The sequence below is a fragment of the Burkholderia sp. Bp9099 genome, assembly GCF_003857805.1.
Lineage (GTDB): Bacteria > Pseudomonadota > Gammaproteobacteria > Burkholderiales > Burkholderiaceae > Burkholderia.
Genome location: NZ_QTPU01000018.1, coordinates 1 through 114,107, shown reverse-complemented (window position 1 = coordinate 114,107; position 114,107 = coordinate 1). Strand labels below are relative to the sequence as shown.

108 protein-coding genes, 1 tRNA gene and 1 pseudogene (1 of these 110 running past the window's edge) are annotated in these 114,107 nt (G+C 63.6%); 79 read left to right on the top strand and 31 right to left on the bottom strand.

Annotation, left to right across the window (positions count from 1 at the left end; translation table 11 throughout):
* Positions 1-759, top strand: the 3' portion of a protein-coding gene (gene gltA / locus DIE17_RS21910) for a citrate synthase (protein ID WP_014899964.1). Its footprint begins 543 nt before the window's first position; only the last 759 of its 1,302 coding nucleotides appear in the window; its start codon lies off the left edge, out of view; the stop codon is at positions 757-759.
* A gap of 90 nt (positions 760-849) precedes the next feature.
* Here the strand turns inward: gltA and DIE17_RS21905 are convergent, their stop codons facing one another.
* Positions 850-1,839, bottom strand: a complete 990-nt coding sequence (locus DIE17_RS21905; protein WP_124892009.1) for a helix-turn-helix domain-containing protein — start codon at positions 1,837-1,839, stop codon at positions 850-852.
* 72 nt (positions 1,840-1,911) lie between these two features.
* Between DIE17_RS21905 and DIE17_RS21900 the strand changes: the two genes are divergently transcribed.
* The 5 genes from DIE17_RS21900 (at position 1,912) to DIE17_RS21875 (ending at position 6,890) form a co-directional block, all read left to right on the top strand.
* Positions 1,912-2,301 carry a VOC family protein gene (locus DIE17_RS21900; protein WP_124486399.1) on the top strand — a complete coding sequence of 130 codons (390 nt, stop codon included), beginning with the start codon at positions 1,912-1,914 and terminating at the stop codon, positions 2,299-2,301.
* Between the two features lie 110 nt (positions 2,302-2,411).
* Positions 2,412-3,665, top strand: coding sequence for a DUF1479 domain-containing protein (locus DIE17_RS21895; RefSeq protein ID WP_124921297.1), 1,254 nt, complete (start codon positions 2,412-2,414; stop codon positions 3,663-3,665).
* A 230-nt stretch (positions 3,666-3,895) separates the two neighbouring features.
* A complete protein-coding gene (locus tag DIE17_RS21885) occupies positions 3,896-4,654 on the top strand; it encodes a dimethylarginine dimethylaminohydrolase family protein (protein WP_044843999.1) in 759 nt (252 codons plus the stop codon).
* A gap of 101 nt (positions 4,655-4,755) precedes the next feature.
* On the top strand, positions 4,756-5,220 hold the full coding sequence (locus tag DIE17_RS21880; protein ID WP_124921295.1) for an Lrp/AsnC family transcriptional regulator: 465 nt from the start codon (positions 4,756-4,758) through the stop codon (positions 5,218-5,220).
* 137 nt (positions 5,221-5,357) lie between these two features.
* Positions 5,358-6,890 (top strand): amino acid permease, encoded by a 1,533-nt coding sequence (locus DIE17_RS21875; protein WP_044843806.1) that lies wholly within the window; start codon positions 5,358-5,360, stop codon positions 6,888-6,890.
* A gap of 120 nt (positions 6,891-7,010) precedes the next feature.
* On the opposite strand, the gene DIE17_RS21870 is transcribed toward DIE17_RS21875, so the two are convergent.
* Both DIE17_RS21870 and DIE17_RS21865 read right to left on the bottom strand, forming a co-directional pair.
* Positions 7,011-7,736: a glutathione S-transferase gene (locus DIE17_RS21870; RefSeq protein ID WP_124486394.1), complete on the bottom strand. Its 726-nt coding sequence runs from the start codon at positions 7,734-7,736 to the stop codon at positions 7,011-7,013.
* Positions 7,737-7,865: 129 nt separating this feature from the next.
* Positions 7,866-8,198, bottom strand: coding sequence for a cupin domain-containing protein (locus DIE17_RS21865; RefSeq protein ID WP_044843808.1), 333 nt, complete (start codon positions 8,196-8,198; stop codon positions 7,866-7,868).
* A 409-nt stretch (positions 8,199-8,607) separates the two neighbouring features.
* On the opposite strand from DIE17_RS21865, the gene DIE17_RS21860 reads away from it, so the two are divergent.
* The 20 genes from DIE17_RS21860 to DIE17_RS21760 all read left to right on the top strand — a co-directional run bounded on the left by DIE17_RS21860 (position 8,608) and on the right by DIE17_RS21760 (position 29,134).
* Positions 8,608-9,429 carry a hypothetical protein gene (locus DIE17_RS21860; RefSeq protein ID WP_124921294.1) on the top strand — a complete coding sequence of 274 codons (822 nt, stop codon included), beginning with the start codon at positions 8,608-8,610 and terminating at the stop codon, positions 9,427-9,429.
* 32 nt (positions 9,430-9,461) lie between these two features.
* The gene (locus tag DIE17_RS21855) at positions 9,462-10,220 is read left to right on the top strand and encodes a Tat pathway signal protein (RefSeq protein ID WP_124921307.1); all 759 of its coding nucleotides are present in this window, start codon (positions 9,462-9,464) and stop codon (positions 10,218-10,220) included.
* A 162-nt stretch (positions 10,221-10,382) separates the two neighbouring features.
* Entirely contained in the window at positions 10,383-11,792 is a 1,410-nt protein-coding gene (leuC, locus tag DIE17_RS21850) for a 3-isopropylmalate dehydratase large subunit (protein WP_044843810.1), read from the top strand.
* Between the two features lie 3 nt (positions 11,793-11,795).
* Entirely contained in the window at positions 11,796-11,942 is a 147-nt protein-coding gene (locus DIE17_RS21845; protein ID WP_011658379.1) for an entericidin A/B family lipoprotein, read from the top strand.
* Positions 11,943-12,007: 65 nt separating this feature from the next.
* Positions 12,008-12,658: a 3-isopropylmalate dehydratase small subunit gene (leuD, locus tag DIE17_RS21840; RefSeq protein WP_044843811.1), complete on the top strand. Its 651-nt coding sequence runs from the start codon at positions 12,008-12,010 to the stop codon at positions 12,656-12,658.
* A gap of 75 nt (positions 12,659-12,733) precedes the next feature.
* Positions 12,734-13,801, top strand: coding sequence for a 3-isopropylmalate dehydrogenase (gene leuB, locus DIE17_RS21835; RefSeq protein WP_124486391.1), 1,068 nt, complete (start codon positions 12,734-12,736; stop codon positions 13,799-13,801).
* 118 nt (positions 13,802-13,919) lie between these two features.
* The gene (locus DIE17_RS21830; RefSeq protein ID WP_006756675.1) at positions 13,920-14,039 is read left to right on the top strand and encodes a hypothetical protein; all 120 of its coding nucleotides are present in this window, start codon (positions 13,920-13,922) and stop codon (positions 14,037-14,039) included.
* Positions 14,040-14,123: 84 nt separating this feature from the next.
* The gene (asd, locus tag DIE17_RS21825) at positions 14,124-15,245 is read left to right on the top strand and encodes an aspartate-semialdehyde dehydrogenase (protein ID WP_057923940.1); all 1,122 of its coding nucleotides are present in this window, start codon (positions 14,124-14,126) and stop codon (positions 15,243-15,245) included.
* Between the two features lie 563 nt (positions 15,246-15,808).
* A complete protein-coding gene (locus DIE17_RS21820; protein WP_124921306.1) occupies positions 15,809-17,893 on the top strand; it encodes a FimV/HubP family polar landmark protein in 2,085 nt (694 codons plus the stop codon).
* Complete coding sequence (gene truA / locus DIE17_RS21815; RefSeq protein WP_185500371.1) at positions 17,893-18,705, top strand: tRNA pseudouridine(38-40) synthase TruA; 813 nt, start codon at positions 17,893-17,895, stop codon at positions 18,703-18,705. The genes DIE17_RS21820 and truA overlap by 1 nt, the downstream gene beginning before the upstream one ends.
* On the top strand, positions 18,702-19,403 hold the full coding sequence (locus DIE17_RS21810; protein ID WP_124486494.1) for a phosphoribosylanthranilate isomerase: 702 nt from the start codon (positions 18,702-18,704) through the stop codon (positions 19,401-19,403). The genes truA and DIE17_RS21810 overlap by 4 nt, the downstream gene beginning before the upstream one ends.
* 55 nt (positions 19,404-19,458) lie before the next feature.
* Positions 19,459-20,652 (top strand): tryptophan synthase subunit beta, encoded by a 1,194-nt coding sequence (trpB, locus tag DIE17_RS21805; RefSeq protein WP_044843817.1) that lies wholly within the window; start codon positions 19,459-19,461, stop codon positions 20,650-20,652.
* Between the two features lie 9 nt (positions 20,653-20,661).
* On the top strand, positions 20,662-21,510 hold the full coding sequence (locus DIE17_RS21800) for a site-specific DNA-methyltransferase (RefSeq protein ID WP_124921293.1): 849 nt from the start codon (positions 20,662-20,664) through the stop codon (positions 21,508-21,510).
* A 41-nt stretch (positions 21,511-21,551) separates the two neighbouring features.
* The gene (gene trpA, locus DIE17_RS21795) at positions 21,552-22,370 is read left to right on the top strand and encodes a tryptophan synthase subunit alpha (RefSeq protein ID WP_044843819.1); all 819 of its coding nucleotides are present in this window, start codon (positions 21,552-21,554) and stop codon (positions 22,368-22,370) included.
* A gap of 64 nt (positions 22,371-22,434) precedes the next feature.
* The gene (gene accD, locus DIE17_RS21790) at positions 22,435-23,307 is read left to right on the top strand and encodes an acetyl-CoA carboxylase, carboxyltransferase subunit beta (RefSeq protein WP_044843820.1); all 873 of its coding nucleotides are present in this window, start codon (positions 22,435-22,437) and stop codon (positions 23,305-23,307) included.
* A 100-nt stretch (positions 23,308-23,407) separates the two neighbouring features.
* A complete protein-coding gene (folC, locus tag DIE17_RS21785; protein WP_124921292.1) occupies positions 23,408-24,718 on the top strand; it encodes a bifunctional tetrahydrofolate synthase/dihydrofolate synthase in 1,311 nt (436 codons plus the stop codon).
* A gap of 29 nt (positions 24,719-24,747) precedes the next feature.
* Complete coding sequence (locus DIE17_RS21780) at positions 24,748-25,596, top strand: SPOR domain-containing protein (protein WP_124921291.1); 849 nt, start codon at positions 24,748-24,750, stop codon at positions 25,594-25,596.
* Positions 25,597-25,602: 6 nt separating this feature from the next.
* Positions 25,603-26,097 carry a CvpA family protein gene (locus tag DIE17_RS21775; RefSeq protein ID WP_044843823.1) on the top strand — a complete coding sequence of 165 codons (495 nt, stop codon included), beginning with the start codon at positions 25,603-25,605 and terminating at the stop codon, positions 26,095-26,097.
* 51 nt (positions 26,098-26,148) lie between these two features.
* Complete coding sequence (gene purF, locus DIE17_RS21770; RefSeq protein WP_044843824.1) at positions 26,149-27,681, top strand: amidophosphoribosyltransferase; 1,533 nt, start codon at positions 26,149-26,151, stop codon at positions 27,679-27,681.
* Between the two features lie 259 nt (positions 27,682-27,940).
* Positions 27,941-29,134, top strand: coding sequence for an O-succinylhomoserine sulfhydrylase (locus DIE17_RS21760; RefSeq protein WP_124921290.1), 1,194 nt, complete (start codon positions 27,941-27,943; stop codon positions 29,132-29,134).
* Positions 29,135-29,237: 103 nt separating this feature from the next.
* Here the strand turns inward: DIE17_RS21760 and DIE17_RS21755 are convergent, their stop codons facing one another.
* Genes DIE17_RS21755 through DIE17_RS21745 form a run of 3 tightly spaced genes read right to left on the bottom strand, consistent with a single transcriptional unit; the run spans position 29,238 to position 32,324 of the window.
* Entirely contained in the window at positions 29,238-30,191 is a 954-nt protein-coding gene (locus tag DIE17_RS21755) for an NAD-dependent epimerase/dehydratase family protein (RefSeq protein ID WP_124921289.1), read from the bottom strand.
* Complete coding sequence (gene gmd, locus DIE17_RS21750) at positions 30,178-31,224, bottom strand: GDP-mannose 4,6-dehydratase (RefSeq protein WP_044843827.1); 1,047 nt, start codon at positions 31,222-31,224, stop codon at positions 30,178-30,180. Before gmd ends, DIE17_RS21755 begins: the two co-directional genes overlap by 14 nt.
* A gap of 35 nt (positions 31,225-31,259) precedes the next feature.
* The gene (locus DIE17_RS21745; protein WP_124521352.1) at positions 31,260-32,324 is read right to left on the bottom strand and encodes an acyltransferase family protein; all 1,065 of its coding nucleotides are present in this window, start codon (positions 32,322-32,324) and stop codon (positions 31,260-31,262) included.
* A gap of 185 nt (positions 32,325-32,509) precedes the next feature.
* Between DIE17_RS21745 and DIE17_RS21740 the strand changes: the two genes are divergently transcribed.
* From DIE17_RS21740 to DIE17_RS21725, 4 genes are all read left to right on the top strand, one after another.
* Positions 32,510-32,713 (top strand): hypothetical protein, encoded by a 204-nt coding sequence (locus DIE17_RS21740; RefSeq protein ID WP_124486382.1) that lies wholly within the window; start codon positions 32,510-32,512, stop codon positions 32,711-32,713.
* Positions 32,714-32,817: 104 nt separating this feature from the next.
* Complete coding sequence (locus DIE17_RS21735) at positions 32,818-35,010, top strand: hypothetical protein (protein WP_185735396.1); 2,193 nt, start codon at positions 32,818-32,820, stop codon at positions 35,008-35,010.
* A 46-nt stretch (positions 35,011-35,056) separates the two neighbouring features.
* Positions 35,057-36,523 (top strand): flippase, encoded by a 1,467-nt coding sequence (locus tag DIE17_RS21730; protein ID WP_124486380.1) that lies wholly within the window; start codon positions 35,057-35,059, stop codon positions 36,521-36,523.
* A complete protein-coding gene (locus tag DIE17_RS21725; RefSeq protein WP_124486379.1) occupies positions 36,520-38,985 on the top strand; it encodes a glycosyltransferase family 4 protein in 2,466 nt (821 codons plus the stop codon). The genes DIE17_RS21730 and DIE17_RS21725 overlap by 4 nt, the downstream gene beginning before the upstream one ends.
* A gap of 539 nt (positions 38,986-39,524) precedes the next feature.
* Here the strand turns inward: DIE17_RS21725 and DIE17_RS21720 are convergent.
* Positions 39,525-40,700, bottom strand: coding sequence for an acyltransferase (locus DIE17_RS21720; RefSeq protein ID WP_124921287.1), 1,176 nt, complete (start codon positions 40,698-40,700; stop codon positions 39,525-39,527).
* A 45-nt stretch (positions 40,701-40,745) separates the two neighbouring features.
* Here DIE17_RS21720 and DIE17_RS21715 point away from each other — a divergent pair, with 45 nt between their 5' ends.
* Positions 40,746-41,057: a hypothetical protein gene (locus tag DIE17_RS21715; protein ID WP_124921286.1), complete on the top strand. Its 312-nt coding sequence runs from the start codon at positions 40,746-40,748 to the stop codon at positions 41,055-41,057.
* 228 nt (positions 41,058-41,285) lie between these two features.
* A complete protein-coding gene (galU, locus tag DIE17_RS21710; RefSeq protein WP_124921285.1) occupies positions 41,286-42,173 on the top strand; it encodes a UTP--glucose-1-phosphate uridylyltransferase GalU in 888 nt (295 codons plus the stop codon).
* A 175-nt stretch (positions 42,174-42,348) separates the two neighbouring features.
* Here galU and DIE17_RS21705 read toward each other — a convergent pair whose 3' ends face one another.
* Positions 42,349-43,467, bottom strand: a complete 1,119-nt coding sequence (locus DIE17_RS21705; protein WP_124921284.1) for an acyltransferase — start codon at positions 43,465-43,467, stop codon at positions 42,349-42,351.
* Between the two features lie 268 nt (positions 43,468-43,735).
* Between DIE17_RS21705 and DIE17_RS21695 the strand changes: the two genes are divergently transcribed.
* Complete coding sequence (locus DIE17_RS21695; RefSeq protein ID WP_011548077.1) at positions 43,736-44,185, top strand: HU family DNA-binding protein; 450 nt, start codon at positions 43,736-43,738, stop codon at positions 44,183-44,185.
* Positions 44,186-44,444: 259 nt separating this feature from the next.
* The gene (locus tag DIE17_RS21690; RefSeq protein WP_185735395.1) at positions 44,445-44,669 is read left to right on the top strand and encodes a hypothetical protein; all 225 of its coding nucleotides are present in this window, start codon (positions 44,445-44,447) and stop codon (positions 44,667-44,669) included.
* A gap of 140 nt (positions 44,670-44,809) precedes the next feature.
* Here the strand turns inward: DIE17_RS21690 and DIE17_RS21685 are convergent, their stop codons facing one another.
* The 3 genes from DIE17_RS21685 to DIE17_RS21675 form a co-directional block, all read right to left on the bottom strand.
* The gene (locus tag DIE17_RS21685) at positions 44,810-45,283 is read right to left on the bottom strand and encodes a VOC family protein (RefSeq protein ID WP_044843835.1); all 474 of its coding nucleotides are present in this window, start codon (positions 45,281-45,283) and stop codon (positions 44,810-44,812) included.
* Between the two features lie 476 nt (positions 45,284-45,759).
* Positions 45,760-46,920, bottom strand: a complete 1,161-nt coding sequence (locus DIE17_RS21680) for a porin (protein ID WP_124486373.1) — start codon at positions 46,918-46,920, stop codon at positions 45,760-45,762.
* A 421-nt stretch (positions 46,921-47,341) separates the two neighbouring features.
* Positions 47,342-48,274, bottom strand: a complete 933-nt coding sequence (locus DIE17_RS21675) for a YihY/virulence factor BrkB family protein (RefSeq protein ID WP_124486372.1) — start codon at positions 48,272-48,274, stop codon at positions 47,342-47,344.
* A 139-nt stretch (positions 48,275-48,413) separates the two neighbouring features.
* On the opposite strand from DIE17_RS21675, the gene fdnG reads away from it, so the two are divergent.
* The 8 genes from fdnG (at position 48,414) to DIE17_RS21630 (ending at position 59,060) form a co-directional block, all read left to right on the top strand.
* Complete coding sequence (gene fdnG / locus DIE17_RS21665; RefSeq protein WP_148095667.1) at positions 48,414-51,485, top strand: formate dehydrogenase-N subunit alpha; 3,072 nt, start codon at positions 48,414-48,416, stop codon at positions 51,483-51,485.
* Between the two features lie 10 nt (positions 51,486-51,495).
* Complete coding sequence (gene fdxH / locus DIE17_RS21660) at positions 51,496-52,410, top strand: formate dehydrogenase subunit beta (protein WP_124521371.1); 915 nt, start codon at positions 51,496-51,498, stop codon at positions 52,408-52,410.
* Complete coding sequence (locus DIE17_RS21655; RefSeq protein ID WP_124486369.1) at positions 52,407-53,033, top strand: formate dehydrogenase subunit gamma; 627 nt, start codon at positions 52,407-52,409, stop codon at positions 53,031-53,033. The genes fdxH and DIE17_RS21655 overlap by 4 nt, the downstream gene beginning before the upstream one ends.
* Positions 53,034-53,140: 107 nt before the next feature.
* Positions 53,141-54,076, top strand: coding sequence for a formate dehydrogenase accessory protein FdhE (gene fdhE, locus DIE17_RS21650; RefSeq protein WP_185735394.1), 936 nt, complete (start codon positions 53,141-53,143; stop codon positions 54,074-54,076).
* Between the two features lie 73 nt (positions 54,077-54,149).
* Entirely contained in the window at positions 54,150-55,589 is a 1,440-nt protein-coding gene (gene selA / locus DIE17_RS21645; RefSeq protein WP_124921281.1) for an L-seryl-tRNA(Sec) selenium transferase, read from the top strand.
* A complete protein-coding gene (gene selB, locus DIE17_RS21640; RefSeq protein WP_124921280.1) occupies positions 55,586-57,511 on the top strand; it encodes a selenocysteine-specific translation elongation factor in 1,926 nt (641 codons plus the stop codon). Before selA ends, selB begins: the two co-directional genes overlap by 4 nt.
* A gap of 29 nt (positions 57,512-57,540) precedes the next feature.
* Positions 57,541-57,636 (top strand) — tRNA-Sec (locus DIE17_RS21635).
* A gap of 170 nt (positions 57,637-57,806) precedes the next feature.
* Positions 57,807-59,060, top strand: coding sequence for a site-specific integrase (locus DIE17_RS21630; RefSeq protein ID WP_124486365.1), 1,254 nt, complete (start codon positions 57,807-57,809; stop codon positions 59,058-59,060).
* Positions 59,061-59,405: 345 nt separating this feature from the next.
* Here DIE17_RS21630 and DIE17_RS21625 read toward each other — a convergent pair whose 3' ends face one another.
* Positions 59,406-59,699, bottom strand: coding sequence for an H-NS family nucleoid-associated regulatory protein (locus DIE17_RS21625; RefSeq protein WP_059620058.1), 294 nt, complete (start codon positions 59,697-59,699; stop codon positions 59,406-59,408).
* Between the two features lie 683 nt (positions 59,700-60,382).
* Between DIE17_RS21625 and DIE17_RS21620 the strand changes: the two genes are divergently transcribed.
* Entirely contained in the window at positions 60,383-60,949 is a 567-nt protein-coding gene (locus DIE17_RS21620) for a hypothetical protein (protein ID WP_174937184.1), read from the top strand.
* 64 nt (positions 60,950-61,013) lie between these two features.
* On the opposite strand, the gene DIE17_RS21615 is transcribed toward DIE17_RS21620, so the two are convergent.
* The 12 genes from DIE17_RS21615 to DIE17_RS21560 all read right to left on the bottom strand — a co-directional run bounded on the left by DIE17_RS21615 (position 61,014) and on the right by DIE17_RS21560 (position 73,130).
* Positions 61,014-61,664, bottom strand: coding sequence for an acyl-homoserine-lactone synthase (locus DIE17_RS21615; protein WP_174937186.1), 651 nt, complete (start codon positions 61,662-61,664; stop codon positions 61,014-61,016).
* Positions 61,665-61,872: 208 nt separating this feature from the next.
* Positions 61,873-62,613: a LuxR family transcriptional regulator gene (locus DIE17_RS21610; protein WP_260430300.1), complete on the bottom strand. Its 741-nt coding sequence runs from the start codon at positions 62,611-62,613 to the stop codon at positions 61,873-61,875.
* A gap of 419 nt (positions 62,614-63,032) precedes the next feature.
* Positions 63,033-63,959, bottom strand: a complete 927-nt coding sequence (locus tag DIE17_RS21605; RefSeq protein ID WP_124486363.1) for a 3-oxoacyl-ACP synthase — start codon at positions 63,957-63,959, stop codon at positions 63,033-63,035.
* Positions 63,956-64,984, bottom strand: a complete 1,029-nt coding sequence (locus tag DIE17_RS21600) for a 3-oxoacyl-ACP synthase (RefSeq protein WP_185633831.1) — start codon at positions 64,982-64,984, stop codon at positions 63,956-63,958. The genes DIE17_RS21605 and DIE17_RS21600 overlap by 4 nt, the downstream gene beginning before the upstream one ends.
* An 8-nt stretch (positions 64,985-64,992) precedes the next feature.
* Complete coding sequence (locus DIE17_RS21595) at positions 64,993-65,544, bottom strand: GNAT family N-acetyltransferase (protein WP_254601396.1); 552 nt, start codon at positions 65,542-65,544, stop codon at positions 64,993-64,995.
* Between the two features lie 38 nt (positions 65,545-65,582).
* Positions 65,583-66,692: an acyl-CoA dehydrogenase family protein gene (locus DIE17_RS21590; RefSeq protein WP_124486360.1), complete on the bottom strand. Its 1,110-nt coding sequence runs from the start codon at positions 66,690-66,692 to the stop codon at positions 65,583-65,585.
* A 28-nt stretch (positions 66,693-66,720) separates the two neighbouring features.
* Positions 66,721-67,929, bottom strand: a complete 1,209-nt coding sequence (locus tag DIE17_RS21585; RefSeq protein WP_124486359.1) for a pyridoxal-dependent decarboxylase, exosortase A system-associated — start codon at positions 67,927-67,929, stop codon at positions 66,721-66,723.
* Positions 67,926-69,545, bottom strand: coding sequence for an acyl-CoA ligase (AMP-forming), exosortase A system-associated (locus tag DIE17_RS21580; protein WP_124486358.1), 1,620 nt, complete (start codon positions 69,543-69,545; stop codon positions 67,926-67,928). The genes DIE17_RS21585 and DIE17_RS21580 overlap by 4 nt, the downstream gene beginning before the upstream one ends.
* Before the next feature lie 50 nt (positions 69,546-69,595).
* Complete coding sequence (locus tag DIE17_RS21575) at positions 69,596-70,543, bottom strand: 3-oxoacyl-[acyl-carrier-protein] synthase III C-terminal domain-containing protein (RefSeq protein WP_124486357.1); 948 nt, start codon at positions 70,541-70,543, stop codon at positions 69,596-69,598.
* Complete coding sequence (locus DIE17_RS21570) at positions 70,540-71,439, bottom strand: 3-oxoacyl-[acyl-carrier-protein] synthase III C-terminal domain-containing protein (protein ID WP_254601397.1); 900 nt, start codon at positions 71,437-71,439, stop codon at positions 70,540-70,542. The genes DIE17_RS21575 and DIE17_RS21570 overlap by 4 nt, the downstream gene beginning before the upstream one ends.
* 121 nt (positions 71,440-71,560) lie before the next feature.
* Positions 71,561-71,839 (bottom strand): acyl carrier protein, encoded by a 279-nt coding sequence (locus tag DIE17_RS21565; protein WP_124486355.1) that lies wholly within the window; start codon positions 71,837-71,839, stop codon positions 71,561-71,563.
* A gap of 31 nt (positions 71,840-71,870) precedes the next feature.
* Positions 71,871-73,130, bottom strand: a complete 1,260-nt coding sequence (locus DIE17_RS21560; RefSeq protein WP_124486354.1) for an acyl-CoA dehydrogenase family protein — start codon at positions 73,128-73,130, stop codon at positions 71,871-71,873.
* A gap of 231 nt (positions 73,131-73,361) precedes the next feature.
* On the opposite strand from DIE17_RS21560, the gene DIE17_RS21555 reads away from it, so the two are divergent.
* Positions 73,362-74,198, top strand: a complete 837-nt coding sequence (locus tag DIE17_RS21555) for a FadR/GntR family transcriptional regulator (RefSeq protein ID WP_124486490.1) — start codon at positions 73,362-73,364, stop codon at positions 74,196-74,198.
* A gap of 41 nt (positions 74,199-74,239) precedes the next feature.
* On the opposite strand, the gene DIE17_RS21550 is transcribed toward DIE17_RS21555, so the two are convergent.
* The 3 genes from DIE17_RS21550 to DIE17_RS21540 form a co-directional block, all read right to left on the bottom strand.
* Positions 74,240-75,676: an amidase family protein gene (locus tag DIE17_RS21550; protein WP_311767599.1), complete on the bottom strand. Its 1,437-nt coding sequence runs from the start codon at positions 75,674-75,676 to the stop codon at positions 74,240-74,242.
* A 345-nt stretch (positions 75,677-76,021) separates the two neighbouring features.
* On the bottom strand, positions 76,022-76,348 hold the full coding sequence (locus tag DIE17_RS21545; RefSeq protein WP_124486353.1) for a helix-turn-helix transcriptional regulator: 327 nt from the start codon (positions 76,346-76,348) through the stop codon (positions 76,022-76,024).
* A 64-nt stretch (positions 76,349-76,412) separates the two neighbouring features.
* Positions 76,413-76,763, bottom strand: a complete 351-nt coding sequence (locus DIE17_RS21540) for a helix-turn-helix domain-containing protein (protein ID WP_124486352.1) — start codon at positions 76,761-76,763, stop codon at positions 76,413-76,415.
* 178 nt (positions 76,764-76,941) lie between these two features.
* Here DIE17_RS21540 and urtB point away from each other — a divergent pair, with 178 nt between their 5' ends.
* The 28 genes from urtB (at position 76,942) to DIE17_RS21390 (ending at position 104,650) form a co-directional block, all read left to right on the top strand.
* Positions 76,942-77,817 carry an urea ABC transporter permease subunit UrtB gene (gene urtB, locus DIE17_RS21535; protein ID WP_124486351.1) on the top strand — a complete coding sequence of 292 codons (876 nt, stop codon included), beginning with the start codon at positions 76,942-76,944 and terminating at the stop codon, positions 77,815-77,817.
* Between the two features lie 3 nt (positions 77,818-77,820).
* Positions 77,821-78,894, top strand: coding sequence for a branched-chain amino acid ABC transporter permease (locus DIE17_RS21530; RefSeq protein ID WP_124486350.1), 1,074 nt, complete (start codon positions 77,821-77,823; stop codon positions 78,892-78,894).
* The gene (locus DIE17_RS21525; RefSeq protein ID WP_124486349.1) at positions 78,894-79,628 is read left to right on the top strand and encodes an ABC transporter ATP-binding protein; all 735 of its coding nucleotides are present in this window, start codon (positions 78,894-78,896) and stop codon (positions 79,626-79,628) included. Before DIE17_RS21530 ends, DIE17_RS21525 begins: the two co-directional genes overlap by 1 nt.
* A complete protein-coding gene (locus tag DIE17_RS21520; protein WP_124486348.1) occupies positions 79,615-80,385 on the top strand; it encodes an ABC transporter ATP-binding protein in 771 nt (256 codons plus the stop codon). The genes DIE17_RS21525 and DIE17_RS21520 overlap by 14 nt, the downstream gene beginning before the upstream one ends.
* 8 nt (positions 80,386-80,393) lie before the next feature.
* A complete protein-coding gene (locus tag DIE17_RS21515; RefSeq protein WP_124486347.1) occupies positions 80,394-81,572 on the top strand; it encodes an ABC transporter substrate-binding protein in 1,179 nt (392 codons plus the stop codon).
* Between the two features lie 52 nt (positions 81,573-81,624).
* Entirely contained in the window at positions 81,625-83,037 is a 1,413-nt protein-coding gene (locus tag DIE17_RS21510) for an amidase family protein (RefSeq protein WP_124486346.1), read from the top strand.
* Positions 83,034-83,588, top strand: coding sequence for an amino acid synthesis family protein (locus DIE17_RS21505; RefSeq protein WP_124486345.1), 555 nt, complete (start codon positions 83,034-83,036; stop codon positions 83,586-83,588). Before DIE17_RS21510 ends, DIE17_RS21505 begins: the two co-directional genes overlap by 4 nt.
* 106 nt (positions 83,589-83,694) lie before the next feature.
* Positions 83,695-84,687: a porin gene (locus tag DIE17_RS21500; protein WP_409364585.1), complete on the top strand. Its 993-nt coding sequence runs from the start codon at positions 83,695-83,697 to the stop codon at positions 84,685-84,687.
* Between the two features lie 194 nt (positions 84,688-84,881).
* Entirely contained in the window at positions 84,882-85,298 is a 417-nt protein-coding gene (locus DIE17_RS21495) for a hypothetical protein (RefSeq protein WP_254601398.1), read from the top strand.
* Between the two features lie 264 nt (positions 85,299-85,562).
* Positions 85,563-85,814 (top strand): helix-turn-helix transcriptional regulator, encoded by a 252-nt coding sequence (locus tag DIE17_RS21490; protein ID WP_124486343.1) that lies wholly within the window; start codon positions 85,563-85,565, stop codon positions 85,812-85,814.
* A complete protein-coding gene (locus DIE17_RS21485; RefSeq protein ID WP_124486342.1) occupies positions 85,801-86,094 on the top strand; it encodes a hypothetical protein in 294 nt (97 codons plus the stop codon). Before DIE17_RS21490 ends, DIE17_RS21485 begins: the two co-directional genes overlap by 14 nt.
* A gap of 463 nt (positions 86,095-86,557) precedes the next feature.
* The gene (locus DIE17_RS21480; protein ID WP_185633830.1) at positions 86,558-87,403 is read left to right on the top strand and encodes a ParA family protein; all 846 of its coding nucleotides are present in this window, start codon (positions 86,558-86,560) and stop codon (positions 87,401-87,403) included.
* Between the two features lie 357 nt (positions 87,404-87,760).
* A complete protein-coding gene (locus DIE17_RS21470) occupies positions 87,761-88,438 on the top strand; it encodes a lytic transglycosylase domain-containing protein (RefSeq protein WP_124486339.1) in 678 nt (225 codons plus the stop codon).
* A 119-nt stretch (positions 88,439-88,557) separates the two neighbouring features.
* On the top strand, positions 88,558-88,827 hold the full coding sequence (locus tag DIE17_RS21465) for a TrbC/VirB2 family protein (protein WP_254601399.1): 270 nt from the start codon (positions 88,558-88,560) through the stop codon (positions 88,825-88,827).
* 17 nt (positions 88,828-88,844) lie between these two features.
* Positions 88,845-89,165 carry a type IV secretion system protein VirB3 gene (locus DIE17_RS21460; RefSeq protein WP_124486337.1) on the top strand — a complete coding sequence of 107 codons (321 nt, stop codon included), beginning with the start codon at positions 88,845-88,847 and terminating at the stop codon, positions 89,163-89,165.
* 1 nt (position 89,166) lies between these two features.
* Positions 89,167-91,635, top strand: coding sequence for a VirB4 family type IV secretion/conjugal transfer ATPase (locus tag DIE17_RS21455; RefSeq protein ID WP_124486336.1), 2,469 nt, complete (start codon positions 89,167-89,169; stop codon positions 91,633-91,635).
* Complete coding sequence (locus DIE17_RS21450) at positions 91,632-92,795, top strand: type IV secretion system protein (RefSeq protein ID WP_124486335.1); 1,164 nt, start codon at positions 91,632-91,634, stop codon at positions 92,793-92,795. Before DIE17_RS21455 ends, DIE17_RS21450 begins: the two co-directional genes overlap by 4 nt.
* Positions 92,796-92,811: 16 nt before the next feature.
* The gene (gene virB5, locus DIE17_RS21445; protein WP_124486334.1) at positions 92,812-93,507 is read left to right on the top strand and encodes a P-type DNA transfer protein VirB5; all 696 of its coding nucleotides are present in this window, start codon (positions 92,812-92,814) and stop codon (positions 93,505-93,507) included.
* A gap of 203 nt (positions 93,508-93,710) precedes the next feature.
* Positions 93,711-94,406, top strand: coding sequence for a virB8 family protein (locus tag DIE17_RS21435; RefSeq protein WP_124486332.1), 696 nt, complete (start codon positions 93,711-93,713; stop codon positions 94,404-94,406).
* Complete coding sequence (locus DIE17_RS21430) at positions 94,403-95,227, top strand: TrbG/VirB9 family P-type conjugative transfer protein (protein ID WP_124486331.1); 825 nt, start codon at positions 94,403-94,405, stop codon at positions 95,225-95,227. The genes DIE17_RS21435 and DIE17_RS21430 overlap by 4 nt, the downstream gene beginning before the upstream one ends.
* Positions 95,220-96,446 (top strand): type IV secretion system protein VirB10, encoded by a 1,227-nt coding sequence (gene virB10 / locus DIE17_RS21425; protein WP_124486330.1) that lies wholly within the window; start codon positions 95,220-95,222, stop codon positions 96,444-96,446. Before DIE17_RS21430 ends, virB10 begins: the two co-directional genes overlap by 8 nt.
* On the top strand, positions 96,443-97,561 hold the full coding sequence (virB11, locus tag DIE17_RS21420) for a P-type DNA transfer ATPase VirB11 (RefSeq protein WP_124486329.1): 1,119 nt from the start codon (positions 96,443-96,445) through the stop codon (positions 97,559-97,561). The genes virB10 and virB11 overlap by 4 nt, the downstream gene beginning before the upstream one ends.
* Before the next feature lie 9 nt (positions 97,562-97,570).
* Complete coding sequence (locus DIE17_RS21415) at positions 97,571-97,945, top strand: hypothetical protein (RefSeq protein ID WP_124486328.1); 375 nt, start codon at positions 97,571-97,573, stop codon at positions 97,943-97,945.
* The gene (locus tag DIE17_RS21410; RefSeq protein WP_124486327.1) at positions 97,942-99,660 is read left to right on the top strand and encodes a type IV secretory system conjugative DNA transfer family protein; all 1,719 of its coding nucleotides are present in this window, start codon (positions 97,942-97,944) and stop codon (positions 99,658-99,660) included. Before DIE17_RS21415 ends, DIE17_RS21410 begins: the two co-directional genes overlap by 4 nt.
* Entirely contained in the window at positions 99,657-101,510 is a 1,854-nt protein-coding gene (locus DIE17_RS21405) for a PriCT-2 domain-containing protein (protein ID WP_124486326.1), read from the top strand. The genes DIE17_RS21410 and DIE17_RS21405 overlap by 4 nt, the downstream gene beginning before the upstream one ends.
* 56 nt (positions 101,511-101,566) lie before the next feature.
* Positions 101,567-103,090 carry an LPD7 domain-containing protein gene (locus DIE17_RS21400; RefSeq protein WP_124486325.1) on the top strand — a complete coding sequence of 508 codons (1,524 nt, stop codon included), beginning with the start codon at positions 101,567-101,569 and terminating at the stop codon, positions 103,088-103,090.
* Positions 103,091-103,194: 104 nt separating this feature from the next.
* A complete protein-coding gene (locus DIE17_RS21395) occupies positions 103,195-103,635 on the top strand; it encodes a plasmid stabilization protein (protein ID WP_311767948.1) in 441 nt (146 codons plus the stop codon).
* A 1-nt stretch (position 103,636) separates the two neighbouring features.
* Positions 103,637-104,650: a relaxase/mobilization nuclease domain-containing protein gene (locus tag DIE17_RS21390; protein WP_124486323.1), complete on the top strand. Its 1,014-nt coding sequence runs from the start codon at positions 103,637-103,639 to the stop codon at positions 104,648-104,650.
* A 254-nt stretch (positions 104,651-104,904) separates the two neighbouring features.
* On the opposite strand, the gene DIE17_RS21385 is transcribed toward DIE17_RS21390, so the two are convergent.
* On the bottom strand, positions 104,905-105,336 hold the full coding sequence (locus DIE17_RS21385; protein WP_124486322.1) for a hypothetical protein: 432 nt from the start codon (positions 105,334-105,336) through the stop codon (positions 104,905-104,907).
* A gap of 1,018 nt (positions 105,337-106,354) precedes the next feature.
* On the bottom strand, positions 106,355-107,188 hold the full coding sequence (locus tag DIE17_RS21380) for a DUF932 domain-containing protein (RefSeq protein ID WP_124486321.1): 834 nt from the start codon (positions 107,186-107,188) through the stop codon (positions 106,355-106,357).
* A 338-nt stretch (positions 107,189-107,526) separates the two neighbouring features.
* On the opposite strand from DIE17_RS21380, the gene DIE17_RS21375 reads away from it, so the two are divergent.
* The 4 genes from DIE17_RS21375 (at position 107,527) to DIE17_RS21360 (ending at position 108,893) form a co-directional block, all read left to right on the top strand.
* Complete coding sequence (locus tag DIE17_RS21375; RefSeq protein ID WP_124486320.1) at positions 107,527-107,742, top strand: hypothetical protein; 216 nt, start codon at positions 107,527-107,529, stop codon at positions 107,740-107,742.
* Positions 107,743-107,884: 142 nt separating this feature from the next.
* Entirely contained in the window at positions 107,885-108,226 is a 342-nt protein-coding gene (locus tag DIE17_RS21370) for a nucleotidyltransferase family protein (RefSeq protein ID WP_124486319.1), read from the top strand.
* A complete protein-coding gene (locus DIE17_RS37510; RefSeq protein ID WP_185633829.1) occupies positions 108,223-108,651 on the top strand; it encodes a DNA-binding protein in 429 nt (142 codons plus the stop codon). Before DIE17_RS21370 ends, DIE17_RS37510 begins: the two co-directional genes overlap by 4 nt.
* A gap of 14 nt (positions 108,652-108,665) precedes the next feature.
* Positions 108,666-108,893 (top strand): transcriptional regulator, encoded by a 228-nt coding sequence (locus DIE17_RS21360; protein ID WP_260430299.1) that lies wholly within the window; start codon positions 108,666-108,668, stop codon positions 108,891-108,893.
* Here DIE17_RS21360 and DIE17_RS21355 read toward each other — a convergent pair.
* Positions 108,870-109,477 (bottom strand): annotated as a pseudogene (locus DIE17_RS21355) (transposase); the annotation flags it as partial. The gene DIE17_RS21360 and the pseudogene DIE17_RS21355 overlap by 24 nt on opposite strands.
* 325 nt (positions 109,478-109,802) lie before the next feature.
* Between DIE17_RS21355 and DIE17_RS21350 the strand changes: the two are divergent.
* The 3 genes from DIE17_RS21350 to DIE17_RS21340 all read left to right on the top strand — a co-directional run bounded on the left by DIE17_RS21350 (position 109,803) and on the right by DIE17_RS21340 (position 113,858).
* Positions 109,803-111,926, top strand: coding sequence for a DUF4062 domain-containing protein (locus DIE17_RS21350; protein WP_124486318.1), 2,124 nt, complete (start codon positions 109,803-109,805; stop codon positions 111,924-111,926).
* A 173-nt stretch (positions 111,927-112,099) separates the two neighbouring features.
* A complete protein-coding gene (locus tag DIE17_RS21345) occupies positions 112,100-112,513 on the top strand; it encodes a TIR domain-containing protein (RefSeq protein WP_124486317.1) in 414 nt (137 codons plus the stop codon).
* A gap of 40 nt (positions 112,514-112,553) precedes the next feature.
* Positions 112,554-113,858 carry a tetratricopeptide repeat-containing protein gene (locus DIE17_RS21340; protein WP_124486316.1) on the top strand — a complete coding sequence of 435 codons (1,305 nt, stop codon included), beginning with the start codon at positions 112,554-112,556 and terminating at the stop codon, positions 113,856-113,858.
* Here the strand turns inward: DIE17_RS21340 and DIE17_RS37730 are convergent.
* The coding region (locus tag DIE17_RS37730; protein WP_221622470.1) for a hypothetical protein at positions 113,851-114,107 on the bottom strand (257 nt) is incomplete at its 5' end. The genes DIE17_RS21340 and DIE17_RS37730 overlap by 8 nt on opposite strands.

Sequence of the window (114,107 nt, the reverse complement as noted above, 5' to 3'; positions counted from 1 at the left end):
AAGTACAGCATCGGCCAGCCGTTCGTGTATCCGAAGAACTCGCTGTCGTACAGCGCGAACTTCATGCACATGATGTTCTCGAACCCGTGCGAAGAGTACAAGGTCAACGACGTGCTCGTCCGCGCACTCGACCGCATCCTGATCCTGCACGCCGATCACGAGCAGAACGCATCGACGTCGACGGTCCGCCTGGCCGGCTCGTCGGGCGCGAACCCGTTCGCGTGTATCGCGGCCGGTATCGCTTGTCTGTGGGGCCCGGCGCACGGTGGTGCGAACGAAGCCGCGCTGAACATGCTCGAGCAGATCGGTTCGCCGGACAACATCCCCGAATTCATCAAGCAGGTGAAGGACAAGAATTCGGGCGTGAAGCTGATGGGCTTCGGTCACCGCGTGTACAAGAACTACGACCCGCGTGCGAAGCTGATGCGCGAAACGTGCTACGAAGTGCTGAACGAACTCGGCCTGCACGACGACCCGCTGTTCAAGCTCGCGATGCAGCTCGAGAAGATCGCGCTGGAAGACGAATACTTCGTGTCGCGCAAGCTGTACCCGAACGTCGACTTCTACTCGGGTATCGTCCAGCGCGCGCTGGGCATCCCGACGTCGATGTTCACGTGTATCTTCGCGATGGCACGTACGGTCGGCTGGATCGCACAGTGGAACGAAATGATCGCGGATCCGGAACAGAAGATCGGCCGTCCGCGTCAGCTGTTCATCGGCGACACGCCGCGCGAAGCGAAGCCGATCAACGCACGTTAAGTCGTGCGCGGCGCGAACGGCCGCAAGGCCGCTCGCGTCCGGCAACTGCAACGCCCCGACACCCCGGTGGGACATCCCGCCGGGGTGTTTTCATTTGCGCGGCCGACGCTGGCCCGAGCCGGCGCGGCGTTCCAGCGACGGCGGGCGTGTGTCGAGCGGCGGCGAGTCGGTGCCGGTGTCGCTGTCGGGCGCGTGGCCGTGCTGCGCGAAGAACTGCCGGTATGCGCCGGGCGTCATCCCGCGCGCGGCGAGGAACTGGCGGTTGAAGTTCGCGGCGTTCGGAATGCCGCAGCGCGCGGCGACCGTCGCGATCGGCCAGTCGGTGCCGACCAGATGGCGGCACGCATGCGCGAGCCGCAGCCGCTGCACGTAGCGGCCGACGCTTTCGCCGAGGTGCCGTACGAACAACCGCTGCAGCGTGCGTTCGGACATGTGCGCGACGGCCGCGAGCGCATCGACGCGCAGCGGCTCGTGGAACTGCCGGTCGATCGCGTCGAGCACGCGATCGAGCCGCTCGGCTTCGGGCGCGGCGGCGTTCGCGGACGGCGACGCTGCATCGGGTTGATCGTAGGCCTGCGCGGTGGCGAGCGGTTCGCCGCCGGCGTCCGCGAGATCGGCGAGCGTGTCGAGTGCGGCCGCGAGGCGAATGCGCGGCGAAGGGTCGAGCAACTGCGGCAGCCGCGCGCGCATCGCACGGGCCGTATCGGCGTCGAATGCGAGGCCGGGCGCCGCGCGCCGCAGCAGCGAGCGCAGCGGCGCGTACTCGGGGCAGCAGTCGGCCACGCGTCGTGCCCAGTCACCGTCGAACCAGACGACGAGCGCGACTTCCGGCGCCGCGCGATCGATGCGCGCATTCGACGACCACGTATGCGGCAGGTTGGGCGGCACGAGCACCAGATCGTCGTCCGCATAGCGCGCGACGTGATCGCCGATGAAGCGCTGGCCGCGGCTGTTCAGCGTCAGCGTCAGTTCGTACTCGGGATGACGGTGCCATTCGAACGGAATGCGCGCGAGCTGGCGGTGGTACACGCGGATCGAACAGCCGGGGGCGAACGTCACGTGCTCGTACTGCGGTTTCATCGAGGCCTCCGGGCGAGGGCGGGCAGCGCGCCGTGGCATGATCGTGATCGATCGTCACGACGGAGCGATGCCATGTTTTCACATGTTTGCGTGGGCGTCAGCGATACCGCGCGCGCGTACGACTTCTACGCGCCGCTGTTCGCGGAACTCGGGCTGCGGCTGAAGTTCAGCGAGCCGGACGGCTGGTCGGGCTGGATGCCGGCCGACACCGACCGGCCGCTGTTCTTCTTCGGCCGGCCGCTCGACGGCCGCGCGCCCGAACCCGGCAACGGCCATACGATCGCATTCGACGCGCCGACCCGCGCGCAGGTCGACCGCTGCCACGCGCTCGCGCTGCAGCAGGGCGGCACCTGCGAAGGGCCGCCGGGCCTGCGGCCGCACTATCACCCCGACTACTACGGCGCGTATTTCCGCGACCCGGACGGCAACAAGCTGTGCGTGGTCTGCCATCGTCCGGAGTAGCAGGCGGTTGTCAGGATTGTATCGATAGTTGGCCGGATAGTGCCGATGGCGGCGATGCGTCCGCCATACGCTGAATGCTCATCGCCACACGATTCAGCGAGGAGACGACGATGCACCTGACGATTGACGATCTGCCGGTTGCGATCCGCACGGCGAAAAGGGCGCTGCGCGCCGATCTGCCCGGTTACGCGGCCACGTTCCGCGAACTGGAGGGCGATATCGCGCGGCAGGTCGACGCGATCCGTCGCGCGCACGCGCACGGCCGCGACGTGATCCCGGTATTGCGATTCGCGGATATCGCGAACGGCACCGTCGATCCGCAGGCGATCGCCGCGATCCGCACGCACGGCGCCGCGGTGATCCGCGGCGTATTCGACGCGCAGCAGGCGCGCGACTGGAACGACGAGATCGGCGCCTATCTGGATGCGAACCGCTTCGCCGAGCGGCTGCATGCACGCGCCGAGGACCGCTACTTCGGCAATCTCGCATCGGGCAAGCCGCAGATCTACGGCGTCTACTGGTCGACGCCGCAGGTGGCCGCGCGGCAGTCGCCGGCCCTCACGCAGGCGCGCGTGTTCCTGAACAGCCTGTGGCGTCATGCCGACGGCGCGCGCAGGCATTTCGACCCGGACCAGGTGCCGGCCTACGCCGACCGGATCCGCCGCCGGCCGCCGGGCTCGACGTCGCTCGGGCTGTCGCCGCATGTCGACGGCGGCTCCGTCGAACGCTGGCTCGGCGCGAATTTCCGGCAGGTCTATCGTCACGTGCTGGCCGGCCGCTGGCGCGATTACGATCCGTTCGACGCGGCGTTCCGCCCCGACGTCGAGGAGATTCCATCGCCGGCCGTGTGCTCGATGTTCCGCACGTTCCAGGGCTGGACCGCCCTGACGCCGCAAGGGCCCGGCGACGGCACCCTGCAGCTGATTCCGGTCGCGAACGCGATGGCGTATGTCGTGCTGCGCGCGCTGCAGGACGACGTCGCCGACGACGACCTGTGCGGCGCGCGTCCGGGCCGCGCGCTGTCGATCCTGCCCGAATGGCACGCGCTGCTGCTCGACGCGCTGGTGCCGATCCCGCACATGGAGGCGGGCGACGCGGTGTTCTGGCACGGCGACGTCGTGCATGCGGTCGAGGATGCGCATCGCGGCGGCGGCGACAGCAACGTGATGTACATCGCGGCCGCGCCCGGGTGCGCGAAGAACGACGCGTACCTGCAGCGCCAGCGGCTCGCATTCCTGCGCGGCGACAGCCCGCCGGATTTCCCGGCCGATCATTTCGAGGTCGACTTCGACGGACGGGGCGGCGAGGGCGATCTCACGCCGCTGGGCCGTGCGCAAATGGGGTTCGCGCCCGTCGGCGCGTGACGGATGCGCCGCATGCATCGGCCCGTATCCGCACCGCGCGGAACGGCCGTTTGCGCCGCGCCCGGCGGCCGTCTGCCGAATCCGCTGCATCCCGCCTGCAATTCGACGCGATCGGCTGCGGGCGCGCCCGAATTCGACGCGAATTGCGCAATTTGGCTTCCGATAATGGTCCGGACACAACGCAGCTGCCCCGTGCGCCGCACGGGGGCAGCGTGACCATGGAGGAGTCGATGCAATTCACGCAAGCGATCGTTCGCCGTCCCGCGCCGTCCTGCGGCGCGGGTCTCACCACCGCCGCGCTCGGCGCGCCCGACTACGACAAGACGCTCACGCAGTTCCACGCGTACTGCGACGCGCTGCGCGGGCTCGGCGTCGAGCTGACCGAGCTGCCGCCGCTGGACGCGTTTCCCGATTCGCACTTCGTCGAGGACGTCGCCGTCGTCACGCCCGAATTCGCGGTGATCACGCGTCCCGGCGCACCCGCGCGGCGCGGCGAGACGGTGCACATCGAAGCGGCGCTCGCCGCGCATCGCGACCTGCTGCCGATGCAGGAAGGCCGTCTCGACGGCGGCGACGTGATGCAGGTCGGCAAGCGCTTCTACATCGGCCTGACGGGCCGCACCGATGCCGAAGGCATCGCCGCATTCGAGTCGCTGGTGGCGCGCTACGGCTATTCGGTCGTCGCGGTGCCGGTCGGCGCGGGGCTGCATCTGAAATCGGTCGTCAACGCGCTCGGCGACGACACGCTGCTCGTGACCGAGGCGCTGGCCGCGCATCCGGCGTTCGCCGACTATCGCCGCATCGCGATCTCGGCCGCCGACGAATACGCCGGCAACACGCTGCGCGTGAACGGCACGCTGATCACGCCGGCCGGCTATCCGCGCGTGCACGACGCGATTCAGTCGCTCGGGATGCCGCTGCACGTGATCGACACGAGCGAGTTCCGCAAGATGGACGGCGGCCTGACCTGCCTGTCGCTGCGGTTCTAGCCGATTGGCGCGCGGCCGCTTCGGCCGGATAATGTGGCCCCCGCGCGGAACCGGAGGAGACGCTCCGCGCACCAGCCACGACCCGACCGGAGCGAACGCGGATGACCGACAAGAAGATGCAGCTCGACAAGATCGATCTCCGGATCCTCGACATCCTGCGTGCCGACGGGCGGATTTCCTACCGGAAGCTGTCCGAGCTCGTGAACCTCACGCCGCGGCCCTGCCAGGCGCGCGTGGAGCGGCTCGAGGCGCTCGGCGTGATCGAAGGCTACCGCGCGGTGATCAACGCGCCGCGCGCGACCAAGCCGATCGTCGTGATCGCGCAGATCGTGCTGGCCGATCACGGGCGTTCGCAGGCGCCGTTCGAGGACGAGATGCGGGCCAATCCGGCCGTGCTCGATTGCTGGCTCGTCAGCGGCACGTTCGATTTTCTCGTGCGGCTCGCGTGCGAGGATCTCGACGAATACCGGCGGATCGCGAACGCGTGGCTGGAAAGCCCGCGGTTCCGGATCGAGAAGATCGTGACGACGGCCGAGCTGCAGGCGATCAAGCGCAGCGTCGTCTGACGCGGCCGTGCGCGTCCGGGCCGCCGGCATCGGACGCGCGACCCGGCGGCAGGACCATTTTTTGACGCGGATAACCGGGCCGATCGATTGGTATTCCGAATCAATTCGAGCGGCCCGAATCCAACAGGGTGAACACTATGGATGCTTTGCAAGCGGCAGCGCAGACGGCCGCGCCGTCCGGAACGGCGCTCAAGCGCCGGCTGCAGAGCCGCCACATCGCGATGATCGCGATCGGCGGCTCGATCGGCACGGGGTTGTTCGTCGCGTCGGGCGCGTCGGTCGCGCAGGCGGGGCCGGGCGGGGCGATCGCCGCGTATATCGCGATCGGGCTGATGGTCTACTTCGTCGTCACCGGGCTCGGCGAGATGGCCGCGCTGATGCCGGTGTCGGGCTCGTTCGCGATCTACGGCGAGAAGTACGTCGACGAAGGCTTCGGCGTCGCGCTCGGCTGGACCTACTGGTACAGCTGGGCCGTGACGATCGCGATCGAGCTGGTCGCCGCGCAGATCGTGATGCGCTACTGGTTTCCGGCGGTGCCGGGCGTGTGGTGGGGCGCAGGGTTCCTGGTGCTGATCTTCCTGCTGAACACGCTGTCCGTGCGCGGTTTCGGGGAATCCGAATACTGGTTCTCGCTGATCAAGGTCGTCACCGTGATCGCGTTCATCGCGGCGGGCTTGCTGATCGCGGCCGGCCTGCTCGGCAACGGGCAGCCGGTCGGCTGGCGCAACTTCAGGACCGGCGACGCGCCGTTCGTCGGCGGCGTGCACGCGATGATGAGCGTCGCGCTGATCGCGGGCTTCTCGTTCCTCGGCACCGAGCTGGTCGGGATCACGGCGGGCGAGTCGGAAAACCCGCGCAAGACGATCCCGCGCGCGGTGAAGCAGATCTTCTGGCGCATCATGCTGTTCTACGTGCTCGCGATCTTCGTGATCGGCCTGCTGGTGCCGTACACCGATCCGAACCTGCTCAAGAGCGACGTGACTGATATAGGCGTCAGCCCGTTCACGCTCGTGTTCAGCCATGCGGGCTTTCCGCTCGCCGCGGGCGCGATGAACCTCGTGATCCTGACGGCCGTGCTGTCGGCCGGCAACTCGGGCACGTATGCGGCCACGCGGATGCTGTACAACCTCGCGGCGGAAGGCCGTGCGCCCGCGATGTTCGCGACGCTGTCGCCGGGCGGCGTGCCGCGCAACGCGCTGTACGCGACGATGGCGGTGGGCGGGCTGTGCTTCCTCACGTCGCTGACCAACAACCAGAGCATCTATCTGTGGCTGCTCAATACGGTCGGCATCACCGGCTTCATCGCGTGGCTCGGCATCGCCGTTTGCCACTACCGGTTCCGCAAGGGCTTTCTGAAACAAGGCTACCGGCTCGAGCAGCTGCCGTATCGCGCGAAGTGGTTCCCGTTCGGGCCGCTGTTCGCGATCGCGATCTGCATCGTGATCTCGCTCGGGCAGGATTACCAGGCGTTCTTCGCCGCCCGCGTCGACTGGATGGAAGTGCTGTCGATCTACGTGTGGATCCCGCTGTTCGTCGCGATCTGGTGGGCGTATCGCCGCGTGCGCAAGAGCCGGCTCGTGCGCTACGAGGAGATGGAGATCGGGCCGTGGCTCACGCGCTCGGTCGAGGCCGTCGATGCGGCGGTCGCGCGGCACGGTCAACCGCACTGAGCGTGACGCGGCGCATGCGCGGCGACGGGGCCGGCTCGCGCAACGCGGCCGGCTCCGGTGAAGCAGGCGTGCTGCCGCTGCGCCTTCATGAAATCCACCCGCGCGGGAGGCGTGGCGCCGCTACTTGTCCAGCTCCGGGTAGTGCCGGAAGATCCCCATGTCGTTGAACGGGATGCGGCGCTCCGACTCGAGATAGCGCGCGACGGGCGGATGCGCCGCGACGCGGTCGTGCAGCCCGACGAGCCCCGCGACCTTGCGTTCCTCGCGCTTCATCGCCTTCGGGAACGCGTAGCGCAGGCCTTCGATCAGCTGGAAGATCGACAGATCCGCGTAACTGAGCGCGCTGCCGGCGATGTGCCCGCCTTTGTGCGGATTCTGCGCGAGCACGCGATCGAAGTAGCCGAGGAATTTCGGCAGCCGATGTTCGAGGAAATCGGCCGCGCGCTCGGCGGCTTCGGCCTTCTGGTCCTCGTAGTAAAGGCCGCTGCCGATCGGGTGATGCGTGTCGTGGATCTCGGTGACGAAATCGGCGACGGTCAACTGAAGCTGATGCACCCACAGCCGGCCGGCTTCGTCGTCAGGCGCGAGCCCCAGCCGCGCGCCGAGAAACAGCAGGATGTTCGCGGCCTGCCCGACGACCATGTCGCCGGCCTTCAGGAACGGCGGCGCGAACGGCACGCATTCGGCCTTCGTGCTGTCCATCAGCCGCATCATCGCCGACACGCCCATGCCGCGCCCCGATTCGCGCGCGACATCGACGTAGTCGGCCTCGGCCGCTTCGAGCGCGAGCCGTACGTATTCGCCGCGGCCCTGGATTTCGGGCCAGTAATAGAGTTCGTATCGCATGCAGTGCTCCTGTCCGGTCGATGCGTCGGGCGATGCCAGCATCGTGATGGCGGGAAGGGCGGCCGCGCGCCGCCCGTTGCGAATAGACAGTCTAGGAGATCGTGCGGGAAGTGCGGTGCTTGCCGCGCATCACGCACCGCGCTCGTCGCGCTCGCCGCCTTCCGGGCCGTAGAAGAACACCCAGGTCGAGAAGTCGTCGGAGAAGCCGACGAAGCGGTGCGACGCGAATGCGGGGACGAACAGCACGTCGCCCGTCGCGACGCCGCATTCGCGCCCGTCCACGATGAACCGCGACGTGCCGGCGGCGATCACGTAGACCTCGTCGCGCGTGTGCGGCGTCTGCAGATCCTCGCCGCGCGGCCGGTACAGCTCGATGTCGAGCGTGCCGTGTCGAAACAGCGTGGTGAACAGCGTGCCTTCATCGTCGAGGCGGGCGAGCGATTCGTTGATGCCGAGCTTCATCGTCGTGGGCTCCGGGGTGCGGATCGTGGGAACGAGGGCATGCGGGTTGCACCATCGTAGCGCGAAATCCGCAGCTCGGCCGGCGGTGCGCGACCCTGCCTGCGAATCGCGTCGCGCGCCATCGATGAAACGGCGGCACCACGATCTCACCACCGATGAAACGAATCGGTCCGCCGGCGAAACGGCGCGGCGATCGTCGGCATGTGTGCGACAGCTTCACCGCAATTTAATAAACGCGCACTACGATCGCGCATCGTCAATCGACGGAGCGTCGTGCTGCGTTTCACGCTTCGACGCTGCCGCCCGTCGCGGATCTCCGCGATTCGCCAGATTGCCATTTCCCGTGACCCCGCGAATTGCACCGCCGCGCCATGCCGCCGCATGCGATTCGCATTGTTTCGCATTTCTTATGAATTCGAATGCATCGACTGCTTCACGCAGAAAATTCCTTGCCGCCGCACCCGGTATCGCAGCGGCGCCGCTGTTGAGCGCATGCGGTGGCGACGACGTCGCATCGGCGCCGCTCACCGATGCGGCGCTGGCCGCGCAGATGTCCGCGAAGCTGAACGCCCAGCTCGGCGATGCGGCGACGGTCGACGCGATCCTGCCCGCGCTGACCGATGTCGGCTTCACCTGGGACCTGCCGACGGTGCCGGCCGCGCAGATCGGCGCGATCGTCGCGTACAGCTTCGGCAATCGCCCGAACGCCGCGAGCGGCAACACGTCGAGCACGGGCGGCAACCAGTCCGCGCTGCCCGATCCGGGGCCCGTCAACGAAGCGCTCGCGGACGCCGTGTACCGCATCCGCCAGCTGAAGCCGGTCAAGGTCTACGCGCAGTGGGAAATCGCGCGCTTTCTCGTGTCGAAATACGGGATGGGCGCCGAGGTGCTGTCGTCGGTCGAGCCGGTGATCGCGAGCGACGGCACGATCGTGTACCTGAGCACGGCCGGCGTCGCGGCCGAGGCGGTTACGCGCGCGGGCGGCACGGCTGCGATGGGCACCGTCGCGGTGGTCGGCCATCGCGACCATGCGAAGCGCTGCATCCAGACCTCGCAGCAGGCCGGCATGAAGGCGGCCGCCGTCGCCGAGGTGCCGCTCCCGACCGTGTACGACCCGCAATCGGGCCAGCCGTGGACGCGCAACCGCAGCCTCTACCTCGTGCACGACATGTATGCGCAGATGCTGAGCCGCGCGATCGCCGCGACGATGCAGGCGTTTCCGAAGGGCTGACGTCTGCCGTTCTCCACTCGAATCTCATGACCATGACGACCCGCCGCCATTTCCTCGCTTCCTCTTCGCTGCTCGCTGCATCGTGCGCCGCCGTCGCGCCCGCGCGCGCGAGCGGTGCTCCCGTGTCCGATGCGGAACTCCAGCGCCAGATGCTCGGCAAGCTGACCGACGAACTGAACGATCGCGCGACCGCGGCCGACGAGACCGGCTACCTGCTCGACACGTTGTTCTCATGGACGCCGCCGGGCGTCGATGCGGCCGCCATCAACACGATCACCGCGTTCGGCTTCGGCAGCCGCGCGGGCGCGTCCGGTGCCGCGCCCGTCCCGGGCCCGGTGAACGAGGCGATCGCCGATGCGGTGTTCCAGCTTCGGCAAAAGGCCGCGGCGCCGATTTACGCGCAGCAGGAAGTCGCGAGCGTGCTCGCGTCGAAATACGGACTGACGGCCGGCGTGACGTCGATCGCGACGCGGGCACCGGCCGCCGGCAGCCCGATCCCGACCCCCGACGGCGTCGTCGCCGCGATCGTCCGACAGGCCGGCTCGGCCGCGGCGCTCGGCAAGGTCGGCATCGTCACGCATCGGGATCAGGCGTCGCTCGCCGTGCGCGTGTCGAGCGCCGCGGGGATGCAGGCCGCGGTGCCGGCCGGGCTGACGCTGCCGGTGTTCTACGACAGCGCCGCGCAATTGCCTGCATTGCGGCGTCGCGATCTCTACCTGCTGAGCAGCGCGGGCGTGCAGCTCGGCATGCTGCGGCTCGCGCTGATCAACCGCGAATACCCGAACGGCTGACGTTCCCCGTTTGGCTGGTAATGCCGATACAGGTATTGACACTACCAGCCAAACCACTGTTTTTAATGGGTTTTTTCGCGCCGCGCCCGCGCCGCGGCGCGTTCTGCGTGGCATAATCGACCGCATCCGCAAGGCTTGTAGTCACAACGACCCCGCATACCCATGGCACAGACTCTCTACGACAAACTGTGGAATACCCACGTCGTCCACACCGAGGACGACGGCACGGCATTGCTCTACATCGACCGTCAGCTGCTGCACGAAGTCACGAGCCCGCAGGCGTTCGAAGGGCTGAACGTCGCGCACCGCCCGGTGTGGCGCATCAGCGCGAACCTGGCCGTGTCGGACCACAACGTCCCGACCACCGATCGCAGCCACGGCATCGCCGATCCGGTCTCGAAGCTGCAGGTCGACACGCTCGACGCGAACTGCGATGCGTTCGGCATCACGCAGTTCAAGATGAACGACGTGCGTCAGGGCATCGTGCACATCATCGGGCCGGAGCAGGGCGCGACGCTGCCGGGCATGACGATCGTCTGCGGCGACTCGCACACGTCGACGCACGGCGCGTTCGGCGCGCTCGCGCACGGCATCGGCACGTCGGAAGTCGAGCACGTGCTCGCGACGCAAACCTTGCTGCAGAAAAAGAGCAAGAACATGCTCGTGAAGGTCGAGGGCACGCTGCCGCGCGGCTGTACCGCAAAGGACATCGTGCTCGCGATCATCGGCAAGATCGGCACGGCCGGCGGCACGGGCTACGCGATCGAATTCGGCGGCTCGACGATCCGCGCGCTGACGATGGAAGGCCGGATGACCGTCTGCAACATGGCGATCGAAGCCGGCGCGCGCGCGGGCATGGTCGCCGTCGACGACACGACGATCGACTACCTGAAGGGTCGTCCGTTCGTGCCGACCGGCGCGGAATGGAACCAGGCCGTCGAGTACTGGCGCGAATTCAAGTCCGACGAAGGCGCGCAGTTCGACCGCGTCGTCGAGCTGAACGCGGCCGAGATCGTCCCGCAGGTCACGTGGGGCACGTCGCCGGAAATGGTCACGTCGATCGACGGTCGCGTGCCGGACCCCGAGCGCGAGAAGGATCCGGTCAAGCGCGACGCGATGGAGCGCGCGCTGGCCTACATGGCGCTCGAGCCGAACACGCCGATCGAGTCGATCAAGGTCGACAAGATCTTCATCGGTTCGTGCACGAACGCGCGCATCGAAGATATCCGCGCGGCCGCCTACGTCGTGAAGAAGCTGAACCGCCGCATTGCGTCGAACGTGCGGCTCGCGATGGTCGTGCCGGGCTCGGGCCTCGTGAAGGCGCAGGCCGAGCGCGAAGGCCTCGACAAGGTGTTCACCGACGCGGGCTTCGAATGGCGCGAGCCAGGCTGCTCGATGTGCCTCGCGATGAACGCCGACCGGCTCGAGCCGGGCGAGCGCTGCGCGTCGACGTCGAACCGCAACTTCGAAGGCCGGCAAGGCGCGGGCGGTCGCACGCACCTCGTGAGCCCCGCGATGGCGGCGGCGGCGGCGATCGAAGGCCATTTCGTCGACATTCGCCAGCTGGGGTAACGCGTGACGGCATCGAAGCTCATCGCGCGGCTGGTGGCCGCGCTGGCGCTCGCGGGGCTGGGCTTCGGCCTCGCGGGTTGCAATACCGTCCGAGGCTTCGGCCAGGACGTCAACGCCGCCGGCAATGCGCTGCAGCGCGCCGCGGACTGACGCCCACCGAGAATTTGTCGATGTGCGCCGGCTGAATGCCGGCCCTCCAACCGGATAGACGGATCATGGAAAAATTCACTGTACATACCGGCGTCGTGGCGCCGCTCGATCGCGAGAACGTCGACACCGACGCGATCATCCCGAAGCAGTTCCTGAAGTCGATCAAGCGCACGGGCTTCGGTCCGAACGCGTTCGACGAATGGCGTTACCTCGACCACGGCGAGCCGGGCCAGGACAACTCGAAGCGCCCGCTGAACCCGGACTTCGTGCTGAATCAGCCGCGCTACCAGGGCGCATCGGTGCTGCTGGCACGCAAGAACTTCGGCTGCGGCAGCTCGCGCGAGCACGCGCCGTGGGCGCTGCAGCAGTACGGCTTCCGCGCGATCATCGCGCCGAGCTTCGCCGACATCTTCTTCAACAACTGCTACAAGAACGGGCTGTTGCCGATCGTGCTGACCGAGCAGCAGGTCGATCACCTGTTCAACGACACGTATGCGTTCAACGGCTATCAGCTGACGATCGACCTCGATGCGCAGGTCGTGCGCACGGGCGACGGCCGCGAGTATGCGTTCGACATCACCGCGTTCCGCAAGTACTGCCTGCTGAACGGTTTCGACGACATCGGCCTGACGCTGCGTCACGCGGACAAGATCCGCCAGTTCGAAGCCGAGCGGCTCGCGAAGCAGCCGTGGCTCAACAACAAGCTGGTCGGCTGAGATTGCCTCCGGGCGGGCGCGCATGACGCGCGCTCGCCGACCTGCCACCCATACCTATCCAGTCAGGAATAACGCATGAAGATTGCAGTGCTGCCCGGCGACGGCATCGGTCCGGAAATCGTCAACGAAGCGGTCAAGGTGCTGAACGCCCTCGACGAGAAGTTCGAGCTCGAGCAGGCGCCGGTTGGAGGCGCGGGCTACGAGGCGAGCGGTCATCCGTTGCCGGACGCGACGCTGAAACTCGCGAAGGAAGCCGACGCGATCCTGTTCGGCTCGGTCGGCGACTGGAAGTACGACTCGCTCGAGCGCGCGCTGCGCCCCGAGCAGGCGATCCTCGGGCTGCGCAAGCATCTCGAGCTGTTCGCGAACTTCCGTCCGGCGATCTGCTATCCGCAGCTCGTCGATGCGTCGCCGCTGAAGCCGGAACTGGTCGCGGGCCTCGACATCCTGATCGTGCGCGAACTGAACGGCGACATCTACTTCGGCCAGCCGCGCGGCGTGCGCGCGGCACCGGACGGCCCGTTCGCCGGCGCGCGCGAAGGCTTCGACACGATGCGCTACTCGGAACCGGAGGTGCGCCGCATCGCACACGTCGCGTTCCAGGCCGCGCAAAAGCGCGCGAAGAAGCTGCTGTCGGTCGACAAGTCGAACGTGCTGGAGACGTCGCAGTTCTGGCGCGACGTCATGATCGACGTGTCGAAGGAATACGCGGACGTCGAGCTGTCGCACATGTACGTCGACAACGCGGCGATGCAGCTCGCGAAGGCGCCGAAGCAGTTCGACGTGATCGTGACCGGCAACATGTTCGGCGACATCCTGTCGGATGAAGCGTCGATGCTGACGGGCTCGATCGGCATGCTGCCGTCGGCGTCGCTCGACAAGAACAACAAGGGTCTGTACGAGCCGTCGCACGGTTCGGCGCCGGACATCGCGGGCAAGGGCATCGCGAATCCGCTGGCGACGATCCTGTCGGCCGCGATGCTGCTGCGCTATTCGCTGAATCGCGCGGAGCAGGCCGATCGCATCGAGCGCGCCGTGAAAACGGTGCTCGAACAAGGCTACCGCACCGGCGACATCGCGACGCCGGGCTGCCAGCAGGTCGGCACGGCGGCGATGGGCGACGCGGTGGTCGCCGCGCTGTAAGCGCGCGGCAAGGCAACAGGCAGTCAAGATAGAAAAGGGCGCGAACGGGCCGCGAAATCGGCCGGTTCGCGCGCGGTTGGCCGTTGTGCGGGCAACCGGCTTTGTGTAGACTCGAACGATGGCGCTGATTTCCCTGATCTCCCCGGTCCTGAAACTCCACGGCAACACTGCCCGTGCGGGTGCGCGCGCCATCGTCATCACGAAAACCATTACCACGAAAACGATCATTAAACGCTGATCGCCGTCGTGCCCGCCTGTTTCCCCGCGCGGTCACGCGGGGACGGAAATGGCGGGGAAGCTCCATTCAAGCAAAGGGTTAGTCATGAACGTAGGTCTCGTAGGTTGGCGCGGCATGGTCGGCAGCGTGCTGATGCAGCGCATGCAGGAAGAAGGTGATTTCGACCTGATCGAACCGGTGTTTTTCAGCACCAGCAACACGGGCGGCAAGGCGCCGTCGTTCGCGAAAAACGAGACTACGCTCAAGGACGCGACCAACGTCGACGAGCTGAAGAAGTGCGACGTGATCATCACGTGCCAGGGCGGCGACTACACGAACGACGTGTTCCCGAAGCTGCGCGCGGCCGGCTGGAACGGCTACTGGATCGATGCGGCCTCGTCGCTGCGGATGAACGACGACGCGGTCATCATCCTTGATCCGGTCAACCTCGACGTGATCAAGGACGCGCTCGTCAAGGGCACGAAGAACTTCGTCGGCGGCAACTGTACGGTCAGCCTGATGCTGATGGCGCTCGGCGGCCTGTTCCGCGAGAACCTCGTCGACTGGATGACGGCGATGACCTACCAGGCCGCATCGGGCGCGGGCGCGCAGAACATGCGTGAACTGCTGTCGCAGATGGGCACGCTGCACGGTTCGGTGCAGGAGCAACTCGCCGATCCGGCTTCCGCGATTCTCGACATCGACCGCCGCGTGCTCGCGACGATGAACAGCGACGCGATGCCGACGAGCCACTTCGGCGTGCCGCTCGCCGGCTCGCTGATCCCGTGGATCGACAAGGATCTCGGCAACGGGATGTCGAAGGAAGAGTGGAAGGGCGGCGCGGAAACCAACAAGATCCTCGGCAAGCCGGCCATGGGCGAGCCGGGCTCGATCCCGGTCGACGGCCTGTGCGTGCGGATCGGCGCGATGCGCTGCCACTCGCAGGCGCTGACGATCAAGCTGAAGAAGGACGTCCCGCTCGACGAAATCAACGGCATCCTCGCGTCGGCGAACGACTGGGTGAAGGTCGTGCCGAACGAGCGCGAAGCGTCGATGCGCGACCTGTCGCCGGCGAAGATCACCGGCACGCTGACGGTGCCGGTCGGTCGCCTGCGCAAGCTCGCGATGGGTGGCGAATACCTGTCGGCGTTCACGGTCGGCGACCAGCTGCTGTGGGGCGCGGCCGAGCCGCTGCGCCGCATGCTGCGCATCCTGCTCGACAAGTAAGTCGGGCCGCGCCGCGCGCAGTGCGCGCGTGACGCGAAACGCCTGCCAGCCCTTCGCGGGGCGGCAGGCGTTTTTTTTGTCCGGCGTCAGGTCTTGTGCGGACCGCCCATTGCGCGGAAGTCCCGAACCGCTCGCGCGGCCGGGGCTTTTCCTGCATCGCCATCCTTTGGCACGAGGAATCGATGCGACGCGAAGTACAAGGAGGGGCCGAATTCGTTCCGGAACCCGATGCCGTCGTCCGGTTTTTCATCGATTGATGATCCTCTTTTGACAAAACCGGCGCGTGCGATTCTGTGCCCGGATCGGCGATGCCTTCGCGCGATTCGCGCACCGACGGCCCGACGCGGTCGGCCGTAAGGTCGCGGCGCAGGCGCGGACGGCCGCATCCGCAGGCGACGAATTCGGCCGGAACGCGATCGTGTGAAGTAAACTATGCGGTTACGACGCGCAGAGCCGCCCAAAGCGTCGCGTTCTGCGCGACGCTTTTGCATTTCTGCGGCGACTTTATTGACGCTTTCCTACGCGAATCCGAGCCGCGCCCGCGCGCGGCGATAGAGCCTACGATGTCCCGAATTTCCTTGTTTCCGCGTCAGTCCCGTCTGTCGCGCGCCGTGCGTGGCGCGCTGGCGATCCTGGCGCTCGGCGCGGCCGCTCCGGCCTGGGCGGCCGGTTCCGGCGAGCTGCCGGCGTCCGCCGCCGGCGGTGCCGCGCCGCTCAACGTGACGGTCCAGCCGGGCCAATCGTTGAACGACCTCGCGAAAGCCGCGACGCAATCGCACGATCCGGGCGTGCTCGCGCGCGCCGGCCGCGCGCTGTTCGACGCGAATCCGCAGGCGTTCATGAAGCACGACCCGAGCCGCCTGAAAGTCGGCGCGACGCTGACGGTGCCGGCGCTCGATGCGACCGGCGCGGCGCTCGTGCCGGCTGCTGCGTCGGGGGCGTCGGCTGCGTCCGCGCCGGTTGCCGCGTCGGGCACGGCGGCGGTCGCGCAGCATGGCGCGTCGGCGCCGCATCCTGGGTCGGCCGTGCAAGCCGCGCCGGCCGTATCGGCCGCGCATACGGCGCCGGTCAGCGGGGCGAGCGTCACGGTCGCAGCCGGGGCAGCGGCAGGCGCGTCGGCTTCGAGCGGCGCGTCCGCCGCGCACGGCGCGTCGACGGTCGAATCCGTCCAGTCGCCAGCGGCCGCGGCCGGCGCAAGCGGGCCGCACGTGTGGAACGGCGCGATCCAGTCCGCACCGTCGTCCGCCAGCGAGGCCGTGACGCAGGCCGGACCGGGCGGTGCGGCTCAAGGGATGCACGAACCGTCCGCGGCAGCACCCGTCGCGGGTGCGTCGCAGCCGCGGCCGTCGAGCCTGCAGCAATTGCTCGCGCTGAAGAACCGCGTGCTGATGGAACTGCAGAAGCACGGGATCGGGAAGCCGGCCGCCACGAACAACGTTGCACCGGCGCCCGCTGCGCCGCGTCCCGCTGCGAACGGCACGAACGGCACGAATGATGCGAATGATGCGGCGGCGTCAGCTGCCGCGTCGTCGTCGGCTGCGAGCGAAGCGTCGTCCGGCGTGGCCGCGAGTGCGGTGCAGCCGGCATCGGCGCCCGTGCAGCCGGCCGTGCCGGCGGCGACCGCCGCGCCTGCACGCGGTTCGGAACAGATCGACTGGCGTCCGGCCGCAGCGGCCGGCGCCGCCGTGGTCGTGCTGGCGGCCGGTTTTGCGTGGCGCAAGCGCCGGAAAGCGCGGCCGACCGACGAAACCGCACCGGCATCCGGCGGGACGGCTGTTGCCGACGGCGGTGCATCGTCGTCGCCGGTCGCATCCACCGAGCCAGTGCCGCCGATTCTCCCCGAGACGCCGTTGGCCCGCGACGCGGCCGCCGATCTGAGTCTGGTCACGGCCGCCGCCGCAGCGGCGGAGACGTTCGAGACGCACGAACCCGAAATCCCGTCGCCGTCGGAAACGGCGAAGCCGCACGACGTTCAGGCGGAAGCATCGTCCGCGCTCGTCGCACCCGACAGCAACGCAACGCCGGCCCCGCACGACGAGAAGCCTGTCGCGGAACCGGCCGCGGACGAGCCGCTCGTCACGCCCGCCGCACCTGCGACGAACGACGCCCAGCACGCAGCGCTGATGCAGAACGCGATCAGCGCGCTCAACAGCCTCGACATGCCGCTGCCGCCGCGTACGGCCGATGAGCCGTCCGCACGGGAAGGGCAAGCCGAAGGCGGGCAAATCGCAACTAACGGGCAATCCGCCGCGCACCCGCCAGTTGGCGCGGCCGATCCGTCCCCGGAACATCCGGCCGACCACGACGACGAGTTCGACTGGGATCCGGACGCGGCAACGCCAGCGCCTCACACGGGCGGTGCCGCCGCGCCGTCGTCGCTGCCGCCGCTCGGCGTCGCGCAGTTCGGCGCGCTGAAGCTGGATTTCGATCTCGACCTGCCGTCCGCGCCGGGTGCCGTGCTGCCCGCGCTGACGCCGGAAGAACTCGCCCGCATCGCCCGCAACAAGCTGGATCTCGCGTCGGAGTACGTGCAACTGGGCGATCTGTCCGGCGCGCGCACGCTGCTGCAGGAAGTGGTCGACGCGAACGACGCCGCCACGCGCGACGATGCGCGTGCGCTGCTCGCGAAACTCGCGGAAGAGGCGTGATGCGGATCGCGCTCGGGATTCAGTACGACGGCGCCGCGTTCTGCGGCTGGCAAGCGCAGCCGCACGGCAAGACCGTGCAGGATGCGCTCGAGCGCGCACTCGGCGCGTTCGCATGCGTGCCGCTGCACACGACGGTCGCGGGGCGGACCGACACGGGCGTGCACGGGCTCGGACAGGTCGTGCATTTCGATACGGAGCTCGATCGCGCGGATTTCTCGTGGGTGCGCGGCACCAACGCATTTCTGCCGCCGACCGTGTCCGTGCAGTGGGCGAAGCCGATGCCGGACGCGTTCCACGCGCGTTTCTCGGCGTTCGAACGCACGTACTACTACGCGCTGTACGTGCATCCCGTGCGCTCGCCGATGCTGGCCGGCCGCGCGGGCTGGATCCACACGCCGCTCGACGACGACGCGATGCGCGCCGCCGCCGCGCATCTGATCGGCGAGCACGACTTCTCGTCGTTCCGGTCGTCGGAATGCCAGTCGAAGACGCCGGTCAAACACCTGTACCAGATCGACGTGCGGCGCGCGGGCCACTTCATTCATTTCCGCTTCCGCGCGAACGCGTTCCTGCACCACATGGTGCGCAACCTGATGGGCTGCCTCGTCGCGGTGGGGCGCGGCCGCTATCCGGCCGACTGGCTCGCCGACGTGCTGGCCGGGCGCGATCGCAATCTCGCGGCGCCCACGTTCATGGCCGACGGGCTGTACCTCGCCCATGTCGGCTACCCGGCGGAATTCGCCGTCCCGCCCGCGCAGCTCGGCAGCGTGCCGTGGAGCAGCGTCTGGGCCGATCTGGATCCACAACCATGACGGATCACGCCGTGTCTTCTTCGACCTCTGCCGCGGCCGGCCTCGCGCCGCGCACGCGCATCAAGCTGTGCGGCCTGTCGCGTCCCGAGGACGTGCTGCATGCCGCCGCGCTCGGTGCCGACGCGATCGGCCTCGTGTTCTATCCGAAGAGCCCGCGCGCGGTGTCGATCGCGCAGGCGGCCGAACTCGCGAGCCTCGCGCCGCCGTTCGTGTCGGTGGTCGGGCTGTTCGTGAACGCGACCGAAGCGGAGATCGAGGCGGTCGTGCGCGACGTGCCGCTCACGATGCTGCAATTGCACGGCGACGAGACGCCCGAGCAGTGCGACGCCCTCGGCCGCGCGGCGCGCCTGCCGTGGTTGCGCGCGGTGCGCGTCGGCCCCTCGACGCAGCCGGCCGATTTGGTAGAATCGGCTCTTCATTATTCGAAAGCGCGCGGCCTCCTGTTCGACACCCTGGTGCCGGACTACGGTGGTAGCGGCAAGGTCTTCGATTGGTCTCTTATTCCCGCAGAGCTCGCGCATCGGGCCGTTTTGAGTGGTGGCTTGAGCGCGCAAAACGTCGGTGATGCGATTCGCCAGTTGCGTCCGTTTGCTGTCGATGTCTCGAGTGGCATCGAAGTGGAGGGCGCGAAGGGCGTGAAGGATCACGCCCGGATGGCGGCGTTCGTACGCGCGGTGCGCGAAGCGGACGCCGGGTGATGCAAGAAGGTGCGGCCCCGACAGCGGGGCGCACCGACCGATCGAGAGTGACACCATGTACAACCTTCCTGATGATCGCGGCCACTTCGGCCCGTATGGCGGCGTGTTCGTCGCCGAAACGCTGATTCACGCGCTGGACGAACTGCGCACGGCGTATGAAAAATTCCGGAACGACCCCGATTTCGTCGCCGAGTACGAGCGCGAACTGAAGTACTTCGTCGGCCGTCCGTCGCCGATCTATCACGCGCAGCGCTGGAGCGAGACGCTCGGCGGCGCGCAGATCTACCTGAAGCGCGAGGACCTGAACCACACCGGCGCGCACAAGATCAACAACGTGATCGGCCAGGCGCTGCTCGCGAAGCGGATGGGCAAGAAGCGCGTGATCGCCGAGACCGGCGCCGGCCAGCACGGCGTCGCGACGGCGACGATCTGCGCGCGCTTCGGCATGGAGTGCATCGTCTACATGGGCGCCGAGGACGTGCGCCGCCAGGCCGCGAACGTCTACCGGATGAAGCTGCTCGGCGCGACGGTCGTGCCGGTCGAATCGGGTTCGCGCACGCTGAAGGACGCGCTGAACGAAGCGATGCGCGATTGGGTCACGAACATCGAAAGCACGTTCTACATCATCGGCACGGTGGCGGGCCCGCACCCGTATCCGGCGATGGTGCGTGACTTCCAGCGCGTGATCGGCGACGAGTGCAAGGTGCAGATGCCGGAACTCGCCGGCCGGCAGCCGGACGCGGTGATTGCGTGCGTCGGCGGCGGCTCGAACGCGATGGGCATCTTCTATCCGTACATCGACGATGCTTCCGTGCAGCTGATTGGCGTCGAAGCGGCCGGCGACGGCCTCGACACCGGCCGTCACGCGGCGTCGCTGATCGCCGGCAGCCCCGGCGTGCTGCACGGCAACCGCACGTACCTGCTGCAGGACGACAACGGCCAGATCATCGAGACGCATTCGGTGTCGGCCGGCCTCGACTATCCGGGCGTCGGCCCCGAGCACGCATGGCTGAAGGACAGCGGTCGCGCGCAGTACGTGCCGATCACCGACGACGAGGCGCTGAAGGCGTTCCACGACTGCTGCCGGATCGAGGGGATCATCCCCGCGCTCGAGTCGAGCCACGCGATCGCGTACGGCGTGAAGCTCGCGCCGACGTTGCCGAAGGACAAGATCCTGCTCGTCAACCTGTCGGGCCGCGGCGACAAGGACATGCACACGGTCGCCGAGCGATCGGGCATCGCGCTCTGACCCCGACCGATGCGTGACCTGATCGAACAACCGGGCGGCGGCGCCGCGAGCGCAGCGGAGGCGGTGCAGCCTGCCGTCGCCGTGCCGCGCGCACCGTCCGGGATCGAGCTGCACAACCGCGATTTCATGACCGAAGCCGCGCGCCTGCCGGATGCGTCGATCGACCTGATCGTCGCCGATCCGCCGTACGGGCTCGGCAAGGACTACGGCAACGACTCGGACAAGCGTTCGGGCGACGATTTCCTCGCGTGGACGCGCGAGTGGCTCGAGCTCGCGATTCCGAAGCTCAAGCCGAGCGGGTCGATGTACATCTTCTGCACGTGGCAGTACGCGCCGGAAATCTTCAGCTTCCTGAAGACGAAGCTCACGATGGTCAACGAGATCATCTGGGACCGGCGCGTGCCGAGCATGGGCGGCACGACGCGCCGTTTCACGTCGGTGCACGACAACATCGGCTTTTTCGCGGTTTCCAAAGCGTATTACTTCGATCTCGATCCGGTCCGCATCCCGTACGACGCCGACACGAAGAAGGCCCGCTCGCGCAAGTTGTTCGAAGGCAGCAAGTGGCTGGAGATGGGCTACAACCCGAAGGACGTCTGGTCGGTCTCGCGCCTGCATCGGCAGCACGCGGAGCGCGTCGATCATCCGACCCAGAAGCCGCTGGAAATCATCGAGCGGATGGTGCTCGCAAGCTGCCCGCCGGGCGGCCGCGTGCTCGATCCGTTCATGGGCAGCGGCACGACCGCGGTGGCCTGCGCACGGCAGGGGCGCGACTTCGTCGGCTACGAGATCAATGAAAGTTATTGCGCGATCGCGCACGAGCGCGTGAGCGCGCTCGTCGCGCCGGCGTGTGCGTGAGTCGCGCCGCCGAGTCGCCGATCGCATCAAGGAAAATTGCCATGTCCTCCCGTATCCAGCAGACCTTCGCCGCACTCGCCGAACAAGGCCGCAAGGGCCTGATCCCGTTCATCACGGCCGGCGACCCCGATCCCGCGAAGACCGTCGAATTCATGCACGCGCTCGCCGAAGGCGGCGCCGACGTGATCGAGCTCGGCGTGCCGTTCTCGGACCCGATGGCCGACGGCCCCGTGATCCAGCGCTCGTCGGAACGCGCGCTCGCGCGCGGCGTCACGCTCAAGAGCGTGCTCGCCGACGTGAAGCGCTTCCGCGAGACCGACCAGAAAACCCCCGTCGTGCTGATGGGCTATGCGAACCCGATCGAGCGGATGGGCGTCGACGCGTTCGCGGCCGAAGCGCAGGCAGCCGGCGTCGACGGCGTGCTCGTCGTCGACTATCCGCCCGAGGAAGCGGGCGTGTTCGCCGAGAAAATGCGTGCCGCGCAGATCGATCCGATCTTCCTGCTCGCGCCGACGTCGACCGACGAACGCATCGCAGACGTGGGCAAGATCGCGAGCGGCTACGTGTACTACGTGTCGCTCAAGGGCGTGACCGGCGCCGGAAATCTGGATGTTTCGAGCATTGCGGGTAAAATCCCGGCCATCAAGTCGCGCGTGCCGGTTCCGGTGGGCGTCGGCTTCGGCATCCGCGACGCCGAAACGGCGCGCGCGGTGGCCGAAGTGTCGGACGCCGTCGTGATCGGCAGCCGCCTGGTGCAGCTGCTCGAGAGCGCCGCGCCGGAGGGCGCCGCCGCCGCGCTGAAGACTTTCATCGCCGAGCTGCGCGCCGCCCTGGACGGCGCCGGCAACACGGCGCGATAAACACAACACAGGAAGCGGGAACGGGCCGGTCGGCCCGCCCCGCCACGGAACAGGAAACCATACGATGAGCTGGCTCGACAAACTGTTGCCGCCGAAGATCAAGCAGACCGACCCGAAAAGCCGCAAGGGCATTCCGGAAGGCCTGTGGGTCAAGTGCCCGTCCTGCGAGGCCGTGCTGTACCGCAACGACGTGGACGCGAACCTGCACGTGTGCCCGAAGTGCGATCACCACATGCGCATCGGCGCGCGCGAGCGCCTCGACGGGCTGCTGGATCCGGAAGGCCGCTATGAAATCGGCCAGGAAATCGTGCCGGTCGACTCGCTGAAGTTCAAGGACAGCCGCAAGTACCCCGATCGTCTGAAGGAAGCGATGGACGAGACGGGCGAGACCGACGCGATGGTCGTGATGGGCGGTGCGATCCACACGCTGCCCGTCGTCGCGGCCTGCTTCGAGTTCTCGTTCATGGGCGGCTCGATGGGCTCGGTCGTCGGCGAGCGCTTCGCGCGCGGCGCGCAGAACGCGCTGGAGCAGCAGGTGCCGTTCATCTGCTTTACCGCTTCGGGTGGCGCCCGGATGCAGGAAAGCCTGCTGTCGCTGATGCAGATGGCCAAGACCACCGCGATGCTGACCAAGCTGGCCGAAGCCAAGCTGCCGTTCATTTCGGTGCTGACCGACCCGACGATGGGCGGCGTGTCGGCGAGCTTCGCGTTCCTCGGCGACGTCGTGATCGCCGAGCCGAAGGCGCTGATCGGCTTCGCCGGCCCGCGCGTGATCGAGCAGACGGTTCGCGAAAAGCTGCCGGAAGGCTTCCAGCGCGCGGAATTCCTGCTGAAGACGGGCGCGATCGACATGATCGTCGACCGCCGCAAGATGCGCGACGAGATCGCGCAACTGCTCGCGCTGCTGCAGCGACAGCCGGCCGACGCGCTGGCCTGATTGGCGCGGCGTTGTGAACTGCGCGCGTCGCCCGGCTGAACCGCCGGGCGGCGCGTTTCGTTTTTTGGCGTAGTGGCGGTACCGATTCAGATTTGATCCGATGAGCACTTTTCCCACTCTCGACGCGTGGCTTTCGCATCTCGAACGCGCGCACCCGGTCGGCATCGACATGGGCCTCACCCGCATCGGGCAGGTCAAGGCGGCGCTGCAGCTCGAATTCACGTGCCCCGTGATCACGGTCGGCGGCACGAACGGCAAGGGTTCGACCTGCGCGTTCCTCGAGGCGATCCTCGTTCACGCGGGCTACAAGGTCGGCTGCCACACGTCGCCGCACCTGCTCGAGTTCGGCGAGCGAGCGCGCGTGAACGGCCAGCAGGTCAGCGACGCCGAGCTGCTGCCGCACTTCGAAGCCGTCGAAGCGGCGCGCACGTCGCTGCCGGAGCCGGTGTCGCTCACGTACTTCGAATTCACGACGCTCGCGATCCTGCACCTGTTCGCGTCGCGCGGGCTCGATGCGGTGATCCTCGAAGTCGGCCTCGGTGGCCGGCTCGATGCGGTCAACATCATCGATACCGATTGCGCGATCGTCACGAGCATCGACATCGACCATACCGAATACCTCGGCGACACGCGCGAGAAGATCGCGTTCGAGAAGGCGGGGATCTTCCGTGCGGGCAAGCCGGCGATCTGCGGCGATCCCGCGGTGCCGAACACGCTGGTCGAGCATGCCGAAGCGATCGGCGCCGACCTGTGGCTGGTCGGCCGCGATTTTCGCTACGAAGCGCAGCCGGGCGCGGAGCGCCAGCAATGGAGCTACCTCGGCCGCGAGAAGCGCTATCCGGCGCTCGCTTACCCGGCGCTGCGCGGTGCGAACCAGCTGATCAATGCATCGGCCGCGCTGGCCGCGCTCGAGGCGCTGCGCCCGGTGCTGCCGGTGTCCGCGCAGGACATCCGGCTCGGGCTCGCCAACGTCGAGCTGCCGGGGCGCTTCCAGGTGCTGCCGGGCAAGCCGGCGATCGTGCTGGACGTCGCGCACAACCCGCATGCGGCGGCCGTGCTCGAGCAGAATCTCGGCAACATGGGCTTCTTCCCGTACACGTACGCGGTGTTCGGCGCGATGCACGACAAGGACATCGACGGCGTGCTGCGGCACCTGAAGGGCGAGATCGACCACTGGTGCGTGACCGACCTGCCGCTGCCGCGCGCGGCGAGCGCGGAGCAGCTCGAAGCCGCGCTGCGCAAGGCCGGCGTGGAGGACGGGGCCGATTCGAGCGTGACGCGGTACGCGTCGCCCGCCGAAGCGTTTCGCGATGCACTAAAAAGAGCATCCGAGAATGATAGAATCGTGGTTTTCGGCAGTTTCCATACGGTGGCGGGTGTGATGGCCTACCGGAAATCGCGGCAACACTGACTGAAGGGCAGTTTCGGACTCAGCCATTCATGGGAATTTTCTCGTTCGGCAAGAAAGACGACGACGCGCCCCCGCGGCGCAGCGGTCGTACCGGGGCCTCCCGGAACGTGCGCACGGAGCGCACTGAACGCGTCGAGCGGCGCACGCGCCGCACCGAGCGTCCGGAATCGGACGCGCTGCTCCTCGATCCGACCCTTCCTGAAAAGCAACGCGCCCGCCGGCGCCTCGTCGGCGCGATCGCGCTCGTCGTCGCCGCGGTGATCGTGCTGCCGATGGTGCTCGATTCGCACCCGAAGCCGGTGACGGACGACATCGCGATCGACATTCCGAACCGGCCCGCACATCAGGCGGTCGCGCCGCGTGACGACGACGCGTCCGACGTGCAGGCGGGCGTCGCGCACGACGAGCCGCCGGCCTCCGACGCCGCGGTGGCGGCCGTTCCGGCCCCCGCGGAGAAGGACACGGCCAAGCCGGCCGCGAAGCCCGAACCCTCGACGACCACGGCGAGCGTGACGCCGCCGAAGCCCGCTGCGAAGCCGGCCGCGGCCGCGCCCGCACCCGCGGCGAAGCCGGCCGCGCCGAAGCCGGCGCCCGCGGCGGTCGCGAACGCCGACGCCGCGGCCGACAGCGGCGATGCGTCGTCGCCGGCATCGCCGGCCGGTGCGCGCTTCGCGGTGCAGCTCGGCTCGTTCAAGGACGACGCAACGGCCCGTTCGTGGGCCACCAAGTTGAAATCGGCGGGCGTGCCCGCATATGTCGAGCATCGCAAGCAGGCGGACGGCAGCACGGCTAGCCAGCTGCGTGCCGGCCCGTTTGCGGATCGCGCGGCGGCGTCCGCCGCGATCGCGAAGGTGCGCGAAGCCGGACTCACGCAGTAACGTGCGATGCTGACGGCTTTCGACTACGCTGTATTGGCGGTGATCGCGTTGTCTGCGCTGCGTGGCGCGTGGCGCGGTTTCGTCTCCGAGATTTTCGGGCTGATCGGCTGGATCGCGGCGATCGCGATCGCCGCCCGCTATGTCGGACTGGTGGTGCCGTATATCCCGGCGAACTGGCCGGGCGGCGCGCTGACGCAGTGGGTGATCGCGTTCGCGCTGATCGTGATCGGCGTCGTGTTCGTCGCGGGTGTCGCGAACGCGCTGTTGTCGCGGATCGCGCAGGCGACGGGCCTCGGCGGGGTCGATCGCTCGCTGGGCATGATGTTCGGGCTCGTCCGCGGCTGCGTGCTGGTGGTGCTGCTGGTCGCGGCGGCCGGGCTGACCGAATTGCCCAAACAGGATTTCTGGCGCAATGCGCTATTGCGTCCTTTCGCCGAACAGGGCGTGCACGAGCTGAAGCAGCTCCTGCCCGACGGCATGGCCCAGTATGTACGCGTGTGACGACGCGGCCGGGCAGGACGGAACCGATTTTGTCATCTTGAAGGACATGCCATGTGCGGCATCGTAGGTGTTATCTCCCAAGCCCCCGTCAATCAGCTGATCTATGACAGCCTGCTGCTGCTGCAGCATCGCGGTCAGGACGCAGCGGGCATCGCGACGGCGGACGGCAGCAATTTCCACATGTACAAGGCTAACGGCATGGTGCGCGACGTGTTCCGCACGCGCAACATGCGCAGCCTGCCCGGCACCTTCGGCATCGGCCAGGTCCGCTATCCGACGGCCGGTTCGGCGTCGAGCGAAGCCGAGGCGCAGCCGTTCTACGTGAACGCGCCGTTCGGGATCATCCTCGCGCACAACGGCAACCTGACGAACTGGGAACAGCTGAAGGACGAGATGTTCCGGATCGACCGCCGGCACATCAACACCAATTCCGACAGCGAAGTGCTGCTCAACGTGTTCGCGCACGAGCTGCAGCTGTCGACGACCGGCCTCGAGCTCGATCCGGCCGCGCTGTTCAAGGCTGTCGAGGGCGTGCATCGCCGCCTGCAGGGCTCGTACGCGATCGTGTCGCTGATCGCCGGCTACGGCCTGGTCGCGTTCCGCGATCCGTTCGGCATCCGCCCGCTCTGCATCGGCAAGCTCGAGACCGAACACGGCACCGAATGGATGGTCGCGTCGGAGTCGGTGGCGGTCGAAGGCATTGGCTTCGAATTCGTGCGCGACGTGCAGCCGGGCGAAGCGATCTTCATCGACAAGGCCGGCAACTTCCACAGCCAGCAGTGCGCGGAGAACCCGACGCTGAATCCGTGCATGTTCGAATACGTGTATCTTGCACGTCCGGATTCGTGCCTCGACGGCGTGCCCGTCTACAACGTGCGCCTGCGCATGGGCGACTACCTCGCCGAGAAGATCAAGCGCGAGCTGCCGAACGTGCCGATCGACGTCGTGATGCCGATTCCCGATTCGTCGCGTCCGGCTGCGATGCAGGTCGCCGCGAAGCTCGGCGTCGAGTATCGCGAAGGCTTCTTCAAGAACCGCTACGTCGGCCGTACCTTCATCATGCCGGGCCAGGCCGTGCGCAAGAAGTCGGTGCGCCAGAAGCTCAATGCGATGAGCATCGAGTTCAAGGACAAGCACGTGCTGATCGTCGACGACTCGATCGTGCGCGGCACGACCTCGCACGAAATCGTGCAGATGGCGCGCGATGCGGGCGCGAAGTCGGTGATCTTCGCGTCGGCGGCGCCGCCCGTGAAGTTCCCGAACGTGTACGGCATCGACATGCCGACGCGCGGCGAGCTGGTTGCGCACGGCCGCACCGACGAGGAAGTCGCGAAGATCATCGGCGCCGACCACCTGATCTATCAGGACGTCGACGACCTGCGCCGCGCGGTGCGCGACATCAACCCGAAGCTCGAGGGCTTCGAGGCGTCGTGCTTCGACGGCAACTACATCACCGGCGCCGTGACGCCCGAGTACCTCGACGCGATCGAGCGCGCCCGTCTCGCACCGGCGTCGCAGGCCGATCGCGACACGGCAGGCGACACCGCGCGTTCGCAGATGAACCTGCAACTGTCGGTCGAGTGATGCCGGCGCACGCTTCGGATGAAGCGTGATAGGATGTGGCCTTGCGTCGATTTGATTCAGCTTGCGGACGCGGGGCGACTTCCCAAAACAGCTAAAGCGAAGGCCGGCGGCAGCCGGCCCGAGTCGATCGCTGTCGTACCGCACCGAAGCCCGCTGATGCCGACGCATAGCGGGCTTTTTGTTTTGGCCTGATTTTTGTGGCTGGGTGCGCGCCGGACGCACGACCGTCGGCGCGACCCTCGAATACGGATAACGGAACATGGACGACTCCCTCAACTTCGACACGCTCGCCGTGCGCGCGGGCACGCTGCGCAGCAGCGACTTCAACGAGCACTCGGAAGCGCTGTTCCTCACGTCGAGCTTCTGCTTCACGAGCGCGGCCGAGGCAGCCGAGCGCTTCGCGAATTCGGAAGACTATTTCACCTATTCGCGCTTCACGAACCCGACCGTCACCATGTTCCAGGATCGTCTCGCCGCGCTCGAAGGCGGCGAGGCCTGCATCGCGACGGCGTCGGGCATGGCCGCGATCATGTCGGTCGTGATGTCCGCGCTGCAGGCGGGCGATCACCTCGTCAGCTCGCGCAGCCTGTTCGGCTCGACGCTCGGGATGTTCTCGCAGATCTTCAGCAAGTTCGGCATCACGACGACCTTCGTCGATCCGACCGACCTGAACGCCTGGCAGGAAGCGGTGCGGCCCGAGACGAAGATGTTCTTCCTCGAAACGCCGTCGAACCCGCTGACCGAACTCGCCGACATCGAGGCGATCGGCAAGATCGCGAAGGCCGCGAACGCGCTGTTCGTCGTCGACAACTGTTTCTGCAGCCCGGTGCTGCAGCAGCCGCTGAAGCTCGGCGCGGACGTCGTGATGCACTCGGCGACGAAGTTCCTCGACGGCCAGGGCCGCGTGCTCGGCGGCGCGCTGGTCGGCTCGAAGGAATTCATCATGGGCAAGGTGTTCCCGTTCGTGCGCAGCGCGGGCCCGACGCTGTCGGCGTTCAACGCGTGGGTGCTGCTGAAGGGGATGGAGACGCTGTCGCTGCGCGTCGAGAAGCAGTCGGCGAACGCGCTGGAAATCGCGCGCTGGCTCGATTCGCATCCTGCGGTCAAGCGCGTGTTCTATCCGGGGCTCGAATCGCATCCGCAGTATGAGCTGGCGAAGCGCCAGCAGAAGGCGGGCGGCGCGATCGTATCGTTCGAGCTGAAGGGCGACACGCCGGAGCAGCAGCGCGCGAACGCGTGGCGCGTGATCGACAGCACGAAGCTGGTCTCGATCACCGGCAACCTCGGCGACACGCGCACGACGATCACGCATCCGGCGACGACGACGCACGCGCGCATCACGCCGGAAGCGCGTGCGGCCGCGGGGATCACCGAAGGGCTGATCCGCCTCGCGGTCGGCCTGGAAAACGCGGGTGACCTGCGCAACGATCTCGCGCGCGGCCTCGAGGGCTGAGCGCGGCGACGCCGGTTTCAGGGCCGGCATGACGACGGGCCGCTCAGACAGGGCGGCCCGTTTTCTTTTCAGTCGGCGACGAACGCGTGTTGCGTTGCCGGAATCAGCCGGCCCGCGCGTCGCGCATCGCGTCCATCATCCAGCGCAAGGTTTCGTCGAGCGGCGTCACGGGCAACTCGCCCACCGCGCGCCGCAGCTTGTCGCGCGACCCGCTCAGGCTCTTTACTTCGTGATGCCGAACGAAGCGCGGATCGATCGTCACGTCGATCACGTAACCGGCGATTCGCGACAGCATCGCCAGCACTTCCTTCAGCGAATACGCGCGCTCCGAGCAGATGTTGAACGTCTCGCCGGCCGGCGCGGCTTCGAGCAGCTTCAGATAGGCGGCCGTCACGTCGCGCACGTCGGAGAAATCGCGGCTCACGTCGAGATTGCCGAGCGAGATGCGCGGCGCGTTGCGCGCATAGTGCGATACCAGCTTCGGCAGCAGATACGCGTCGTCCTGGCCGACGCCCGTGTAATTGAACGGCCGCGCGATCACGATCGGCAGGCGGTCGGCCCACAGCTTCGCCGCGTATTCCATCGCGAGCTTGCTGACCGCGTAGTCGTTCGCGGGCGCGGGCGCGACGCTTTCGTCGAGCACGCCGGCCGTCGAATTGCCGTAGATGTTCGCGCTGCTGGCGAGCAGCACCGCCGACGGGCGGCGGTCGAGGCCCGCGAGCGCGGCCAGCAGGTTGCGCGTGCCGACGATGTTGACCGCGTAGGTCTGCGACGGCTCGTCCTGCGCGACGTGCGCGCGCGCGGCGAGGTGCACGACCGCATCGGGCCGCGCATCGGCGAGCGCTGCACGGGTCGCGTCCGCATCGAGCAGGTCGACCGGCAGCAGCGTGCAGTGGGCGAGCGCCGGATCGTCGGGCCGCGCCGCGCCGGGCGCCACGGTGCCCCACACGTCGTAGCCGGCCGCAGCGAGCCGCTGCGCCATGTAGCGGCCGGTGAAGCCCGCCAGGCCCGTGACGAACGCCCGGCGCGACGGGCGCCTGGCCTCAGTACGTGTCATGGTGCCGGTTCCGCGTCAGGTCCGCTTCGACCATCATCTGGCAGAGCTGTTCGAGCGTCGTCTCCGGCGCCCAGCCCAGCTTGGCTTTCGCTTTGTCGGCGGAGCCGATCAGCAGGTCGACTTCGGCAGGGCGGTAGAACTTCGGATTCACTTCGACGAGCACGTCGCCGTTCGACGCGTCGAGGCCGCGTTCCTGCTCACCCTTGCCGGTCCATTCGATCTGATAGCCGGCGGCCGCGAACGCCATCTGCACGAAGTCGCGCACGGTCTCGGTGCGGTTGGTCGCGAGCACGTAGGTGTCGGGCTCGTCGGCCTGCAGCATCCGCCACATCCCTTCGACGTATTCGAGCGCGAAGCCCCAGTCGCGCTTCGCGTCGAGATTGCCGAGCTCGAGCCGGGTCGCCTTGCCGAGCTTGATCTTCGCGACGGTGTCGGTGATCTTGCGCGTGACGAACTCGCGGCCGCGCAGCGGCGATTCGTGGTTGAACAGGATGCCGCTGCAGCCGAACAGGCCGTAGGACTCGCGGTAGTTCACGGTCATCCAGTGCGCGTACAGCTTCGCGACGCCGTACGGGCTGCGCGGGTAGAACGCGGTGGTTTCCGTCTGCGGGATCGCCTGCACCTTGCCGAACATCTCGGACGTCGACGCCTGGTAGAAGCGCGTCTTCGGGCTCACCACGCGGATCGCCTCGAGCAGGTTCAGCGGGCCGACGCCCGTGACCTCGGCGGTCGTCGCCGGCTGGTCGAACGACACGCCGACGAAGCTCTGCGCGGCCAGGTTGTACAGCTCGTCGGGCTGCGTGCGTTCGAGCAGCCGCAGGCTGGAGCCGGCATCCGTCAGGTCGTGCTCGACGAGCGACAGGTTCGGGTGCGTGTCGACGCCGAGCTCGGCGATGCGCCAGAAGTTGACCGAGCTGGTGCGGCGGTAGGTGCCCGTGACTTCGTAGCCCTTGTCGAGCAGCAGCTTGGTCAGGTAGGCGCCGTCCTGCCCGGTGATCCCCGTGATGATGGCCTTCTTGCGAGTTTGGCTCATGGCAATGTCCTGGTCGAAACGATGGATTGAGAAAGTCAGGCGGTCGTGCGCGCGGCGGCGGGTACCGTGCTGCGCGCGGGGCCGCGGGTCAGGCGCCGCTCGAAGCCGTACCAGCTCACGGTGGCGTATACGAGCGTGATGGCCAGCGCGAGCGCGGCCGTGACGAAGCGGTTCAGGTGCAGCGGCCACAGCGCGTACAGCACGCTCAGGTGAATCAGGTAGACGGTGTAGCTGACGGTGCCGACGTACACGAGCAGCGGGTTCGTCAGCACGCGCTGCACGACGCCGCGTCCGCGCAGCGCGATCACGACGATCGACGTGCACAGCAGCAGCGAGATGCTGTAGAGCGCGGCGTTCGACAGCGGCGTGTTCGCGGCGCGGAAACGCGGGAACGACAGGTGCAGCCAGCCGAGGATCGCGAGCGACACGAGCGCGCCGACGATCGCGAGCGGATAGAACGGCTCCAGCGCGCGCCGGTCGCGGCGCAGCACGATCGCGAGCAGCGCGCCCGCGGCGAGCAGGTCCATCCGGAACGGCGTCAGGTAGTAGATCGGCCAGAACGAATCGAACCACGGCGTCGCGATCGCGCGCAGCACGGGCGCCGCGACGATCAGCGCGGCGGCGATCCACAGCAGCGCGCGCTCCGAACACCACAGCACGACGAACGGCCAGAAGATGTAGAACTGCTCCTCGACGGCGAGCGACCACAGCACGTTCAGGCTGTCGTGGCCGATGCTGCCGAGCGACAGCCCGATGTTGGTCGAGAAGAACGCGAACCACGGCCAGTGCGGCAGCCAGCTCGCGCCGAACAGCAGCGTCGACACGACCAGCAGCAACACGTACGGCGGCAGGATCCGGCGCACTCGGCGCGCGTAGAAGTGGCTGAAGTACGACTGTCCGCGCGCCTTGCGCTCGAGCAGGATGCCGGTGATCAGCAGGCCGCTCAGCACGAAGAACAGGTCGACGCCCATCCACAGCGGCGCCTTCAGCGCGTGTTGCAGGAACACGGCGCCGACGGCGATCGCGCGCAGCCCGTCGAGCTGCACGATGCGGCCGTGTTGCGGCGGGGCGAGGTCGGCGGTGCGCGAGATGCCCGTCATCGCGCCGCTCCTTCGCGACGCGCGGCCGATGCCGACGCGCGCCGCGCATTCGATGCGCGAACGTAATGCATGCGTTTAAAGGGAATATTGATTCGAAATCGATTCTAGGGAAAAGAAATCGGCAAAAAAACGCATGTCATTTATTCGGCTGAAAACATTCAAATGCCGGTCGTTTCAATCACGAGATGAAAGATTTGCAGGCCAGGGAGGCCGTCGGGCGGGCCGGAGCGGAATTTTCTACGGATCGTCGCGTGAAAGGCGGTCGTTATTTCCGCTTCGCCGGGGTTATTCCGGACGATTCCGGTTCAATATTTCAGGCGGAAACATCCCCAAATATTTCCAAATTTCTTGTGATTATTTTTGCTTGTAACCTGCATCGCGACGTTTGAAACCCATTTAGCGACAGGTCATCCAGGCACGCAGCACGCCGCGGGCGCCGGTCGCTTTTGCATCGAGTCTGGAGAGCGCATTGCGACGTCTGATTCTGGTTGGCATGACGGTATGCGCGGCGCTGTCCGCGAGCGCCGCACCGGCTGAAACCGTGTTGCCCGCGACCACGTCGTGGATCGGCAACACGTTCGGCTACGGCGACGGCAGCTGGACGCAGATCGACATTCGCGCGATCGCGGTGACGCCCGACGGCAAGGTGTATACGAACGCGCCGTGGGACGAGAGCGGCGCCGAGGCGAGCGTCTACCAGGACGGGAAGATGCTCGGCTTCGCCGGCGGCACGCATGGCTGGGGCAACCTCGGCGGCAACGCGGTCGCGGTGAACGGCAAGTATGCGTACGTCGCGATCGGCGTCGGCAACGAGCGCGGCCATCTGCAGTCGCCCGGCATCTGGCCGGACAAGGGCAAGCAGTGGTACGGCATTTCGCGGCGCACGATCGGCGACATGAAGCAGCCCGCGCCGTTCCGCGCGGCGCCGCAGGTCGCGCCCGGCGGGCGCGCCGATGCCGGCCGGGCGCGAATGGCCGCGAGCTTCATGGTAATGAACGAGGTGGCGGCACCCGCGCGGTCGGAGGTCGGTGAGCTGAAGGCGGAAGTGGGCGGCCTCGCGGCCGACGACAAGACGTTGTTCGCGACGAATCCTTCGCATGACGAAGTCGACGTGTACGACGCCGAAACGATGCAGAAGAAGGGCACGTGGAGTGCGCACGAGCCGGGCCGCATCGCGCTCGCCGGCGACGGCACGCTGTGGCTGCTCACCGATACGCTCAACGGGCCCGCGCACCTCGTGCACGTGCGCGCGGACGGCCGCAAGCTCGACGACGCGCCCGCGCTGCCCGAGGGGACCGATGCGGTGGACGTGGCGGTCGACGCGAAAGGGCGCGTGCTGGTCGCGGACAACGGCCCGCGCCAGCAGGTGCTGATTTTCTCGAAAGGCGGCAACGGCTATGCGCCGTCCGGCACGCTCGGCGAGCGCGGCGGGATCTTCGCGGGCCCGGTGCCGGGCCGCCCCGGGCCGCAACGCTTCAACGGGCTGACGAGCGTGGGCGTCGATCGCGCGGGCAACGTGTACGTGTCGATGAACGGCATCGGGCCGCGCCACGACACGATCGGTGCGGGGCTCGGCGCGGTGCTCGAGAGCTACACGCCGGACGGCAAGCTGCGCTGGCAGGTGCAGGGGCTGCTGTTCGTCGACGGCGCGTGGCTCGATCCCGCACGGCCGAACAGCGTGTACACGGGCAACAAGCGCTTCGAGCTCGACCTGTCGAAGCCGCCCGGCCAGGACTGGAAATACGCCGGCTTCCTGTCGAACCGCTTCAAGTATCCGGACGATCCCGTGTTCCACACGGACCAGTACCCCGGCATGCCGTTCGCGCGGCGCGTCGACGGCCGCACGTTCCTGTACCTGACCGACATGTACGCCGATCACCTGAAGATCTACCGCTTCGACGCGAAGCGCGACGGCGAGGTCGCGATTCCGTCGGGCCTGATCGCGGGCCGTGCGCGGCCGGTCGACAAGGTGCCGAACAAGCCGCCGGGCGGCGACTGGATCTGGCGCGACGCGAACGGCAACGGCCGGCTCGACGAGGACGAGTTCACGACCAACACGACCGGCAAGGCGAAGGCGGGCGGCTGGGGCTGGTGGGTCGACACGAAGGGCGACATCTGGCGCACGAGCGACGTGCGCGGGATTCATCGCTTCGGCTACGGCGGCGTCGACAAGGCCGGCAACCCGATCTATTCGTACGACAAGGTCACGACCTATCCGATGCCGCAGCCGTTCACGCAGCTGCGCCGCGCGATCTACGAGCCGCAGACGGACACGCTGTACGTGACGGGCTACACGGCCGACGCGCCGCCGCAGCCCGGCATCAACAAGGAAGTCGGCCGCGTGCTGGTGCGCTTCGACAAGTGGTCGAGCGGCTCGCCGGTGGTGCGCTATACGGTCGCGCTGCCGTGGCAGCTCGACGCGAAGCCGATCCTCGACCTGATCGGGATCACGGTCGAGGGCCGCTACATCTTCACGGTGGAGCCGGTCGGGAAGATCCACGTGTACGACAAGGAAACCGGCAAGGAGGTCGGCGTGATGAGCCCGGGCGCGGAGGTCGGCAAGGCGTCGGGCTGGGTCGACGTGCCGTTCGGCATCAGCGCGTTCCGGCGCGAGAACGGCGAATACCTGGTGTTCGTCGAGGAAGACGCGCGCGGCAAGGTGCTGATGTATCGCTGGAAACCGTGACGGGCGGCGCACCGTCGTTGCAGTCGCCGTCACACAAGGCAGAAGCATGGACAAAGGCATACTCAAGAACGTTTCGATCAACTTCATCGGGCTGATCCTGCCGACCTTCGTGTCGCTGGTGACGGTGCCCGCGTACATCCACGCGCTGGGCGTCGAGCGCTACGGCGTCGTCAGCCTCGTGTGGACGCTGATCGGTTATTTCGGGATCCTCGATCTCGGGATGAGCATGGCCGCGCAGAACCACATCTCCAAGGCGCTCGCGAGTGGCGACGCCGACGAAAGCGCGCGCGTGTTCTGGAGCGCGTTCTGGCTGAATCTCGGCACCGGCATCGTCGGCGGGCTGCTGATCTATTTCGGCGCGTTCATCTACACCGAGTACTTCACGAAGGTGTCGGCGGCGATGCAGCACGAGGTGTATCTCGCGCTGCCGTGGCTCGCGCTCGCGATTCCGCTCGCGAACGTGTCGTGGGTGTTCGCCGGCGCGATCAACGGCGCCGAACGGTTCGGCGTGTTCAACACGAACCAGACGATCGGCACGTTCCTGTTCCAGCTGCTGCCGCTCGGCGCCGCGTGGTGGATCGCGCCGAACCTGCAGACGGTGCTCGCCGCCGCGGTCGTCGCGCGGCTGATCGCGGCGGTGATGCTCGGTCACGCGAGCATCAAGGTGCTCGGGATCCGGCGCATCGACCTGCCGCAGTGGGGCACCGCGAAAGGGCTGTTCAACTTCGGCGGCTGGATGCTGATCGCGAGCATGGCGAGCATGATCGCCGACACGCTCGATCGCGTGATGCTCGGCGCCGGCATGGGCGCGAAGTTCGTCACCTATTACACGGTTCCGCAGAACCTCGTCACGCGGCTGAACATGCTGCCGAACGCGCTGGTGCGCACGCTGTTCCCGCGCCTGTCGGCGGTCGGCCGCGATCACGCGGACACGCTCGCGCGCCAGTCGCTCGAATTCCTGAACGGCGTGTTCACGCCGGTCGGCATCGTCGCGATCTTCGCGCTCGCGCCGTTCCTCACGCTGTGGGTCGGCGCCGATCTCGCCGCGCATTCCGCGCCGGTCGGGCGCGTGCTGGTGATCAGCGTGTGGCTCGTCGGCCAGGCGAGCGTCACGCGGATCCTGATCCAGTCGCAGGTCAACCCGGCGCGCGCCGCGTTCGCCGGGCTCATCGAGATGCCGTTCTTCGTCGGCGGCCTGTGGTTCGGCATCCATCACTTCGGGCTGATCGGCGCGGCAGTGGTCGTCGCGACCCGCGCGCTGGTCGACTACGGCGTGCTGCTTTACCTGTCGGCGATCCGGATGCGCGCGATCGTGCTCGACATGCTCGCGCATCTCGCCTTCCTGCTCGCGAGCCTGTTTCTCGCGCAAGCGTGGTCGGGGCTCGGCGAGTCGATCGGCCTCTGCGCGGTCGTGCTGGCGCTGAACCTGGCGTGGTCGTTCACGATGACGCCGGCCTTGCGCGCGCTGGTGCGTGACTTGTTCGTCCGTCTCAATGCGAGGAAAACCGTATGAATCGCGATCTGGCGGAACACGCCATCCTGAACGTCGCCACGGCCGATGCCGCCGCGGCCGAAGCCGGCGACGCCGCTACGCTGCGCCGGGGCAAACCGGCCGGGCAGGCGAGCGCACGCGATGCGTCGCGCCCGCTGCGCGTGGCGATCGTCCACGACTGGCTCGTCACGTACGCCGGCGCCGAGCGCGTGCTCGAACAGATCGTCGCGTGCTTTCCCGACGCGGACCTGTTCAGCCTCGTCGATTTTCTCGACGACCGCGCGTTCGTGCGCGGCAAGCCGGTGACGACCTCGTTCATCCAGAAGCTGCCGTTCGCACGCACCAAGTACCGCAGCTACCTGCCGCTGATGCCGCTCGCGATCGAGCAGCTCGACGTGTCGGACTACGACCTCGTGATCTCCAGCAGCCACGCGGTCGCGAAGGGCGTGCTGACCGGGCCGGACCAGATGCACATCAGCTACGTGCATTCGCCGATCCGCTACGCGTGGGACCTGCAGCACCAGTATCTGGAACAGTCGAACCTGACGCACGGGCCGAAGTCGCTGCTCGCGCGGATGATCCTGCATTACATCCGCAACTGGGACACGCGCACCGCGAACGCGGTGGACGGCTTCGTCGCGAACTCCGCGTTCATCGCGCGCCGCATCCGCAAGGTGTATCACCGCGACGCGGCGGTGATCTTCCCGCCGGTCGACGTGGACGGCTTCTCGCTGAACGAGGTGAAGGACGATTTCTATCTGACCGCGTCGCGGATGGTGCCGTACAAGAAGATCGACCTGATCGTCGAAGCGTTCTCGCGCACGCCGGAGCGCAAGCTCGTCGTGATCGGCGACGGTCCGGAGATGCAGAAGATCCGCGCGAAGGCCGGCCCCAACGTCGAGATCATGGGCTACCAGCCGTTCGCGGTGCTGCACGACCGGATGCGGCGCGCGAAGGCGTTCGTGTTCGCGGCCGAGGAGGATTTCGGGATTTCGGTGGTCGAGGCGCAGGCGTGCGGCACGCCCGTGATCGCGTACGGCAAGGGCGGCGCGCTCGAGACCGTGCTCGAGCCGCGCTCGCACGCGCAGCCGACCGGGCTGTTCTTCGACGAACAGACGCCGCATGCGATCGTCGCGGCGGTCGACGATTTCGAGCGCGCACCGCAGCGCTTCACGGCGCACGCGTGCCGCGCGAATGCGGAGCGCTTTTCGGCCGACACCTTTCGGCGGCGCTTTCTCGATTACGTGGAGACGGCGCTGCCCGGCTCGACCGCGCAGCGCGGCACGGCCGTCGCGCCGATGCCGGCCGCGCGCGGCCCGGCGACGCTCGTGCTGGATCAGAGCGGCGTGCTCGGCGGTGCGGAGCTGTCGCTGCTGGAGATCATGAAGCACATGCGCGCGAACGCCGATGTGCTGCTGTTCGACGACGGCCCGTTCCGCGCGGCGCTCGACGAGATCGGCGCGCGCGTCGACGTGCTCGACCAGGGCGCGCTCGCCGGGGTGCGCAAGCAGGGCGGCGTGTCGGCCGGCGCGTTGAAGCAGCTGGTCGCGCTCGTGCGCGACGTCGCACGGCGCGCGCGCCGCGCCGAGGTGATCTACGCGAACACGCAGCGCGCGATGGTGGTCGCCGCGCTGGCCGGGCGGCTCGCGCGCAAGCCGGTGGTCTGGCACCTGCGCGACATCGTCAGCGGCGACCATTTCGGCAGCAAGCAGCTGATGGCGATCAAGTACTGCGCGCGGTTCGGCGTCACGCGCGTGATCGCGAACTCCGACGCGTCCGCGCAGGCATTTCGTGCGCTGACGGGCTTCACGCCGCAGCACGTCGACGTCGTGTTCAACGGCATTTCGGCCGAACCGTTCGACGCGCTGGACGATGCGAGCCAGGCCGCGCTGCGCGCGCGCTTCGGGCTGCCCGAGCACGCATGGCTGGTCGGCTCGTTCAGCCGCCTCGCGCACTGGAAGGGGCAGCACCTGCTGCTGGAGGCCGCGGCTCGCCATCCCGGCATGCACGTGGTGCTGGTCGGCGCGCCGCTGTTCGGCGAGGACGAATACGCGGCGCAGCTGCACGAGATCGTCGCGCGTCACGGGATGGACGACCGTGTCCATTTCCTCGGCTTCCAGCGCGACGTGGCCGCGTGCATGAAGGCGGTCGACGTGGTCGCGCATACGTCGATCACGCCGGAGCCGTTCGGGCGCGTGATCGTCGAGGGCATGCTCGCGCGGCGGCCGGTGGTCGCGGCCCGCGCGGGCGGGGTCGTCGAGATCATCGAGGACGGCGAAAACGGGCTGCTCTGCGAGCCGGGCAACGCGGCCGCGCTGGCCGACGCGCTGGGCAGGCTGCAGCGCGACGCCGCGCTGCGCGAGCGGCTCGTCGTGAGCGGGCGGGCGACCGCGGTGCGCCGGTTCGGCACCGAAACCTATGTAGCGCGGGTCGAGAAGATCCTCGCGGATACCGCGAAGGCCGCGAAGGCGAAGAAGCGGTAGGTGGCGGCTTGCTGCGGCATGTGAAGCGTGTCGTCGTGAACCGGCGGAACCGGGCCCCCATGCGGCGTTGCGCTGCATGGGGGCTTTGCGCTTTGGGCGCGGCCGAGCGCTGTCGCGCACCGGGCACGCCGCACGTGACGAATCCGTAATCTGCGCAAAGCCGAGCGATTGCGTGAGCGTGAGCGGCGGAATGCGGGGCCGGCCCGGGTCGCGGGATGCGGGCTGCAACGACGATGCGCTCGGGCGGCGGAGCGATGCGTCGCAGCGGGCGTGAATCCGGCCGCCGCCCGGTTCGGAATCGCTGCGCGGGACGCCAGGAGCGGCGCCGTGCGGTCCTGCCGCGGATCGCGTGAGGGGGCGGGCGACGCGACCGCCGTGCAGCCGCCCAGGCGGCGCATGACGCCGCGGCTTGCGTACTTCGGTACGTCGTGCCCGCCGCGTCGCGACGCGCAAATGCATTCCCGCGCCGTCCTGCCCGTAAAAAAGCCCTCGCCCAGCCTGACGCCGGGCGGGGGCCGCGAGCGCGCCAACGGCGCCGTTCAGGCGGCCCGTTCGGGGGCCGGTGCGACGACGCGGGCGGTGCGGGTCGGCTTCAGGCTGGCCGCCCACATCATCGCCGGGCGTTCGAACAGCCGGTAGAACACGTAGGCGACCGGAATCGCGGCGGCCATGAACGCGATCGACGGCCAGATCGACAGTTGCAGTTCGGAGTGGAACAGCACCGAGCCGAGGCAGACGAACAGCGGCAGATGGATCAGGTACAGCGAGTAGCTGAAGTCGCCGAACCAGCCGAGCACGCGCAGCAGCGGCGTCGGGCGCGGCGGGCAGGCGAGCGCGCGGTACAGGAAGCACGCGAAGCCGGCCGCCCACAGCTGGAACGCGCCGTACTGGCCGAAATGGAACGCGCCGCAGCCCGCGGCCAGCAGCACGGCCGCCGCGAGGTACCACGCGCGCGACGGCACGGCGGCCGTGCCGCGCACCGGCTGCGCGCGCACGTCGGCGATCCACGCGCCGACGGTCCAGGACAGCCAGTACGACGTGAAGAACTGCAGGTCGTGCCGTTCGAGCAGCCACGCCGACGCGACGTTGACGAGCGCGACGGCCGCGACGATGGCCGGCATGCCGATGCGCCGGCGCAGCGCGAACAGCAGCGGGTAGATCGCGTAGAACTGCACTTCGAGCGACAGCGTCCACAGCGCGCCGTTCGACCCGTACGTGTAGCCGGCGATGCCTTGCAGCGAGAACAGGTTCACGAGGAACGCGGTGATGCCGACGTCGCGGATCTTGTGGCTGACCGGCGCGATCTGCAGGCTGACCGCGTCCATCGCGAGCGTGAACAGCAGCGCGGCGAGCAGCACCGGGTAGATACGCGCGAAGCGGCGCGCCCAGAAGTTCGACGCGTCGAGCCGGTACGCGGGGTTGGCCGCGAGCTTGAGCGCTGCATTGCGGTGGATGCAGTAGCCGCTGATCACGAAGAAGATCGGCACGCCGGCGGAGCCCCATGCGAACGGGAAGGTCAGGTAGCCGGCGATCGCGCTCGGGTTCAGCGCATGACCGTAAGCGTGATGGAAGCTCTGCATGCCGACCCAGACGACCTGGCGACAGTGGAAATAGGCGACGAGCAGCGCCGCGAACCCGCGCATCGCGTCGATCACGTGTTCCTTGTGGTCGGCGACGGGCGGCGCAGTCAAAGACGATCCGCTGAAAGCTTGCATGCGATTCGATTCCTTGCGACGGATGAAGGGGATGGTCCAATCGTAATGCGCAAGAATTCGCTCGAATCAATAAAAAAATCGCGCCGGGAAATAGTGCTATTTCAGATGGTGGTGTTATTCCGGTCTGAAAGCGGTTTCGCCGCCGCCACAATTATTTGCCGATTTTTTTCTGATAGTTTGAAGCTCCAGTTGATTGATGCAAGGAGCGGCAAGATGGACATGCATTGGATCGCGAGCGCGGCAGTACTGCTGGTCATGGCCGTGCTGTCGGCGTACCGCGAGGCGCTGAAGAACGAGCCGATTCGCCCGGGGCTCGAGCGGGGCGGCGTCCCGTATATCGAGGAATTCGAATCGTAAGAATTTGTATCCGGAAAATCGGTAATTTGTTTCTGTATCGGCGCCGGGTTCGGCAATATCGACCGGATTTGCAGATTATCTCTTTTCCGGAAACATGGGCAATCGGTTCATATCGAAAATGAGCGGAGTGGAATTGGCCGTGCCGCCGGTTCTCGATATGCCGTTCGGAAAACAATCGCGCCGGGTCGTCCAGCGACGCGGCGCAGTCAACGCAATCAGGATGCGAACATGTTGAAAGTCACCAAGGCCGTGTTCCCCGTCGCCGGTCTCGGCACGCGGTTCCTCCCGGCAACGAAGGCGAGCCCGAAGGAAATGCTGCCCGTCGTCGACAAGCCGCTGATCCAGTACGCGGTCGAGGAAGCGATCAACGCCGGTATCACCGAGATGATCTTCGTGACCGGGCGCAGCAAGCGCGCGATCGAGGATCACTTCGACAAGTCGTACGAGATCGAGGCCGAACTCGAGGCGCGCGGCAAGGAAAAGCTGCTCGAACTCGTGCGCGGCATCAAGCCGAGCCACGTGAACTGCTTCTACGTGCGCCAGCCGGAAGCGCTCGGCCTCGGCCATGCGGTGCAGTGCGCGGAGAAGCTCGTGCACGGCGAGCCGTTCGCGGTGATTCTCGCCGACGACCTGCTGCATGGCGAACAGCCGGTGCTCAAGCAGCTCGTCGACGTGTTCGACCACTATCACAGCTCGGTGATCGGGGTCGAGACGATTCCGCGCGAGGACAGCCGCTCGTACGGCGTCATCGAAGGCCGCGAGTGGGAAGAGGACATCATCAAGCTGTCGGGCATCATCGAGAAGCCGGCGCCGGAAGACGCGCCGTCGAACCTCGGCGTGGTCGGCCGCTACGTGTTCATGCCGACGATCTTCGATCATCTGCGCAAGCTCAAGCCGGGCGCGGGCGGCGAGCTGCAGCTCACCGACGCCGTCCAGTCGCTGCTCGCGAACGAACAGGTGCTCGCGTATCGCTACTACGGCACGCGTTTCGATTGCGGCAGCAAGATCGGCTACCTCAAGGCGACCGTCGAACTCGCGCTCCAGCATCCGGAAGTGAGCCGCGAATTCGAGGCATACCTGCGTACCTGCCTGCCCGCGCTGGCTGCTGTCGCATAAGCAGTCGCGCTGCTCCGCTGTTTCAGGTGGTGGTTGTTCCGTTGGCCCCGGCTGCCTTGTGCGCCGGGGCTTTTTTGCGTGCATTCGCCGCGCAGGCGTGGGGCGGCGGGTGATCGGCGGTGCTGAATCCGGGCGGCGTCGAGCGGGTGCGTGCGCGACGATTCCGGTGCGCCGCTCAGCGCGGCGACGTGCCCGGCCGTGCGACGAAGTACCGGGCCAGCATCGCGGCGATCGGCTTCTTGAAGTCGAGCAGGCGTTTTTCCAGATAGCGCCACGACAGATGCGCGAGCAGCACGGCGAGTGCGAACTGCAGCAGTTCCGGCAGCACGTCCCGGGCGATTGCGGGCATCGGCACGCGCGCGAACAGCGTGGGCATCTCGCCGAGACGTGCCGGAATCAGGTTGTGGAACAGGTAGAAGCCGTAGCTGATCGTGCCGAGATAGACGAGCGGCGCCCAGTCGAGCAGTGCCACGGCCGGGTGGTCGGGTTCGGTGACGATCCACAGCATCAGCGCGCCGAGCGACGCGGACAGGCCGAGATCCGTAAGCCCCGTGACGACGTCCGGTAGCGTCGTGAGCGCGGGCAGCGCGAGGAAGAACGCGACGCCGGCGGCGCCGAGCCAGCCGGGCGGAATGCGGCGGACGACGTCCTGGCCGCGATCGGCGAGCGCCATTGCGCCGACGCCGCCCAGCGCGATCAGCGCGAAATTCCACGGGGAAAACGCGTAGATCAGCACCGGCGATGCGTCGACCGCGTAGAGCGCGAGATGCGCGAGCGCGCACAGCGCGACGGCCGCGACGCCGAGCGTGACGTGGCGCGCGGCCGGCACCGCGAGCAGCGTGAGCGGCGCGATCAGATAGAACTGCTGCTCGACCGCGAGGCTCCAGAAGTGCGACGTGGAGCCTGGCCAGCCGTCCTTGACGACGCCGATCCAGTAGTTCGACAGGAACGTGGCGTGCCACGCGAGCCCGAGATTGACGCCGCGCTGGTAGAACAGCGCGTGCGCGATCGCGAGCGCGGCGAGCAGCAGGTAGTAGACGGGAAAGATCCGCAGCGCGCGCTTCGCGAGGAACAGCGCCAGCGCATGGCGGCGCGTCATCGTGCCGCTCTCGATTGCCTGACGGTTGCGATGCAGTTCGCCGACGATCAGGAATCCGCTGATGAAGAAGAACGTCCACACACCGAGCTTGCCCACGTCGACAGCGAGGACGTGGCCCTTGTGGGACAGGAAAACGAGGATGACGGCGAGGGCTCGCAGGCCGTCGAGTCCTTTGACGTATCTGACTTCGCGCATGAAGGCATCCGGGGCACTGAGCGAGGTCAGTATAGGCGCGCAAATATCGAACGTAATTCGCGTTCGGACGCGTTTCGACGTATACGTGAAGGCGTTTTTCGTTGCTCGAGCGTCGGCGAAGTCGGTCGCGCGCAACAAAACCTGCGGGAAACCCCGCGAAAACGCATAAAAGTACTGCACGAAGCGTCACGGCGCTTGTAGAATCCGGCGTTGAAGCGCGCGCGTTGCACGCTTCGTGTATCCAACGACCACACCTGGTAGGAGAAACATGGCGACTTCCGCAAAAAAGGTGGCCAAGAAGGCTGCCGCACCGGCCACCAAGAAAGTGGCTGCCAAAAAGGCTGCGCCCGCGAAGAAAGTAGTGGCCAAGAAGGCTGTCGCGAAGGCAGCACCGGCCGCTCCGACGCCGCTGAAGGACAAGTTCACGAAGGCATCGCTCGCAACGCACATCGCTGAGCGTGCAGCTGTCGAAGTGAAGGCGGTCAAGGCAGTGCTCGTCGCGCTCGAGAACGTCGTGCTGGGCTCGGTCCACAAGAAGGGCGCAGGCGAGTTCACGCTGCCGGGTCTGCTGAAGATCACGGCGCAAGTCGTGCCGGCGAAGAAGAAGCGCTTCGGCAAGGATCCGTTCACGGGCGAAGAGCGCTGGTTCCCGGCAAAGCCGGCCAGCGTGCGCGTGAAGGCACGTGCGCTGAAGAAGCTGAAGGACGCGGCTGCGTAATGCCGCGTAACGGTCGCCGATTGCAGGTCGGCGGCCGTTGCGATGTCCGACGATCCCCGTACGCGAGAGCGTACGGGGATTTTTATTGCGCCGCGCAAATCGAGCGGCCGCGTCGGCATCGCACAGCGCGGATACGGCATGACGTGACGCGCATCCGGTGTCGCGGGACGCTTGCGCCGATGGCCGGATCGTCGTGTTCGTGCCGGCGCGCGGTCTTGTATCGCTGCGCATTGCGCGGGTGTCGCGCGAGTCTCGCGTGATGAACGCAGCGATCGTTCCCGTCGGGATCGCCGACCAGGCAACTGCCGCGTGTGCGGCGATCGAGCGGCATCCCGGCGCGATGCCGCAGGCGATGCATCCGTTCGGATTCGGCTCGGCGTGCGACGGCGGGCCCACACCGCGCGGCGACATCGACCTGCTGGTCACGGTCGGCGCATTCGCGCGCTACGCGCGACGGATCGTCGAAGCGATGCTGTCGACGTAGCGGCTCGCGAGCATGCCGCCGCTCGCGATTGCGTCGCGGCGCGATGCAATCCGGTGGACGATCGCGGTCGTGCGCGAACCGCGCGCGCTGCACGTGCATGCTGCTGCCCGCGCGAAGGGCGCGCAGCGTCCGTGGCTTCGTCAGCCCGCCGTGCCGGCGTATGCGGCCTTCAGCGCGGCGACGTCGAACTTCGTCATCTGCATCATGGCAGCGGCCACGCGCGCCGCCTTGACCTCGTCGCGGTCGGCCATCATCGGAATCAATGCGTCGGGCACGATCTGCCACGAGACGCCGAAGCGGTCACGCAGCCAGCCGCAGCCGTCGGCCGTGCCGCCGTTGTCGAGCAGCGCGCTCCAGTAGCGGTCGAGTTCCGCCTGGTCGGCGCAACTGATCATCAGCGAGATCGCATGGTTGAACGTCTCGGTGCGCGGGTGGCTCATCGCGATGAACGGCTGCCCGAACAGCTCGAACTCGACCATCCGGGTGCCGCTGGTGCCGGCGACCGCCGTGACGCGCACGACGCGCGAGTCCGGAAAAATGCCCGCATAGAAGGCCGCGGCTTCTTCGGCTTCCGTCGAGTACCAGAGGAACGGCGTGATCTTCTGAATCGTCATGGAGCGTCTCCTTTCGGGTGTGTCGGTGAGGAACGGGGCAATCTGCGTGCCGCCATCGATACGACGGACGAAGGCCGTCGAAATCGACACGTCGAAGCATAGTGCTTCGCGTCGCGGTATCGAAATCGGCAGGGTGGACGCACATGCGTCCGTTGCGACGCCGGATCCTCCAGGCGCGCGTCAGGGGAATATGGGAGCGCGGCGGCAGCCAGCGCGGCATGCGCCTGACCGGCCGTATGCCACGGTCCGACCGTGCAGGGTATCCGGATGCCTCCGGACACGCTTCCGGCGCGCGACAGATGGCCCAGACGCCGCTCCCGGCCGGTCGCCGTACCCACGGTGCCGCCCCCGTCGCGGCTCGCCACGGCGGCGCCGGCAACGGACGAAAAAAAACCAGCCACGGCCGAAACCGGTGACTGGTTTTGCAGTTCGGCGGCACGGCGTCGGAGACGCCATGCACACCGGAAACGTACTTCTTAGAACTTGTGGCGAATGCCGAGTGCGACCAGTTCGGCCGAGCTCTTGCCAGCGAAGCCGTACGAAGCGATCGACGCTTGCGCGCTTTGCGTCGTCGTCGCGTCCACGCGCTGGGTGCCGCTCGCGTGCTGGTATGCGCCGACCAGGTAGATGTCCGTGCGCTTCGACAGCGAGTAGTCCGCGCCGATACCGACCTGGTGGTACTTCGCGTCCGTATCGCCGCTCGCCTTCGTGTACGAGTAGCCGAGGCCCAGCAGCAGCGGCGGCGTGACCTGGTACGTCACGAACGCGCGGCCCGTGTTGTACTTTTCGGTCGAGCCGAAGCCCGAGAATGCGTCCGGCTTGTACTGTGCGTTGCTGTAGCCGAGGCCGAACGTCACCGGGCCGAGTGCGTACTGGCCTGCGACTTGTGCGATCGCGATCGACTTCGCCGTTGCGTAACCCGAGTTGATCGGGCCGTCGATGATGTTGTCCGAGGTCGTCGAACCCCAGCCGCCGCGTGCAATCGCCGTCGTCGGCGACGGGTTGGCTGCGTAGAAGTAGCCTGCTGCAACGCCGACCGGGCCGTTGTTGTAGGCAGCTGCGACCGACCACGTCTGGCCTGCGCCCGTCTTGCCTGCAACGCCGCCGAGGGCGTACATGCCTTCGACCTGGAAGCCTGCCCAGACCGGCGACGTGTACTTGATTGCGTTGCTGACGCGCAGCGAGTTGTCGTTGTTGTCGACGTCGCCCGGCGTTGCCATCACGCTGCCGAAGTAGTTGTCAGCCGTGACTGCCTGGACCAGGTCGACCAGCGGGTCGTACTGGCGGCCGAGCGTCAGCGTACCGTACTGGGCGCTCTCGAGGCCGACGTATGCCTGACGACCGAACATGCGACCGCCCTGGTTCAGGTGGCCCGTGCCCGGATCAAAACCGTTTTCCAACTGGAAGATCGCCTTCAGGCCACCGCCGAGGTCTTCAGCACCTTTCAGGCCCCAACGGCTGCCTTGCAGGTTGCCCGACAGCATTTGCCACGAGTTGTTGGCTTGGCCGTCGTTGCCGTGGACCCATGCGATCGACGTATCGATCACGCCGTACAGCGTCACGCTCGACTGAGCGTGAGCAGCGCCAGCGGCGCCCAGCAGGGCGAGCGAGAGGGTCGAGAGTGCGAGTTTCTTCATCGTTGAGTATCTCCACGCAAATGATTCGTCATTCATTATTTGTTGCGGATTGGAGAATAGCTCAGTGCCATCCCTGCAAGAAAGCTTAAAAAATAAAGTGTCTCGAAAAGGTAACAGCGAGAAAAAGTCTATATATATCAAGCACATCAAGGACTGTTCCTCTTTTTGAAATAGTTGACAATTGCTGCGCCGCGATTGTTGCAGCGGTTGGTGCGTTCGGCGGCGGAGGGGCGGGTTTGGCCGGTTGGCGCACGGAAATTGACGCGTGCAAACGTTTGCTGTTGCAGGCTGCATCGCGTGCTGATGCAAAGAGCGCATCAACGCGCGGCGGCCGGGTGGGTTGCGCAAGCGAAGGCAGTCGCGTAGGGCGACGATGCGGCGCGCGCGACGCGCGGCCGCGCGGAAAAAAATACGTGGGGATTCAGTTGCCGCCTGAGCGATCGGCGGCGCGATCCGTCGGCGCGGCCGCGGCCGGGACGTTGCCGTTGCGGCGATGCGCATCGCCGCGCGCGGCCGCGAATTCCGCGCCGAGCAGCAGCACGGCCGCCGAGAAGTACAGCCACATCAGCAGGACCGCGAACGATCCGGCCGCGCCGAACGCACTGGCCGTGCCCGCGTGCGCGAGATACAGCGCGAACAGCTTCTTGCCGCCGGAGAACAGGATCGCGGACACGATCCCGCCGATCGTCGCGTCGTGCCATGCGACGCGCGCATCGGGCAGGAACTTCATCAGCGCGGCGAACGCGCCCGCGAGCACCGCGATGCCGACGAAGAACTGCAACAGGTTGGTGATCGCGACATACGGTGAATCGCCGAGCAGCCAGGTGCCGATGAACGTGATCGCGGTATCGAGCACGAGCGACACGATCAGCAGGAACGCGACGCCGAGCACGAGCCCGAACGAAATGAGCCGCACGCGCACGAGCCCGAGCATGCTCGACCAGCGGCTTTCCGTACTCGGCCAGATCACGGAAAGCGCGGTGTTCAGCGACGCGAACGTCGCCGACGCGCCGATCGCGAGCGCGGCGAACGAGATCAGCGTCGCGATGCCGCCGCGCTGGCCCGCGCGATGCGCGTTCTGCACGATCGTCTGGATGCTGGCCGCCGCATCGTCGCCGATCAGCTGGTGGGCCTGCTCGAACACCTGGCCGCGTGCGGCATCGTCGCCGTAGAACCAGCCGGCCACGGCGATCACCATCACGAGCGTCGGCGCGAGCGAGAACGCCGAGAAGAACGCGATGCTCGCGGCCATCGCCGAGCAGCGGTCGGAGGAGAAGCGCCTGAACGCGTTGAGTGCCCAGTTGGCCTGTTGTTGCGCGAGGCGGGTCGCCTCGGACGTGATCTGTCGTTTCATGACGGTTCGGTTGTGCGTTGAACGCAGGACATCGGTGGATCGGCAAATCGGTATTGATCCGACGAATCGATCATAGTTGCCTGAACTGTCTATAATTCCTTTCAGTTTCACCCCACCCCACAAAAACGCCGAGACCATCATGCTACAAATGTCCCGGCGCCAGTTCCTGAAGGTGACGGCCACGTCGCTTGCCGGATCGAGTCTTGCCCTGCTGGGCTTTTCTCCGACGGAAGCGCTCGCCGAGGTCCGACAGTACAAGCTGGCGCGCACAGTCGAAACGCGCAACACCTGTCCTTATTGTTCAGTGGGTTGCGGCATCCTGATGTACAGCCTCGGTGACGGCGCGAAGAATGCGCAGCCGAGCATCATCCATATCGAAGGCGATCCCGACCATCCCGTCAATCGCGGCACGCTGTGCCCGAAGGGTGCGAGCCTGATCGATTTCATCCACAGCCCGAACCGCCTGACGCACCCCGAGTATCGTGCGCCCGGCTCGGACAAGTGGGAACCCATCTCTTGGAACGACGCGCTCGACCGGATCGCGAAGCTGATGAAGGCCGACCGCGACGCGAACTTCGTCGAGACGGCGGAAGACGGCGCGAAGGTCAACCGCTGGCTGACCACCGGCATGCTGGCCGCATCGGCGGGCAGCAACGAAGTCGGTTATCTCACGCACAAGACTGTCCGCAGTCTGGGGATGCTCGCATTCGACAATCAGGCGCGTGTCTGACATGGCCCGACGGTGGCAGGTCTTGCCCCGACGTTTGGCCGTGGAGCGATGACGAACCATTGGGTCGACATCAAGAACGCGGACGTGATTCTCGTGATGGGCGGCAATGCAGCCGAGGCCCATCCGTGCGGTTTCAAGTGGGTGACGGAGGCGAAGGCGCACCGCAAGGCGCGGCTGATCGTCGTCGACCCGCGCTTCACGCGTACGGCCTCGGTGGCCGACTACTACGCGCCGATCCGCACCGGCACCGACATCGTCTTCCTGGGCGGTGTGATCAACTATCTGCTGACGAACGACAAGATCCAGCATGAGTACGTGAAGAACTACACGGACTTCTCGTTCATCGTGCGCGAGGATTTCGCGTTCAACGACGGCATCTATTCCGGCTACGACGCCGAGAAGCACGCGTATCCGGACAAATCGAGCTGGGACTACGAGCGGGGCGACGACGGCTTCGCGATGGTCGACCCGACGCTGCAGCATCCGCGCTGCGTCTACAACCTGCTGAAGCAGCACTACGCGCGCTATACGCCGGACATGGTCCAGCAGACCTGCGGCACGCCGAAGGAGAAATTCCTGAAGGTGTGCGAGATGCTCGCGACGACGGCCGTGCCCGGCCGCGCCGGCACGATCCTGTACGCGCTCGGCTGGACGCACCATTCGGTCGGCGCGCAGATGATCCGCACCGGCGCGATGGTGCAGCTGCTGCTCGGCAACATCGGCATCGCCGGCGGCGGGATGAACGCGCTGCGTGGCCACTCGAACATCCAGGGCTTGACCGACCTCGGGCTGATGTCGAACCTGCTGCCGGGCTACATGACGCTGCCGATGCAGGCCGAGCAGGATTTCGACGCCTACATCAAGAAGCGCGTGCAGCTGCCGCTGCGGCCGAACCAGCTGAGCTACTGGAAGAACTACAAGGCGTTCCACGTCAGCTTCATGAAGTCGTGGTGGGGCGACGCCGCGACCGCCGAGAACAACTGGGCCTACGACTACCTGCCGAAGCTCGACAAGCAGTACGACCTGCTGCAGGCGATCGAGCTGATGAATGCCGGCAAGATGAACGGCTACATCTGCCAGGGCTTCAACCCGCTCGCGGCGGCGCCGTCGAAGGTGAAGACGGCGGCCGGCCTCGCGAAGCTGAAGTGGCTCGTGATCATGGATCCGCTCGCGACCGAGACGTCCGAGTTCTGGAAGCATCACGGCGACTACAACGACGTCGATGCGTCGAAGATCCAGACCGAGGTGTTCCGGCTGCCGACCACGTGCTTCGCGGAGGAAAACGGCTCGCTCGTCAGTTCGAGCCGCGTGCTGCAATGGCACTGGAAGGGCGCGGAGCCGCCGGGCGACGCGAAGAGCGACCTCGAGATCATGGCGGGGCTGTTCCTGCGCATGCGCAAGATGTACCAGACGGACGGCGGCAAGTATCCGGACCCGATCGTGAACCTGACCTGGCCGTACGCGAACCCGGAAAGCCCGACGCCCGAAGAGCTCGCGATGGAGTTCAACGGCCGTGCGCTCGCCGACCTGCCCGACCCGAAGGATCCGGCCAAGACGCTCGTGAAGAAGGGCGAGCAGCTCGCCGCGTTCGCGCAGCTGAAGGACGACGGCACGACCGCGAGCGGCTGCTGGATCTTCTGCGGCGCCTGGACGCAGGCCGGCAACCAGATGGGGCGGCGCGACAACTCGGACCCGACCGGCATCGGCCAGACGCTGAACTGGGCGTGGGCCTGGCCGGCCAACCGGCGGATCCTGTACAACCGCGCATCGTGCGACGTCGCCGGCAAGCCGTTCGACCCGACCCGCAAGCTGATCGGCTGGAACGGCAGCGCGTGGAAGGGCCCCGACATTCCAGACTTCAAGGCGGACGAACCGCCCGAGAACGGGATGGGGCCGTTCATCATGAACCCGGAAGGCGTCGCGCGCTTCTTCGCCCGCGCGGGGATGAACGAAGGTCCGTTCCCCGAGCACTACGAGCCGTTCGAGACGCCGCTCGCGGCGAACCCGCTGCACCCTGACAACCCGCAGGCGCTGAACAACCCGGCTGCCCGCGTGTTCCCGGACGACCGCGCGTCGTTCGGCAAGGCATCGGAGTTCCCGCACGTCGCGACGACGTACCGGCTGACCGAGCATTTCCACTACTGGACCAAGCATGCGCGGCTGAACTCGATCATCCAGCCCGAGCAATTCGTCGAGATCGGCGAAGACCTCGCGAAGGAAGTCGGCGTCGCGCACGGCGATCGCGTGAAGGTGTCGTCCAAGCGCGGCTACATCGTCGCGGTCGCGCTCGTCACGAAGCGGATCAAGCCGCTGACGATCGAGGGCAAGAAGGTCCAGACGGTCGGCGTCCCGTTGCACTGGGGCTTCAAGGGTCTGACGAAGCCCGGCTATCTCGCCAATACCCTGACTCCGTCCGTAGGCGACGGCAACTCGTACACACCGGAATTCAAGTCGTTCCTGGTGAAGGTCGAAAAGGCGTAAGGGGGAAGAGATGGCATTGCAATCGCTGGATATCAAGCGCGTCTCGGCCACCACGACGCCGCCGCCCACGGCGCGCGAACCGGTGACCGGGAGCGTCGCGAAGCTGATCGACGTATCGAAGTGCATCGGCTGCAAGGCATGCCAGACGGCATGCATGGAGTGGAACGACCTGCGCGACGAAGTCGGCACCAACGTCGGCGTGTACGACAACCCGGCCGACCTGTCGGAGCACTCGTGGACGGTGATGCGGTTCGCCGAATACGAGAACCCGGCCGGCGACCTCGAGTGGCTGATCCGCAAGGACGGCTGCATGCACTGCGAGGATCCGGGCTGCCTGAAGGCGTGTCCGTCGCCGGGCGCGATCGTGCAGTACAACAACGGGATCGTCGATTTCCACGAGGAGAACTGCATCGGTTGCGGCTATTGCGTGACCGGCTGCCCGTTCAACGTGCCGCGGATCTCGAAGAAGGATCATCGCGCGTACAAGTGCACGCTCTGTTCCGACCGCGTCGCGGTCGGCCAGGAACCGGCCTGCGTGAAGACCTGCCCGACCGGCGCGATCGTGTTCGGCACCAAGGAGGACATGAAGCAGCACGCGGCCGAGCGGATCGAGGACCTGAAGGAGCGCGGCTTCGAGCATGCGGGGCTGTACGACCCGCAGGGCGTCGGCGGCACGCACGTGATGTACGTGCTGCACCACGCCGACAAACCGTCGCTGTACCACGGGCTGCCCGACAATCCGTCGATCAGCCCGATGGTGAAGCTGTGGAAGGGCATCGCGAAGCCGCTCGCGGTCGCCGGCCTCGCGCTGACCGCGCTGGCCGGGTTCTTCCACTACACCCGGGTCGGTCCGAACGAGGTCAGCGAGGAAGAGGAAGCCGCCGCCCGCGACGAGGCGCGACGCATCAAGGAGGACGCAAAATGAAGCACGACGACCCCAACCTGATCGTCCGCTACACGCCGAACGAGCGCACGAACCACTGGATCACCGCGATCACGTTCGTGCTGCTCGCGCTGTCCGGGCTCGCGCTGTTCCATCCGTCGATGTTCTGGCTCACCGCGCTGTTCGGCGGGGGCCAGTGGACGCGGATCCTGCATCCGTTCGTCGGTCTCGTGATGTTCGTGTCGTTCGCGATTCTCGTGGTGCGCTTCTGGCATCACAACACGCTCGACGCGGACGACCGCCAATGGCTGAAGCAGATCGGCGACGTGCTGACCAACCAGGAAGACAGGCTGCCGCCGGTCGGGCGCTATAACGCCGGACAGAAGCTGCTATTCTTCACGTTGGTGGCGTGCCTGCTGCTGCTCCTGCTGTCGGGGATCGTGATCTGGCGGCGCTACTTCTCGTTCTACTTCCCGATCGGGGTGATCCGCGCGGCCGCCGTCGTGCATGCCGTGGCGGCCTTCGTGCTGATCGCGAGCATCATCGTGCACATTTACGCGGCGTTGTGGGTGAAGGGCTCGATCGGGGCGATGGTGCGCGGCACCGTCACGCTGGGCTGGGCCCGCAAGCATCACCCGAAGTGGTTCCGTGAAAGCGTGAAATAACGCACTGGAGCGGGGCGGCTCGCCGATCGCGGCGGGCCGTTCCGTCAGCCGTCGGAACCGCCTGAAGCGCCGACTTGTCGGCGCTTGTTTATTTGGAAGACATTTTCGTGACACAACGCATTCTCGAACCGACCGAGATTTCGGCGCTCGATCATTCGGCCATTCCGCGCTTTCGCCTGCCGGAGCGCGGCACCGCGTTCGCCGCGCGTGCCGCCCGGCTGCGCAAGCTTGCCGACCTGAACCCGATCAGCGGCTACTTGCGGCTGATGGCGACCGTTGCCGACGCGCAGCACGCGACGCTGCAGGCGCTGAACCTGCCGCTGCCGTCGCCTGATGCGATTGCACGCGCGCAACAGCATTCGATGCCCCTCGTGCCGGCGCTCGACGGCGAGCGCAATCCGCAGTGGCGGGCCGTGCTGTACGAACTGCTCGACCGCGTCGAAAGCGCCGGGCTCGTCAATCCGTCGCTCGCGAAGCTGCTCGACCGGCTGCGCCTGATGGCGCCCGCCGAACTCGACGCGCAGGCCGACGCGATCCTCGCGTTGCGCTTCGCCGAAGTCGACCCGGCCACCGCGCCGTTCCTGATGGCCGCGCTGCAGGTCGTCTGGACCGATCTCGCGAGCCGCGTGGCACCGGCCGACGTCCCGTATCTCGACCAACCGGGGCTGTGCCCCGTGTGCGGCACGCATCCGGTCGCGAGCATCGTGCGCGTCGGCGGCCAGTACCAGGGCTACCGTTTCCTGCAGTGCGGCCTGTGCACGACCGAGTGGCACATGGTGCGCACGAAATGTTCGCACTGCGATTCGACCAAGGGCATCGCTTACCACGGGATCGAAGGTGGCAGCGAAGCCGTCAAGGCCGAGTCCTGTGACGAATGCAAGACCTATCGCAAGATCGGCTACCAGGAGAAGGACTACGAGTTCGAGCCGCTGGCGGACGATCTCGCGAGCCTCACGCTCGACCTGCTGATGAACGAAGCCGGCTACCAGCGCAGTTCGCCGAACCCGCTGCTGTGGCCGGACATGTCGCGCGAAGCGGAATGACGGTACGGAGCCGGGGCGCGCGCGAGCGCCTGCGCCGGCTGCCTGCCGCGCATGGAATTGGAGCCACCATTACGTGACCGAACCGGGTTTGAATGAACTGAATGCCGTCCTCGCACGCGTGCCGTCGGTGGAGCGCGTGCTGACGTCGGCGCCGCTGCAGCCGCTGCTCGCCGACTATGGCCGTACGCGCGTGCTGAACGCGGTGCGCGCCGAACTCGAACGCTGGCGCACCGCCGCGCAGCAGGATCCGCCGGCGGCCGGGCCGCTCGACGAGCCGCGCATCGCGGCGGCCGTCGCCCGCACGCTGGCCGAGCAGAGCGCGAGCACCGTGCGCGCGGTGTTCAACCTGACCGGCACCGTGCTGCACACGAATCTCGGGCGCGCGCTGTTGCCCGACGACGCGGTGCGCGCGGTGGTCGACGCGCTCACGCAGCCCGTCAACCTCGAATTCGACCTCGCCACCGGCCGCCGCGGCGACCGCGACGACCTGATCGACGATCTGCTGTGCGAACTGACCGGCGCGGAAGCCGCGACCGTCGTCAACAACAATGCCGCGGCCGTGTTGCTCGTGTTGTCGGCGCTTGCGCCGAAACGCGAAGTGATCGTGTCGCGCGGCGAACTGGTCGAGATCGGCGGCGCGTTCCGCATTCCCGACATCATGAGCCGTGCGGGTGCGAAGCTGCGCGAGGTCGGCACCACCAACCGCACTCATCTGCGCGACTACGCGGACGCGATCGGTCCGCGCACGGCGATCCTGATGAAGGTGCACTGCAGCAACTACGCGATCAGCGGCTTCACCAAGGAAGTGACGCTGGCCGAACTCGCGCCGCTCGCGCGCGAGCACAGCCTGCCGGTGGCGGTCGACCTCGGCAGCGGCACGCTCGCCGATCTGTCGCAATGGGGCCTGCCGCACGAGACGACCGTGCAGGAAACCGTCGCGGCCGGCGCGAACCTCGTCACGTTCAGCGGCGACAAGCTGCTCGGCGGCCCGCAGGCCGGGCTGATCGTCGGCGATCGCGCGCTCGTCGCGAAGATCAAGAAACATCCGCTCAAGCGCGCGCTGCGCGTCGGCAAGCTGACGCTCGCCGCGCTCGAACCCGTGCTGCGGCTGTACCAGGCACCGGAATTCCTGCGCGAGCGGCTCACGACGCTGCGTCTGCTGACGCGGCCGCAGCGCGAGATCGCCGAGGCCGCCGAGCGCGTGCGTCCGGCGTTGCAGGCCGCGCTCGGCGGCGGCTTCGACGTGCAGGTCGAGCCGATGTTCAGCCAGATCGGCAGCGGCGCGCTGCCGGTCGACCAGTTGCCGAGCGCCGGGCTCGTCGTGCGCACGCCGGACGGCAAGCGCGGCGGCCGTGCGCTCGCGCAGCTCGAGAAACGGTTGCGCGAATGGCCGCGCCCGGTGATCGGCCGCATCGCCGACAATGCGCTGCGGCTCGACCTGCGCTGCCTCGAAGCGGCGGACGAAGCGGCATTCGTCGCGCAATGCGTGCAGGCCGCGGGGCCGGCTGCATGATCGTCGGTACCGCGGGACACATCGATCACGGCAAGACGACGCTCGTGCGCGCGCTGACCGGCGTCGACACCGACCGCTTGAAGGAAGAGAAGGCGCGCGGCATCTCGATCGAACTCGGCTATGCGTACACGCCGCTCGAGAATGGCGACGTGCTCGGCCTGATCGACGTGCCGGGTCACGAGAAGCTGATTCATACGATGGCGGCCGGTGCGAGCGGGATCGACTTCGCGCTGCTCGTGATCGCCGCGGACGACGGCGTGATGCCGCAGACCCGCGAGCACCTCGCGATCCTGCAACTGCTCGGCGTCGCGCATGGTGCTGTCGCGCTGACGAAGTGCGATCGGGTCGACGCCGCGCGCCTGTCGGCGGTGCGCGACGAGATCGCTGCGTGGCTGCACGGCTCGACGCTCGATGGCGCGCCGATCTTCGAAACCTGCGCGACGCGCGACGACGATCCGGGCGTCGCCGCATTGAAGCGTCATCTCGCCGATGCGGCACTCGCATGGCGTGCGCGCCGCGACGACGGCCTGTTCCGGCTCGCGGTCGATCGCGTGTTCACGCTCGCCGGGCAGGGGACCATCGTGACGGGCACCGCGTTCGCGGGCCGCGTGGCGACGGGCGACACGCTCGCGGTCGTGCGCACCGGCGGTGCGGCGCGCGTGCGCAGCATCCATGCGCAGAACCGGCCGGTCGACGCGGGCCGCGCGGGCGAGCGCTGCGCGCTGAACCTGGCCGGCGTCGACCGTGCGGACGTCGAGCGTGGCGATACCGTCGCGGATGCGCGGCTCGTCGCGACGTCGCCGCGTCTCGACGTCGAACTGACGCTCCTGGCCGATGCGGGGCTCACGCTGACGCACTGGGCGCCGCTGCACGTGCATCTCGGCACGCTGCATCGCGTCGCGCACGTCGCGCTGCTCGACGGCGATACGCTCGCGGCGGGCCAGATGATGCGCGTGCAACTGGTGTTCGACGAACCCGTGTTCGCGCTGCCGGGCGATCGCTTCATCGTCCGCAATCCGCAGGCGACGCGCACCGTCGGCGGCGGTCGCGTGCTCGATCCGTTCGGTCCTGCACGCAAGCGTCGCACGCCCGCGCGCCGTGCGTGGCTCGACGCACTGGCCGCTTGGCTCGACGAAGGGCGGCTCGATGCGCTGCTCGCGCAGGCGCCGCTCGGGGTCGCGCGCGCGATGCTCACGCACCTGACGGGCTTCGCGCCCGACGTGCTGGCGTTGCCGGACGACGCACTGGCGATCGGCCAGCGCGAGCGCGCGTCGAACGACGGCACGGTGATCGCGCGAGTGCATTGGGACGCGCTGCAGGCGCGGGCGATCGATACGCTGCGTGCGTATCACGAACGCGTGCCGGACGAGCAGGGGCTCGATGCGGCGCGCCTGCGGCGGATGGCGGCGCCGCTCGTCGGCGATGCGCTGTGGCGTGCGTTGGTCGATGCGCTGGTGGACGGCGGGGAAGTGGCGCGAAGCGGGCCGTGGCTGCATCTGCCGTCGCATTCGGTGAGTTTCGATGCGCGCGAGGAAGCGCTGGCGCAGCAATTGCTGCCGCTGATTCATGCGGGGCGCTTCGATCCGCCGTGGGTCCGCGATCTGGCGCGCGACACGGGCGCGCAGGAGGAGGCCGTGCGCACGCTGCTGCGCAAGCTCGCGCGGCGCGGCGACGTGCATCAGGTCGTGCGCGACCTGTTCTATCACGCGGATGTCGTGCGAGAGCTGGCCGGGCTGGTCGCGCATCTCGCGCCGACGCGCGGCGGCGGGCTCGACGCGGCGACGTTTCGCGATGCGACGGGGCTCGGCCGCAAGCGCGCGATCCAGATTCTCGAGTTCTTCGATCGGGTTGGGTATACTCGCTTCCACCGCGATCTTCACTTCCTGCGGCCTGACAGCGGTTGGGTGGGTGTACAGGCGTAGGCGCTCGTCGTTCTTTGGTTTTTCCCCACGGAAGGCATTCGTATCCGGTGGTACGGCTGGACTTCAAATCCAGTTGGGGGTGTCAGTCACTCCCGGGTCGGTTCGACTCCGGCTGCCTTCCGCCATGCCGGGCTTCCGCGGCGTTCCGTGATCTTCCCCTGAAAGTGCGCAAGCCGATGATTTTGCTGGGTTTTGTGGGTAACGGCATGCTTGCGACGTCCGGCCGCGTCCCCCACAATTTCCTCACGAAACATGGGTAGCGACATGGGTTTTGTGGGTAGGAAAGGAGGGCGGCATGGCAGGACGACAATTGCATCGGCTTAGCGCGCTGCGTGTCGCGAAGGCGGTGGATCCGGGACATTATGCCGACGGCGGTGGCCTCTTCATGCAGATTGCCGGCAGTGGCGCGCGCTCGTGGGTGTTTCGCTTCACGCTCGACAGGCGAGTACGCGAAATGGGCCTCGGACCGCTTTCGCGAGTCTCGCTTGGTGAAGCGCGAAAGCTGGCCACTCAGTACCGCGAGATGGTTCGGGACCAGATTGATCCCATCCTCGCGCGGCGCGAAGAGCAGCGTCGGCGATTGCTCGATATCTCCATCGATGCCAACGTGACGTTCCGTGAGGCAGCTGAAGCGTTCATTCGAGCGCACGAACCGGAGTGGCGAAACCGGAAGCACAGTCAGCAATGGGGCAATACGCTCAAGACCTACGCCTATCCCACCATTGGCGATGTGCGTGTGCGCGACATCGACACAGCGATGATTGTCCGCATTCTGCAGCCGATTTGGACCAAAAAGGCAGAGACGGCGCGCCGTGTACGGGGGCGCATCAAGGCGATCCTGGACGCGGAGACCGTGATGGGGCACCGAACCGGCAGTAACCCGGCGCGATACGTTGACCATCTGCAATTAGTATTGCCGCGCTCGAAGAAGCGCTCGCAGGTCCGGCATCATGCTGCGTTGCCTTGGGAGGACATCCCGACATTCATCCGGGAATTGGAGCAACGCCCGCGACGGGCGGCAAGAGTGTTGCACTTGCTTGTCCTGACGGCGACTCGCACGAACGAGGCGCGATTTGCGCGGGTTGAGGAGTTTGATCTCGACAACCGTGTCTGGAGTATCTCGGGAGATCGCACGAAGAGCGGTCGGCCGCTGCGCGTGCCACTTTGCAAGCGGGCCGTCGAAATTGTACGCAATGCGCTGCCGAAGGCGAAGTATGGATATTTGTTTCCCGGTTGCACGGAAGGGCGCCCACTGTCGAACATGGCAATGCTGTCCCTGCTGAAGCGCATGTCGTACTCCGGCATCACCGTGCACGGTTTCCGGTCGACATTTCGTGACTGGGTCGCCGAATACACCGACTATCCGGATTCTTTGGCAGAGGAAGCCTTGGCGCACATCATTACTTCGCAGACGATAGCGGCTTATCGGCGTCGCGATCAGCTCGAAAGACGGCGGCTCATGATGGAAGACTGGGGCGCGTATTGTTCAAGCGGACGCATGTTTGAAGAGTCAATGGCGCCGGTCATGCCGCAAACGTTCGCTGCCTAAATCGACGTTGCTTCTGTTTTAAAACGTTGCTCCGGGCCGGGGCGGTTTGCACGTGCCCGATATCGCGAGTGCGAGGCTGTGTCGTCGGTATATTGCTTGATCCTAATGCAATGCAGGCCGAATTCATCGACATCTGGCCGTATCGATGCTATGTGTGGAATAGACTCGCCGCCGAAACGAACAACACGGATTCCGTAGGGCCGCGGGGTGTCTTCAACGTCGGGGCAGCTAAGGCGGATCGGAATCGCTTAGGCCGGCGCGGCTTGATACAGATTCACTGGGCCAGCAGCGTGAAGCTGCTGGCCCAGTGAATCTGTCTGGCGGCCGATCGCTACGCTGCGGTGATCATTCGGCGATCAAGAAGCGATCACGTTTCTTACCCTTGATCCATGACGGTTCGCGGCCACGCCCGCTCCACGTCTTGCCCGTTTTCGGATCCTGATACTTCGGCGTCGCGGGTTGGCTGCCATTCGCGCTACGTGTGCGCTTACGGCCGAAGACCTGTTCCGGCGTGAGACCGTACTCTTGAATACGGGCGCGAACTTCTTCGAGCACGGTCTCTAGTTCGGCCTGCCTAGCTTCTTCCGCTTGCACGAGCAGTGCATCAGCCTTGGCTTTCAACTCTTGATAGGTGGCCATTCTTCACTCCACGTGGTTAAAAGAAACAGTATTGAAATGGTCGCTTCGAAGAGTCCAATTCGGCGCGACGTATCGGGTCTGCGACATGTCATTGTCGGCAGCGCAATGGGAATGATTGCGCGATTTTCTCATCGTTTGGACCAGGAGTCGACCATTTATCGCTTCCGAGGCCGCCGACCTGGGAACAATCGAAGCCGTACATTGGACTATTGCGGTTGGGTACGCGAATTGCCGACGATCATAAGTGGCTTGTTGGGCGGTCGCCCATGGTACGACGACGGGCGCTTGCCGCTCTGATCTGCGAGCGGCGCATTGGGCCGTCTCCATTGGATTGCGTTGGGCGGACAATGAGGAGGCCTATTTTGAGATCGCCGGCTCTGCCCAAGCGGAAAACTTCAGACATGCCGCGTTATTTTTTCCGTACGCGCGTGATCTCGTGCAACTGACAGACCAATTCCGCGCCGATGTTGTGGTGGAGTGTTTCGTTTTTCCATATTGTTCAACTTCGCAGGCGCGCTGATCAGTGCCCCCCAATCTTCACAGTTGACACTGTTGCGAGAAGGAACGAAAAAAGACTCACCGATTTGCGCCGGCGCGATGCGTCCAGTCAGTTCGGTGTATCAGCGATCCGATTTCTCGCGGTGTGTGGAGTACATATCGCCACGTTCGAGGCGAGGCCTGCTATGGAGCAACGCGATAATGTTTGGCGATCCAGCGATACAAACGCATGCTTGGCACCGGCCTGCGAATGCGAGGCTTTGCAGATTCGCTTGCGACTCGCCGAAGCACGGATTCGTCGTCTCACAAGATGCGTTCAACTGAAAGACGAGAAGTTGTGCGAGCTTGGGAAGGTCCTGACGAACTCGGCGACCGCGCACTATTGCGTTGAAGAGCGATTGCAGCGTGAGCTCGATGCGCTGCGGATTGATCTGCCGGCCGACGTGCCGAGCGAGCACTACGGTCCTGTTGATGGCGATTCAATGGGAGGCGGTGTAGTCGTTCGGCTGCCTTACCTGACCGCGATCCTCTCAGTGTTGTTCGACGCGATGCACGTGTTCTGGGCGGACTGCGATGACGGCCGCCTGCCAAAATCTTCGACTGTCGCTCATGCCATTGATGAACGTCTCGGACTGCGCGCACAGGCAAGCGGCGAAGGTTCGCGTACCGGTCAGGCCTACGCATCCGCCATCCGGCCAGATTGGGTAAAGGATGCGGATAATCGGCATCACAGCCGGCGATCCGCATCTTAGTCGTGGCCTTGGCTGCCGAGTGCCAATCTCGGCGGAGCGCGACGGCCCCTGCCGGGAAGAACGGCTATCGCATGTCTGTTGAGCAACGACTAGCGCATGGCCGCCTCCCCGGCGAGCCCGGAACATTCGGTGTGAGCGACTGATGCCATGTGATTGATGATCGGAGGTTGTCGAGGTTGGCTCCAAGGCTGGCGAACGTGGCGGGGGTGAGATCAATCGCACAGGTCAGGAACGGAGCGGTAGCTGTGTCCTGGTGCGGTCCAAAATATTGCAGATCAAGGCCAAAGCGGCGGTACAGTCGTGCAATGGCGTGGGTGACGACACCGATGATGCGATTCGCGCCGAGTGATGCAGCGACGGCCATGACATAGGGAAAGAGTTGCATGTCCGAGCCGGAGAACCGTGATAGCTCCCATATGGTGGGTGAGGAGGGAAGGTCGAGGTTCGACGATCGAGGAAGCAGTTCTCGGAGCAGGTACGGAGAGGTAGTTGGCATTAGGCGTGCGCAACCACATATCTGTCGTTCGGATGTGAGTGCAACAATCTGAACGGTGTTTTCGCCATCGAAGTGATCCCACTCGATGGTTTCATTTTCCTTAATGTCGGGCAATGGCCAGCCGAGGCGGCGGACGAAAACGTCATATCGGAACGTGCCAAGTCTTTCACGAAGCTCAAGTGGCAAGTCGATCAATCTGCCGGCGATAATGAGTGGCATTTGTGTTCCCCATCGTTTAGTGATGGGCGCTACCGTATCAAGTCGAAACAAAAGCTGGAACTAGTTAGGTAGGGGGGGAGGCAAAAATGAATATTGGCCGCGTATTATCAGTGCAAGATTGAAGATCTCCAGCTTGTCCAGAATTATTCAATATATGGGATTTGAGAGATCTGTGGGCATGGTTAAGTCATACCGGTAGCATGCCTGCTCATTCTTCGGGAAATTCTTTGTCTGAAATAACGGGATAATCAAGCAGGCCGTAATGGGCGGCAATGACGGCAGCTGCTATTCTGCTATTTACGTTCAGGACCTTCATTGCTTCAGCGATATGGTATTCGACTGTATGGCGGGATACTCCGAGGATCAGGGAGATGTCCGGCGATGTTTTTCCTTGTGCGACCCATGTAAGGCACTCACGCTGACGTGGAGATAGCTCAACGAGTACCTTCGGGTGGGGAGGGGCGAACCGATCCAGCTCCAAATGAAATAGAGTGCTGATTACGCTCGCGAGCTGCCGGCTCGTCTCTGCATTGATACGGGATGACCGGCCTGATAGATTGATGAGCAAAACACTGCCGCCAACCTCACGAATTGGAATGCTAAGCCCATTTTTGAGTCCGGCGTCGCATGCTTCCACGAGCACATGTCGCTCAGCGTGGTTCAAGTCGGTAATATCACCCCAGTGATAAGGTCCCGAAGAAGTAAAAGCCGCTCGATGTACGGGATCGACAAGGCCGTAGTCGTGCTGTAGATAGTGCTGCACCCAGTTATTGGGATAATGCGAGCAAATTGCCTCCATAGACATGCTGGGTCGAGAGCGAATGCAAGTCAGGGAGATCCGGGTGACGGCGTAACATGGAAAACCCAATGGAAGCACCGCATTGCCAAGTAAGTCAGAAAGCGAGGAAATATCCTTTGCATCGGTAAAGAGGGACAGAATGGACGCCATTCGAGTGGCTAATGTGACATTCCACGGTGGTGGCTTGGATGCTTTTTTGTGTGTGCGGTGCCGAAATCGTGTTCTCATGACTTATACCTCGCTTATTGCCTAGTGGTATTTGAGAAAAATTCTGGAGCAGGGCGTCGGGTCGGTGGTGGCGACTCGGACAAACAGTATGGTAGTGAGGCGCTGAATGCCCGCGCACCCGCTATGCTATGGCGGACGCCGGAAGTTGCGTCGTGATGGACGTTGGGCGCGTAGCTAGTGTGGAGTCTAATGGATGGGATCAGAACGTCATCCAATAGATTGTAATAGTTTAATACGTGATTTATTTTTAAAGTCACTGTCCGGAACAGGAACGATATTGCGATGTATTTTGCGATCACGTGCCGCGCCATCGGCGAAATTTCCTGAATTCAACGATCCTGTTAGCGAATGAAGAGCGCCGCTGCGGAAAATCCTCCCACTCCTCGGGCGCATAGTAGGAAAGGCTTACCGGGAATCAGATCGTCGCAGTCGACGAGATTGATGAATGGATCGCTGACCGTCACATGTGCGATGCGGGCGAAGTTGTCAGTAAACAGGCATCGTGCTGGAAGACCAAGCGATGCAACAATTCGGCGCCAGGTTGGCAGATCCAGATGGGAAGGCAAGATGCGCTGAATCTCTGCCGGTGGCACATTTGCTTCGGCGCTGACTTGCGTCGCGAGTCGACGCGCCGCAAAGAAGTACTGAGCTGCGAAACGCGATTCATCTTCTTCCAGTGTGCCGCGCCAACCTTCTCCGCTCGCGTGAAACGCCAGCGAGATCAATCGATTGACAGAAGCATCGCGTTCGACGAGCACAGCACATGCGCCGTCGCTGAGCAATCCGGCCCCGGCTATTGACCGGTCGCTTGCGAGGGGCATGACGTCGGCGCCGACCAGCAGGGCGCGGTTGATGGCCGGACGGGCGGCAAAGATCGCGCGAATGATCCGTAGCGCACCCAGTGATGAGGCGCAATGCTGTTGCGCAAACGAGAATGCCTCCGCCTGCTCGAAATTAAAGTGTTCGCATAGCAGGCGTGGCAAGGACAGCGGCGGTGGGGCGACGCTGCCTTGAAGCGTATGAACGTAGACAAGAAAGTCGATCGTGTCGGGCGCAAGCTGGGTCGCATGAATGAGCGATTTGATGGCGTTAGTGGCTAGCGAGAGCGCAGTGTGTCCCCGAGCGTCGTAGAAGGCGCGCACCCCCGCTTCTTCGAGGCGTTTGATGGTCTCGGCGGACTGTTTCGTTCGTTGGCCCCAGCTGCGAACGTCATCGACCGGCTCAGGTAGGTAGTAAGCGGTATGGACAATCCCGATGGATACGCTCATGGCGGGTTGAGATATACGAGCGGCCTGCCATGTGATTCGAACAATGCGCAACCGACGAAGCCGCCTAGGCCGACGCCCCACGTCAGGATTCGCTCGCACACTGGCAGGTCGTGAGATTCGAGTACATCGGCGAGCTGCACGATAGGTTCGGCTGCGCCTAGATAGGCGTGGCGGTGGTCGGAAAATTCAATGAGACGGCGACTGAGATGTCGGCAAATAGCTTCATCAAGTTGCGGATCTATTCCTGCTCCTACGACGGTGCCAACATCGTTCGGTTCAAGCTCGTGTCGGAGCAGTATCGTGTCGATCGTCGATCGCAGCGCCGGAACCCAATCTGTGCGGATATCTTGGCTCGAGAGCGGGGCGGGTGTCGCGAGCCGGTGGAGGCGGCTGGCGCGCGCGTCGATCACCTTCAGTCCGCAAGACGCGGGTCCGGAGCGCTCCACCATGATGGCACCGGCCGCGTCGCCCTGCACAGTTCCCTGATCGGTCCGTCGCGAAAACGGCGCACACCATTTTTCTGCAGCGACGATCAAGATGGTGTGGATTTCGGGCTCAGCAATCAGCAGATCGCTGGCCAGCTGCAGCGCCGTGAACGTGGAGGCTCCCTGCTGTTGGGAGACGGCGAACGGGAAGCAGGGCGCGCCGATTACTGCGCGCAAGCGTCCAGCAGTCGTTGTGGATACATGCTCGTTGAGGCTACTGTGGCAGAACATTGCAATATCGATCGGCGCTGCATTGGCTGGTCGCGCTGCACATATTGTCTGCGCTACTTTGGCGGCGAGCCCGGATAGATCGGTATCGCGCTCAACAGGCACACAACGAGTTTCGTCCGCCGCTGCGTTGACTGCAGCGCTTCTGGTTGCAGCCGCTTTCTTTGTGGGGTGGGGCGCGTAATCGGCTTGCCACGACGCGACCCAAGCGTGCCAACCGGACCGTATCGAAGCACCACGCGTCGGCTCGATTTCGCACCCACGAGGTACTGCGGCTGTGCTCGGCACATAGCTGGCAAGTGCCGTGATCATGGGGGTATTCATGGTGCCCGTGGTAGCGCGTGGTCCTCGGGCAGCAGGTCATAAAGGAGCCGCCCGACGCGCGTGCCATCGACGAGATGACAGTCTCGTTGCAGTCCGATCAGACGAAAACCCAAGCGCGCGAGTAGACGTTGCGACGGAACATTGCATTCGACAGCCCATGCTGTGATGCACCGCAGCCGATCACGGGCGAACGCTTCATGAAGGAGGTATGTCGCGGCGTTGTAAGCCATATTGACGCAGATTGGCCGCAACCGATCGCGAAGGATCCAGAATGAGCCCGTCGCGAAGCGATGCGTGACGTCACTGACGGCGACCACACCGCTCGGCACTGCATAGCCAACCGAACCGAACACGCGTATTCGATGCTGTCTGCTATGGACCATCGCTTGCACCGCCAATGCGGGCAGGGCTTGGCGGCCGAGCCCGAAGTCGAACCACCGACTGATGGTCGGCTGGGCGAGCCAGGCGACGATGTCGTCGATGTCATTCGGCCCTGGTTCGCGTAACCAGCAATTGGCGGACGTTGCATGTGATGCAGCGTTGTCCATTGAGGGCTGAAGCGTGCCATCCGTAGGGGCACAGCCATTCATACGTCGACCTCCTCATTCGCGTCCCGCGGCTCCGAGAGCCAGCCGAGCGCTGTATCGACGCGCAGCAGGAGTTGGGCAAACCAATGGCTGGTCTGGAAGCGGGCTGCCGGCGGGAGGCCTTCAACATAACCGTGGCCGCCGCAAAGCTGCACGAATTCACGACTGACGTTGACCGACTCGGCCGCGGCGTGTCGCAGTAACTGACGGACCAGCGCGACTGGCGCCGACGGGCGGGCTGCACTGATCGCTTGCAAAAAAAGATGGGTGCCATGGGCGGCGATCAGCATGTCGGATAATCGCGCCGCGACGAGTTGATGGTTTGCCAACGGCTTTCGGAACGCTTGCCGAGTCGCCGCGTAATTGAACGCGAACCGGATGCTATGTTGCATGGCGCCCGTCGAGAGCGCAGCGAGATAGAGGCCGATTTCCGTCAGGTACGTTTGCGCGGGAGGAGTGCTATCGCAGTCGGCTCGCGCAATCACGGCGAGCGGCGTTTCGGCCACGGCCTCGTCAGAATGCAATTGCTCCAACACGAGGGCGCCGAGCGTGGCGATGTCTGTCGATCTCGAAGATCGCTGATGACGCGGACGCTCGGTGAGGAGGAGGCGTCGCTTGTCATCTATTCGCATGGTGAGGGTCATCGCGCTGCCCAGTGGACCAAGTTGCCATATTGTTGCGTTGTCGATGCCGGGCACGGACAGCGCGATCGCTGTTGTGCCATCGAAATACGCCTGAACAGGCCGAGCCAAAACCGGACCGAGCGCATTGTGCGTCCGGAGCACCATGAGCGCGGGTGCGGTCAGCGTCAACTCCAATGCACGCTCAAGCGGTCCAGCGGCGAGCGCTTCGACAACAAGTGCTAGACCGTGACGGTCGATTCCCAGGCCGCCGTGTTCCTCGGGTAGGACCATTGCTCCAAGATCAAGTGTTGCGGTTGCGAGTCTGACGGTTTCTTGCCATGCTGCTACGCTGGGTGAACCGGTAAGCAACGGCTCCAGTCGGTCGCGCGCGAAGCGTTGGCTCGCGATATAGAGGTTGAGTTGATCATCGGTCAGTGCCCACGGCGCCGGGGCCGGCCCCGACGGGAAGGAATCAGGGGAGAACATCACAATCCTCCACAAAGAACGAGGGTGGTCAGACGAGCATCTCGATCGCATTCGGGTGGCCGAGAAAGTCCCCAGGGCTGGCCGAGCGTCCATACGCACCCGACTGGAAGACGACCACAAAGTCCCCAATGTGAGCCTTGGGAAGCAGCACGTCATCGGCGATCCGGTCGAGCGGCGTGCATAGGCATCCAACGATGTGGCAACGCTCCGTAGGGGCTTGTGTCTGGAGATTCCCGATCGCGACCGGAAAATTGCGGCGCAGGATCTGCCCGAAGTTCCCGGATGCAGCCAGGTGGTGGTGCAGGCCGCCATCGGTGATCAGGAACGTTCGGTCTCGGGATACCTTGCGATCGATGACGCGGCACACATAGATGCCGGCTTCTCCGACCAGGTATCGTCCAAGTTCCAGGGTCGTGCGTGTGTTCGGCAAACGATCGCGGAATACGCCGAGCCAATCGTGCATGGCATCGGCGACCGCAGCGAGGTCAAGTGGTGTTTCCCCCGCGAAATAGGGGATGCCGAAACCGCCTCCGAAGTTCACGTATTGCGGAGCGAGCGACAGGCCAGCGGCCAATCTCACGACGAGATCTGCGCTTTTCCGGTGAGCCTCGATGACGGTCGGGGCGTGCAGACACTGGGATCCCCAAAAAATGTGAAAACCGGCCAACGTCACTTCTCTAGCATCAAGCTCGCGCAGTAGCTCGGGCACCTGCTCCGCATCGAGCCCAAAAGGGGTGGCCCCGCCACCCATGCGCATGCCGCTGTGATCGACGTGAAAGTCCGGGTTGACTCGTATGGCGACCTTCGGCTGCACACCCAGCTCCCAGCCGAGTGCTGTCACGAGGTGCAACTGGGTGACCGATTCGAGGTGAATGTTGACACCGCTCGCGACGGCGCGACGCAAGTCGTCGCGGCTCTTGCCTGGGCCGGCGAAGCCAATCAGTTCTGCGGGCATGCCCGCATTTAGCGCAAGTGCCATCTCGTTAGCCGATGCCACGTCGAACCCGTCCATCTGTGGCGCGAGGTGATGGACGACCGCGGCCATCGGGTTGGCCTTGATCGAGTAATGTAGGTCGATACCGGCTGGCAGCGTATCGCGCAGCGTGCATACTCGCTCGTCGAGCGTTGCGCGATCATAGGCGAAGAACGGTGTGCGCCCTGCGCGGTCGGCCAAGCGATTGATCTCGACGCCGCCGACGGTGAGGACGCCGTTGTGCTCCCCAAACAGCCCGTTCACGACTGCCTCACTTCGGAGGCGGCGTCAGGGCTCGAGAAGGCGGCGCGCAATACGGCCCGATCGAATTTCCCGTTGGGGTTGCGTGGAACCGTCTCGCGAACCATGATGCGATGCGGCACCATGTAGCGCGGCAGATGCTCCGCACACCAGATCTGAAGCGTTTGAGCATCGAAGCCCGTGGCGGCCGGCACGACCAACAAGACGACGGCTTCTCCGAGTTCATCGTCAGCGATGCCGAAGGCAACCGCTTCCGTGACAAGGCCACTGTCATGAACGACTTCTTCGATCTCTTCAGGGCTGATGCGGTAACCGGAGCTCTTGATTTGCGCGTCGTTGCGCGCGACGAAGTACAGGAATCCTTCTGCATCTCTCCGTACCAGATCACCTGACCAGACCGCACGATCTCGTGGTGCGCCGCCCGGTTTCAGTTCGGGCGAAGGTCGATAGCGCTGGGCTGTGCGCGTCGCGTCGTTCCAGTAACCGAGCGTGACGCAGGCTCCGATATGGACCAGTTCTCCGGTTTCGTCGGGTCCACAAGGCGAGCCGTCATCGCGCACGACCAGAATCCGGGCGTTAGGGACGGCTTTTCCGATTGAATCGGGGCGGTGGTCCACCTCTGAGGGATCGAGAAAAGTTGAGCGAAATGCCTCGGTCAGGCCATACATCAAATAGGGTTTGGCCTGCGGAAACAATGCCCTGAGTTGCTGCAAGACAGGCGCCGGAAGCCTGCCGCCGGTATTCGCGAAGTAGCGCAATGTCTGGCGTGCCGTTTCGGGCCAAGCCGCACGAACCAGTTGCATCCATAAGGGCGGCACGCCTGTGATTGCTGTAATACGTTCGCTCGCGCAGGCATCAATGACATCTTGCGGCGCAAGATAATTGATGAGCACCGCAGTGGCCCCCATGGCCCAGGTGGATGTGAGCTGACTCAGGCCAGCATCGAAACTGAGCGGCAGGGCGGCGAGGATTCGATCGGATGAGGCGTGGTTCAGATAATGGGCAACGCTCCAGGCACCCTCGAGCAGGTTTCGGTGGCTTAGCATCACACCTTTTGGCAGTCCGGTCGAGCCTGACGTGTACAGGATGGCGGCCAGATCAGTGTCGACATTGGCCCATGCCGGTGAGTGCAGTGGCTTTTCACTATCCCGTTCCGTGCGATTTCCGCTTGCGGACTCGGGCCAGCTTTGAACGTGGGTTGTTGTTCGGAGATGTCGGCTCGCGGAGCCGGCATCGTCTACGATAATTGTGTTGGAAACGCCGGTAAGACCATGTTCGTCAAGGATCCGCGCGCGCAGCGCGCTGGTAATCAGGCAATCGGCACCGGAGTCGAGCAGGATGTGAGCGACCTGTTGGGGTTTGAGGAGCGGATTGATCGGAACGAACACGCATTGCGCGGCAGCTGCACCAAGCATCGACACGACGGTTTCGACACGTTTGTCCAGATAGATCGCAATGCGCGCGCCGGCCGTGAGTCCAAGCGCGTAGAGTGCATTGCCCATGCCTCGCGCGCGGTGAATCAGGTCCTGATAGGTTACTCGGGCGGAACCGCAGACGAGAGCTTCCGCGTCTGGTGTGCGGATTGCAGCGGCTTGCACGAGGTCGAGGACGTTTCTCATGATGGTATCCGGATCGAATGTCGAGCGTTGTAAGGAAATCGTTCAGGTGATCAGTGGCGGACCACCATGGCACCGAAGCAGCCAGCGAGACCACACGAAAACAGCAGCGACCAACCACCCGGTTCCCGGTTCGAACAGGTCTGGAAGTTGATGAAGGGATCGGCGCCAAAGACGTGGCCGACTGGCGCGAAGTTCGCCGTGAAAAGGCGCTCATGAGGGATGGCTAGCATTGCCATCAGCCTGGACCAGCCCGGCAGATTCGCGTGATGAGGCAGTACATGCGTGATCTCGCGTGTCGTAATGCCTGCTTGTTGGATGGCGGCCCGCATGGTGGTGAATGCAGACCAGTAGTACCGATCGTCGGGAACCGGCTGCAGATCTTCGTCGGTGCCGCGGAAGGATCGTCCGTCTGTGTACACGTGCAGGCCCGCAATGGCGTTTCGATGACCGTCTCGTTCGAGCAATAGCGCACAGGCACCGTCGCTATGGAGGGCAAGATCCTGGATTGCTCGCAGTCGGTCGCAGTGAGATCCGATCACATCGGCGCAGACCACAATCGCGTGCCGGATGGAGGGCCGTCGCATGGCGAGCGCCTGCAATACACGGATCGCGGCCATTGGCGAGACGCAGTGCTGCTGCGTGACTGAAAATGCCAGCGCACGGTTTAGATCTGTTTGGGACTGAATCTGTTGGGCAGTACTTGCTGGGGGCGCGATAACGCTGGTCTGAATCGTGTGCGTGTACACGAACGCATCTATTGTTTCAGGCGCCGTTCTGGTATCGCGCAGCAGGGACGATATGGCGTCGACGGCAAGCGTCACGGGGGATTCGCCGGCCGCGTCGTGGAACTGCGTTACACCGTTTTCGATCAGTGCACGCGCACGCGTCGACGGCTGGCCACATCGCTCCGCCCAGCGATGTGCATCCACGGTTCGATCCGGCAGACTGAATGCGATGCCAGACAGCGCAAGGGAGCTATTTTCTTGCGACGCAATCATGATCCACCTCCGCGAAATTCAAGGAGAGAGCAGCCGGCCTGCCCTTGGAAGCCGGTGGACCAAACGAGGGCATGTTGTCCCTCGCTAGGGTCGATCGACCGCAGCAGCGCGTCGAGCCGTGCAGGCGTGTCGGCGGCGCAGAAATGACCGGACGCGTCCATACGTATGTGGCAGACCCGTTCGGGCCGCAGTCCGCAACGTGTATTGGTTTCGTGAGCCAGTCGAGTATCGATTGGCGCCGGAAGTACCCAGTCGACATTGGCAGGTTGCACACCTGCGATTGCACACGTCTCGCTAATGACGTCCGCGAGCGTCGATAGGTAGGCGGGTTCGCGCTCACTTGCGAGAGGTGGGATTCCCGGTGTCCGTACGGTGAGCCCTCTCACGCACCATCCGGGGCCGGGGTGTTTCGCGATCAGTACGGCAGCGGCCCCGTCACTCATGTCGATCAGTGCACCGATCCGACGTGAGAACGGCCGGCGCCAGCGTTCCGCGGCGACAATCGCGACGGTATTCAGTCGGATGTCAGCCGCCATCATCGCCACGGCGATATCCAACGCCATCAGGAACGACACGCCTTGAAGCTGGCCAACCGCCAACGGTGCTCGGCTTGATCCAAGTTCGCTGTGGAGACGGCAGGCACACGACAATGCCAGATCATGCTCGAAGCTCGTTGTGCATACGATGATTTGATCGGGGGTGGACGCATCGATATGAGACGACGAATCAAGCAGCGTTCGCACGGTAGCAAGTGCCATGTCGGACAATGTCTGGTCGGGTTCCACAGCGACCCGGTTATCAGTAGCTCGTGATGCTTGCGGCAACGGAATACCGGCCACGCCGAATGGGGCACCACTGTCGCGCCACCGCAGCGTATCGGCATACACTGCTTGCATCACGTCCTCTCGTGCGGACCCACCCGAAACCATGAATGGTTCGATACGTGCATCGGCCGGGACATCGTGCTGTGGGATATATCGTGCCGTGGCGACAATGCGCGGTTCGGCGCCAGTGAAGTCAGTCGAGGGACGCATGGGATTCGACGAACGAGACGAGATTGCCGAAGCGCAGGAACAGATCGGCGGATAGATCTTCGGGCGCCAGCGTGAAGCCAAAGCGCTGCTCGAGTTGCAGCAGCAAGTCCGTCATATTCATCGAGTCCACGCCGACATCGAAGAGATTGGTGTCATCTACGATGAGATCGGTGCTTAGGGTGCTGCCAAGTACCGATAGCAAGCAGGCTTTTACTGTCTCGGACACGCTGGCGGAGCTGGGAGAGGCGGGGTGGGTTGCCATGAACGATCTCCAGTGCGAATTTCGGACGGGGTCAGGATGGGTGCGCTTCTGTAGAGCGGTGCGACGCGGAAGGGATGGCCTCCCAGGGAAGAGATGCCGAGCGTAGTGCGGAGCGAGCAATCATGAGCCGCTGCAGGTCTCCGGTGCCTTCCATGATGTCGAAGGCTTTTGCATCGCGATAGCTTTGCTCGAGCGACGGAAAGGCAGCGATACCGTCAAGGCCGGCGAAATCGATCGCCGCTCGGGTGATGTGGGCGGCTACCTGAGACGCATACGCCTTGGCCATCGACGCATCCACCGAAGTGGCCATTCCTTGATCGTTTTTCCACGCCGCATGTCGGCAGAGCAACTGGGCTGTAGTGATTTGCCGATCGATATCGAGCAGAGCTCCGTTCACATCGGCAGTGCGCTGGCGTTGATTCACAGGATGTCCGCCTGCTTCGAAGTAGGCCACGAGATCGTCGCGTACTCGTCGACATGCGCCGACCATGACCGCGGACAGTAGCGGGCGGAAGTAGTCCCATGCGTGTTGTGCGCCCGAAAACGCGTCGTCGAGGGTTTTTTCGTCACCGCGTCTGAGGAGCGCGTCGTCAGGTACTTCACAGTCGTTGTAGGAGAGAACTGCGAGCTGACTGGCGCGCAGCCCCACCATTTGCTCGACGCGATCGATGGAGAAGCCCGGGATATTGCGATCGACGTGGAACGCTCGAACGCCGAAGCGACCAGCGTGCCGATTGATGGTGGCGAACGTGATCACGTCGTCCGCGCGTGCGCCGTTGGTGATGAAGCACTTGGTACCGTTCAGTACCCAGCCGCGTGCCGTCTTGCGAGCGGTGGTCCGCATCGCGGTCGCATCAGAGCCGCAGTCGGGCTCCGTAATAGCAAACGCACCCCAGCGCGGTGTGTCACTGCGAAATCGTTTGAAAAAGTGGGTCTGTTGCTCGCCGCTGCCGAGTGCGAGGACGGGCGGCATTGCGAGGCCAGGGCCGGGCAGAGCGAGCGCTAGCGCCGCGTCGGCGTACCCGAGATATTCCATCAGTGTGGTGCGCGACATCAGTGATTGCACGTCCATGCAACCGCCGTATGCGGCTGGAACGAGATTCAAGTTCAGCGCAGGTACGTCCAAGGGTGCAAAAACTGCATCTGGAATCTGCCGTGTCCGGTCGGCTTCGGGGCCGTGCAAACGCATGCGTGCTGCAAGCTGATCCAGTTCCAGCCCGTCGGCCGAGAGGTTGGCCCGGATTGTCGCAAGCGTGGATTGCACCTGAGACGACTTCACCGACTCTGACATGAGGGATTTCTCCTGATGGCAACCAATATCGAGTGACCGACATGCACGGATGTGATCGGTACTCGACGCATGGCGTTCGGATTGCAGCGTAGGTCTTGGGCACTATCCCGGCTACTCCCAACGTTGGGAGGGAGGCTTGCATGGAGCCGGAAATCTGGCCGTGTCGGGCGCGGATGCCTGATAATGGCGCCGGGATACAGCAGTGAATGGCCAACGACGGACATGACCGATATGGCAGGGCGAAAACCGACAACCGAAAAGAAGATGCCGCCGGCGCAGCCGGATAAACGAGGCTCGCGCGCGATCAAGCGAGGCGACCAAGTGGCCGAGCAGATCAAGCGTTGGATTAACGACGGGCAGGCGCGACCAGGGAAACGCTTGAACAAGGAGGCTGAGCTTCAGCAAATGTTCAATGTCAGCCGAGGCTCGATGCGCGACGCGCTCAAAGCCCTAGAGATACAAGGGCTCGTGAGCCTGAGTACCGGGCCGGATGGCGGGGCAACGATCACACGTGTGCCGCTGGCCCGGGCATTCCAGTCGCTGCAGAACTATCTCTTTTTCGAGAGCGTCACGCTCGAGGACATTTATGCGGTGCGCCGCACGCTGGAACCCATGGTGGCTGCGGGCGCGGTCCCCCATCTAACAGACGCGGATTTTGAAGCGCTCGAGCGCAGTGTGTCCGTTTGTGAGCCGTTCGAAGCGCGTCACGCCGAGGCGCTTGACCAGCGCCACGAGGATATTCACTTCCACGATGTATTAGCTGCCGCGCATCCGAATGCGTTTCTGCGTAGCCTGTGCCAAATCATCAACCAGATGCTGCACACGCTCGTGATCGTGGCGGGAAACGTGACGCAGCAGGACTATCAGGCATTTGGACGGCACACGGTTGCCGCGCACCGTGCGATATTGGACGCCGCGCGACGCCGGGATGCCGAAGCGGTCGCGGCGCTCATGACCGAGCACATGGACGAGGCATATGCGCAACTGCGCACAGTGCACGCCGCGCTGCAGCAGAAGCTGGTGCTGGACTCGGAGTTGGACCTGAGTTCCGATCGTGACGCCGGCTAGAGCATGTAGGCGAGATCCAGTCCACTTCGGCTCCTGGCTCGTTAGGCAGGCGTTGCTCCGGCCGCAGCGGCGGAGAGCTCGCGTGTCAGCTCGCCGAACGGGGCGCGCCCAAACGCGCGTTCGAGCATATGGCTCGCCCACAACACCAATGCATCGGCATGGCGACCGCCTACTATCTGGATGCCGACGGGCAGGCGCGTGGCAGTCATCCCGGCATAGAGGCTTGCCGCCGGCAGTCCCAGCTGATTGCACCAAGCCGTGAAATGCGGAAACGACGCTTCGTTTGAACTTGCTTCGGTAAGTGAGGGGGCCACGTCGGGATACACCGGGCAGATGAGGAGATCGTGTCGCTCGAAAAACGCATTGACGGCGGCGCCCAGTTCTTCCCGTTCGATCAGTGCACCCAATAGCTCACCCCGCGAGATGCCGTTGCCGGCTTGCGCGTATGCCTGCAGCGACGGGTCGAGTTCTGCCCACCTGTCGGTCATACCGTCCGTGAGCTGACGGCAGCATGCGCGCCAAAGTGTTGTGTGGACCGCATTGCATTGCGCGACACCAGGCGGATCGGCGACGTGAACGAGTGCACCAAGTTCGCGAAACATCGCTGCAGTTCGTACCACAGCATCGTGGATTGCAGCCTCGGCGATGACAGGCAATCCGAGCGTGGGACTGCACGCAATACGAATACCGCCCGGAACGGGAAGGCATGACAGCCCGCGCGCATAGTCTGCTCCCTCGAACGGTAAAGCGTACCAGTCGCGGCTGTCCGGGCGGCTGATGATCGTTAGGATCTGAGCGGCGTCCTCAACGCAACGTGTCATCGGTCCGACATGACTGAGCAGACCGAAGGGGCCGCGAGGTGCGTGGGGCACGCGCCCAAAACTGGGCTTGAATCCGAAGACGCCAGTGAAGGAGGCTGGGATGCGAATGGATCCGCCACCGTCCGTGCCGATGGCCACTGCACCCATTCCGAGCGCAACGGCAACGGCGGCACCTCCGCTGCTGCCACCCGGCGTACGCGAGCGGTCCCATGGATTGCGCGTGGTGCCGGTGAGGGGACTGTCGGTGACGATCTTGTGTGCGAAATCCGGCATAGTCGTTTTGCCAAAGCAGATTGCCCCCGCCTCACGTAGGCGCGCCACGCTGGGACTATCGGATGCGGCGGCTTCAGGCATCGTCGCCCGCGACCCGTATCGCGTGGGGAGTCCGGCAACGGCGATGTTGTCCTTGATGCTGACCGGGACGCCGTCGAGTTGGCTGAGGGGCGCGCCACGTTGCCAGCGCGCCTCGGACGCCCGCGCCGATTCGAGAGCCTCATCGGCGACTTGGCAGAATGCGTTGACCGTCGGATCCAATGACTGGATCCGTTCCAAGGTGGTCTTCATCACATCGACGGGCGATGTCCGTCCGTTCGCATACAGCCCGCTAAGTTCCCACGCAGTCAGTCCGCATAAGTCGCTTCCCATGTCATTCTCCAATTAATTATCATAAATTAACGGTAGACGTGATCGGCCGAGTTTGTCAAGCTGTGGGGTATCCAGTCAGCGGGGGAGATTCCGGGTAAACGCTTGGACGGGGCACGTTGACGAGTGACCGTGGTGAGCGTAGATTTATGATAATAAATAGGTGATGCGCCAGCGTGATCCGCAGCGAAGACGCAGAATCCGTGACATGCCGCGCATTTCGGGGCGCAAGGTGTCGAGTCACCGAAATCGGCGACGCGTCGTTTGCTCGAGGGAACCGGGGCGTATTGGGAGGGTGTGTGGTGTCGCTGCCGGCACAGAGGGTGTTGTGATGCGCCCGATGAGGGGCGACTTTGAGCGCTATTCCTGCGCGAGTGCTTCCGCGCTCGCAACAAGTGCTCTTTTCTTTTCCTTGCTCAGTCGGCCGGCGATGGCAAGAAGGTTTGCGAGCAGGTCGTCGTCCTCATAGAGGAAGCTGGTGGGGACCAGCATCGCGCGCGCCAGACGTTGGCTGGTTTGAAGCGTGGGCGTATGTTTGCCCTTTTCGTATTGGTTAACGCGGGCGCTGGCGGAAAATTCGTCGATGCCAGCCTGGATGCCGAGCTGTTCCTGTGTAAGGCCCGAGCGCAATCGAGCCTGTTTCAGGCGCTTGGGAAACACGGAGGCAGAGGTGGCATCGCTGGACATGCACAGAGTGTCCGGGAAAGGCGCGCAGTTTTTGCTAAGTAACTCTTAGTCTGTCGACTAAAATTTACTTGGTCTTGGAGGTGAGGGGGATAGTCTGCGTCAACGCTTCAGCGCTCTTGAGGAGGGCCTTTCTCTTTTCGCGAGACAGCCTTGCCGCAGTCGCGAGAATACTTGCGAGAAGGTCATCTTCTTCGTAAAGGAAACTTGTCGGAACCTGCAGTGCAATGGCCAGCCGCTGCCCCATCTGCAGCTTGGGCGTGTGCTTTCCGCTTTCGTATTGATTCACGCGCGCGCTTGCGGAGAATTCGTCGATTCCCGCTGCGATCCCAAGTTGCTCCTGGGTGAGGCCCGAGCGCAGGCGAGCCTGTTTCAGGCGCTTGGGGAAAACAGCGGATGTCGATGAAGATCGAGGCATCCTAAGAGTTTCTTTATTTATTGTGGGATTTTTACTAAGTATTTCTTAGTCTAAAAGCTAAGAATTCCTTAGTTGGATGGCGGCGAAGTGATGACTTCTCTGCTTGGTGAAACGAGGACTCCGCAGCTTTCGAGTTGGACAGGATTGGCGGCGGACATGACATGACGGACTTTGGACGATGGCGACAATCTTGAACATCCTCAGCTACGTGAGCATCCTCGCGCTAATCGCGCTGGGTCTCGCGATCATCTTCGGTTTGATGGACATCGTGAACCTCGCACACGCGGAGTGGGTGACGATCGGGGCCTACACGTTGGCAGTGGCGCAATCGTTGGGCGGGCCGCATGCGTTCTGGCTCGCATTGTTTGTGGCGCCGGTGGTTGGTGCGGTGTTCGGATGGTTCCTTGAGCGGCTCGTGATCCGGTTGCTCTACGACCGTCCGCTCGACACATTGCTCGCGACATACGCGATCAGCCTAATCGTCCAGAAAGCCTTCGAACTAGTTTTCGGCACACATCCGATGCTGGTGTACGCGCCCTTAGAGGGGGCGATTCCCGTGCCGGGGGGCAGCTATCCGGCGTATCGACTCTTCGTGATTGGCGTTGCAGCGGTGGTGACGACCGGTTGCTGGCTGCTATTCACCTATACACGCTTCGGAATTCAGCTGCGTGCTGTGATCCAGCACCCAGCGATGGCGGAGGCAGTCGGTATCGACACGCGGCGGCTGAACCGGCTGGCGTTCTGTGGCGGTGCCGCACTCGCATCGCTGGCGGGCGTCCTTGTCGCGCCGATGACATCGGTGGAGTCCCATCTTGGCGTCGCCTATTTGGCCAAGGCGTTCTTCGTGATCGTGTTGGGCGGTATCGGTTCGATCGCCGGCAGTCTGCTGGGTAGCGCCTTCGTCGGCACAGCTGAAACGCTGCTCAGCTATCGCGTCGATCCGTCCCTAGCCTCAGCGATTGTGCTGATTCTGTCCATCGTTCTGATCCGTTTTCGGCCGCAGGGCCTGTTGCCCGGTTTCAGCGCCGCTCATCAGTTCCACGGTAAAGGTTGAATCATGCTCCAACAATTTCTTGCGAGTAAGCGCCGCTGGTTGTTTCAACCAGCGATCAGTATCGAAGACATCTCTCCGATGGCAATCGGCGCAGCGATTGTTGCTGCCGCATTGATCTTGCCGTTCTGCCTGGGCAGTTATCCGCTTTCGACCGTGCGGGATGCGCTGATCATGGGACTGTTGGCACTGAGCTACGACCTGTTGTGGGGTAGGGCTGGCGTACTCACGCTCGGACATACAACCTTCTTCGGACTCGGCGCGTACGGTTTCGCAATCGCTACCGTGCAATATGGACAGACGCCCGCCGTCGGAGTGATCGTGGGACTGGTCTGTGCCGTGGTCGTCGCGGCCGTGTTGGGCTATTTCCTGTTGTTTGCCGGTGTGCGCTTACACTTTTTCGCCATTATCAGCATGGCCGTGCTGATTGTCGTCCAGCAACTGGCGACAAGCTGGCAGTCGGTCACGGGCGGTGACACGGGTCTCCTCGGCATTCCGGGGTTGTCCTTCTCACTGGTCGGGCACACGCTCGATTTGAGCGGAGCGCGCGGGTCCTGGTACACGGTCGTGACCGTGCTTGCCGTACTGCTCGTCGCGACCTGGCTCGTATGCCGCAGCCGGTACGGCAAAGTCCTGACCGCGATCGCGACGAACGAATGGCGGGCAAAGGCGTGCGGTTATCACACGTCCGGGCACCTTTTGCTGGTGTCCGTCGCATCGGCTGGACTTGCCGCAATCGCAGGAACGTTGATGGCTGCCTGTTCGGGGGTAGTGGCGCCCGATGTGTTCTCGCCGGTGCTGGCCACCGAAGTCATTCTATGGGTGGCGATCGGCGGTAAAGGCACGCTCGGTGGTCCGGTGCTCGCCGCCGTCGGGTTGACGTTGCTTAAGCAAACGGTATCGAGCGCAACTACCGACGGATGGCCGCTCGTGCTCGGCGCATTGTTCCTCTGCTGCGTGCTGTTCCTGCCCAACGGCGTACAACTCGGTGGCTTGATCGCGGGGGCACGCCGGATCGACCGAATTCGACGGGGACGTAGCCCCTTACGTCGTGCCGAACGCGTGGAAGGAGGCCGGTAATGGATACGCCGCTGATAAAGGGTGAAGGGTTGCAGCGCGCGTTCGGTGGCATTCATGCGGTCGACAACGTCGACGTGTCGATTGGCTCACGCGATCTGCTGTGCGTAATTGGCCCGAACGGCGCTGGCAAGAGCACTTTGGTCGGGCTGTTGTCCGGCGCAATCGCGCCGGGGGCCGGAGAGTTGTACCTCGCCGGTGAGCGTATGACGGGTCGGCCGATGCACCGATTCTGTCGACGCGGCGTGGTTCGCAAGTTTCAAGGCACGAACACCTTTCTTTCAATGAGCGTGCGCGAGAACCTCGTCGTCGCGGGCCTCGGTGTTGCCTCGTACCGGGACACGCCGATGCCGGATCCGGACGCCATTCTGGACGAGATAGGACTGTCGGACCAGGCCAACTTACGTGCGATGACCCTGCCGCATGGTGAACGCCAGTGGCTGGAGATTGGCATGGCGATGATGTGCCAACCCGCGTTGCTCTTGCTCGATGAGCCGGCCGCCGGCCTGTCGGTCGCCGATGCGCAGCGGCTCGTATGCCTGATTCACCGTCTGCGCGAGCGCTGCGCGGTACTCGCGATCGAGCACGACCTGAGCTTTGTCGAGGCGCTACGGTGCGAGACCTGGGTCATGCACCGCGGCCAGATCGTTCGACGAGGTTCCTATGCGGACATCGCGCGCGATGAAGAAATCCGGCGCATCTATCTCGGTCAGGGAGCGGGTCATGCTACACATTGAGAATCTGTCTGCCGGATATGGCGACGTTGCAGTGCTGCATCAACTCAACCTCGACGTCGGGCCAAACGAAGTTGTTGGCGTGCTCGGCTGTAATGGCGTCGGCAAGACGACCCTGGTCAAAGCGATCATGGGCTTGCTGCCACGCGTGACAGGCGACGTGCGGTTTCAGGGGCAATCCCTCAACGGCTTGCGCACCCATGCGATCGCCCGACGCGGCATCGGATTGGTTCCTCAGGGACGCTGGATTTTTCCCAAGTTGACCGTGCGCGAGAACCTCATGATGGGCACGCAGGCTGCGGGTGGTGGGGCGATTCTCGACGAGGTGTTCGAATATTTCCCCATTCTCAAGTCGCGACTCTCGCAGCACGGCGGCACGCTGTCCGGAGGTGAGCAACAGGTGCTCGCGATTGCCCGCGCGCTGTGCGGTCGGCCGAAACTGCTGTTGCTGGATGAACCGTCCGACGGCGTGCAGCCGAATCTGGTCGAGCTGATCGGCGAGGTCATCCCAACGTTGTGCCGCCGATCGCAGCTCGCCGTGCTCCTGGTCGAGCAGAACCTTGACCTTGTGCTGCGCAGCGCGCAGCGCTGCATCGTGCTCAAGAACGGGCGAGTTGCCCATGCCGGCCGCATCGAGCCGCGAAGCGGTGCCGCGGGGGCCCATCCGTTGGCACAATACCTGTCGCCGGCCGCCGAGTCTGACACGTCTTCAATCTCTTCACTACATTCGATGCATTCCCACCTGGACCTCACCCGATGAAGACTACGATGAATCGTCGCACCTTTACCCGAACCGCCTTATTCAGTGCCGTCGGCGCACTCACCACTTCTGCTATGCCATCGTTGGTACGGGCCACCACGCCGCTCAAGATCGGCCTGCTCGCGCCTTTGAGCGGTCCGCTCACCCGCGTGGGCGAGACCAACCGCAACTGCGCACAGTTGGCCGTCGACGAAATCAACGCCTTCGGTGGATTGCTGGGGCGCCCGTTGCAACTGAGCGTCGAGGATACCCAGATGTCCACTGCCGTGACGCTGCAGAAGGCCCGGCAGCTGTTGATGCGCGATGAGGTCGCGGTCCTGACCGGCATGGTGCTACCGTCCGAGCGCGAAGCAGCGATGCAGGCCGCCAAGTCCGCTGGGCGGCTCGTGATCTACCCGAACTTCGACGAGGGGCGCTGCGATCCGAATCTGTTCACTACGGGCCTGACTGTCAACCAGCGCGTCGACCCACTGATCGATTGGCTGATGCGCAAGGGTGGTCGCACGGTATGCGCAGTGGTCTCGGACATCGGCAGCAACCGCAAGGTGCTGGTGCCCAGACTGCAGGCAGCGGTGAAGCGTTATGGCGGGCAGCTTCTCAACGTGTATTGGTTGCCGTTCGGAACACGCGATTATGGTGCGGTGCTGCAGCAGATCGCAAGCCAGCGCCCACAGATCGTCTGGCACAGCATCGGCGACGACCCGGTCACCTTCGTCAAACAGTACCGCTCATTCGGCATGAAACCGCAACTGGTGACTGACATTGCGCACGAGTCGCTGTCGATCGCAACCACCGGCGCGTCGACCGGGATCATCGGAGTGTCCTCGTATTTCATGAGCATCGACAACCCGGAGAACCGGGACTTTCTCGCGCACTACACGGCACATGAAGCTGGCCCACACGACCCTCGGTTAGGGCAGTTGGCCGTGGTGCTACCGCACGGTGAGTGCACGTATGCCGGACTTCGCCTGTTTGCAGCGGCTGTCAAGGCGGCCGGCAGCGTTGACGTTGCCCGCGTGAAAGCCGCGCTGCCGGGTGTTTCGTTAAATCTGCCGCGTGGCAAGGCGGGCGTGAGCCAGGACGGCGACCATGTGTTGTGCCAAACCCGTATCGGACGCGCACTGTCGGACAATAGTTTCGCGGTTTTGGACTCGGCCGGACCGATTCCACCGCAGTGCGAGGGATAGGCATGAGGCAGTCAAACGCGTTCTAATTTCTCTCATTTATTAAGGATTGCATATGAATGAAGTGCTGAAAATGAACGTCGAGCAGCTAATGGTCGGCTACCGACGCCGCTCGTTCTCGCCCGTCGAGGTTATTTGCGCGGTTCTGGACCGGGTCGCGCTCTTCAATCCGCTTGTCAACGGCGTGTGCAGCCTCGACGAGGACGGCGTTCTGGCCGCCGCCCGCGAGTCGGAGCGACGCTGGATGCGCGGGGAGCCATGTGGATTGCTGGATGGCGTGCCGGTCTCGGTCAAGGACCTTGTCGCCGTGCGCGGACTGCCTACCCGATATGGATCGCTTACGTCACCCAGTGCGCCGGAGGCCGATGACGCACCCGCGGTCGGGCGACTGCGACAGGCTGGCGCGCTGCTATTCGGCAAGACCACGACCTCGGAATTCGGCAACAAGATCGTCACCGATAGCCCGCTCACCGGCATTACCCGTAACCCGTGGGACCGGCGTCTCACGTCCGGCGGGAGCAGCGGCGGATCAGCTGTTGCGGTTGCGCTCGGCATGGGGCCGTTGTCGCTGGCCACCGACGGCGGCGGCTCGATCCGCGTCCCAGCCTGCTGGAGCGGGGTGGTCGGAATGAAACCGTCGTTCAACCGAGTGCCAGCCGGCGCGGCGGTGAGTTGGACGCACCTGTCGACCCTTGGACCGATCGCCCGCTGCGTAAGCGACGCGGCGCTGATGCTGACCGTGATGACCCGCCAGAGCGATGCGCGAAGACTGGCTTCTGCTTGCCCCGATTTGCGCATCGGTCTGGACGATGGCATTGCCGGTTTGCGCATTGCCTATTGCCCGGCACCTGCGGGGGTACAGGTCGAGCCGGACATCATCTCGAGCGTCCTTCAGGCGGTGGGTCTGTTCGAGGCGCTCGGGGCACATGTCGAGGAAACGGCTGTGAAGCCGCTTGACGGCTATCTGGAGAGCCGCATGCACGCAATCCAGTGGGCCGTCTTCTTTGCACAAAGGGCTCGGCAGCTTCCTCCCTCGGCGCGGCCGCAGCTCGATCCAGATGTGTGTGCGCTGGCCGAGGCGGGCGATAGCGTCCCCACTTCGACCTTCGTCGATGCGCTTCAGGCGCGCCACGCGCTCACGGTCGCGATGGCCGCGTTCTTTGAAGACTACGACCTACTGCTCACGCCGACATTCCATTGTGCCCCGCCACTCGCGCAGGGACGGCCTGAGCACTCGCGCATGGCACCCCCGTTGACGTCGTGGTGCAACCAGACTGGGTTGCCGGCGGCGAGCGTGCCGTGTGGTTTGCCTGGCGGGTTACCGACGGGGCTACAGATCATCGGGCCACCGGGGGGTGATGCGCTGGTGCTGCGCGCGGCACGGGCGTACGAGTGCGCACGTGGTCCGTTTCCGGCTCCGCCTGAAGCGATCCGGGATCGGATCGAGGACATGGAGGTGCGCACGTGAGTCCGCCTATTGCCAAGATCCTGGTTCATCTGGCCGAGCGACGTGCAGAACTACACGTACCGGTTGACCCGCCGCATCGACAAGTCGTCGTGGCGGCGGTCCTGCGGTTCGACGGCTGGCGAGCGGATGAGCCGCTTGCGACGCTTGAGTCGCTCTATGAATTGGGCGCTGAGCTCGGCACGCTGCTCACAGGCCGCGCGCGATGGGCGCTGGATGTCCCGCCGTCGGCAATTCAGGCCTACGGCAAGGCAGCGCTTGTGGGCAGCGAGGTACCGCTCGAATGTGCGGCGGCGATCTTGCATCCCCGCATGGGCAAGGCCATGCGCGAGAGCTTGCCCGGCGCCACGTCGTTGATCCCGTCAGTCACCAAGCGCGGTGCGCCAGGGACCTGTGTGGACGTTCCGCTGCACGGCAGCACCGATATGTGGAGCTTTGACCACTTCGACACGGTCTCGCTGACGCTCGCCGATGCACCAGCGCCGAACGAGATCGTGGTGGCGATCGCGCTGGCCGACAGCGGTAGACCGCTCGCGCGTGTGCGACCGGACTGAACAGTGTCGATGCCAATACGGCACGACACGAACAAACAATCAAAATGAGGAAGGAGACATCATGCAGATAAGAAGACTTCGGGGAAGCGCGGGTAAGTTGGCTGTAATGTTGGGCGTGTGCACATGTGCCGGGATCGCGCATGCGCAATCATCGGTCTCGCTGTATGGGCTCGCGGACGCATTCGTTGGCGAAGTGCATCCCGCCGGTGCAACCGGCTATGCGTGGCAAGTCGGCTCTGGCGGGATGACGACTTCGTATTGGGGGATGTCCGGTACGGAAGATCTCGGCGGAGGTATGAAGGCCATCTTCACGCTCGAGAGCTTTTATCGCATCAACGGCGGCCAGGTCGGCTCGTTTCCTGGACAGTCATTTTTTGGGCGAAATGCCTTCGTTGGTCTGAGCGGGAATTTCGGAGCGTTGACGCTGGGGCGCAATACCGCGCCACTGTTCGTGTCGACGCTGCTGTTCAATCCATTCGGCAATTCGTTCGTCTTCTCGCCGATTGTCGTACATAGTTTTCTTGGCTCGGCCCTGGGTGCTGCGTCACTCCAGAGCGACACGGCGATCGATAATTCGCTCCTTTATCAGACCCCTGAGGTTGCCGGTTTGTCCGGAAGCCTGCTGTACAGCAATGCCGGCGTTGCCGGCCATGCCGGGCAAGCCAACTACAGCGCGAACGTGTTGTACTTCGCCGGTCCATTTTCCGCGACGGCCGCCATGCAGAGTTTGCATACGGCATCGCTGTTTCTCAACGGCGCCACCGCGCAGACCGCATGGATGGTCGGTAGCGCGTATCGGTTGCGTGTGGTCAAGCTGTTCGCCCAGTACGAGCGCGTGGACAACAACAATCACGTCACGGACGATACGGTGCAGTTGGGGGCAAGCGTTCGGATAGGGTTAGGAAGCGTACTGATGTCGTGGGCGGGAACGCGGCGGCGACCGTCGGTAGGCGATCGTATCCGTTGGTCGACGGTCGCGCTGGGTTATGACTACCCGTTGTCGAAGCGGACCGATGTGTATGCAGCTTGGCGTTATGACACGATCACAGGTGTGTCGACTGGCAACAGCGTGGGTGCCGGGATGCGGATCAAGTTCTGAGCAGCACTGAACCGTCAGAGCCGAACATCGCCGGAGTGGGTATCCGGCTTTTAGCCTACCGCTCGCTGGAGTTCGAGACGGCAGCTTGCGTTCGGCTTGATGTGAGGCTCGCGGTATCATGTCTCAACATCATTATGAACACTTCATGGCTCATGGTTTTGCCGAAAGTCCGACGCTCGGGTCGCAAGCCGCTTATGAAAGGCGATCTCCTGCCATTGCCGACCGCGAAGGTCCGTGCGCTGTCCCTCGAAAATCATATGGCGCTGGCCGCGGTGCGGGCCGGACATGGAGGAGAAGAGCAAATCAGTTGTCTGCTCCGGGTCGTCTATCTCGCGTTTTATATGCGCAGCGAGACCGGACCGGGCGCGGATTTGAGTATGTATCGGCAAGCCGAGGCCGCTTTGGATGCATGCATTGCTCGTGCGGAGCAGGGTGCAGCTTGGCTGTTGCTCGATCGCGAGCAGTCCACGATCGAGCAGATATTGGTTGTTCATGACGAACAGTTGGCGGCCGTGCCGATGCACAGGTACTGCGCTGCCTGGGAAAAGCTCCAACGACTGATGACGGGGCAGTTCGCGTCACCCATTACGGCGTCGAGCGCGGCGTCGTGAGACCGACAAGTCTCGCGTAGAGCACCCGGAGATCACCTTTCCCGCCTATGGGGAGTTTGCGAAGTAGGCCGCCGCGTGGACGTTGCATCAACGCACGATGACCTCGCACCGCGCCTCGGTCATACCATCCGCGATTTCCGCCGGGATTCCGCGCTGAACCGACGGGATGTCCCGTCGATACGACGGGTTTGGACCATCGTCATCTTCGCTGCTTGAATGCTCTTCACTTCCGGCCACGTTTGTGCCGAATATGGAGGGCGAATCATGTCTTGGAATGATGACGGAACGCGGACAATCTTGCGCCGACGACAGGTCGAGCAGTGCACGGGTCTATCGAGGTCGACGATCTACAAGCGCATGCAAGACGGAACTTTTCCCCGCGCGATCGCGCTTGGCGGGCGAATGGTAGGGTGGCGGGCGGCCGATATCGAACAGTTCTTGGCAGATCCTGCACGATATCGAGCGTCGCAGGCGCGCGAACCTGAAGAGCAGGACGGCAGCGATGAAAAACGATAAGCCGCCGCCGTCGCTTGATGAGCGTCTTCGCAACTGGGGGCAGTCGAATCGTGGTGCTCATGATCCCGTTGATGCCGAGTATGTGACCCGAGCGTGGCGAACGCTGACGCCTCGAAATCGGGACCTGCTGCGAATGGTCTATCTCTGGCATGCGAGTCGGGAAGTCGTGTGTCGACGGCTGAAGATTGCCCGCCATCCGCGTCAACATTTCGATCTGGAACTCCATGCGGCACGGTCCGCGCTTGCCCGTGCCCTTGCAGAAGGCGAGATCCAACAGTGACGTTCGCGGGAGGAATGTTCGGCGACTTCCATAGTACGGGCGCTAGTGTGGCATGAGTCGCGCTCGCCTCGTGTAGGTCCGCCGTGAGCAAGATCGCGTTCACCCCGAACGCGGAATAAATATAGGAATAGCGAGAAGCACCACGGCATGATAGGGATATCGTGTCATCTCGTCGACGCATGTCGGCTCTTGAATCGGCGTGCTGGCTGACCTACAGTGAAGCCAACAATCCGATCCGGTCAACGTGCGCAGCACGACCGAGTACGCGTTAGCGGCCCCGCAGCATTGATGTCTGTGTGATGGCGTAATGTGCCGTAGCGCTCGTGAGAAAGCCTGCAATCGCAGGCTTTTTTGATTTCTGGTGTGTTCCTGTTGAACACGTCGCGACCCTTCCGCATGCCGCAAGCCCTCATTTCCATGAAGGGACGTCGATGCTCGGAGCCACATCCGAGGAATGACGACCATGAAATCGCTTCTGGTGGCTTCGGCCCATGGTGGTACAGGCAGAACGACAGTGGTGTGTCAGTTCGCCCATTATCTTCGTCTTGTGTGTGGATATCGTGTGTTGGTGCTTGATCTGGCCGAGCCGGCGCGTAGTGCCATTTCGCTTACACGCGGCGCAAGCGCACGGTTGATGAAGTGCGGGGCGCCGAATGTTAGGTCTGACAGACTGCCCGATTCGGCCGGATCCTGCATAGGCGTGCTTGCTGCGGACGCCATCGCGGGTATTGCGTATCGAGACGATCCGGTCGGCGCGCGTTGCTACGCCAATTTGCGACATCTACTGTCCCAAGTCGCGCCGTTGTTTGACGTATGCCTGATCGATAGTCCGCCGTGGCCTGATTCGCGATCCATTTGTGCAGCGGCGCTCGTGGATGCGCTGATCAGTCCCGTTCTGTTGTCGCCTGACATGCTCGAGCAGGTGGTCGAATTCGTCAATGGCAGCAATGGCGTGCGTAGTGTCCGAGCCCGGCTCAATCCCTCCTTGTGCTTTATCGGCATCGTGCCCAACTGCGTCGAGACGAGCCTGCGACAGGAGACTCGATTCAAGCGGCTCGAGGCCTGCGTGGCCGCATGGCTTGTTCCGCATGATCAGAGTCCAAGCGGCCATCTATTGCTACCTCGGCTCGACACCATCTCGCAGGCGCAGGCGAACGGGGTCTCGATTATGGACCTCGGTTCGGCCGACTTGGCAGCTAATCGCGAATGGCAAGCCATGCGCGTGTGTTTCGATGTGCTCGCTCGTCGACTCTTCTCTGCGCATGAACCGGCATTACAGTCGGAAATAGTCGAGGTGTGCCATGCGTAATTCCGCGTTACCTTCGGACGTGCGACAAAGCGTGTGGCCTCGCGTGCTGTCGCTTGCGGTTGCGCTTGGCGTGTCGATGGCGTGGTCCGACGTTGCACGAGCGGACGATTGGGGTTGTCAGGTGAGGCTGTGTCTGTCTAATCCCGGTGGCCCGGAGCAGTACGCCGAATGCGTGCCGCCAATCGAGAGACTATGGGCCGCGCTGCGAGACGGCGATCCTGTTCCAACCTGTGATCTTGCTACAGCTGGGACGTTGAACGGAGCGGCAAGCAACAACGCACATGCCACCCACTATCCTGCGACGTCAGCAGTGCATCTCCTGCAGCAGGTCGTTCGCCCAGGAGAGGGGAATCGATAATGCCGCTCGATTTCTTGTCGCTCGTGCACTATTGCGCGCCGCAGATCGCCCCGGTCACGATGGCGGCGATCGTGCGCACCGAATCGGGATTCAATCCCTACGCGATCGGCATCGTTCACGGGCAGCTTCGTCGACAGCCATCGAATATTGCCGAAGCGGTCGCGACGGTGCGCGCGTTGGAGGCGGGCGGCTGGAATTTCAGTGTCGGGCTCACGCAGGTGAATCGAGCGAACTGGCCGACCTTTGGCCTGACCGCCGAGAACGCATTCAAGCCTTGTCGCAACCTGGCAGCAGGCGCCGCCATTCTCCGCCGCTGTTTTACAGCGGCGGTGACGACCGGAAAGTTCCACGCACGGACCGATTATAGGGCTGATGTACAGGCTGCACTACGCGCAAGCCTTTCTTGCTATGCGAGCGGCAATTTCTCGACCGGCTACCAGACGGGCTACGTCCAGCGTGTCGTGGAGAGCGCAGCGGCGCAAGCGTCCTCTGATTCGTTCGTTCCGGCAATTGCACCTATTCCCGTCGTACCGATCGATTCTGCAGCGCCGATTCGCGCTCTCCGTTCTGAACCTGAGGTTCGGAAGCTATCGCGGCGGGATCATGACGGTGTGAGCGCCGCTTCGCCCGACACCCAGGAGCGGCTCAAACCGAACAGTAGCGCGGTGGTGTTCTAACTCGCCGTTGACGAAATAATCAGCGATAGATCGAACAGGATCCGAACATGTATTTAGGAATGCGATTTGAATTGTGGAGATTGGTCAGAATAGCGATGCGATTGCTGTCTGACCGAAAGATGGCGCTGACGATCATTCTTGCCACATCGTCCCTGATGTTCGCGTCTCCGGCCTGCGCACAACTCTCACAGGTCAATACGCTGCTCAACACGATCCAGACGACGCTGCTGAGCGTCGGAGGCGTGATCTGTTCGATTTCTATCATCTGGGCGGGCTTTCGGATGATGTTCCAGCACGCCCGGTTCGGTGATATCGCGAACGTGTTTATCGGCGGTCTATTCGTCGGTTGCGCGACCGTCATCGCCGGCATGCTGATTCCGTCGAGCTGATCCGGGGGCGCCGAACCATGTATTCGCTCAAGGATCCCGTATTCAAAGGCTGCACGCGTCCCGCGATGCTCTGGGGGGTGCCACTGGTGCCCTTCCTGATGGTCGGCGGCGGCATGCTGATCCCGGCGATCTGGGCACTGCTGGCCAGCCCTGCGCTGGGTGTCGCGATCCTCCTTTTGATGATCCCGGTGTTCGTCGCGATGCGGGTGACGACGCGCCATGACGATCAACGGCTTGCCCAGCACGTGCGACGCGTTCGCATGGCGCTGCGTCAGGGCAATCGCCGCTTCTGGGGTGTACATGCCTATGTGCCGGTACGCCTGAAGAGGAGGGGGTGACATGCCGCGCAAATCGCACGTCGGATCCGTCGCGAGTCGGGAAGTGCCGCTTGCCGGCTATATCCCGTACTCGACACATGTGACCGACCACGTCATCAAGACGCGCGAAGGCGACTACCTGCAGATCTGGAAGATCGCCGGGATTGCGTTTGAGGCGGCCGATCCCGCCGACATCCTCGCGCGACATGATGGGTTCAACCAATTTGTGCGCGGATTGGCGGGCGGCCATGTGGCGCTGTGGTCGCATCGTCTGCGCCGACGGGTGTCGGACCGATTCTCGACGCAGTACGACAACCACTTCTGCGAGGACCTGGCAACGCGCTACTACGCGAGTTTTGCCGGCTATCGGATGATGGCCAACGAGTTGTATTTGACGGTGGTCTACCGGCCCAATCGCACCCGCCTCGGACGTGTCTTCAGCCGCGCGGCACGCCGCACGCGCGACGACATCCGGCGCGATCAGCTCGATGCACTGAAGGTGATGTCGGAACTCGCCGCCCAGGTCGAATCGAGCCTGAAACCCTATGAACCGGTCGCGCTTGGTGTCTATCGCCGGCCGAGTCCCATCGTGACCACTTCGCGCCGCTATTCGTCAGCGCTAGAACTGCTCGGCTATCTGGTCAACGGTGTCTGGGAACCTGAGCCGGTGCCAGCTGGCACGATCCGAGAGGCGCTACCCATTTCGCGGCTCTTTGTGGGGGCCGAGAAAATCGAGATTCGCATGCCGACGGCAACGCGGTTCGCGGCGATGCTCGACCTCAAGGATTATCCGGAAGACACCGAACCGGGCATGCTCAATGGTCTGCTGTACGGCGACTTCGAATATATCGAGACGCAGAGCTTCACGATTCTGGATAAACCCACGGCGAAAGAGGCGTTGGAGCGGCAGCGCAATCAGCTTATCGCCGGTGAGGACGTTGCCCTGTCCCAAGTCGACGCGATCGACCGCGCCCTCGATGATCTGATTAACGGGAATTTCGTTCTTGGCGAGTATCACTATTCGCTGGCAGTGCTCGGTGACTCGCTGAATGAGGTGTCTCGAAGTGTCGCGAAGGCCCGAACGCAACTGGCCGATGCCGGGTTCCAGACGGCTCTGATCGATCTTGTGGCTGATGCGGCGTGGTTTGCGCAACTACCGGCCAACTGGCGCTATCGACCGCGCGAAGCGATGCTCACGTCGCGCAATTTTTGTGGTCTGGCAAGCCTGCACAACTTCGCGACTGGCAAGCGCGAAGGCAATCCGTGGGGCGAGGCAATCACGATCGTCAAGACACCCAGCGGCCAGCCGCTCTATCTGAACTTCCACGCGACACCGGATAAGCAGGACTCACTCGACGAGAAGGCACTCGCCAACACGCAGATCATCGGCCGGGCAGGCGCCGGCAAGACGGTGCTCGAACTGTTCTTGCTCGCGATGGCGACCAAGTATGACCTTACGGCGGTGCTGTTCGACAAGGATCGCGGCACGGAGATCGCGATCCGTGCGATGGGCGGCACCCATACCGTGTTCCGTCGCGGCGAACCCACCGGGCTGAATCCGTTCCAGATGGCACCGGATGAGCCGGTGATCGAATTCTGGGAGCGCCTCGTGCGCAAGCTCGTCGACGTCGGCGAGCCATTGTCTGCAAAGGACGAACTCGACATCTCGCGTGCCGTACGAGAGGTTGCGCGTATGAACAAGTCCCTGCGCCGTCTGTCGATGGTGCGGCAGCTTCTCCCGAACGTAGGCGAAAACAGCCTGCATGCGCGACTGGCCAAATGGTGTGCGGGCGGACGTCTGGGGTGGGTACTCGACAACCCGACGGACCGCATCGATCTCTCGCACGCGAAACTGTTTGGCTTCGATGACACCGAGTTGCTGGACGACCCTGAGGTGTCGACGCCGGTGACGATGTACCTGCTGCACCGGACCGAAAACCTGATCGACGGGCGACGTTTCATCTATGTGATGACCGAGTTCTGGAAGCGGCTCGGCGATCCAGTCTTCACGGATTTTGCGAAGAACAAGCAGAAGACAATCCGCAAGCAGAACGGGCTGGGGATTTTTGATACCCAGTCGCCGGCCGACGTATTGCGAAGCGAAATCGCAAGTGCGCTGATCGAGCAGAGCGCGACCTTTTTCTTCCTGCCGAATCCACGCGCCGACTACGACGATTACGTGCGTGGCTTCAAGCTGACCGAAGCCGAATTCAATATCGTGCGCAACCTGGGCGAGAGCAGCCGCTTGTTCCTCGTCAAGCAGGGCCATCGCTCCGCGATCGGCCGACTCGATCTCGCAGGGCTTGGCGATGTGCTCGATGTCCTGTCCGGCACGACCGACAACGTCGAACTGCTGGATGCGATCCGTGCCGAAGTCGGAGATATGCCGAAAGACTGGCTGCCCGTTTTTCATGACCGACTAGCGAAGCGTCGGGCGGCACAGGCGAGCTCGCGCTTGTCGCCATCGCCCGGGCCGGGAGGTGCGCGATGAGTGGCCTCTTTACCGCCGTAGGCGGCACGCTCGAAAACGGCATGTCGACCTACGTTACGACCGTATCGTCGGCGCTTTCCGGAGCACTCGTGCCCGTCGTGACCACAGGCGTCACGATCTGGGTGCTGGCCTATGGTTTCGCGGTGGTGCGCGGCGAAGCGCACGAGGCGGTGCCGGCCTTTGCCTGGCGAGGGCTGAAAGTGTCGATCACGCTCGCGTTCGCGCTGAGCACTGGGATCTACCAGCAGCAGGTCGTCACAGCCGTCAACGGCGCGACGGCCGGGCTGGCCCAGACAATCCAGAACGCGGCGAACACGACGGGTGGGGGCAATCCGGGATGCGGGTCGGCCAACGGCAGCACCGTGACCGGACAGGGTGCCGCGACCAGCATTTACCAGACACTCGACTGCTACGACCAACAGGTCGACCTCGTGATGGACGCCTACTTCAACAAGGCGACGCATGAGGGAATCAGTCCGAGCGGTCTGGCCGCCGCGATTGGGGATTTCCTCTGCGGCCTCATTGCTGCGCTCGGTGGGTCCATTTTTTTGATCGTGCTGGCTTTCGAGGTCGTGATGGCGAGGATGCTACTCGATCTCGTGCTCGGACTGGGCCCGATCTTCATCGCGTGCGCCGCGTTTGCGCCCACTGCGCGATTTTTCGAGGCGTGGACCGCGAAGGTTGCCAATTACGCGTTGCTACAGGTTTTGGTTGCTGCCTTCCTTGGCATGGCGCTCACGGCGTTCTCGGCCGATCTCACTTCGTTCCACGCGACGGGCGGTTCACCCGGTGACGGCTCGTCAGCCCTGATGCAAGCCGTTTCCGCCTCTCTAGACGATGCCGCCGCAGCGGCTGCCGCGATTGGGCTCTTTGCGACCGGGGTGTTTCTCGCGATGGTCGGTTGGCAGTTGCCTTCGGTTGCAGCGGGCTTGTCTGGCGGCGCCACGCTGTCGGGTTTCGGTGCGTTTGTGGCCGGCATGGCATCGCGAAGCCTCGTCACGGCGATCGGGCGGGCGTTTAGCCGTAACGGACGAGGCCCGCCCTCCGGTGGCGAAATTCGCGATCGGACGGGTTCGGGCGGGAGATTTGGGTCGGGCGGCGGCGGGGCCCCAGCTTACCAGCGCGCTGCGCGCGCGAATTTGGGCCAGCAGGACAGCTGACCAGGAGGTAACGACCATGAATGGACGAAGCAAATGGATCACTGTCGCATTCGTGTGTGCGGCGCAATGCGCTGGCGCTCACGCGCAAGGGATCCCGGTTTACGACGCACAGAACGTTGTGCAGGCCATTGCCACCGTGGGCCAACTCAAGCAGCAAGTGCAGCAAGAAATGCAGATCTATCAGTCGACGATTGGTTCACGCGGTTTCGGCACGCTTCTGAGCAATCCGGTCGTCGCCAACTCGTTACCGTCGAACTGGCAGAGCGTCTATACCGCGATCCAGAACGGCGGCTATGCAGGCCTGACGGGTAGTGCGCAGGCATTGCGCTCGGCCAGTCAGGTCTACGACTGCGATGACCAAACCGGGGTGGATCAGCAGTTGTGCCGGCGCACGCTCAACAAACCCTACCAGGACAAGGCGTTCGGCCTGCAGGCATACCAGACCGAGCTGCGGGAGCTGGACCAGATCCAGAGTCTTGCGCAACAGATCAACGCGACGCAGGACCCGAAGGGCGTCGCGGAATTGCAGGCGCGTATTCAGACCGAATCCACGGCGGTCGGCAACGAGATGACCAAACTGCAGCTCTTTCGCATGCTGGCCGAGACGGAGGACAAGCTCGTAGCCGAGCAGCAAAGTGAACTGGTGCTGAGCCGAGCGGGTAAGACCAACCGGCTCCAGGACCAGATGGTGCCTGCGTCATTCGGAAACTGAGGCGACACCATGTCCATACTGAGTTCGTTGACGTTCGCCGGATGCCTTGCCTGGAGTCTTGCCGCCTGCAGCAGTGGGCCACCCAAGCCCGTATTGCCGGACGGCCTGCATCGCGTGCCAGTCAATCGTGTACCGCCCGTGCCTGACGTGCCAGCGACCGTGCCGGCCGATCCAGATCAGCCGCCGGATGCAGGGGATCACTCATGAGCTCGCACGATTATGGCCGCGTCCTCGACATTGAGGCGTCGCTGACGTACCTGCAGGAATGCTCCGAACGTCGTGCGTGGCATGTCGCTTACGCTGCAGTTGGCATTGCTGTGCTGAGCACGGTAGCACTCGCAGTGATGGTGCCGTTCTATCGAGTCGTGCCTCTACCCATCGAGGTCGATCGTCTGACGGGCGAATCCCAGGTGATCGACGTGCTCGACGCCCGTCATGTGCACACGAAGGAAATCCAGGATAAGCACTGGGTCGAGACTTATGTGCGCGCACGCGAGCGCTATGACTGGGGTCTGCTGCAGATGGACTACGACAGCGTGCTCACGATGAGCGATGACGTGGTTGCTCGCGATTTCCGTGGCATCTACAGCGGTCCCGATGCACTGGATCGGCAATTGGGTGCTGGCGTCGAGCGGCGCATCCGGATTCTCTCGGTCACGCTGCCGCCCGACGAACCTGGTCGGGCGGTTGTGCATGTCGAACGGACTTCGTTCAAGAATGGCGAAGCCCATGCCGAGCCGACGCAGCGCTTCGTGATCACGCTGGCCTATACCTACCGGCCGCCCGTGTTTACGCGTGAGAGCGTGGCGATCGTCAATCCATTCGGCTTCAAGGTCACGGCCTATAGCCGGGATGCGGAATATACGCCGTCGGCCTCGGCGGTAGGAGGCACGCCATGAGAGTGCTTCCGTTTGGCATCGCGCTGGTGAGCCTACTGTTCGTGGGGGGCGCGAGGGCGGTTGATCTGCCCGGTTGGAACGGTGACTCGCGCGTTCGCCAGGTGATCTATCGAGCCGACGAGGTGGTGCGCGTGGAGGCTCAACGCGGCTTTGCGACGCATATCGCGTTGGGTTCCAACGAACACATTCAGGTAGTCGCGCCTGGTGATCGAGACGGCTGGCAGGTGGTCGCGAGCAAGGGCGATCACGATGTGTACTTGAAACCGCAGCTTGCCGCCCACGATTCGAATCTCGAAATTCGCACCGACCGGCATAGCTACAGCTTTGATCTTGTGGTGCTTCCGCTGAAGTCGAAGTTCGGCAATGACCGCGTGATGTATCGCGTGACTTTCGTCTATCCGGACGAGTTGGAGAAGCAGGCGTCGGGGGAGTCGGATGCCGAGTTGGTTGCGAAGCGCCTAGCGCAGCCGGTGACCGTGCGTAACGCTCGGTATTCGATGCAGGTGATGCCGAGATCGGACGACATCGCGCCGACCGCGGCATGGGACGACGGACGTTTTACGTATCTGCGTATTCCGAACAACCGGCGCATGCCGGCGATTTTCCGTGTGGCCGACGACGGTACGGAAAGCTTGGTCGACAAGCACATCGACGGTGACACGATCGTCGTGCACGAGGTGGCGAAGCGATTCGTGCTGCGGCTCGCACGGGAGGTCGTTGGAATCTGGAATGACGCTTACGACATCGACGGCGTGCCGGCTCATGACGGCACGACGGTCAACGGGGTGAAGCGCATTCTGCGGAGCCATCACGATGAATGACGATACCCCGCGCAACGTGATTGAGCCAAACGATGGCGCCGATCGTCAGTCTGAAGATGGCCAGAACGCGAGCGCATCAAATGCGTCGGCTGATCGCGGTATGCCAGCGTTGGGGCAATACCGTGGTGCACGCCCGCGCGCCTGGTGGCTGACACCTATCGTGATCGTGCTGATCGTCGGGGTGGGCGCCGTCTGGACCGTGCACGGTTTTCTCGCGCGGCACGATGCTGAATCGAAGGCGCGGCGCGATTCGATGGCAGGTACGTCTTCCCAGGGGCGCATGTTCAACGATCTGCCCGCGTCGTCGGCCGGTAGTGCCGCTTCGGCAACGGTACCAGCAAGCGCGATTGCCGTACGCCCCGCATCGAATTCAGGCGTGGTCACGCCTGCTCGCATCGCACACGCTGCGACACCTCGCAGCTACTACGATGCGCCACTGCTTGCAACGGGCGGTGGACAGGAACCCGCGGGTGCGGGGCCAGGCGTGCCGGGGTTGGGTGGTGCACCTTTCCCGCTTGCCGCCGGCGTAAACGGCGGTGCAGGCGCGTCAGCGCAAGGTTCGGGGCAGATGGGGGGTGGGCTTGCTCAGGCGCTGATGCCGACCGTGACACCGCGTGTTCAGGCCGGGACGCTCGGCAATCGGAGTCTGGTGCTTGCGCAGGGCGCCAAGATCGACTGCGCGGGCGATACGGCGTTTGATTCGACCGAGGCTGGCTTGTCGACCTGCACGGTCACCAAGAACGTGTATTCCGACGATGGCAACGTCGTGCTGATTGAACGGGGTTCGCAGATCAACAGCCAGTATCGCTCGAACATGTCTCCGGGACAGAAGCGGGTATTCGTGCTGTCGGCCCGTATCAAGACACCCAACGGTGTCACGGTCGAGATCGATTCCCCGGCGGCCGACGCACTCGGCCGCATGGGCATCGATGGCTACATTGACAACCACTGGAGTCAGCGCATTGGGGCAGCAATGCTGCTTGGCGTTACCCAGGACGCGATCGGCTATCTATCGACTCGCGGTGGCAACACCAACGGATCGGTGGTGTTCCAGAGCACACAACAGCAGGGCAACGACATGGCCACGCGCGTGCTCGACAGCACGATCGGTATCCCACCGACTCTCACCCAGAACCAGGGCGCGGAGTTCACGATCGTGATTGCGCGTGATCTGGACTTCGGATCGGTTTATGCCCTGCAGCCGGAGGGCACGCGATGATGATTCATTCGCCCCTGCTAGATGGATCGCGCGATGCGGTGCTGGCTCGGTTGCCCGACGACGCATCCGTGCGCGAACTGATGCGGCCGTTCGTGCCGCTACTCGACGATCCCGATGTGACTGAACTGGTGATTAATCGGCCGCAGCGCGTGTTGACCGAGAACTCGCTTGGCTGGCACGGCCACGACTACGCCGATCTCGATTTCGACCGGTTGATGTCATTCGCGGTGTCGGTCGCTACCCTGACCAATCAGGAAGTGTCGTCGCAGCATCCGATTCTGTCGGCGCTGTTGCCGGACGACGCACGTCTCCAGATCGTGGTTCCGCCTGTCGTGCAGGCGCGGACGGTGTCGGTCACGATCCGCCGTCCGTCCCCAGACGAAAAGACGCTCGATACGTGTCGCGACGAGGGATTGTTCGACGCTACGGTATGGCGTAGGCCGGACGGACTCGATTCAGCTTTGGTGGACTTGCCCGTCGAAGACCGCAATCTCGTCCGGTGCCTGGAAGAGCATGACTGGTGCACCTTCTTCGAGCGCGCTGTCACGGGCAAACGCAACATCGCAGTGGTCGGCAATACAGGGTCCGGCAAGACCAGTTTCATGAAGACACTGTGCCGCTCGATTCCTGCGACTGAGCGGGTCGTGACGATCGAGGACGTTCGCGAGCTATTCATCCGGCACATTGAGAACTGCGTACATCTTCTATACAGCAAGGGCGGGCATGGCCACGCGCGGGTGACGCCTGCGGACCTGATCGCATGCGCGATGCGCATGCGTCCGGATCGCGTGCTGCTGGCAGAACTGCGTGGTGCCGAAGCTTATGACTTCTTGAAACTGCTGACGACGGGGCACGCAGGGTCGATCACGAGCTTTCACGCGCCCAATGTGACCGTCGCGATCGAGCGATTCGCGCTGATGGCAAAGGAACATCCGGAGGCCGCCGCCTGGGACGATGCCGCACTCAAGAGGTTGTTGTTCCTGACAGTTGATGTCGTCGTGCACATGGAATCACGCCCAGTGTTCGACGCAGAGGGTAAACAGACTTGCAGGCGCTGGGGCATGACCGAAGTCTGGTTCGATCCGGGGCGCAAGGCGCGCACCGCATTTGTATAGGGGGCGACCATGGACCATCCGTCTTCGCCTTTGCGCCAGCGCATTCGGACAGCTGTAATGACGTTGGTCGCCCTAGCTTGCTTGATGGCTGGACTGGCAGCGTCCCTTTGGCTTGCGTCGTTCCTCCTCTATGCCAGTCTGCGCATTAATCCGCTGCACGCGGGAATGTGGGGTTGGCTCGATGCGGTGCTGATGTGGCGAGACGGGCTGATGCCGAACGTCGGGCGCAAGCTGGTGGGGGCGGCGCTGTTTGGCGTGTTCGTGTCGTTGGGTGGCCCGGTGTTGGGCGTCCATGCGCTATGGGTGAGCTCGCGTCGACGTCATCTCTATGGCAGTGCGCGTTTTGCGAACGAGGCTGAAATTCGGCGGGCGGGGTTGCTATGACGACGCAAGCCCACCTCAATACGTCGCCTGCGATTGTCGTGGGGGTATGGCGCGGCCGCTATCTGCGGTTTGCCGGTCAGCAGTTCGTGTTACTTGCTGCACCTGCCCGCTCCGGCAAGGGTGTCGGCGTAGTGATCCCGAATCTTCTCACCTTTCCCGATTCAGTGGTCGTGCTCGACATTAAGCAGGAAAACTATGCGGCCACAGCCGGATTCCGTCGCGCGAATGGGCAGGATGTGTTTCTGTTCAATCCTTTTGCCGAAGATGGCCGGACACACCGCTACAACCCCCTGTCGGCAATCTCCGATGGCTTGTTCCGCGTGGGCGACATTCTCGCGATCGGCTATGCACTGTATCCACCAGGCGGCCACGACGGTTTCTGGAAAGATCAGGCGCGAAATCTGTTCCTCGGCATTGTGCTTCTGCTGTGCGAATGGCGCGATGCGTACCGGGCCGGCAAGGATGCGTCGACTCCCGATGTTCCCGTCACGATGGGAGAAGTGCTGCGGCAGTCGTCGGGCAATGGCATGCCGGTCAAACCCTATTTGCAGCGCGCGCTGGTCCGGCATCGTGGTTTGCTCTCGGGACCGTGCGTGGATGCACTGAATCGCTTCCTGTCCAATGACGACAAGGTGCTGGCGAGCGTGTTGGCGACCTTCAATGCGCCGCTGACGATCTGGGCCAATCCGATTGTCGACGCAGCAACGAGCGCGAACGATTTTGATGTGCGTGATCTGCGGCGGCGACGTATTTCCATCTATATCGGTGTCACGCCCGATCATCTGTCGGAAGCGGCCTTGATCGTGAACCTGCTCTTCTCGCAGATTATCAACTTGAACACGAAGCAGCTGCCCGAAGCTGATCCTACGCTCAAGTTCCAGTGCCTGCTTTTGTTCGATGAGATGACGGCAATCGGAAAGATCCACATTCTTCCGCGAGCTATTGCCTATATGCCGGGCTTCAACCTGCGCGTGCTGTCGATCGTGCAATCGATCGCGCAATTTGAATCCGTTTACGGGCGATCCGATGCCCGTACCATCATCACGAACCACGCGATGCAGATCCTCTATGCGCCGCGCGAGCAGAAGGACGCGAACGAATACTCGGAAATGCTCGGTACGTTCACCGACCAGTCGCGCAGTGTGAGCCGCCCCAATGCATTCTTTGGCGGCCGAGGTGGCTCAAGCGAAAATGTATCCGAACAGCGCCGGCCGTTGCTGCTGCCGCAGGAGTTGAAGGAACTGGAGCGAGATAAGGAAATCATCTTGCTCGAAAACACTAAGCCGATTTTGGCCGACAAGATTTGCTATTGGCGCGATCCCGAGTTTGCGTCTCGCGTCGTGCCAGCGCCGTCCGTACGCGCCCTGAACATGGCGCATTTCTCCGCGGTGGTCGAGCGTCGATTGCGCGATCTGCATCCTGATGAACTCGACCCGGAGGGTGCGGGGCTCATCGATCTGCCGCACGAGTATCTGGAAGTATTGCAGGCGTGGAATCCGCGTGATCTACCGCCGAATCTGGCCGACATCAGCGAGGAGGAGGCTGTGGCCTACGTGGAGCGGCATTTCATGCTGCTGGGCGTGCCGCTCAGTAAGGTTGAGCAGGCGAGACGTTGCCTTAGCGTAAACGATCTTGATGTGGCTGAGCTCGATTTTGTTGAACCCGCGCGCCAGGCAGCCATGAGCGGTTCGCCAGTCGTGGGAGCCCGGCAATGACGACACCCTATGTGCATGATGCGGACCGTGCACGTGCAGCGCTTGCCGTGATTCCGGCCGACGACTACCAGACCTGGGTCGATATGGCGTTCGCGCTCAAGCAGGGCTTCGGTGACGAGGGCTTCGAAATCTGGGACGCGTGGAGTCGGACGGCAGCCAACTACAACGAGCGTGCGGCCCGGACCACATGGCGCTCGGCCAGTGCATCAGGTGGCAAGACGCTCGCCACGCTTTTCTGGCAGGCGCGTCAGCATGGCTTCGATCTGAAGCGGGCGAATTATCCGGATCGCATGACTACCGTACTGGCGGCGTCACCCGAGGTGTTGGCTCAGCGCGTACGGGAGGAGGCGCAACTGCAAGCACGTCACGCAGCTGTTGCCCACGAGGCCGAATCGGTCTGGCAGTGGGCGAGACCAGTCGGCCCGGAGCATCCCTATCTTGTACGTAAGCACCTTGACCCTGCATACACGCTGCGTGAGCTCGATGCACTTGAACTGCGTGCGCTGCTTGGCTACCTGCCGGTCAGCGAGGAACTACCGCTGAATGGACGTGTTTTGGTCGTGCCGGTCTGGAATGGATCGATCTCGACGCTCGAACTGATCGACGAACACGGTCGCAAATCGTCCCTAGCTGGCGGCGCGAAGAGGGGAGGCTATTGGACGACGGAGCCGATATGGGTTCCGGCCAGCGCACCCTCGCGGGTTCTGATCGCGGAAGGCATGGCGACGGCATTGGCGGCTTCAAGAGCCACAGGCTGGTTTGCGACGGCGGCGCTGTCCAGTGGGAATCTGGGGCTGGTGGCGCAGAGCTTGCGTGAACAGTACCCCGCCGCGGAGCTGATCCTGCTAGGTGAACTGGGTAGTGGCGAGGCGCAGGCTCGGCGTGCGGCGCAAGACGCGAGGGCACATCTGGTTTGGCCACGATTCGCCGCAGATGCACGCATCCACGACATGGTACCGAACGACTTCAGTGACATGGTGGTACTGAGCGGATTTGAAGCGGTCGGCGAATACCTGCGCGCAATGGTCCGTTCCGTTGTAAGGGCAGATGGTCAATCGGAAATCTCCACCGAATCCGGTGTGACTGTGGTTGAGGTGAATGAGCATGAGGAGGGCGGGAAAATGAGCAACGTCAAGGAAAAGCTGTTGGCAGGAGATGACGGCACGTCGCGTCGCCGGCCTGCAAAGCGCGGTGCCCCGAAGCAGGCCACACCGGAGGTGTCGGCAACGGATAGTGCATCCGGTTCGGCATCACCCGCGGTGGACTCTCCGCCCGTTCTGCCGGTTGCGTTGCCATCGGCTGCCGATCCACCTCGATTCGCGTCAACGCGTCCGTCAATTGGCGCGCCGTTGTTTGGCGCGGGTGACGTGCCAAACGAGGTCAAGGCGCTAGCGGAACATCGGTTTGGCTCACCGCTCAAGATGGGGACGCCGCGCGAAAACGGTGGCCCCTATCGGGGGGAGGTGTTCAATACGGAACACTATCTGATCCAGCAGGTCGCGACACGCAGTGTCGTGTTCCACCGCAAGGATCAGATGACGTTTGTATCCGAGCGTCTGAAATGGATGGATGAAAACGCCCGGTTGAACGGATCCGAGTTGCAAGTGGGTTATGACGGCGACCAGGCGAAGGTCTATCCGTGGGACCGGGCGCGCGATCTGCTGGAACGCATGGTCGGTTCGCTGAAGAAGTCGGCACGCGAGTTGAATTACAGCCCCAATCTGGAGGCGATGCTCGATCAGTTGCAGGCGAGATCTTGGACACGCATCCGCGAAGCGCGTGCGGCCGCACTCGAAAAGTCGCGGGAACAGGAAGCGTCTCGCGAAGCCGGTTCAATGCCCGACCGATAAGGCATACCAGCATCGCGCCGACATTCAACGCCGATCTCTAGCGTGCGAGGTGCCACATGGCTCTGAGAACTTCCGCGGACGAAACCGATCCGGTTATCAACGTGATTGAACAGGATTCGCCGGCCAACGGTGGTGGACCGGCTGCGTCGGACGAACGTCGGGACAGGCTGGAATCGGCTGCAATAGCGGCGGTATCGGCTCGGCGCCGGCGTGAGTTCGATGCCGCCCGGGCGAGATTGCGGGAGCAGGCAATCCGTGACGATGCCACTACATTGAGGCAGGCCGAGACTCGGTCGCCGAGCGGGACGCCGACCGACATGGACGCGACTAGTATGCCGCTCGACCAACCGCCCGAACGCGTACGCAAGCGTTACTTGCGCGCGGGCAATCAGTATTTCCTGAAGGACGCGCCGTATCAACTTGCGTTCGAAGATCTAGGGCCATACCTCGTTACCGAGCACAACCGGCCGGATGTGGTCGAGTCGATGATTGACATGGTGCACGCGAAATCGTGGCGGCGTATTCGTGTTTCGGGTCATGAGGTGTTTCGTAGCGAGGCGTGGTTGCAGGGCACGCTGCTTGGTATTGAAGTGATCGGCTACGAGCCGAAGGCGGCAGATCTGGCGCGGCTGACAGATGCGCGGCAGGCGAGGTTGGACAATCGCATCGAGGTGGTCGCGCAAGTCGGGGCGCCAACTGCTGCGAGTGCGCCGGCTCTCGCAGAGAGTCAGGCCATGGTTTCAAGCGCATCCGGAGTCAACGTAGGCGAGAATCGTAACGGAGGTTCTTCAATCCCTTCGGTCCGATCATCGGTGTCGGAACCGCCTATTCCTGAAGGCAGCCGCGGCGCTGCAAACGACGAAGCCGATATCCCTCGGCGATACATCGGGGAACTGCTCGAGCATGGTGATGCCCCGTATCAGCACAATCCAGCGCGCAGCGACTCGTACTACGTGGTATTTCGCGATGTGGCGGGCGTCGACCAGGTCGTGTGGGGTGTGGATCTCGAGCGTGCGGTGCGTGAGGCGAATGCCAAGATCGGCCAGCAGGTGACACTCGATAATCTCGGCAAACGCCTCGTCACCGTGCGAATGCCGATCCTGAATGACGAAGGAAGGGTGGTCGGTGAAGAAGAGAAGGTCGTGCATCGCAATACCTGGCAGGTAGAGATCGTGCAGCGGGGCCATGGCGTTGCAGTCTCGCAGAAGCCGGACTATCCGCGGGATGGCGAAGCCCGATCTATTGATTCACTCGGTGCTCCAGTTGACGAGACAGAGCTGCACGGCAGTCGCGATGCACTCCATTTGGGCACCGAACGGGCATTGCATGTGGCCGTGCTGACTGCCGCCATGCGCGAACAGGGTTTCAGTGAGCGTTCCGTTGCCCGTGTGCGGCAGCACGCCGAACGCATGCTGGCGGCGTTCCAGCGCGAAGGCATTCCGGTCCCGACGCCGAAGGTATTCGATCCGAGCGCGCCGTCGGGTCGGAATCGTCGCAAGCATCAGGCTCCCGAACGCACGCCTGCCCGCGAGCTCGAGCCCACGCCAGCCGAGCCGTCGCGACCATCACCTACTCGCTGAGTTGAATCGTGGTCGTGCGCGGGCGTTTGTGCGTCGAACTCGGGGCAATCAGGTTGCGCTGGGACGACTGGTGCGCTTGCAGAGGTTTGACGGCGGGCGAGGGCGTGCGTCAGTTGATCGCAGCGGCGATTGGCGACGATGCGGACGGCGAATCCGGCACAACCATGTGGCGCTTGCCTCGGCCGGTCGTTGCGGAACCTCGCTATCGCATCGAAATACGACTAACCGGGGCGGAGCTGAATGCGGTCGAGCGGCGCGCCGCAGCAATGGGTCTGCGCAGTAATCGCTGGATCGTATCGTTGGTTCGGGCGCAATTGAGCCGGGAACCGCAGTTGGGTGAATCCGAGTTGAATGCACTGTTCGTATCAAACCAGCGACTTGCTGAGATCGGCCGTTTGTTGCGCAAACTTGCACGTGCCGACGAAAGCGAGCCAGTGCGCCGAGATTTGATGTTCGAATGGGTGGAGTTGCGAAAGTGCATTGATGAACACCTGCGTACGACGACCGCGATCATGCGTGCGAACCTTGATCGATGGAGCCGCTGATATGCCATACCCGAAAATCTACATCGACGCGATGCTCGTGAACTGGGGCGATCGCCTGTTTCATGATCCGCTACGACATGCGCAAGCGCCGCGACTCGCGCATGTGGGCATTCGCGACGCTGCCGCTCGCATGCGTGCGCAGGTCGCCCGCACGCTCAGGCGCTCCCCGGAAGTCATGGTCAAAATTACCAACAAGGCGACGAGTGCGCAGGGTATGGGAGCCGTACGTCGACATCTGCGCTATATCTCTCGTAACGGCAGGATCGAACTGGAAGATCAGACCGGTGACCGGATTGAAGGTAAGGAGGCGCTGAACGATCTCGCGAAGACCTGGCAATTCGGTGGGTGGGGTATCCCCGAGACCAGCGCGCGCCGCGAGACTTTCAACATCCTGCTGTCGATGCCACCGGGAACGGATCGCAAGGCAGTGCGCGATGCGGCGCGAGATTTCGCGATGCTCGAGTTCGGTGACGGCAGGGCGTACGTTTTTGCCGTACACAATGACGAAGCACATCCGCATGTGCATCTGAGCGTACAGGTGCGTGGTCCGGACGGCCATCGCCTGAATCCCCGCCATAAGGATCTTCAGCGATGGCGTGAGCGTTTTGCGGAGAAACTGCGTGAGCATGGTGTCGAGGCGAATGCGACGCCGCGGCGTGTGCGTGGCGTGACGCAGCGCTACCCGAAGCAGCCCGTCATCCATATGGTAGCGCGTGGCGAAACGCCGAGGTACTGGAAATCAATGCCGACCGATGCGCAGCGGGACGCAGGATGGGCCGCACAAGGTGGCGTATTTGCCGCTTGGCGAGAAATAGCCTACGCAATGGCGAGGTCGGGGGCGCGCGAAGATCGCGCGATGGCCGTTGAAATGGCGTACTTCGTCGGGTCCATGCCGGTGCAACGAAATCGACCAATGGTAGGGCGTGAGCCGGATGATAGAGGCGAGAAGCCCGATCGTCAGGTGCCAGATACCGTAGAGCGTTCAGACGGCGCCAGGCCGGATGTGGAACGCTGATGACCAGAGTGCATGATGGCTATAACTATCATGCCGCGAATCGGCAGCAATCGTATTAGTGAGCCAAATCCCGAGTGTGTGGAAAGCTAGTGCCCGTTTGGGTACGCGGCGCCTTTTTGCTCGCAAATGCGACGCGATCTTCTATGCTGGCCCCAGGATGATCCGTCGGACCCGGCTTGACGGTAATCTCGAACAGTGCCGAGGATATTGCTCCGTGTGTCTCGACTTGAGACTGCAGTCTCACGCCGCTGGGCTCATTCTCGATCGGAAAACCATGCTGGTCCGGCCTTGTACGTCACGAAGAACAGAAACAGGAACGTGATCGCGAGAAGCGGGATGCCGTAGACTGCCACCGGAAAAAACAGCACAAGTTGCAGGATCGACCCGGAAACACCGTATATGGGTGCCGTGTTCCTAACGTTTTCATAGATCAACCGGATGACTGCAGCAAGTCCCATTGCCACGAGGACGAGACCGGCCCACGCCGGTTCGCGATGCAGTAGCGCGGTTCCCCATCCGACGTATCCCCACCATGTGAGATTAATACCGACTGCGGCAAGCCAAAATCCACGTGCCGTGAAGAAGCTGTAACCGTACTGGTGTCGCGAGTGACGACTAAAAAGCCGAATGCTCTTTGCAATCGCGATGACTGTACCAAAGATGATCGCAAGTTTAAGAAATTCCACGGAACATTCCTCCAGACTGTCGCCCCGATCAGGACGCCTCCTTTGCCGACATGAAGGGCGCCACCGGGAAATGTGATGTGTCGACTGCCCTTCCTTCCAATATAGACGGCTAGGCTGTGAACGAACAATCTCGACTTCGAAAATGTCCGCGGATCGTTGGTTGGCGAATCTCCGCGTGCTGAGGAGATCAGGTCCCCGCTGTGAGGGAAACCGTGGACGAATGGGGACAACACTGGTGTGCTTGGTAGCGTGCGCTGCGGGCGTTGATCTAGAAAACACCTGGGACATCGGATCGGCCTTGATTTTTCGGGGAGCATCGCAATGGTGCCCAAAACCGGCGCAAGCCTATCCTGCGTTACCTCCTTTTCATGTCTTTGCTTTTGCGGTTCGCTAATCCCACGGGCTTGGTGAGTTTCGCTGCACGGGAAAAACAGAGCTCGGCTGCAAAAAGGGCGAATCGGCCTGCGCAGGAAAATTGTGCGAGCCATACAGCAAAGCGAACTCAACGATGCGAAAAGCGCGCGTGCCGCATGTGCGGATCCGTGGCAATCGGTTGATCTGTTGCCATAGGAAAACCGAATGCTGGGAGCAATCGCACCGAGTGCACAGGTTGCGTGTCGCGCAAAAAGGACGATCGTCCGAACGCAAATCAGATGCGCCAGTATCGAAGTGGAAGGACAGACAAGCCGCGAGGATTAAATCAATCGATTAGAGTTCCTGCGTGAGCGTCGGTAAAAACGCGTACGCCCGATTGCATCAAACTTCAGCGTGGTTCGGTGTCTTACTTAGAAACGTATCGATCGCGTGATCGGCGGTGTGACCTCGGTGCTTATGGGCGCACACACTTGAATGCGCGCTTACTCGCACGCGGAGACAAAGGAATTTCGGATTCCAGGCAAGTCCAGCACATTCTGACGGGTGCCGAAATTTCGAGTTTGGCTTGTTTTTAGACATTAACGACCGCCATTGCCTGCAGAATCGAATAGCCGGGCGACGCGGAAGCGCCGCCCGCCCGTCGTTACGCCTTCATCTGGCGCATGGCGTCCGCGAGCATCCATAGCGCGCGGTTGAGCTTCACGTTCGGGTCGATACCGGTAATGGGGCGTGTCGACATCGTGCGGCCCGAGCGGGAGCGGCCGTGCAGGCCACCCTTGGTCAGGTTTTCCTGTACGCGGTTAAAGACGGTCCAGAGGTCGTCGCGGCGATCCTCGAAGCGGCGCGGGGCCAGCAACTGGCTTTCGCTGACGAGAGCCGGGGCGTCGGCGTCGGTCGGGTCGTACCGCAGCGCCAGTGCGGAGCGGGCGAACGCATGCTGTTCGTCGCGGTCGAGTGCAACCGAGCGCATGCCGTCTTTCTGTTCTCGGACCAGTTCGAACCCGTCGAGCACATCGAACGCGCCGTTGATCACGTTCTGCACCACGTTGCCTTTGTGCGGCACGCGGATATCGGCGATGTTCTCGCCCGCGACCATGCCGTTCTGGCAGACAAAGCGGAATGTGCCGGCGAGCATCTGGTAACTGCTGGTGCCGTCGTGCGAGTTCAGCAGCACGATTTCATCGGCTTCCTCGCCGTTGATCTGGTCGGCATGGCGCCGTCGGAGCATATGCTTGGTGAATTCGCGCTTGCCGGAATCGCGCACGCGCGTTTGGCAGATCATGAATGGCTGAAAGCCTTCGTTGCGCAGCCCGCGCAGCACCTCGATGGTGGGAATGTGGGTGTAGCGCTCGGAGCGGCTTTCGTGCTTGCCGTCCGCGAAGATGGACGGGGCGACGCGGCGAATCTGATCGTCCGAGAGCGGTGAATCCGCACGCAGCATCGGTGCGCTGTAATGGAATGAGGAAGCGAGTCGCATGGCAATCTCCACAGTCAAGGTTGAGGACCTGAACCGGGCATGGAGGCGTGCCTTGCCGTTGCGGCTAGACACCTCCCGGTGGAACTCGGGGTTGGCTTTGCTGCCGCCTGACTCCCGGGTTCCCGCCCGTGCGACTGAAGGAGTCGATAGCGAACCGGCGTCAAGGAGATAGGCGAGGGAGGGGTGCGGGCAACACGGTCCCGCGCCCCTTGATGCCGGTTCGCTATCGGCTACGGTCGCGGGTCAAGGGCGGGAACCCGGGAGTCACGTGTATGCCATGTCCAGGGGTGACTGGGGGCTGCGTAGAGAGATGGGCTCGGCGAATCCAGGAGATCAAAGTGAGCGAAATTCTTTCCGAAGCCGAGCAAGTGGACGTTCGCGCCGTGGCGTCGGGTGACAAGGCGCAATTGAACACGGCATGCGCGGCGGTCAATCGCGCAGCACCAAAATACGGCATCGATGCTTGCGTCGAACTTCAGTTCAACTCAAATGTGCTCGCGCCGGTTCCGGACCTGTTGCTGCGCTCGAAGTATCGCGTGGCTGTATTGGAGTAGTTCCCGGGGGTATGACCGCGCATCGACCTTGGCGTCGACACCCTCATGTGCTGCAGGTACAGAGATTTGTCACGGCAGGGGATTTGTCTTGCAAGCCCCCCCATTGGGGGGTATAACAGTAAGTCCCGTCGAGGAGAGCAACATGGACGTGGCTGTCGATCCTGAAACCGCTCATGCGGCCGATGTGTTCCTGAAACGTATCGCGCAACGCTACCCGGTCCGCCGGGCGATCCTCTTTGGCAGCCGAGCGCGTCACGAGCATACCGACGAAAGCGATGCTGATATCGCAGTCATCCTGAGCGGCGGTCACGGCGAGCGCACGGACATCGTGCTGGACATGGCGGGCACGTCGTTTGACGTATTGCTGGAAACGGGAGTGCTGGTCGGCGCCCTGCCGATTTGGGAGGACGAACTGGAGCACCCGGAACGGTTCAGCAATCCGGTCTTGATCGAGAACATCCGACGCGAAGGAATCCCGCTATGAGGATGACTTCCGCAGACTATATGGCAAAAGCCGTACGCGCGTTGGCAGAGGCCCATGTATTGCTGCAAGTCGGTGGGCGCGAGGGCGCGTACTATGCGATGTTTGGCGCCGCTCATGCCGCATTGCTTGGTGTTGGAGTCGTTGAGCAATCGCCGGCGACCCATAGCGGCGTGATCGCGGCATTTGGTCTAAAGCTTGTGAATCAGGGGCTCGTGCGGCCCGAATACGGCCGATCATTCAGACAAGTCGAGAGTTTGCGCGGGATCGCAGATTATGGCGCCGGTAATATCTCCATTGACAAGGGGCGTTGGGCGGTTACGCAGGCGGAAGATTTCGTCGCAGTCGTGCGGCAGCTTTTGACGCCTGATCAGGAGCAAAGGCCCGATGATCCAGATGCGTCTCCGGCGCCCGATCTGGACTTATAAGCGAGGAGATACGAGTGGCCGCCAATAAGTTGCCTCCTGGGATCACGCAGCAGGTGTTTCTCCGCGGTGCGATGACGTCACTCGGCATGACGCGTATGGAGTTCGCGGAGCGTATCAGCGTTCCGATCAAGACGCTGGACAAGTGGTTGGCACCGGCGAGCACAAGCGATTTTCGGAACATGCCTGATGTGGTATGGGCCTATGTTCGAGAGGTTTTGGACTGGACGAAAAAAACGACCTGACTCGTCCTGTGCAAAAGCGCTGAACGCAGTTACCTCGGCCGTGGCGGGCCTGGTAGATTGGCTTGCTTGAGGCAGTCAGCGGCTTATGATTCTTCCAACTCGCCAGATGCAGCGAATTGGGGACCAGATGCACGATGCAGGTCTGGATTTGGGCGACTAGATAGGCCACTTCGACCGCTTCGGGGAAGTTGCACAAACCGTCGACCACCGCGATCAGGATATCGTGCAAGGGGTGGTTTTTCAGCTCGTAGAAGATCTTCGGCCAAAATTTGGCACCCTCTGTCCGCGCGATCCACGAACCAGCACTTCCTTGGGGCCGTTGGCACGGATGCCCAGCGCAGATAGACCTTGTTCTCGACTGTGCCTTCGCCGCGGAACTTCAGTCGCAGCGCGTCGAAGTACACGATCGGATACATTACCTCGAGTGGGCGCTGCTGTCACTGCTGGACGTCGGTCAGCATCTCGTCGATGACCGTGGAAATCACGTCGGGCAGCACCTGTAGCCTATACAGTTCCAGCAGATGGCCCTGAGTCTCGCGCACGCTCATTCCGCGCATATAGGCTGATCGCAGGGTGTCAAAGCCGAGCATTCCCTTCGAAGATAGTATCTCGGTGATCGGACGTCGGTGGGCTCAGCAACCGCTTGCTGCTTGATCATGCTCTGCGTGCACATACACCAGTGCGTGACATTAATTCGTGAAATAGTTTAGCTCGTCGGAGCGGCTGCCGTAGGTCATCTGTGTAAGGATAAGATTTCGCGTGAACGAATTTGCGGTTAATATTTACTATATGACGAGGCTTCGATTCTGACGCTATGCGCAAGGGTTCAGTTGTCGGATGGGGTGGCGATATCGAATGCGGAAAAAGAAAGTGATGATGTGTGTGAATTGAGATTGAGACCGGGGATATATGTTGATCAAGAAAACTGTTTTTCTTGCTTCGCGATTCGAGACCTTCAGTGAACTTCGAGCACAATTAAAACAAAAAATTACAAACTATCCTCACCTTAACCTGTCCGCGATTGATCTGGACGATGGTCGGGTGAACCACTATCCGCCGCTCGTGGAGTGCCTTGCACACGTGCGTCGATCCAACTACATGATTTTGTTGCTTGGTGATGAGTACGGTGGATTAGCACCAGATAGTGCAAAGTCGTTTACTCATCTCGAATATGAGGAAGCCGTTCGCGATGGCGCTGGAACGCGGATCTTGGTTTTTTGCATTGGAGAGCGCTATCGAGGGGGGCAGATTCAGTTCGTTGATCCCGAAACGCCCTTCGGGCAATGGCAACGAGAAATCGAGAAGCGCCATACGATCGGATTCGTGGAGCCTGATATTCCAGTGGATCTGATGGCACATCGGATCTTTGAGAGCTTTCTGGCGGCGCATTTTGCAATGGAGTTTGGTCAGATCCGTTACGAGCCGGAAGATCAACATCGCGATCTGTTCGATGCAATATCCGACGGAAAAGCGCTCGATGACTCTGATGTGACGACACTTGAGTCTCGTGATGCTGAGCAAACAGGTCCCTCATTGCTGGACGATGCACCGCAATGTTCCGGGCCTCTTGCTGCGCTGCTGCAGCCTGCGGCCGTGGCCGCGTATGAACAGCGAGTCGAAGCGCATCGAGCAATTGGGCTGGCCGATTACGGCTGTGCGATACGGCATTTGCAGCGAGCGTTGGAGCACCGCCCGCTGGATTTGATGAGTAATTTCTGGCTGGCGTCGTTGTACGTGAATCTGGGGCGTAAGCCCGACTGCGAGCGGGCGAAAGAACTGAGCGAGCGAGCTGCTCGTATAGCATTGGGCGAGGGCGCGCCATTTCGAGCCGCTGCTTCATATATGCTTGCTGCCCGTGCAGGGCATATTACCGGGCAGCCTGATGAGGCTTTGGCCTATGCTCGACAGGCGGTGGAGGCTGCGCCGAGCTATGCAAAGGCGAGAATCGAACTGGCCCGGAACTGGCTGGCTACTGGTGTGCAAGACCAGGCGATGAAGGAAATCGAGCGCGCGGCTAGTTTGTATTTTCCCAGCCTGCGCGAAGTGTTTGTCGACCCGCTATTCTCGACGGTGCGTACCCAGACGAATGAACTCATCGAGAGTCTGCGTCGTCAGTTGATCGATGGGGCCGTCCGGATATTGGTCACTGAGCGACAGCTGGCTACCATGGTTGGCCAGTTGGCCACGGGATACTTGCCGGACGACACCGCGCGTAAGCGGGCGATCGACGTAGCGAAGGCGTCGGTGGCCAGGCAACAGGAATGGGTGCGCAGTTTAATTGGGCAAGCAGAGGCGGACGTTGCCAAGCTGACACCAACCAATGGATCGGTGCGATTCGAGCTGGATAGTGAAATTCTGATACTGGATGAAAGGGTTCGCGTCAACTCGGCCATGCTGGCGGCTCAGGAGGTCGACCACGGTCATCTTGTCGGATGGAGCGCTCGACTGGGTACCTATTGGAGCATCGCCGGCGCACTGGTTGGTTTTTTGATCGCAATCCGCTCGTGGTCATATGGCAGTAAGCTCAATGGCTTTCTGATGCTTCTCGTGAGCGCCGGGTTAATGTATTTGGGTTATCGTGCGCATCGTAGGTACCGGCTGCGCCTTACGGGAACTCGCGATAAGATCGGATTGCTCAAAGCGGAGCTGTCTCGGTTCGGCAATCGACAAGCGGCATTGGGGCGGCAACTTGTGGAATGGCAGCACACGGCGAAGCACTCGACAGAACGAGCACGTGAAGCGTTGCGTCTGTTTGAGAAGGGTACGCTTTCGCAATCGAATCGGCTGTTGTTTCCGTTTGCATCCCTGTTTTCTGGTCGTCAGGGGGACCTGGTTCGTGTGATTGCCAGTCAAAGGGACTGGTTTAGCGAGCAAACAGGGCGAACGATTGAAGAGTCGCAAGCATTACCGGAGTGGTTGGAGGAGCAGGGCGAGTTCGCCCGATCGGGCGTGAGCTTGTTCCGACTGGAACGGGTGGAATCTAAGAAGGTAGTGCTCAGTCGGGCGGCCGCCTATGCGAGTGAAGCGAAATAGCAAGAGCGTTCTCGAACGAAAGGTACGGTTGCCTGATCACTCGGCTCCATGCGGTTGATGTACGACAGGAAACCGGATAAAAATAATATTTTTCTTTGTGTAATATGCGAGCGTCGATGGATTTTTGATGAAAACTATTTGTCGATGACGGGTGATTTTAAAAGGAGACCATGATGCCAGCTTTGAAAACCTATGTTGGATTTATTTCGCATGCTTGGAGCTATCACGACGAATATGCTCGACTGGAGCAGATGTTGCGAGGTGCGCCTAATTTCTTATTCAGAAATTCATCTGTGCCTCGCACCAATCCTATTCTTGGTGTGCGATCAACGCAGCAACTGACTAATGCGCTGGATGAGCAAATTCGCGTCTCAAATATCGTATTGATTCTTGGTGGAATGTATGCTGCTCACAGCGACTGGATTGAGGCTGAAATTAAAATCGCAGCGGCTTATCGTAAGCCGATAATCGGTGTCGTTCCTTGGGGCCAGCAGCGCACCCCGCAAGTGGTTCAGTTGGCTGCAAAGGAAATGGTTCGGTGGAATACGGATTCCATCGTCTCGTCGATTCGACAGTATGCGCTCTGATGTACGGGGTAAGTGAGAAAAGAATAACAGGAAAATAATCATGTCAAAGAGTGGGGCGACGAAGGATGGCGACGCGAAGCTATGCTTCGTGGTAATGGGGTTCGGAAGAAAGACTGACTATGAGTCAGGGCGCACGCTCGATCTGAATGCGACCTATCAGGAAATCATTCGACCGGCTGCCGAGCAGGCCGGTTTGCGGTGTGTGCGAGCAGACGAGATCTCACATTCTGGCCATATCGACTTGCAGATGTACGAGATGCTTCTGAGGGCTGATCTGGTGATTGCCGACATCTCGACAGGCAATGCAAATGCACTTTATGAACTCGGTGTTCGCCATGCCTTGAGGCCGTATTCGACGATCATCATGAGGGAGAGCAAGGGGAAATTTTATTTCGATTTGAATCATACGAGTACGTTCTCTTACGAACACATGGGGGAGGATATCGGCGCTAAGGAGGCGAGGCGGGCAGTCGGCGAATTGTCTTTGCTAATCCAGAGAATTTTGGAGAACCCACTGCCGGATAGTCCCGTATATACCTTTATTCCGAAGTTGATTCAGCCGCACTTGTCGGACGAACAATTTGAGGCGTTGATTCAGCGATCGGAGGCAAGTGAAGAGCAGTTTTCGGAAATGATGAGCCAGGGGGCGCGCGCGTTGCGAGAGGATCGTTATGTCGATGCGATGCGATTTTTATCGAGCGCAGTCGAGATGAAGCCAGATGAGACCTATCTGAAACAACAGCTCGCGTTGGCGACGTACAAGAGCAAGGACCCGTCGGAGATTGCTTCGCTCGTTAACGCGCTGAAGGTTATCAATGATCTGGGGCCGGATGATTCTAATGATCCCGAGACGCTGGGAATAGCAGGGGCTATCCATAAGCGGCTGTGGAATATCACGAAGGATCCGGCTGAATTGAATTTGGCTATCAAGTATTATGGTCGTGGATTTGAGTTCAGAAGAGATTATTATAATGGTGAAAATTATGCGCTATGTATGAATTATCGCGCTGAAATTGAGGGGGGTAAGGGGGAAAGGGGGTATTACGAAGTGGGTGCGCGCAAGGCACGTGAGCAGATCGTTGATATTTTAACTGGAATTGTCCAATCTCCCCAGTTTGGTGAAAGAGCGGATCAAAAATGGGTCGTCGCGACGCTGGCCAATACGCTGTTTGGTTTGAATCGTGAGGCGGAGGCGGTTCAGTATGAACAGCGGTTTTACGAGTATGTCGAACATGGTGATCTTGCGCAATGGGAGCGTGATACCTATGAGCAAGGGAAGCGAGAGGTTCTACGAGTAACCGGTCAACCTGCAGGTCGGCGCGGCAAGAAAGCTAGTGCTAAATAATCGATTCTGGACAGTTAATTTTTCTTTGAGGTGCCGTCAGACTGCAGCTAGCGCGACGGTCCCACGGTTCGTCAGCGAAATGCAGTTCCATTTCGCCGGCTAGACCTGGTCCGGGAAACCCAAGCGGATCAGTGGGCTGAGAACCAACGCCCCCAGTAGTGAGCTGAACTGCTGTTGGGCGCAAAGTAATAATGAGCCACTTCGCGCGAAGTAAATCTGAGCCACCTTTCAGTACAGTCAGCCTTTTGC

What these genes read in the sequence shown, in the direction of transcription:
- DIE17_RS21480 (WP_185633830.1), top strand. Translation starts at nt 86,558, where the DNA reads ATGAAATCGCTTCTGGTGGCTTCGGCCCATGGTGGTACAGGCAGAACG.
- DIE17_RS21525 (WP_124486349.1), top strand. Translation starts at nt 78,894, where the DNA reads ATGGATACGCCGCTGATAAAGGGTGAAGGGTTGCAGCGCGCGTTCGGT.
- DIE17_RS21560 (WP_124486354.1), bottom strand. Translation starts at nt 73,130, where the DNA reads ATGTCAGAGTCGGTGAAGTCGTCTCAGGTGCAATCCACGCTTGCGACA.
- DIE17_RS21655 (WP_124486369.1), top strand. Translation starts at nt 52,407, where the DNA reads ATGAAGCACGACGACCCCAACCTGATCGTCCGCTACACGCCGAACGAG.
- DIE17_RS21530 (WP_124486350.1), top strand. Translation starts at nt 77,821, where the DNA reads ATGCTCCAACAATTTCTTGCGAGTAAGCGCCGCTGGTTGTTTCAACCA.
- DIE17_RS21730 (WP_124486380.1), top strand. Translation starts at nt 35,057, where the DNA reads ATGGACAAAGGCATACTCAAGAACGTTTCGATCAACTTCATCGGGCTG.
- DIE17_RS21685 (WP_044843835.1), bottom strand. Translation starts at nt 45,283, where the DNA reads ATGACGATTCAGAAGATCACGCCGTTCCTCTGGTACTCGACGGAAGCC.
- DIE17_RS21680 (WP_124486373.1), bottom strand. Translation starts at nt 46,920, where the DNA reads ATGAAGAAACTCGCACTCTCGACCCTCTCGCTCGCCCTGCTGGGCGCC.
- DIE17_RS21570 (WP_254601397.1), bottom strand. Translation starts at nt 71,439, where the DNA reads ATGCAAGCAGTGTATGCCGATACGCTGCGGTGGCGCGACAGTGGTGCC.
- DIE17_RS21720 (WP_124921287.1), bottom strand. Translation starts at nt 40,700, where the DNA reads ATGCAAGCTTTCAGCGGATCGTCTTTGACTGCGCCGCCCGTCGCCGAC.
- DIE17_RS21460 (WP_124486337.1), top strand. Translation starts at nt 88,845, where the DNA reads ATGTATTCGCTCAAGGATCCCGTATTCAAAGGCTGCACGCGTCCCGCG.
- virB11 (WP_124486329.1), top strand. Translation starts at nt 96,443, where the DNA reads ATGATGATTCATTCGCCCCTGCTAGATGGATCGCGCGATGCGGTGCTG.
- DIE17_RS21345 (WP_124486317.1), top strand. Translation starts at nt 112,100, where the DNA reads ATGCCAGCTTTGAAAACCTATGTTGGATTTATTTCGCATGCTTGGAGC.
- selB (WP_124921280.1), top strand. Translation starts at nt 55,586, where the DNA reads ATGATCGTCGGTACCGCGGGACACATCGATCACGGCAAGACGACGCTC.
- DIE17_RS21605 (WP_124486363.1), bottom strand. Translation starts at nt 63,959, where the DNA reads ATGAGCGTATCCATCGGGATTGTCCATACCGCTTACTACCTACCTGAG.
- trpA (WP_044843819.1), top strand. Translation starts at nt 21,552, where the DNA reads ATGTCCTCCCGTATCCAGCAGACCTTCGCCGCACTCGCCGAACAAGGC.
- leuC (WP_044843810.1), top strand. Translation starts at nt 10,383, where the DNA reads ATGGCACAGACTCTCTACGACAAACTGTGGAATACCCACGTCGTCCAC.
- DIE17_RS21515 (WP_124486347.1), top strand. Translation starts at nt 80,394, where the DNA reads ATGAATCGTCGCACCTTTACCCGAACCGCCTTATTCAGTGCCGTCGGC.
- DIE17_RS21855 (WP_124921307.1), top strand. Translation starts at nt 9,462, where the DNA reads ATGACGACCCGCCGCCATTTCCTCGCTTCCTCTTCGCTGCTCGCTGCA.
- DIE17_RS21380 (WP_124486321.1), bottom strand. Translation starts at nt 107,188, where the DNA reads ATGCGACTCGCTTCCTCATTCCATTACAGCGCACCGATGCTGCGTGCG.
- urtB (WP_124486351.1), top strand. Translation starts at nt 76,942, where the DNA reads ATGGCGACAATCTTGAACATCCTCAGCTACGTGAGCATCCTCGCGCTA.
- DIE17_RS21675 (WP_124486372.1), bottom strand. Translation starts at nt 48,274, where the DNA reads ATGAAACGACAGATCACGTCCGAGGCGACCCGCCTCGCGCAACAACAG.
- DIE17_RS21625 (WP_059620058.1), bottom strand. Translation starts at nt 59,699, where the DNA reads ATGGCCACCTATCAAGAGTTGAAAGCCAAGGCTGATGCACTGCTCGTG.
- DIE17_RS21415 (WP_124486328.1), top strand. Translation starts at nt 97,571, where the DNA reads ATGGACCATCCGTCTTCGCCTTTGCGCCAGCGCATTCGGACAGCTGTA.
- DIE17_RS21500 (WP_409364585.1), top strand. Translation starts at nt 83,695, where the DNA reads ATGTTGGGCGTGTGCACATGTGCCGGGATCGCGCATGCGCAATCATCG.
- DIE17_RS21340 (WP_124486316.1), top strand. Translation starts at nt 112,554, where the DNA reads ATGTCAAAGAGTGGGGCGACGAAGGATGGCGACGCGAAGCTATGCTTC.
- DIE17_RS21580 (WP_124486358.1), bottom strand. Translation starts at nt 69,545, where the DNA reads ATGAGAAACGTCCTCGACCTCGTGCAAGCCGCTGCAATCCGCACACCA.
- galU (WP_124921285.1), top strand. Translation starts at nt 41,286, where the DNA reads ATGTTGAAAGTCACCAAGGCCGTGTTCCCCGTCGCCGGTCTCGGCACG.
- DIE17_RS21735 (WP_185735396.1), top strand. Translation starts at nt 32,818, where the DNA reads ATGACGGTATGCGCGGCGCTGTCCGCGAGCGCCGCACCGGCTGAAACC.
- DIE17_RS21350 (WP_124486318.1), top strand. Translation starts at nt 109,803, where the DNA reads ATGTTGATCAAGAAAACTGTTTTTCTTGCTTCGCGATTCGAGACCTTC.
- DIE17_RS21620 (WP_174937184.1), top strand. Translation starts at nt 60,383, where the DNA reads ATGGAGCAACGCGATAATGTTTGGCGATCCAGCGATACAAACGCATGC.
- DIE17_RS21490 (WP_124486343.1), top strand. Translation starts at nt 85,563, where the DNA reads ATGTCTTGGAATGATGACGGAACGCGGACAATCTTGCGCCGACGACAG.
- DIE17_RS21740 (WP_124486382.1), top strand. Translation starts at nt 32,510, where the DNA reads ATGAAAGATTTGCAGGCCAGGGAGGCCGTCGGGCGGGCCGGAGCGGAA.
- DIE17_RS21875 (WP_044843806.1), top strand. Translation starts at nt 5,358, where the DNA reads ATGGATGCTTTGCAAGCGGCAGCGCAGACGGCCGCGCCGTCCGGAACG.
- DIE17_RS21885 (WP_044843999.1), top strand. Translation starts at nt 3,896, where the DNA reads ATGCAATTCACGCAAGCGATCGTTCGCCGTCCCGCGCCGTCCTGCGGC.
- DIE17_RS21450 (WP_124486335.1), top strand. Translation starts at nt 91,632, where the DNA reads ATGAGTGGCCTCTTTACCGCCGTAGGCGGCACGCTCGAAAACGGCATG.
- leuB (WP_124486391.1), top strand. Translation starts at nt 12,734, where the DNA reads ATGAAGATTGCAGTGCTGCCCGGCGACGGCATCGGTCCGGAAATCGTC.
- DIE17_RS21895 (WP_124921297.1), top strand. Translation starts at nt 2,412, where the DNA reads ATGCACCTGACGATTGACGATCTGCCGGTTGCGATCCGCACGGCGAAA.
- DIE17_RS21755 (WP_124921289.1), bottom strand. Translation starts at nt 30,191, where the DNA reads ATGACACGTACTGAGGCCAGGCGCCCGTCGCGCCGGGCGTTCGTCACG.
- leuD (WP_044843811.1), top strand. Translation starts at nt 12,008, where the DNA reads ATGGAAAAATTCACTGTACATACCGGCGTCGTGGCGCCGCTCGATCGC.
- DIE17_RS21595 (WP_254601396.1), bottom strand. Translation starts at nt 65,544, where the DNA reads ATGGACAACGCTGCATCACATGCAACGTCCGCCAATTGCTGGTTACGC.
- gmd (WP_044843827.1), bottom strand. Translation starts at nt 31,224, where the DNA reads ATGAGCCAAACTCGCAAGAAGGCCATCATCACGGGGATCACCGGGCAG.
- DIE17_RS21400 (WP_124486325.1), top strand. Translation starts at nt 101,567, where the DNA reads ATGGCTCTGAGAACTTCCGCGGACGAAACCGATCCGGTTATCAACGTG.
- DIE17_RS21690 (WP_185735395.1), top strand. Translation starts at nt 44,445, where the DNA reads ATGAACGCAGCGATCGTTCCCGTCGGGATCGCCGACCAGGCAACTGCC.
- trpB (WP_044843817.1), top strand. Translation starts at nt 19,459, where the DNA reads ATGTACAACCTTCCTGATGATCGCGGCCACTTCGGCCCGTATGGCGGC.
- DIE17_RS21465 (WP_254601399.1), top strand. Translation starts at nt 88,558, where the DNA reads ATGGCGCTGACGATCATTCTTGCCACATCGTCCCTGATGTTCGCGTCT.
- DIE17_RS21590 (WP_124486360.1), bottom strand. Translation starts at nt 66,692, where the DNA reads ATGTTCTCCCCTGATTCCTTCCCGTCGGGGCCGGCCCCGGCGCCGTGG.
- DIE17_RS21905 (WP_124892009.1), bottom strand. Translation starts at nt 1,839, where the DNA reads ATGAAACCGCAGTACGAGCACGTGACGTTCGCCCCCGGCTGTTCGATC.
- DIE17_RS21695 (WP_011548077.1), top strand. Translation starts at nt 43,736, where the DNA reads ATGGCGACTTCCGCAAAAAAGGTGGCCAAGAAGGCTGCCGCACCGGCC.
- DIE17_RS21860 (WP_124921294.1), top strand. Translation starts at nt 8,608, where the DNA reads ATGAATTCGAATGCATCGACTGCTTCACGCAGAAAATTCCTTGCCGCC.
- DIE17_RS21900 (WP_124486399.1), top strand. Translation starts at nt 1,912, where the DNA reads ATGTTTTCACATGTTTGCGTGGGCGTCAGCGATACCGCGCGCGCGTAC.
- DIE17_RS21455 (WP_124486336.1), top strand. Translation starts at nt 89,167, where the DNA reads ATGCCGCGCAAATCGCACGTCGGATCCGTCGCGAGTCGGGAAGTGCCG.
- DIE17_RS21745 (WP_124521352.1), bottom strand. Translation starts at nt 32,324, where the DNA reads ATGACGGGCATCTCGCGCACCGCCGACCTCGCCCCGCCGCAACACGGC.
- DIE17_RS21830 (WP_006756675.1), top strand. Translation starts at nt 13,920, where the DNA reads ATGGCGCTGATTTCCCTGATCTCCCCGGTCCTGAAACTCCACGGCAAC.
- DIE17_RS21810 (WP_124486494.1), top strand. Translation starts at nt 18,702, where the DNA reads ATGACGGATCACGCCGTGTCTTCTTCGACCTCTGCCGCGGCCGGCCTC.
- DIE17_RS21545 (WP_124486353.1), bottom strand. Translation starts at nt 76,348, where the DNA reads ATGTCCAGCGATGCCACCTCTGCCTCCGTGTTTCCCAAGCGCCTGAAA.
- DIE17_RS21870 (WP_124486394.1), bottom strand. Translation starts at nt 7,736, where the DNA reads ATGCGATACGAACTCTATTACTGGCCCGAAATCCAGGGCCGCGGCGAA.
- virB10 (WP_124486330.1), top strand. Translation starts at nt 95,220, where the DNA reads ATGAATGACGATACCCCGCGCAACGTGATTGAGCCAAACGATGGCGCC.
- DIE17_RS21865 (WP_044843808.1), bottom strand. Translation starts at nt 8,198, where the DNA reads ATGAAGCTCGGCATCAACGAATCGCTCGCCCGCCTCGACGATGAAGGC.
- DIE17_RS21600 (WP_185633831.1), bottom strand. Translation starts at nt 64,984, where the DNA reads ATGATCACGGCACTTGCCAGCTATGTGCCGAGCACAGCCGCAGTACCT.
- DIE17_RS21430 (WP_124486331.1), top strand. Translation starts at nt 94,403, where the DNA reads ATGAGAGTGCTTCCGTTTGGCATCGCGCTGGTGAGCCTACTGTTCGTG.
- DIE17_RS37510 (WP_185633829.1), top strand. Translation starts at nt 108,223, where the DNA reads ATGAGGATGACTTCCGCAGACTATATGGCAAAAGCCGTACGCGCGTTG.
- DIE17_RS21565 (WP_124486355.1), bottom strand. Translation starts at nt 71,839, where the DNA reads ATGGCAACCCACCCCGCCTCTCCCAGCTCCGCCAGCGTGTCCGAGACA.
- folC (WP_124921292.1), top strand. Translation starts at nt 23,408, where the DNA reads ATGAGCACTTTTCCCACTCTCGACGCGTGGCTTTCGCATCTCGAACGC.
- DIE17_RS21510 (WP_124486346.1), top strand. Translation starts at nt 81,625, where the DNA reads ATGAATGAAGTGCTGAAAATGAACGTCGAGCAGCTAATGGTCGGCTAC.
- DIE17_RS21705 (WP_124921284.1), bottom strand. Translation starts at nt 43,467, where the DNA reads ATGCGCGAAGTCAGATACGTCAAAGGACTCGACGGCCTGCGAGCCCTC.
- DIE17_RS21775 (WP_044843823.1), top strand. Translation starts at nt 25,603, where the DNA reads ATGCTGACGGCTTTCGACTACGCTGTATTGGCGGTGATCGCGTTGTCT.
- asd (WP_057923940.1), top strand. Translation starts at nt 14,124, where the DNA reads ATGAACGTAGGTCTCGTAGGTTGGCGCGGCATGGTCGGCAGCGTGCTG.
- DIE17_RS21780 (WP_124921291.1), top strand. Translation starts at nt 24,748, where the DNA reads ATGGGAATTTTCTCGTTCGGCAAGAAAGACGACGACGCGCCCCCGCGG.
- DIE17_RS21470 (WP_124486339.1), top strand. Translation starts at nt 87,761, where the DNA reads ATGCCGCTCGATTTCTTGTCGCTCGTGCACTATTGCGCGCCGCAGATC.
- DIE17_RS21370 (WP_124486319.1), top strand. Translation starts at nt 107,885, where the DNA reads ATGGACGTGGCTGTCGATCCTGAAACCGCTCATGCGGCCGATGTGTTC.
- DIE17_RS21800 (WP_124921293.1), top strand. Translation starts at nt 20,662, where the DNA reads ATGCGTGACCTGATCGAACAACCGGGCGGCGGCGCCGCGAGCGCAGCG.
- accD (WP_044843820.1), top strand. Translation starts at nt 22,435, where the DNA reads ATGAGCTGGCTCGACAAACTGTTGCCGCCGAAGATCAAGCAGACCGAC.
- DIE17_RS21410 (WP_124486327.1), top strand. Translation starts at nt 97,942, where the DNA reads ATGACGACGCAAGCCCACCTCAATACGTCGCCTGCGATTGTCGTGGGG.
- DIE17_RS21725 (WP_124486379.1), top strand. Translation starts at nt 36,520, where the DNA reads ATGAATCGCGATCTGGCGGAACACGCCATCCTGAACGTCGCCACGGCC.
- virB5 (WP_124486334.1), top strand. Translation starts at nt 92,812, where the DNA reads ATGAATGGACGAAGCAAATGGATCACTGTCGCATTCGTGTGTGCGGCG.
- DIE17_RS21495 (WP_254601398.1), top strand. Translation starts at nt 84,882, where the DNA reads ATGAAAGGCGATCTCCTGCCATTGCCGACCGCGAAGGTCCGTGCGCTG.
- purF (WP_044843824.1), top strand. Translation starts at nt 26,149, where the DNA reads ATGTGCGGCATCGTAGGTGTTATCTCCCAAGCCCCCGTCAATCAGCTG.
- DIE17_RS21405 (WP_124486326.1), top strand. Translation starts at nt 99,657, where the DNA reads ATGACGACACCCTATGTGCATGATGCGGACCGTGCACGTGCAGCGCTT.
- DIE17_RS21575 (WP_124486357.1), bottom strand. Translation starts at nt 70,543, where the DNA reads ATGATTGCGTCGCAAGAAAATAGCTCCCTTGCGCTGTCTGGCATCGCA.
- DIE17_RS21555 (WP_124486490.1), top strand. Translation starts at nt 73,362, where the DNA reads ATGGCAGGGCGAAAACCGACAACCGAAAAGAAGATGCCGCCGGCGCAG.
- DIE17_RS21520 (WP_124486348.1), top strand. Translation starts at nt 79,615, where the DNA reads ATGCTACACATTGAGAATCTGTCTGCCGGATATGGCGACGTTGCAGTG.
- DIE17_RS21435 (WP_124486332.1), top strand. Translation starts at nt 93,711, where the DNA reads ATGAGCTCGCACGATTATGGCCGCGTCCTCGACATTGAGGCGTCGCTG.
- truA (WP_185500371.1), top strand. Translation starts at nt 17,893, where the DNA reads ATGCGGATCGCGCTCGGGATTCAGTACGACGGCGCCGCGTTCTGCGGC.
- DIE17_RS21610 (WP_260430300.1), bottom strand. Translation starts at nt 62,613, where the DNA reads ATGGCGTCCATTCTGTCCCTCTTTACCGATGCAAAGGATATTTCCTCG.
- DIE17_RS21820 (WP_124921306.1), top strand. Translation starts at nt 15,809, where the DNA reads ATGTCCCGAATTTCCTTGTTTCCGCGTCAGTCCCGTCTGTCGCGCGCC.
- DIE17_RS21630 (WP_124486365.1), top strand. Translation starts at nt 57,807, where the DNA reads ATGGCAGGACGACAATTGCATCGGCTTAGCGCGCTGCGTGTCGCGAAG.
- DIE17_RS21880 (WP_124921295.1), top strand. Translation starts at nt 4,756, where the DNA reads ATGACCGACAAGAAGATGCAGCTCGACAAGATCGATCTCCGGATCCTC.
- DIE17_RS21540 (WP_124486352.1), bottom strand. Translation starts at nt 76,763, where the DNA reads ATGCCTCGATCTTCATCGACATCCGCTGTTTTCCCCAAGCGCCTGAAA.
- DIE17_RS21390 (WP_124486323.1), top strand. Translation starts at nt 103,637, where the DNA reads ATGCCATACCCGAAAATCTACATCGACGCGATGCTCGTGAACTGGGGC.
- DIE17_RS21760 (WP_124921290.1), top strand. Translation starts at nt 27,941, where the DNA reads ATGGACGACTCCCTCAACTTCGACACGCTCGCCGTGCGCGCGGGCACG.
- fdxH (WP_124521371.1), top strand. Translation starts at nt 51,496, where the DNA reads ATGGCATTGCAATCGCTGGATATCAAGCGCGTCTCGGCCACCACGACG.
- DIE17_RS21485 (WP_124486342.1), top strand. Translation starts at nt 85,801, where the DNA reads ATGAAAAACGATAAGCCGCCGCCGTCGCTTGATGAGCGTCTTCGCAAC.
- DIE17_RS21615 (WP_174937186.1), bottom strand. Translation starts at nt 61,664, where the DNA reads ATGCCACTCATTATCGCCGGCAGATTGATCGACTTGCCACTTGAGCTT.
- DIE17_RS21715 (WP_124921286.1), top strand. Translation starts at nt 40,746, where the DNA reads ATGCGCAAGAATTCGCTCGAATCAATAAAAAAATCGCGCCGGGAAATA.